This window comes from Pseudomonas sp. FW300-N2F2, assembly GCF_017351655.1.
Classification (GTDB): Bacteria; Pseudomonadota; Gammaproteobacteria; order Pseudomonadales; family Pseudomonadaceae; genus Aquipseudomonas; species Aquipseudomonas fluorescens_AA.
Window position 1 is genome coordinate 1 of record NZ_JACNDQ010000002.1, and the last position, 115343, is coordinate 115343.

The 115343-nt window shown below is 59.2% G+C and carries 106 protein-coding genes, 4 tRNA genes, 2 pseudogenes and 1 riboswitch (1 of these 113 running past the window's edge); of the genes and pseudogenes, 74 read left to right on the forward strand and 38 right to left on the reverse strand.

Going from position 1 to position 115343, the window contains the following annotated elements; all coding sequences use genetic code 11:
* Positions 1 to 55 precede the first annotated feature (55 nt).
* The 6 genes from J4E63_RS14590 to J4E63_RS14615 form a co-directional block, all read right to left on the reverse strand.
* Positions 56 to 1396, reverse strand: a complete 1341-nt coding sequence (locus J4E63_RS14590; protein WP_060740965.1) for a HAMP domain-containing sensor histidine kinase — start codon at positions 1394 to 1396, stop codon at positions 56 to 58.
* Positions 1397 to 1463: 67 nt separating this feature from the next.
* Entirely contained in the window at positions 1464 to 1901 is a 438-nt protein-coding gene (locus J4E63_RS14595) for a Spy/CpxP family protein refolding chaperone (RefSeq protein WP_207282514.1), read from the reverse strand.
* A 322-nt stretch (positions 1902 to 2223) separates the two neighbouring features.
* Positions 2224 to 2901, reverse strand: coding sequence for a response regulator transcription factor (locus J4E63_RS14600; protein ID WP_003178772.1), 678 nt, complete (start codon positions 2899 to 2901; stop codon positions 2224 to 2226).
* Positions 2902 to 2908: 7 nt separating this feature from the next.
* Entirely contained in the window at positions 2909 to 3319 is a 411-nt protein-coding gene (locus J4E63_RS14605; protein WP_060740967.1) for a hypothetical protein, read from the reverse strand.
* A 105-nt stretch (positions 3320 to 3424) separates the two neighbouring features.
* Positions 3425 to 3724 carry a YciI family protein gene (locus tag J4E63_RS14610; RefSeq protein WP_060740968.1) on the reverse strand — a complete coding sequence of 100 codons (300 nt, stop codon included), beginning with the start codon at positions 3722 to 3724 and terminating at the stop codon, positions 3425 to 3427.
* Position 3725: 1 nt separating this feature from the next.
* Positions 3726 to 4322: a septation protein A gene (locus J4E63_RS14615; RefSeq protein WP_207282515.1), complete on the reverse strand. Its 597-nt coding sequence runs from the start codon at positions 4320 to 4322 to the stop codon at positions 3726 to 3728.
* An 87-nt stretch (positions 4323 to 4409) separates the two neighbouring features.
* Here J4E63_RS14615 and J4E63_RS14620 point away from each other — a divergent pair, with 87 nt between their 5' ends.
* The 5 genes from J4E63_RS14620 (at position 4410) to rluB (ending at position 9293) form a co-directional block, all read left to right on the forward strand.
* Positions 4410 to 5273: a PHP domain-containing protein gene (locus J4E63_RS14620; protein ID WP_207282516.1), complete on the forward strand. Its 864-nt coding sequence runs from the start codon at positions 4410 to 4412 to the stop codon at positions 5271 to 5273.
* 13 nt (positions 5274 to 5286) lie between these two features.
* The gene (locus tag J4E63_RS14625; protein ID WP_053124883.1) at positions 5287 to 5916 is read left to right on the forward strand and encodes an L-threonylcarbamoyladenylate synthase; all 630 of its coding nucleotides are present in this window, start codon (positions 5287 to 5289) and stop codon (positions 5914 to 5916) included.
* Positions 5917 to 6048: 132 nt separating this feature from the next.
* Complete coding sequence (locus tag J4E63_RS14630; RefSeq protein ID WP_165826070.1) at positions 6049 to 6747, forward strand: ScpA family protein; 699 nt, start codon at positions 6049 to 6051, stop codon at positions 6745 to 6747.
* 11 nt (positions 6748 to 6758) lie between these two features.
* Positions 6759 to 7712, forward strand: coding sequence for an SMC-Scp complex subunit ScpB (scpB, locus tag J4E63_RS14635; protein ID WP_207282517.1), 954 nt, complete (start codon positions 6759 to 6761; stop codon positions 7710 to 7712).
* 345 nt (positions 7713 to 8057) lie between these two features.
* Complete coding sequence (gene rluB, locus J4E63_RS14640) at positions 8058 to 9293, forward strand: 23S rRNA pseudouridine(2605) synthase RluB (RefSeq protein ID WP_192261191.1); 1236 nt, start codon at positions 8058 to 8060, stop codon at positions 9291 to 9293.
* Between the two features lie 205 nt (positions 9294 to 9498).
* Here rluB and J4E63_RS14645 read toward each other — a convergent pair whose 3' ends face one another.
* Positions 9499 to 10464 carry a leucyl aminopeptidase gene (locus J4E63_RS14645; protein ID WP_207282518.1) on the reverse strand — a complete coding sequence of 322 codons (966 nt, stop codon included), beginning with the start codon at positions 10462 to 10464 and terminating at the stop codon, positions 9499 to 9501.
* 93 nt (positions 10465 to 10557) lie between these two features.
* Positions 10558 to 10695: a hypothetical protein gene (locus tag J4E63_RS14650; RefSeq protein WP_003178782.1), complete on the reverse strand. Its 138-nt coding sequence runs from the start codon at positions 10693 to 10695 to the stop codon at positions 10558 to 10560.
* A gap of 937 nt (positions 10696 to 11632) precedes the next feature.
* Here J4E63_RS14650 and J4E63_RS14655 point away from each other — a divergent pair.
* Entirely contained in the window at positions 11633 to 13048 is a 1416-nt protein-coding gene (locus tag J4E63_RS14655) for an amino acid permease (protein ID WP_207282519.1), read from the forward strand.
* Between the two features lie 164 nt (positions 13049 to 13212).
* Positions 13213 to 13626 (forward strand): alternative ribosome rescue aminoacyl-tRNA hydrolase ArfB, encoded by a 414-nt coding sequence (gene arfB, locus J4E63_RS14660; RefSeq protein WP_060740976.1) that lies wholly within the window; start codon positions 13213 to 13215, stop codon positions 13624 to 13626.
* Here the strand turns inward: arfB and J4E63_RS14665 are convergent.
* The 6 genes from J4E63_RS14665 to J4E63_RS14690 all read right to left on the reverse strand — a co-directional run bounded on the left by J4E63_RS14665 (position 13623) and on the right by J4E63_RS14690 (position 18251).
* Positions 13623 to 14822, reverse strand: coding sequence for an MFS transporter (locus J4E63_RS14665; RefSeq protein ID WP_060740977.1), 1200 nt, complete (start codon positions 14820 to 14822; stop codon positions 13623 to 13625). The genes arfB and J4E63_RS14665 overlap by 4 nt on opposite strands.
* Before the next feature lie 102 nt (positions 14823 to 14924).
* A complete protein-coding gene (locus tag J4E63_RS14670; protein WP_081015379.1) occupies positions 14925 to 15155 on the reverse strand; it encodes a hypothetical protein in 231 nt (76 codons plus the stop codon).
* Between the two features lie 37 nt (positions 15156 to 15192).
* The gene (locus J4E63_RS14675; protein WP_162893862.1) at positions 15193 to 15336 is read right to left on the reverse strand and encodes a hypothetical protein; all 144 of its coding nucleotides are present in this window, start codon (positions 15334 to 15336) and stop codon (positions 15193 to 15195) included.
* Between the two features lie 142 nt (positions 15337 to 15478).
* Positions 15479 to 16501, reverse strand: a complete 1023-nt coding sequence (locus J4E63_RS14680) for a transporter (protein WP_207282520.1) — start codon at positions 16499 to 16501, stop codon at positions 15479 to 15481.
* A gap of 194 nt (positions 16502 to 16695) precedes the next feature.
* Positions 16696 to 17001, reverse strand: coding sequence for a PepSY domain-containing protein (locus J4E63_RS14685; RefSeq protein ID WP_060740979.1), 306 nt, complete (start codon positions 16999 to 17001; stop codon positions 16696 to 16698).
* Between the two features lie 122 nt (positions 17002 to 17123).
* Complete coding sequence (locus J4E63_RS14690; protein WP_207282521.1) at positions 17124 to 18251, reverse strand: glycerophosphodiester phosphodiesterase; 1128 nt, start codon at positions 18249 to 18251, stop codon at positions 17124 to 17126.
* Between the two features lie 389 nt (positions 18252 to 18640).
* On the opposite strand from J4E63_RS14690, the gene J4E63_RS14695 reads away from it, so the two are divergent.
* Entirely contained in the window at positions 18641 to 20230 is a 1590-nt protein-coding gene (locus J4E63_RS14695) for an amidase family protein (protein ID WP_207282522.1), read from the forward strand.
* 221 nt (positions 20231 to 20451) lie between these two features.
* Positions 20452 to 20778 (forward strand): DUF2025 family protein, encoded by a 327-nt coding sequence (locus J4E63_RS14700; protein ID WP_060740982.1) that lies wholly within the window; start codon positions 20452 to 20454, stop codon positions 20776 to 20778.
* A 198-nt stretch (positions 20779 to 20976) separates the two neighbouring features.
* Here J4E63_RS14700 and J4E63_RS14705 read toward each other — a convergent pair whose 3' ends face one another.
* Together J4E63_RS14705 and J4E63_RS14710 are read right to left on the reverse strand one after the other, a co-directional pair.
* Entirely contained in the window at positions 20977 to 21291 is a 315-nt protein-coding gene (locus J4E63_RS14705) for an antibiotic biosynthesis monooxygenase (protein WP_207282523.1), read from the reverse strand.
* On the reverse strand, positions 21288 to 21998 hold the full coding sequence (locus J4E63_RS14710; protein WP_207282524.1) for a CTP synthase: 711 nt from the start codon (positions 21996 to 21998) through the stop codon (positions 21288 to 21290). Before J4E63_RS14710 ends, J4E63_RS14705 begins: the two co-directional genes overlap by 4 nt.
* A gap of 14 nt (positions 21999 to 22012) precedes the next feature.
* Between J4E63_RS14710 and J4E63_RS14715 the strand changes: the two genes are divergently transcribed.
* Together J4E63_RS14715 and J4E63_RS14720 are read left to right on the forward strand one after the other, a co-directional pair.
* Entirely contained in the window at positions 22013 to 22960 is a 948-nt protein-coding gene (locus J4E63_RS14715; RefSeq protein WP_207282525.1) for a LysR family transcriptional regulator, read from the forward strand.
* A 93-nt stretch (positions 22961 to 23053) separates the two neighbouring features.
* Complete coding sequence (locus tag J4E63_RS14720; protein WP_207282526.1) at positions 23054 to 23587, forward strand: DUF1003 domain-containing protein; 534 nt, start codon at positions 23054 to 23056, stop codon at positions 23585 to 23587.
* A gap of 28 nt (positions 23588 to 23615) precedes the next feature.
* Here the strand turns inward: J4E63_RS14720 and J4E63_RS14725 are convergent, their stop codons facing one another.
* Entirely contained in the window at positions 23616 to 24224 is a 609-nt protein-coding gene (locus J4E63_RS14725) for a TetR/AcrR family transcriptional regulator (protein ID WP_207282527.1), read from the reverse strand.
* Between the two features lie 189 nt (positions 24225 to 24413).
* Between J4E63_RS14725 and J4E63_RS14730 the strand changes: the two genes are divergently transcribed.
* Positions 24414 to 25472 carry an MBL fold metallo-hydrolase gene (locus J4E63_RS14730; protein ID WP_207282528.1) on the forward strand — a complete coding sequence of 353 codons (1059 nt, stop codon included), beginning with the start codon at positions 24414 to 24416 and terminating at the stop codon, positions 25470 to 25472.
* Between the two features lie 17 nt (positions 25473 to 25489).
* On the opposite strand, the gene J4E63_RS14735 is transcribed toward J4E63_RS14730, so the two are convergent.
* Positions 25490 to 25807 carry a helix-turn-helix transcriptional regulator gene (locus J4E63_RS14735; RefSeq protein WP_060740988.1) on the reverse strand — a complete coding sequence of 106 codons (318 nt, stop codon included), beginning with the start codon at positions 25805 to 25807 and terminating at the stop codon, positions 25490 to 25492.
* A gap of 81 nt (positions 25808 to 25888) precedes the next feature.
* Positions 25889 to 26665, reverse strand: a complete 777-nt coding sequence (locus J4E63_RS14740) for a helix-turn-helix domain-containing protein (protein WP_207282529.1) — start codon at positions 26663 to 26665, stop codon at positions 25889 to 25891.
* Between the two features lie 113 nt (positions 26666 to 26778).
* Here J4E63_RS14740 and J4E63_RS14745 point away from each other — a divergent pair, with 113 nt between their 5' ends.
* A complete protein-coding gene (locus tag J4E63_RS14745; RefSeq protein ID WP_207282530.1) occupies positions 26779 to 27591 on the forward strand; it encodes a sulfite exporter TauE/SafE family protein in 813 nt (270 codons plus the stop codon).
* Positions 27592 to 27594: 3 nt separating this feature from the next.
* Here J4E63_RS14745 and J4E63_RS14750 read toward each other — a convergent pair whose 3' ends face one another.
* From J4E63_RS14750 to J4E63_RS14765, 4 genes are all read right to left on the reverse strand, one after another.
* The gene (locus J4E63_RS14750; RefSeq protein ID WP_207282531.1) at positions 27595 to 28584 is read right to left on the reverse strand and encodes a hypothetical protein; all 990 of its coding nucleotides are present in this window, start codon (positions 28582 to 28584) and stop codon (positions 27595 to 27597) included.
* Between the two features lie 228 nt (positions 28585 to 28812).
* Positions 28813 to 30018, reverse strand: coding sequence for a methylaspartate mutase (locus J4E63_RS14755; protein ID WP_207282532.1), 1206 nt, complete (start codon positions 30016 to 30018; stop codon positions 28813 to 28815).
* A gap of 40 nt (positions 30019 to 30058) precedes the next feature.
* Positions 30059 to 30514: a cobalamin B12-binding domain-containing protein gene (locus J4E63_RS14760; RefSeq protein WP_207282533.1), complete on the reverse strand. Its 456-nt coding sequence runs from the start codon at positions 30512 to 30514 to the stop codon at positions 30059 to 30061.
* 14 nt (positions 30515 to 30528) lie between these two features.
* Entirely contained in the window at positions 30529 to 31653 is a 1125-nt protein-coding gene (locus tag J4E63_RS14765; protein WP_207282534.1) for a fatty acid desaturase, read from the reverse strand.
* 110 nt (positions 31654 to 31763) lie between these two features.
* Here J4E63_RS14765 and J4E63_RS14770 point away from each other — a divergent pair, with 110 nt between their 5' ends.
* Positions 31764 to 32645: a LysR family transcriptional regulator gene (locus J4E63_RS14770; RefSeq protein ID WP_060740994.1), complete on the forward strand. Its 882-nt coding sequence runs from the start codon at positions 31764 to 31766 to the stop codon at positions 32643 to 32645.
* A 19-nt stretch (positions 32646 to 32664) separates the two neighbouring features.
* Here J4E63_RS14770 and J4E63_RS14775 read toward each other — a convergent pair whose 3' ends face one another.
* Positions 32665 to 33651 carry a quinone oxidoreductase gene (locus tag J4E63_RS14775; protein WP_259333863.1) on the reverse strand — a complete coding sequence of 329 codons (987 nt, stop codon included), beginning with the start codon at positions 33649 to 33651 and terminating at the stop codon, positions 32665 to 32667.
* A 10-nt stretch (positions 33652 to 33661) separates the two neighbouring features.
* Positions 33662 to 34282 carry a LysE family translocator gene (locus J4E63_RS14780; protein ID WP_092201650.1) on the reverse strand — a complete coding sequence of 207 codons (621 nt, stop codon included), beginning with the start codon at positions 34280 to 34282 and terminating at the stop codon, positions 33662 to 33664.
* Positions 34283 to 34531: 249 nt separating this feature from the next.
* On the opposite strand from J4E63_RS14780, the gene J4E63_RS14785 reads away from it, so the two are divergent.
* The gene (locus J4E63_RS14785) at positions 34532 to 34810 is read left to right on the forward strand and encodes a type II toxin-antitoxin system Phd/YefM family antitoxin (RefSeq protein WP_207282535.1); all 279 of its coding nucleotides are present in this window, start codon (positions 34532 to 34534) and stop codon (positions 34808 to 34810) included.
* Between the two features lie 203 nt (positions 34811 to 35013).
* Positions 35014 to 35364 (forward strand): helix-turn-helix domain-containing protein, encoded by a 351-nt coding sequence (locus J4E63_RS14790; protein ID WP_207282536.1) that lies wholly within the window; start codon positions 35014 to 35016, stop codon positions 35362 to 35364.
* Here J4E63_RS14790 and J4E63_RS14795 read toward each other — a convergent pair.
* The 5 genes and pseudogenes from J4E63_RS14795 to J4E63_RS14815 form a co-directional block, all read right to left on the reverse strand.
* Positions 35345 to 35503, reverse strand: coding sequence for a DNA-binding protein (locus J4E63_RS14795; protein WP_207282537.1), 159 nt, complete (start codon positions 35501 to 35503; stop codon positions 35345 to 35347). The genes J4E63_RS14790 and J4E63_RS14795 overlap by 20 nt on opposite strands.
* A 248-nt stretch (positions 35504 to 35751) precedes the next feature.
* A pseudogene (locus J4E63_RS14800) lies at positions 35752 to 36262 on the reverse strand (Bro-N domain-containing protein).
* A 392-nt stretch (positions 36263 to 36654) separates the two neighbouring features.
* Positions 36655 to 37902: a ribonucleotide-diphosphate reductase subunit beta gene (locus tag J4E63_RS14805; protein ID WP_003204812.1), complete on the reverse strand. Its 1248-nt coding sequence runs from the start codon at positions 37900 to 37902 to the stop codon at positions 36655 to 36657.
* A 490-nt stretch (positions 37903 to 38392) separates the two neighbouring features.
* Entirely contained in the window at positions 38393 to 38608 is a 216-nt protein-coding gene (locus tag J4E63_RS14810) for a hypothetical protein (RefSeq protein ID WP_207282538.1), read from the reverse strand.
* A gap of 30 nt (positions 38609 to 38638) precedes the next feature.
* Entirely contained in the window at positions 38639 to 38902 is a 264-nt protein-coding gene (locus tag J4E63_RS14815) for a DUF2790 domain-containing protein (protein ID WP_025215112.1), read from the reverse strand.
* A gap of 480 nt (positions 38903 to 39382) precedes the next feature.
* Here J4E63_RS14815 and acs point away from each other — a divergent pair, with 480 nt between their 5' ends.
* The 13 genes from acs to astE all read left to right on the forward strand — a co-directional run bounded on the left by acs (position 39383) and on the right by astE (position 54498).
* Positions 39383 to 41338: an acetate--CoA ligase gene (gene acs, locus J4E63_RS14820; protein WP_092201656.1), complete on the forward strand. Its 1956-nt coding sequence runs from the start codon at positions 39383 to 39385 to the stop codon at positions 41336 to 41338.
* Between the two features lie 769 nt (positions 41339 to 42107).
* Entirely contained in the window at positions 42108 to 42881 is a 774-nt protein-coding gene (locus tag J4E63_RS14825) for an ABC transporter substrate-binding protein (RefSeq protein WP_092259063.1), read from the forward strand.
* A 90-nt stretch (positions 42882 to 42971) separates the two neighbouring features.
* The gene (locus J4E63_RS14830) at positions 42972 to 43661 is read left to right on the forward strand and encodes an ABC transporter permease (RefSeq protein WP_060741004.1); all 690 of its coding nucleotides are present in this window, start codon (positions 42972 to 42974) and stop codon (positions 43659 to 43661) included.
* The gene (locus tag J4E63_RS14835; RefSeq protein ID WP_060741005.1) at positions 43658 to 44356 is read left to right on the forward strand and encodes an ABC transporter permease; all 699 of its coding nucleotides are present in this window, start codon (positions 43658 to 43660) and stop codon (positions 44354 to 44356) included. The genes J4E63_RS14830 and J4E63_RS14835 overlap by 4 nt, the downstream gene beginning before the upstream one ends.
* Before the next feature lie 56 nt (positions 44357 to 44412).
* Positions 44413 to 45177 carry an ABC transporter ATP-binding protein gene (locus tag J4E63_RS14840; protein ID WP_060741006.1) on the forward strand — a complete coding sequence of 255 codons (765 nt, stop codon included), beginning with the start codon at positions 44413 to 44415 and terminating at the stop codon, positions 45175 to 45177.
* A 113-nt stretch (positions 45178 to 45290) separates the two neighbouring features.
* Positions 45291 to 46271 (forward strand): GlxA family transcriptional regulator, encoded by a 981-nt coding sequence (locus J4E63_RS14845; RefSeq protein WP_060741007.1) that lies wholly within the window; start codon positions 45291 to 45293, stop codon positions 46269 to 46271.
* A gap of 359 nt (positions 46272 to 46630) precedes the next feature.
* Positions 46631 to 47851 (forward strand): aspartate aminotransferase family protein, encoded by a 1221-nt coding sequence (locus tag J4E63_RS14850; protein ID WP_060741008.1) that lies wholly within the window; start codon positions 46631 to 46633, stop codon positions 47849 to 47851.
* A 237-nt stretch (positions 47852 to 48088) separates the two neighbouring features.
* Positions 48089 to 49108 (forward strand): arginine/ornithine succinyltransferase subunit alpha, encoded by a 1020-nt coding sequence (aruF, locus tag J4E63_RS14855; protein WP_092201660.1) that lies wholly within the window; start codon positions 48089 to 48091, stop codon positions 49106 to 49108.
* Positions 49109 to 49151: 43 nt separating this feature from the next.
* Positions 49152 to 50177, forward strand: coding sequence for an arginine N-succinyltransferase (gene astA / locus J4E63_RS14860; protein WP_039591862.1), 1026 nt, complete (start codon positions 49152 to 49154; stop codon positions 50175 to 50177).
* Positions 50174 to 51643 carry a succinylglutamate-semialdehyde dehydrogenase gene (gene astD, locus J4E63_RS14865; protein WP_207282539.1) on the forward strand — a complete coding sequence of 490 codons (1470 nt, stop codon included), beginning with the start codon at positions 50174 to 50176 and terminating at the stop codon, positions 51641 to 51643. Before astA ends, astD begins: the two co-directional genes overlap by 4 nt.
* A 131-nt stretch (positions 51644 to 51774) precedes the next feature.
* Positions 51775 to 53121 carry an N-succinylarginine dihydrolase gene (astB, locus tag J4E63_RS14870; protein WP_192261212.1) on the forward strand — a complete coding sequence of 449 codons (1347 nt, stop codon included), beginning with the start codon at positions 51775 to 51777 and terminating at the stop codon, positions 53119 to 53121.
* Positions 53122 to 53190: 69 nt separating this feature from the next.
* The gene (locus J4E63_RS14875; RefSeq protein ID WP_003178862.1) at positions 53191 to 53478 is read left to right on the forward strand and encodes a hypothetical protein; all 288 of its coding nucleotides are present in this window, start codon (positions 53191 to 53193) and stop codon (positions 53476 to 53478) included.
* A 12-nt stretch (positions 53479 to 53490) separates the two neighbouring features.
* The gene (gene astE / locus J4E63_RS14880) at positions 53491 to 54498 is read left to right on the forward strand and encodes a succinylglutamate desuccinylase (protein ID WP_207282540.1); all 1008 of its coding nucleotides are present in this window, start codon (positions 53491 to 53493) and stop codon (positions 54496 to 54498) included.
* Positions 54499 to 54622: 124 nt separating this feature from the next.
* Here the strand turns inward: astE and J4E63_RS14885 are convergent, their stop codons facing one another.
* Positions 54623 to 55132 carry a 6,7-dimethyl-8-ribityllumazine synthase gene (locus J4E63_RS14885; RefSeq protein ID WP_060741013.1) on the reverse strand — a complete coding sequence of 170 codons (510 nt, stop codon included), beginning with the start codon at positions 55130 to 55132 and terminating at the stop codon, positions 54623 to 54625.
* A gap of 101 nt (positions 55133 to 55233) precedes the next feature.
* Positions 55234 to 55402, reverse strand: a riboswitch (FMN riboswitch).
* Between the two features lie 253 nt (positions 55403 to 55655).
* On the opposite strand from J4E63_RS14885, the gene ltaE reads away from it, so the two are divergent.
* The 7 genes from ltaE to J4E63_RS14920 all read left to right on the forward strand — a co-directional run bounded on the left by ltaE (position 55656) and on the right by J4E63_RS14920 (position 61621).
* Positions 55656 to 56660: a low-specificity L-threonine aldolase gene (gene ltaE, locus J4E63_RS14890; RefSeq protein ID WP_207282541.1), complete on the forward strand. Its 1005-nt coding sequence runs from the start codon at positions 55656 to 55658 to the stop codon at positions 56658 to 56660.
* A gap of 146 nt (positions 56661 to 56806) precedes the next feature.
* Positions 56807 to 59428, forward strand: a complete 2622-nt coding sequence (gene alaS, locus J4E63_RS14895) for an alanine--tRNA ligase (protein WP_207282542.1) — start codon at positions 56807 to 56809, stop codon at positions 59426 to 59428.
* Between the two features lie 92 nt (positions 59429 to 59520).
* Positions 59521 to 60762 (forward strand): aspartate kinase, encoded by a 1242-nt coding sequence (locus tag J4E63_RS14900; RefSeq protein ID WP_014339802.1) that lies wholly within the window; start codon positions 59521 to 59523, stop codon positions 60760 to 60762.
* Positions 60763 to 60946: 184 nt separating this feature from the next.
* Positions 60947 to 61135 carry a carbon storage regulator CsrA gene (gene csrA, locus J4E63_RS14905; protein ID WP_003178872.1) on the forward strand — a complete coding sequence of 63 codons (189 nt, stop codon included), beginning with the start codon at positions 60947 to 60949 and terminating at the stop codon, positions 61133 to 61135.
* A 62-nt stretch (positions 61136 to 61197) separates the two neighbouring features.
* A tRNA-Ser gene (locus tag J4E63_RS14910) sits at positions 61198 to 61288 on the forward strand.
* Between the two features lie 107 nt (positions 61289 to 61395).
* Positions 61396 to 61472, forward strand: a tRNA-Arg gene (locus tag J4E63_RS14915).
* 72 nt (positions 61473 to 61544) lie between these two features.
* Positions 61545 to 61621, forward strand: a tRNA-Arg gene (locus J4E63_RS14920).
* Between the two features lie 40 nt (positions 61622 to 61661).
* Here J4E63_RS14920 and J4E63_RS14925 read toward each other — a convergent pair.
* Positions 61662 to 62165 (reverse strand): cell envelope protein SmpA, encoded by a 504-nt coding sequence (locus J4E63_RS14925; protein WP_207283214.1) that lies wholly within the window; start codon positions 62163 to 62165, stop codon positions 61662 to 61664.
* Between the two features lie 322 nt (positions 62166 to 62487).
* On the opposite strand from J4E63_RS14925, the gene mgtE reads away from it, so the two are divergent.
* Positions 62488 to 63930 (forward strand): magnesium transporter, encoded by a 1443-nt coding sequence (gene mgtE, locus J4E63_RS14930; RefSeq protein WP_060741018.1) that lies wholly within the window; start codon positions 62488 to 62490, stop codon positions 63928 to 63930.
* Between the two features lie 313 nt (positions 63931 to 64243).
* Here mgtE and J4E63_RS14935 read toward each other — a convergent pair whose 3' ends face one another.
* Complete coding sequence (locus J4E63_RS14935; RefSeq protein WP_060741019.1) at positions 64244 to 64570, reverse strand: Arc family DNA-binding protein; 327 nt, start codon at positions 64568 to 64570, stop codon at positions 64244 to 64246.
* Between the two features lie 528 nt (positions 64571 to 65098).
* Here J4E63_RS14935 and J4E63_RS14940 point away from each other — a divergent pair.
* The 28 genes and pseudogenes from J4E63_RS14940 to J4E63_RS15065 all read left to right on the forward strand — a co-directional run bounded on the left by J4E63_RS14940 (position 65099) and on the right by J4E63_RS15065 (position 95579).
* Positions 65099 to 65175: transfer RNA gene (locus J4E63_RS14940), tRNA-Arg, on the forward strand.
* 460 nt (positions 65176 to 65635) lie between these two features.
* Positions 65636 to 67297, forward strand: coding sequence for a ShlB/FhaC/HecB family hemolysin secretion/activation protein (locus tag J4E63_RS14945; RefSeq protein WP_207283215.1), 1662 nt, complete (start codon positions 65636 to 65638; stop codon positions 67295 to 67297).
* Positions 67298 to 67306: 9 nt separating this feature from the next.
* On the forward strand, positions 67307 to 67825 hold the full coding sequence (locus J4E63_RS14950) for a toxin-activating lysine-acyltransferase (protein ID WP_207282543.1): 519 nt from the start codon (positions 67307 to 67309) through the stop codon (positions 67823 to 67825).
* 45 nt (positions 67826 to 67870) lie between these two features.
* Positions 67871 to 77092, forward strand: coding sequence for a hemagglutinin repeat-containing protein (locus J4E63_RS14955; protein ID WP_207282544.1), 9222 nt, complete (start codon positions 67871 to 67873; stop codon positions 77090 to 77092).
* A complete protein-coding gene (locus J4E63_RS14960; RefSeq protein WP_207282545.1) occupies positions 77092 to 77424 on the forward strand; it encodes a hypothetical protein in 333 nt (110 codons plus the stop codon). Before J4E63_RS14955 ends, J4E63_RS14960 begins: the two co-directional genes overlap by 1 nt.
* A gap of 140 nt (positions 77425 to 77564) precedes the next feature.
* Positions 77565 to 78116, forward strand: a complete 552-nt coding sequence (locus J4E63_RS14965) for a DUF6990 domain-containing protein (protein ID WP_207282546.1) — start codon at positions 77565 to 77567, stop codon at positions 78114 to 78116.
* Between the two features lie 154 nt (positions 78117 to 78270).
* A complete protein-coding gene (locus tag J4E63_RS14970; RefSeq protein ID WP_207282547.1) occupies positions 78271 to 78984 on the forward strand; it encodes a hypothetical protein in 714 nt (237 codons plus the stop codon).
* A 94-nt stretch (positions 78985 to 79078) separates the two neighbouring features.
* A complete protein-coding gene (locus J4E63_RS14975) occupies positions 79079 to 79975 on the forward strand; it encodes a PoNi-like cognate immunity protein (RefSeq protein WP_207282548.1) in 897 nt (298 codons plus the stop codon).
* A 170-nt stretch (positions 79976 to 80145) separates the two neighbouring features.
* A complete protein-coding gene (locus tag J4E63_RS14980) occupies positions 80146 to 80493 on the forward strand; it encodes an immunity protein YezG family protein (protein ID WP_207282549.1) in 348 nt (115 codons plus the stop codon).
* Between the two features lie 150 nt (positions 80494 to 80643).
* On the forward strand, positions 80644 to 81051 hold the full coding sequence (locus J4E63_RS14985) for a hypothetical protein (protein WP_207282550.1): 408 nt from the start codon (positions 80644 to 80646) through the stop codon (positions 81049 to 81051).
* A 172-nt stretch (positions 81052 to 81223) separates the two neighbouring features.
* Complete coding sequence (locus tag J4E63_RS31275; protein WP_207283216.1) at positions 81224 to 81358, forward strand: hypothetical protein; 135 nt, start codon at positions 81224 to 81226, stop codon at positions 81356 to 81358.
* Entirely contained in the window at positions 81358 to 81711 is a 354-nt protein-coding gene (gene imm2, locus J4E63_RS14995; protein WP_207282551.1) for an Imm2 family immunity protein, read from the forward strand. Before J4E63_RS31275 ends, imm2 begins: the two co-directional genes overlap by 1 nt.
* A gap of 149 nt (positions 81712 to 81860) precedes the next feature.
* Positions 81861 to 82073, forward strand: coding sequence for a DUF6990 domain-containing protein (locus J4E63_RS31280; RefSeq protein WP_404943334.1), 213 nt, complete (start codon positions 81861 to 81863; stop codon positions 82071 to 82073).
* A gap of 325 nt (positions 82074 to 82398) precedes the next feature.
* Positions 82399 to 82542, forward strand: a complete 144-nt coding sequence (locus tag J4E63_RS31285; protein ID WP_404943339.1) for a DUF6911 family protein — start codon at positions 82399 to 82401, stop codon at positions 82540 to 82542.
* A 1-nt stretch (position 82543) separates the two neighbouring features.
* Positions 82544 to 82750: pseudogene (locus J4E63_RS15000) on the forward strand (DUF6911 family protein); the annotation flags it as partial.
* Between the two features lie 403 nt (positions 82751 to 83153).
* Positions 83154 to 84539, forward strand: coding sequence for an IS4 family transposase (locus J4E63_RS15005; protein WP_207281278.1), 1386 nt, complete (start codon positions 83154 to 83156; stop codon positions 84537 to 84539).
* A gap of 81 nt (positions 84540 to 84620) precedes the next feature.
* Positions 84621 to 84977, forward strand: a complete 357-nt coding sequence (locus tag J4E63_RS15010) for a hypothetical protein (protein ID WP_207282553.1) — start codon at positions 84621 to 84623, stop codon at positions 84975 to 84977.
* 80 nt (positions 84978 to 85057) lie between these two features.
* Positions 85058 to 85672 carry a GAD-like domain-containing protein gene (locus tag J4E63_RS15015; protein ID WP_207282554.1) on the forward strand — a complete coding sequence of 205 codons (615 nt, stop codon included), beginning with the start codon at positions 85058 to 85060 and terminating at the stop codon, positions 85670 to 85672.
* A 53-nt stretch (positions 85673 to 85725) separates the two neighbouring features.
* A complete protein-coding gene (locus J4E63_RS15020) occupies positions 85726 to 86595 on the forward strand; it encodes a hypothetical protein (protein WP_072412249.1) in 870 nt (289 codons plus the stop codon).
* Between the two features lie 51 nt (positions 86596 to 86646).
* On the forward strand, positions 86647 to 87243 hold the full coding sequence (locus tag J4E63_RS15025) for an imm11 family protein (RefSeq protein WP_072412247.1): 597 nt from the start codon (positions 86647 to 86649) through the stop codon (positions 87241 to 87243).
* 108 nt (positions 87244 to 87351) lie between these two features.
* Entirely contained in the window at positions 87352 to 87798 is a 447-nt protein-coding gene (locus J4E63_RS15030) for a hypothetical protein (protein ID WP_207282555.1), read from the forward strand.
* Between the two features lie 154 nt (positions 87799 to 87952).
* Complete coding sequence (locus J4E63_RS15035; RefSeq protein ID WP_158456133.1) at positions 87953 to 88309, forward strand: hypothetical protein; 357 nt, start codon at positions 87953 to 87955, stop codon at positions 88307 to 88309.
* Between the two features lie 51 nt (positions 88310 to 88360).
* Positions 88361 to 88987: a hypothetical protein gene (locus J4E63_RS15040; protein ID WP_207282556.1), complete on the forward strand. Its 627-nt coding sequence runs from the start codon at positions 88361 to 88363 to the stop codon at positions 88985 to 88987.
* A 422-nt stretch (positions 88988 to 89409) separates the two neighbouring features.
* On the forward strand, positions 89410 to 89733 hold the full coding sequence (locus J4E63_RS15045; protein WP_060741027.1) for a DUF6124 family protein: 324 nt from the start codon (positions 89410 to 89412) through the stop codon (positions 89731 to 89733).
* 539 nt (positions 89734 to 90272) lie between these two features.
* The gene (locus tag J4E63_RS15050; protein ID WP_207282557.1) at positions 90273 to 91880 is read left to right on the forward strand and encodes a tetratricopeptide repeat-containing response regulator; all 1608 of its coding nucleotides are present in this window, start codon (positions 90273 to 90275) and stop codon (positions 91878 to 91880) included.
* Positions 91873 to 92565 carry a sensor histidine kinase KdpD gene (locus tag J4E63_RS15055; protein WP_207282558.1) on the forward strand — a complete coding sequence of 231 codons (693 nt, stop codon included), beginning with the start codon at positions 91873 to 91875 and terminating at the stop codon, positions 92563 to 92565. Before J4E63_RS15050 ends, J4E63_RS15055 begins: the two co-directional genes overlap by 8 nt.
* Before the next feature lie 340 nt (positions 92566 to 92905).
* A complete protein-coding gene (locus tag J4E63_RS15060) occupies positions 92906 to 94147 on the forward strand; it encodes a glutamine synthetase family protein (RefSeq protein ID WP_207283217.1) in 1242 nt (413 codons plus the stop codon).
* Positions 94148 to 94217: 70 nt separating this feature from the next.
* Positions 94218 to 95579, forward strand: coding sequence for an MFS transporter (locus J4E63_RS15065; protein WP_207282559.1), 1362 nt, complete (start codon positions 94218 to 94220; stop codon positions 95577 to 95579).
* 62 nt (positions 95580 to 95641) lie between these two features.
* Here the strand turns inward: J4E63_RS15065 and J4E63_RS15070 are convergent, their stop codons facing one another.
* The 4 genes from J4E63_RS15070 to flgA all read right to left on the reverse strand — a co-directional run bounded on the left by J4E63_RS15070 (position 95642) and on the right by flgA (position 98250).
* The gene (locus tag J4E63_RS15070; RefSeq protein ID WP_109753932.1) at positions 95642 to 96388 is read right to left on the reverse strand and encodes a flagellar brake protein; all 747 of its coding nucleotides are present in this window, start codon (positions 96386 to 96388) and stop codon (positions 95642 to 95644) included.
* Between the two features lie 92 nt (positions 96389 to 96480).
* Entirely contained in the window at positions 96481 to 96948 is a 468-nt protein-coding gene (locus J4E63_RS15075) for a flagella synthesis protein FlgN (protein WP_207282560.1), read from the reverse strand.
* A 47-nt stretch (positions 96949 to 96995) separates the two neighbouring features.
* Positions 96996 to 97313 carry a flagellar biosynthesis anti-sigma factor FlgM gene (flgM, locus tag J4E63_RS15080; protein WP_072412230.1) on the reverse strand — a complete coding sequence of 106 codons (318 nt, stop codon included), beginning with the start codon at positions 97311 to 97313 and terminating at the stop codon, positions 96996 to 96998.
* A 172-nt stretch (positions 97314 to 97485) separates the two neighbouring features.
* Positions 97486 to 98250 (reverse strand): flagellar basal body P-ring formation chaperone FlgA, encoded by a 765-nt coding sequence (flgA, locus tag J4E63_RS15085; RefSeq protein ID WP_192261220.1) that lies wholly within the window; start codon positions 98248 to 98250, stop codon positions 97486 to 97488.
* A gap of 78 nt (positions 98251 to 98328) precedes the next feature.
* Between flgA and J4E63_RS15090 the strand changes: the two genes are divergently transcribed.
* From J4E63_RS15090 to J4E63_RS15130, 9 genes are all read left to right on the forward strand, one after another.
* Positions 98329 to 99255, forward strand: a complete 927-nt coding sequence (locus J4E63_RS15090; RefSeq protein WP_060741036.1) for a chemotaxis protein CheV — start codon at positions 98329 to 98331, stop codon at positions 99253 to 99255.
* A 58-nt stretch (positions 99256 to 99313) separates the two neighbouring features.
* Positions 99314 to 100141, forward strand: a complete 828-nt coding sequence (cheR, locus tag J4E63_RS15095) for a protein-glutamate O-methyltransferase CheR (protein WP_003204735.1) — start codon at positions 99314 to 99316, stop codon at positions 100139 to 100141.
* A 344-nt stretch (positions 100142 to 100485) separates the two neighbouring features.
* Positions 100486 to 100893, forward strand: coding sequence for a flagellar basal body rod protein FlgB (gene flgB, locus J4E63_RS15100; protein WP_060741037.1), 408 nt, complete (start codon positions 100486 to 100488; stop codon positions 100891 to 100893).
* 3 nt (positions 100894 to 100896) lie between these two features.
* Entirely contained in the window at positions 100897 to 101340 is a 444-nt protein-coding gene (gene flgC, locus J4E63_RS15105; RefSeq protein WP_207282561.1) for a flagellar basal body rod protein FlgC, read from the forward strand.
* A gap of 15 nt (positions 101341 to 101355) precedes the next feature.
* The gene (gene flgD, locus J4E63_RS15110; RefSeq protein ID WP_060741039.1) at positions 101356 to 102078 is read left to right on the forward strand and encodes a flagellar hook assembly protein FlgD; all 723 of its coding nucleotides are present in this window, start codon (positions 101356 to 101358) and stop codon (positions 102076 to 102078) included.
* 28 nt (positions 102079 to 102106) lie between these two features.
* On the forward strand, positions 102107 to 103405 hold the full coding sequence (flgE, locus tag J4E63_RS15115; RefSeq protein ID WP_207282562.1) for a flagellar hook protein FlgE: 1299 nt from the start codon (positions 102107 to 102109) through the stop codon (positions 103403 to 103405).
* Between the two features lie 208 nt (positions 103406 to 103613).
* The gene (locus J4E63_RS15120) at positions 103614 to 105353 is read left to right on the forward strand and encodes a type I secretion system permease/ATPase (RefSeq protein WP_207282563.1); all 1740 of its coding nucleotides are present in this window, start codon (positions 103614 to 103616) and stop codon (positions 105351 to 105353) included.
* Positions 105353 to 106663, forward strand: a complete 1311-nt coding sequence (locus J4E63_RS15125) for an HlyD family type I secretion periplasmic adaptor subunit (RefSeq protein WP_207282564.1) — start codon at positions 105353 to 105355, stop codon at positions 106661 to 106663. Before J4E63_RS15120 ends, J4E63_RS15125 begins: the two co-directional genes overlap by 1 nt.
* Positions 106664 to 106719: 56 nt before the next feature.
* On the forward strand, positions 106720 to 112818 hold the full coding sequence (locus J4E63_RS15130; RefSeq protein ID WP_207282565.1) for a calcium-binding protein: 6099 nt from the start codon (positions 106720 to 106722) through the stop codon (positions 112816 to 112818).
* Between the two features lie 198 nt (positions 112819 to 113016).
* On the opposite strand, the gene J4E63_RS15135 is transcribed toward J4E63_RS15130, so the two are convergent.
* A protein-coding gene (locus tag J4E63_RS15135) for a ribonucleoside-diphosphate reductase subunit alpha (protein ID WP_122569256.1) crosses the window boundary here: on the reverse strand, positions 113017 to 115343 show its 3' portion. Its footprint extends 565 nt past the window's final position; 2327 of the gene's 2892 nt are visible here — the last part of the coding sequence; its start codon lies off the right edge, out of view; its stop codon occupies positions 113017 to 113019.

The window sequence follows — 115343 nt, forward strand, 5'->3', positions numbered from 1 at the left end:
CGCCACAAGGGCCAGCATTGCCATGGAGTCAACAGATCCACTGTTCATTTGCAGGTTATGGCTGGACAACCGCCCCCGGCACCAACGGCAGTTCCAGTGTTGCAATGAAACCGCCTTCGGGATGATTGCCCAGCACCAACGCACCGCCATGGCGCTCGGCGGCACGACGCGCAATCGCCAGGCCCAGGCCATGGCCGGCGGCAGTCTGGCCGGGGGCGCGGTAGAACGGTTCGCCCAATTGACCCAGGTGTTCGGCCTCCACGCCAGGCCCGTGGTCGCGCACGCTGATCAGGATCCGTTCGCCCTGGCGCGCCGCGCGCATTTCGATGGGTTGCCCGGTCGGATTGAAGCGCTGGGCGTTACGCAGCAGGTTGTCCACCGCTCGCTCGATCATGGTCGGCCAGCCCTTGAGGGTCAGGTCTGCCTCGGTTTCAAGCTGCACGGTTTGCTCCGGTGACGCCAGTTGTGCATCTTTTTGCAGGGTGAACAGCAAACCGTTGAGGTCCACCTCTTCGGCGCTGGCGTTGTCGGCGTCGACCCGGGCCAGGACCAGGATTTCGCTGATCAACGCTTCCAGGCGATCGCATTCGCGGGTCAGGCGCGGCCAGAGTTTTTCACGTTCCTCGGGGCTGGCCCGTTCAGCCAATGCCAAGGCAATGCGCAGCCGGGCGAGGGGCGAGCGCAGTTCGTGGGACACGTCGCGCAATAGCTGCCGTTGGCTCCCGATCAAGCTTTGCAGGCGCGCGCCCATGCGGTTGAAGTCGGTGGCCAGCACGCCGAACTCGTCTCGCCGGTTGGCCAGCTTGGCGAGGCTGTTCTGCTGGTAGGCGGCCTGGCCCAGGTCATGCACCGCGCCGCGCAGGCGACTCAGTGGGCGGGTGATGGAAAGCGTCACCAACAGGCTGAACAAGGTCAGCACCACCAGCGCGATGCCCAGTGCACTGAGGGGCCAGAGCAGGCTGCCGCGGTGCCAGGCGTCCAGTTCGGGATGGGGAATGCGGTAGATGAACAGGTACGTGTCGCCACTTTTGGCGCTGGTGAACTCGTCGGTCAGCCGCCGCCAGGGCAGGCGTCGGTCGTCGTTGTTCTGCCGAGCCTCGAAGGCCGCGGCACGATGGGGAAAGGTGCCGCGTACCACCGGGTCGCCGCTTTCGTTGAACACCTGGACGTCGATGTGATACTGGCGCTTGCGCTGTTGCAGGATGTCCTGGGCGGCATCCTCGCCCTGGCTTTCGTAGGTTTGCGTCCACTCTTCGGGCAGGGTATTGAGGCCAGGGTGACGGCTGAGGATCCAGGCGTCCTGGTTCAGCATATGGCCCATCAGGATCGAAAGCCCTGCAACCAGGGCGATGGCCAGCCAGAAACTGGCCAGGATGCGCCAGAACAATGAACGCACGATAAATCCTCGAAAACAAAGAAAGCCCAACGGCGATTGGCCGTTGGGCTGGGCAAGCTTCAGCGCATTATTGCGCTTTTTGCGGTTGTTGCGCTTTCCAGGCTTTGAACTCAGCCCACTCGGCGCGACGTTCGGCCTGTTTCTTCTGGATCGCGTCGAATTCCTTCTGCTGCTCAGGCTTCAACAAGCCACGGATCTGGGCATCGACTTTCTCATGTCGGGCCTGCATTTCGTCCTGCATGGCTTTCTGGTCGGCTGGCGACAGCTTGGCCAGGTACTTGTCGACCAGTTCCCGTTGTTCGTGGTGCTGTTCGCTCATGATCCGGCGAATCTGCTGGCGTTGTTCGCGGCTCAGGTCCAGTTGGCTGTAGGGGCCTTTGTCGTGCATCTGGCCGCCGTGACGCGGGCCGTCCATCGGACCCATCGGGCCGGGGCCTTCGGGCATGGCCATGGCGACAGTCGGCAGGGCGGCAGCGAACATCAGAGCGATAAGAGTCTTGCGCATGGTGTGTCTCCTTGTCTCATTCCCGGTCAGTTCCGGATGTGTGCAGATTACGGAGATCAAGGTCAGCGGCGGTCAGGGGGGCGTAAAGCTTGGGTAAAGACGGTTTGGTTCGATGCTGACAAACAGCCTGCACAAAACCCCGTGGGGCATGCAATGGGAAGGAGACCCTTGGTTCATTGTGGCGAGGGAGCTTGCTCCCGCTCGGTTGCGCAGCGACCGCAAAATCTTGGGGCCGCTTCGCAGGCCCAGCGGGAGCAAGCTCCCTCGCCACAAAAGCCTCCAGGGGCTGTAGCAGCACTCACAGTCTCTAGAGCCGTAACCTCTAGAGGCTGTAGTAATAACCCCGGCTACGCAGGGCCACGATGCGCGGGCGACCGTCGGGGTGGGGGCCGATTTTCTTGCGCAGGTTGCTTACGTGCATGTCGAGGCTGCGGTCGTACAGGGTCAGCTTGCGGCCCAGGGCGATCTGCGCCAGTTCCTGCTTGTCCAGCGGCTCGCCCGGTTGCTTGAGCAGTGCTTCGAGCAGGCGACTTTCGGAAACGGTGAGGGTCTGTTCCTGTTCGTCGATGCTGACGACGCCACGCACCGGACTGAAGGTCAGGTCACCCAGTTCGATCTGGCTGGACACGGCCGCCGGATGGCTGCGACGCAGCACGGCGCGCAGGCGGGCGGTCAATTCCCGTGGGTCGCAGGGCTTGGCCAGGTAGTCATCGGCGCCCAGTTCCAGGCCAAGGATACGGTCCAGCGGCTCACCCCGGGCCGACAGCATCAGCACCGGCAGCTCCGGGTGATCGTTGCGCAGTTGCTTGAGCAGTTCCAGGCCGCTGCCGTCGGGCAGCATCACGTCCAGGACCACGGCAGCCGGGGCGGTTTCGGCCAAGGCCTTGCGGGCACTCTGGCCATCGTGACAGGCGCGGACCTGAAACCCTTCCTGGCTCAGCCAACTCACGAGGAGCTCACACAGCTCCTGGTCATCATCTATCAGTAACAGCTCGCTCATGACTCACTCAATTTAGCCATTGCCGACGTTGTCTACGTCCACCGCTGGCAAAGATACCGCAGAGCAAGGCCAATAGCGCTACCCCGGCACCAATGACGAACCATTGCTGTTGATCGGTCAACAGCCGTGGCAGCGGGCTGGCCTGGGCTTCCTTGAGTTGCAGCTTCAGGCGCTGGTTTTCCTGGCGCAGCCGGGCCAGCACAGCGCTTTCGCGCTCGCTGTCGGCATTTTGCAGTTGTTTGCTCAGCTCTTCACGCTGGCGTTCGCTGTCTTTCAAGCGTTGCTGCAATTCGGCGATCTGGCCGCCGGCGCTCAGGGACAAGGGTGCCGAATGACTGCCCTCGGTGCTTTCCTCGCCATGGGCGGGCGCTCCGATCGCCAACGAGACCAACAACAGGCACAACGGACCTTTGCGCATTGCAACTCCTGAATTCCAATCGAGATTAGACAGGTTGTCGGCCGGCGAACGATAAAGATGAGCAACGGCGGCAATGAGCCGTGAAGGCCCATCGCGCCAGGGGGGTTACGGCAGGACTTGCTTGAACGGCTTGACCACGACATTGGCGTAGACGCCGGCCGCCACGAACGGATCGGCCTCGGCCCAGGCCTGGGCGGCGACCAGGGAGTCGAACTCGGCCACGATCAGGCTGCCGCTAAAACCGGCGGCACCCGGGTCATTGCTGTCCACCGCCGGGTGCGGGCCGGCCAGCACGATACGACCTTCGGACTTGAGCTGTTGCAGGCGCTCCAGGTGTGCCGGGCGCACGGCCAGGCGTTTTTCCAGGGAGTCGGCGACGTCGGTGGCAATGATTGCGTAGAGCATGTCAGTCCTCGGTTTTAGGCGTGGTGGGGTCGGCATCGTGCAGGTGACGGGACAGGTAGATGCCCTGGCCAATCAGGAACAGTAGCGTCATGCCCAGGCTGCCGAAGACCTTGAAGTCGACCCAGTACTCCTGGAACGTGAACGCAACGAACAGGTTGGCGGCGCCGCAGAACAGGAAAAACGCGATCCAGGCGATGTTCAACCGGGTCCAGATCAGTTCCGGCAGGTTGATGGCATGGCCCATGATGCGCTTGATCAGCAGTCGGTCGCCGATGAAGTGGCTGCCGATGAACGCGAGGGCAAACAGCCAGTTGACCACCGGGGCCTTCCACTTGAGGAAGGTTTCGCTGTGGAACGCCAGGGTCAGGCTGCCGAATACAAGGCAGGCGATCAGGGTCAGCCACTGGCTCTTCTCCAGCTTGCGCTGGGACACGAACAGCGCGCCGTAGACCAGCAGGGAGCTGATGATCAGCACGGCGGTGGCGCTGTAAATACCGCCTACAGTCAAGGAGTGGCCGGCGAAATCGACGGTCCGGGGATCAAGTTTGTAGACGATGAAAAACAGCAGGAGCGGGATGAAGTCGATGAATTGTTTCACAGTGGCAGCCAGAAGCAGGATGTGGCGGCATAATAACAAACATCCTTGGCCGCGATAGGGCCAGCTGATTTGAGGTAACAAACTCTCGTGAATGTTGATTTGCACTGCCATAGCACGGCCTCCGATGGCGCCCTGGCGCCTGCGGTTCTGGTGGCGCGGGCGTTCGAGCACGGCGTGCGAGTCCTGGCCCTGACCGATCACGACACCCTCGAAGGCCTCGACGAGGCCCGCAGCGCCGCCACGGCGCTGGGCATGCAGCTGGTCAACGGGGTCGAGTTGTCGTGTACCTGGGGCGGGGCGACCATCCATGTGCTGGGCTATGGTTTCGATGTGAATGCGCCGGCGCTGGTCCAGGCTATCGCACGACTGCGCGACGGGCGCTGGCTGCGGTCCGAAGAGATCAGCCGCAAGCTGGCCCTCAAGGGCATGCCCGGTGCGCTGGACGGCGCCCGGCAGATCCAGCAGGAACTGGGCGACAGCGGCAACGCACCGGCCCGGCCACACTTTGCCGACTGGATGGTGCGCGAAGGATTCGTCAAGGATCGCGCCGAAGCGTTCCGCAAATGGTTGGGGGCCGGCAAGCTGGGGGACGTCAAGCAGCACTGGCCGACCCTGGAAGAAACCGTCCAGACCCTGCGGGCCGCTGGCGCCTGGGTCAGCCTGGCTCATCCATGGCACTATGATTTCACCCGCAGCAAGCGCCGCCGCCTGGTCGCCGACTATATTCAAGCGGGGGGCCATGCCATTGAGGTGGTCAACGGCCATCAGCCTGCCGAGCAAGTGGGCAGCTTGGCGATCCTGGCCCGTGAGTTCGGCCTGCTGGTCACCGCCGGCAGTGATTTCCATGGCCCTGGGGGCTGGTCCGAGATCGGCGAGTACCGCCCGTTGCCGGAAGATCTGCCACCACTCTGGTGTAGATTCAAACATGATCCCGTTACCGCCGCCGTCTGAACAGGTAGAACACGTGAGTCAATTTTTCCAGATTCATCCGGAAAACCCGCAAGCGCGCCTGATCAAACAGGCCGTGGAAATCATTCGTGGTGGTGGCGTGGTGGTCTATCCCACCGACTCGTCCTACGCCATCGGTTGCCAGATCGGCGACAAGAATGCCGTGGAGCGCGTCAGACGCCTGCGTCAACTGGACGACAAGCACAATTTCGCGCTCATCTGCAGCGACCTGTCGCAGTTGGGCCTGTTCGCCAAGATCGACACCGGCACCTTCCGTTTGCTCAAGGCGCATTTGCCGGGGCCGTACACGTTCATTCTCAATGCCACCCGGGAAGTCCCGCGGCTGTTGCTGCACCCGAAAAAGCGCACCATCGGCCTGCGGGTGCCGAGCCATCCCATCGCCCTGGCGCTGCTGGCGGAACTGGGTGAGCCGCTGATGAGCGTGACGCTGATCATGCCCGGCGAGACCGAGCCGTTGACCGATCCCTATGAGATGCGCCAGATACTCGAGCATCAGGTGGACCTGATCATCGATGGCGGTTTCGGCGGCATGTCGGCGTCCACGGTGATCAACCTGGCCGATGGCGAGCCCCAGGTGGTGCGCGTCGGGTGCGGCGATCCGACACCGTTCATGGTCGAGGCCTGAATGTCCGCCGTGGAAACCGCCGTGGACAATGCCGACAGCCAGGCCGGCGCGCAGCAGGAGTTGCCGTTCGCCATGGTCTATGGCCAGGCGGTCATGGAAATGCCCCTGGACCTGTACATTCCGCCGGATGCGCTGGAAGTGTTCCTCGAAGCCTTCGAGGGCCCGCTTGACCTGCTGCTGTACCTGATCCGTAAACAGAACATCAATATCCTCGACATCCCCGTGGCGGAAATCACCCGCCAGTACATGGGCTACGTCGAGTTGATGCAGTCGGTACGCCTGGAACTGGCGGCGGAGTACCTGGTGATGGCGGCCATGCTGGCCGAGATCAAGTCGCGGATGCTGCTGCCGCGCTCGGCGGAGGTCGAAGCGGAAGAGGACGACCCGCGGGCGGAGTTGATCCGGCGCTTGCAGGAGTACGAACGCTTCAAGGTCGCCGCCGAAGGCCTCGATGGCTTGAACCGGGTGGGGCGCGATGTGGTGGTGCCCAAGCTCGATGCGCCCGAAGCGCGGGCACGCAAGTTGCTGCCGGATGTAAGCCTGGAAGAGCTGCTGATGTCCATGGCCGAGGTCCTGCGCCGAGGCGATATGTTTGAAAGTCACCAGGTCAGCCGCGAAGCGCTGTCCACCCGCGAGCGCATGAGCGATGTGCTGGAGCGGCTCAAGGGCGGCGGCTTCGTGCCGTTCGTCGAGCTGTTCACCGCCGAGGAAGGGCGGTTGGGGGTGGTGGTGACGTTTATGGCGGTCCTGGAATTGGTCAAGGAATCCTTGGTCGAGCTGGTGCAGAATGAGCCGTTCGCAGCGATCCACGTGCGGGCACGAGCCGAATAACGAGCAAATCAATGAATCTGACTGAACCCCGCGAGCTGGCCCCCTTGCTTGAAGCTTTCCTGTTGGCTTCGGGAAAACCGCAATCGATGGAGCGCCTGTTCGAACTCTTCGAAGAAGGCGAGCGACCCGAGCCGGCCGTGTTCAAGAAAGCCCTGACGCTGTTGGGCAAGTCCTGCGAAGGACGGGCTTTCGAACTCAAGGAAGTGGCGTCCGGTTATCGTCTGCAGATCCGCGAGAAGTTCGCACCCTGGGTCGGACGCCTGTGGGAGGAGCGGCCGCAGCGTTACTCCCGCGCCATGCTCGAAACCATGGCGTTGATCGCCTATCGCCAACCGATCACCCGGGGCGAGATCGAGGATGTACGGGGCGTGGCGGTCAACAGCCATATCGTCAAGACGTTGCTGGAGCGCGAGTGGATCCGCGTCGTCGGCTATCGCGATGTGCCGGGCAAACCCGCGATGTTCGCCACCACCAAGGCCTTTCTCGATCACTTCAACCTGAAGAACCTGGATGACCTGCCGCCCCTGGCCGAACTGCGGGAGCTGGAACCCGAACCGGTACTGGAGTTCGACGACGTGCCGGTGCCCCAGGGCTTGCAGGAACTGGCGGATGCCAGCGCCGAGCCTGAGGAACCGAAGGAAGAGACCAGTTTCCACTCGTTGTTGCTGGAGCTGGACACCATGGAGGAGGGCTTGAAGACTGATTTCGACGACCTGCTGCGTGAGGGGCCTGGTCCTGGAGATGAGTCGGATGAGCCACCCGAGGCCGACCACGAAGTTGAACGTCAGGCCGAGCCTGAATCCGAAGAAGACATCCTCGGCGTTGCCGAAGCCCGGGAAAAACTGCTGGCCGCTGTCGCCGCCCTCGAACCGCGCGAACCCGAGCCTGAATTGAGCGACGAAGAAGCCGAAGCCCGTGCCCTGGCTGAAGCGATCGAAAACGAACGGCGCCAGTTCGACGATTGATCCCGCCTGTTGGAAAAACAATGCTGACACCCCACACCCCTGTGGGAGCGAGCTTGCTCGCGATAGCGGTCTGACAGCCAACATCATCGTTGAAAGTTAAACCTCTATCGCGAGCAAGCTCGCTCCCACAGGGGAACGCGGTGCATCATGAACTCCACCAAGAGCCGCTGCATTGCGCCACCGGTCGGCGGAAAAAGCGCTGAGCGCGGGTTGATCAGCTAGTCTCAGATGCGCAATCGCCTCAACAGGCGTATGATTCGCGACCCTTTGGCGATCCCTTCGTCCAAGACCCGTTTTCAAAGCGTCAGGCCAAGCCTGACCCGACCACACCGGGAGGTGCCCAGAATGAAAGACCAAGACCAGAACGACAGCCAGGAAATCGGCCCAGCAGGCGAGAAGCTGCAAAAAGTCCTCGCCCGTATCGGCGTCGGTTCGCGCCGTGACGTGGAAGCCTGGATCACCCAGGGCCGGATCAAGGTCAATGGCAAAGATGCCACCTTGGGCCTGCGTGTCGACATGCACGACGCCATCACCATCGATGGCAAGGTGATCAAGCGCGAAGAGGCCGCCGAAACGGTGCGCCGCGTGATCATGTACAACAAACCCGACGGCGAGATCTGCACCCGTGACGACCCGGAAGGCCGTCCGACCGTGTTCGACAAGATGCCGCGTCCGAAAGAAGGCCGCTGGATCAACATCGGTCGCCTGGACATCAACACCACCGGTTTGCTGATGTTCACCACCGACGGTGAGCTGGCCAACCGTTTGATGCACCCGTCCTACGAGATGGACCGCGAATACGCCGTGCGTGTGCGTGGCGAAGTCGACGACGAGATGATCGAGCGCCTCAAGGCCGGCGTTGTGCTGGAAGACGGCCCGGCGCGTTTCACCGACATCAAGCAGGCGCCCGGCGGTGAAGGTTTCAACCACTGGTATCACTGCGTGGTGATGGAAGGCCGTAACCGTGAAGTACGGCGTTTGTGGGAATCCCAGGGGCTGGTGGTCAGCCGCCTCAAGCGCGTGCGTTTCGGCCCGGTGTTCCTCAACTCCGACCTGCCGATGGGCCGCTGGCGCGAAATGAGCCAGTACGAAGTCGACATCCTGGCCGCCGAAGTGGGTCTCAAGCCGGTGGCGATGCCGCAGATGACCGCAAAGAGCAAGGACAAGCTGGAGCGGATGCAGCGTAAATCCTCGCGTCCGATGGGCAAGACCGAGCGCGTGCGTACGCTGCGTCCGGCGGCTGAAGGTGTGGCGACCGGTCCGCGTCCTTCCCGCGAGCCGCAGATCGAAGGCGAGCGCCCGGCCCGCAAGCCTGCGCCTCGTCAGGACGGTGAGCGTGGCCCACGTGCGCCGCGTCCGGCCAATGGTCGGACCGAGCGTGGTGAAGGTCGCGGTGCTCCGGCAGGTCGCGGTACGCCAGTCGCCGATCGCCCGGCCGACACCAAGCGTCCGGCCAAGCCGGCGCCGAAAAAGCGCCCGGGTATCGTCCTGGCCGACCGCGACGCGCCATCGGGCAAGCGCCGTGGTGCACCGGCAGGTTCGGGACAGCGTCCGGGGTTCGGGCGTCGTAAGCCGGAGTGATCGGCAGCCGCACATGAAAAAAGCCAACTTTCGAGTTGGCTTTTTTTTGCCTGGCCTTCATTGATGCGATGCCGGTGAGTCCGCTATCGCGAGCAAGCTCGCTCCCACAGGGGTCTTCAGCGAATGGACGATTTACATTCAACGCCGTCCCACTGTGGGAGCGAGCTTGCTCGCGATGGCGGCATCAGCCTTGCAGAAATCCCACCTAAAGCACAAATCGCCCATCGAACATCGGCTCGTTATCCAGCGCCAATACGCCGCTCTCGAAAATCAGATCCAGGTGATGGCTGCCCTTGGCCCCACCGCCGAGCCCCAGGTGCAAGCCGCAGTGGCGCTCCTCGAAACCGGCATTGCGGGCGTACAGGCTCTTGACCCCTTCGTTGGTGCCGATCCCCAATTCCTCGATGCGGCGATTGGACGGGTTGGCGTCCAGGTATTTGTTGAAGTCGTGCTCCAGGCCAGGTACATCGGTGGCAATTTTCTGGATGGTGGAGTCTTCGATCCACAGCTCCAGCGGCGATTGCAACACGCCGTATTTACGTGCGAACGGGATAGTGCTCAGGAACGTGCCGACGAAATTCACCCGGCCATTGATAGTGTCGCTGTGGGTGGCGATTTCGCCGGGGGCCAGGTCGTAGTTGCCGACCCCGTTGATGTCGGTCCATTTCTTCACGCCGCCCAGGGCGGTGTCGAAATATGAACCGTGGTCATCCTGGAAACTCAGGGTCGTCGCCTGGGACATGCGCCGGATCAGGTGACTGTTGAGCCCGGCGATGCGCTGGGGAATCACGCTGAAGGTGTCGTAGAAATAATCGCCATAGTCCTTGAACAGCAGCGATTTCTTCCAGTTGTCGGCCATCACGCCTTGCAGCGCACGGACAAAGTCCGGGCCGTCGGGACGTGGGTTGGGCAGGGTGGAAGAGTCGTAGAAGAAAATATACAGATCGCTGTCGGCAATGGCCTTGGACAGACGCTCCGTGGGCTCGAGGTCCAGGCGCATGGCGCTGAACCGGAAGGGCGAGCCGCTGCCCGCCTGTTCGGCAATGGCGCCGGTCAGCGCTTCGTAGTCAGCGGTATGACCGAGCAACACCTTGGCGGGCTGAATGCCGGCCAGGGCGGGATGGTGTTCGAGATAGTAAAGGAAATGTGAGATGGCTCGTTGTGTGTCCATGCTTATTCTTCCCTGACAAGTACATTTAACTTCCCTGACAACCGGCAAAAAGTGGCGGAGTCGACCGGCCGGATCGCCTCCGCCGGGCGGTGCCTACAGAGGCCACATCGCCGTGCCGAACGGAACCACGGCGTCGGCTTGCATCATTTCAACGGCGGCTTCATGGGTCGGGGCTTCAAACCATTCGTCCAGTTGCAGTTCGGTTTCCAAGTCTTTGTCCAGTGCTTGCATAGTGAATCTCCTAGATGACTTTTACGGAAATCAGCGGACCGATTCGGCGAGTGGAAACAGGCCGGCGATGGCACCGCAGAACTTGTCGGCACGATGCCTTGGCAAGTCGCTGAAAACCTAGTCGAGGGTTTTTTGGATTGCAAAAAAATAATTTATTTTTTTCGTTTGAACTTTTTGTTCCATTTTCAACGACAACATTACTCATTCAAAAACAGCCGCCTGGGTGTTTTTTTAAATAGGTAGCTATCTACCGTCAATTTGCAGTCAGCCTACGGAAATTTCCTACTTGGAAAGTTTGCGTGACGGGTTGTAAAGAAATACTGACGAAAAAGGCCCGTCGGGAAGGCCCGAAACGTCGTTTCCCCGAAGCGTAAGAAAAAACTTCCGCAAGCCCCGCCCTGCAGGGTTTTCCAAGGCTCTGGCCCGCTTGTTTCGAATCGATGGGCAGGGTGAGATGCGCCCCATGCCTGTCGTGCAGGTGAATAACAAGAAGGAGGCGCAATGAACGCCGCAGCTCCAGTGCATTTCTCCCGTCGTGGCGTTTTTAGCGCTACACCCTTCAGGGGCTCGCAAGGGCCTGGACACTTTTTTGCAGCCGCCCGGCATGTTCGAGGCGGACCCATGCAATCCCGGCAAACGACACGCTGATCCGGTGGTGTCTGGCAGCAGGGGGTCAGCGGTGTACAATGCGCCGCGTTTTACTGTGACCCTTCGCGTACCCACGCACTTTCAAGGTTATCCACCTTGTTCACTCCGCCACGCCACAAGCGTGTCGGGTTCGATTTCGTCACAGATAAAAACAAACAGGTGACGCATGACCGTTGTAAAAACGCTGAATTCCTGGTGCCTGCGCTGGGGTTTGATCGGCGCTGCTTGAGATCCGATTCGAGCGGCAACGTCTAACGAACATCATCAAACCTTGCGTGAGACCCTTTTCATGAGTGGACAAAACTCGCATTCGGGCGAGCTGAAACGCGGCCTGAAAAATCGACACATTCAACTGATCGCCCTCGGTGGCGCGATCGGCACCGGCCTGTTCCTCGGCTCGGCGGGGGTGCTGAAATCAGCCGGCCCGTCGATGATCCTCGGCTACGCCATCTGCGGCTTCATCGCCTTCATGATCATGCGCCAGTTGGGCGAAATGATCGTCGAAGAACCCGTCGCCGGGTCCTTCAGCCACTTCGCCCACAAGTACTGGGGCGGTTTCGCCGGGTTCCTGTCGGGTTGGAACTGCTGGATTCTCTACATCCTGGTGGGCATGTCCGAGCTGACCGCGGTCGGCAAGTACATCCATTACTGGGCCCCGGACATCCCGACCTGGGTGTCGGCGGCGGCGTTTTTCATCCTGATCAATGCGATCAACCTGGCCAATGTCAAAGTCTTCGGCGAGGCCGAGTTCTGGTTCGCGATCATCAAGGTCGTGGCGATTGTCGGCATGATTGCCTTGGGCAGCTATTTGCTGGTCAGCGGTCATGGTGGCCCGCAGGCGTCGGTGACCAACCTGTGGTCCCGTGGTGGGTTCTTCCCCAACGGCGTGAGCGGCCTGGTGATGGCCATGGCGATCATCATGTTCTCCTTCGGTGGCCTGGAAATGCTCGGTTTCACCGCCGCTGAGGCCGACAAACCGAAAACCGTGATCCCCAAGGCCATCAACCAGGTGATCTACCGGATTCTGATTTTCTACATCGGCGCGCTCGTGGTGCTGTTGTCCCTGACCCCTTGGGACAGCCTGCTGGCCACCCTTAACGCTTCCGGCGATGCCTACAGCGGCAGCCCGTTCGTGCAGGTGTTCTCGATGCTGGGCAGCAACACCGCTGCGCATATCCTCAACTTCGTGGTGCTGACCGCCGCGCTGTCGGTGTACAACAGCGGCACCTACTGCAACAGCCGCATGTTGCTGGGCATGGCCGAGCAGGGCGATGCGCCCAAGGCCTTGTCCAGGATCGACAAGCGCGGCGTGCCGGTACGTTCGATCCTCGCGTCGGCGGCGGTCACGCTGGTGGCGGTGCTGTTGAACTACCTGGTCCCGCAGCATGCGTTGGAGTTGTTGATGTCGCTGGTGGTCGCGACCCTGGTGATCAACTGGGCGATGATCAGCTACTCGCACTTCAAGTTCCGCCAGCACATGAACCAGACCCAGCAGACGCCACTGTTCAAAGCGCTGTGGTATCCGTACGGCAACTACATCTGCCTGGCGTTCGTGGTGTTCATCCTGGGCGTGATGTTGCTGATTCCCGGCATCCAGATCTCGGTCTACGCGATTCCGGTGTGGGTGGTGTTCATGTGGGTGTGCTACGTGATCAAGAACAAGCGCAGTGCCCGCCAGGAATTGGCTGTGGCGGCTGCCAAGTAAGCACGAAGCCCTGGGGGAGCGAGCTTGCTCGCGATGGCGGTGGGTCAGCAATATCAAGGGTGACTGACACACTGCAATCGCGAGCAAGCTCGCTCCCACAGGAGTTAGGCGTCGCCCTGGGGGATTCGGGGTATTCTGTGGGGCCTGATAGCGGACCCTTTCCCATGCTGGCGATTTCCAACACCGTGCATATCCCGGACGCCGAGATCGAGCTGACGGCCATCCGCGCCCAGGGGGCCGGGGGACAGAACGTCAACAAGGTCTCCAGCGCCGTGCATTTGCGCTTCGACATTCCGGCCTCGTCGCTGCCCGAGTTCTACAAGGAGCGGTTGCTGGCCCTGCGCGACAGTCGCATTACCAGCGACGGTGTGCTGATCATCAAGGCCCAGCAATACCGTACCCAGGAACAGAACCGGGCCGACGCGCTGGAGCGCTTGTCCGAACTGATCCTCAGCGCCACCAAGGTCGAAAAGAAGCGCCGCCCGACCAAGCCGACCCTGGGTTCGAAAAAGCGTCGCCTGGAATCCAAGACCAAGCGCGGCTCGATCAAGGCCGGGCGTGGCAAGGTGGATTTCTAGTCCTTCTCCCGCGCTTCACGGTACCGGGGCGCCTGCCGGTACAGGTAGACACTCAGTGCCAACCCACCCAGGGCCGCCAGGGCGGCGAACAGAAAGATCGAGGCAAAGCCGAAGCCCGCGGCAATCGCACCGGCCAGTGGCCCGGTGATCCCCAACGACAAATCAATGAACAGCGAATAGGCGCCCACCGCCGCCCCACGACTGGAGGCCGGCACCAAGTTGACCGCTTCCACGCCCAGCGCCGGAAACACCAGGGAAAAGCCGAAACCGCTCAACGCCGCGCCCGCCAGGGCCCAGTGGGCATCCGGTGCGAGCCACAACAGCAACAGGCCGAGGGTTTCCACCGACAGGCAGGCAATCGCTACACGAAAGCCGCCCAGACGGTTGATCAGGTTGCCGAACAACAGGCGCGCGCCGATGAAGCTGGCGCCGAACAGGCTCAGGCACAGCACGGCGTTATCCCAGTGCTGCGTGGCGTAGTACAGGGTGATGAAGGTCGCGATCGTGCCAAACCCGATGGAGCCCAGGGCCAGGCCGCAGCCATGTGGCAGCACACGTCCCAACACATGCATGAACGGCAGGCGTTCGCCAGCGACGATGGGCGCCGCGGTTTTGCGCCAGGCCAATGCCAGCCCCAGCAAACCCAGCAAGATGATGCTGACGCCCATGCTCCACAGCCCCAACGCATTGACCAGCCATACCCCCAACGGCGCACCGATCGCCAGCGCGCCGTAACTGGCGATGCCGTTCCAGGAAATCACCTTGGCGGTATTCGCTGCACCGACCCGGCCAATGCCCCAGCCAATCGAACCCGAACCCACCAGGCTTTCGGCACTGCCCAGCACCAGGCGACCGATCAACAGGCTGATCAGGCTGAGTGTCGGCAGGTGGGGCGTCCAGGCCGACACGAGCATGAACACACCGCTCAGCCCACAGCCGGCGAGGCCGAACATCACCGCGCGCTTGCTCCCCAGGTTGTCGATGATTCGCCCTGCGTAAGGGCGACTGAGCAGGGTGGCCAGGTACTGCACGCTGATCACCAGCCCGGCGATCACCGCGCCGAAACCCAGTTCGCCATGGACGAAACCGGGCAGCACGGCCAGGGGAATGCCGATATTCAGGTAGCCGATGAAGGTGAACAGGACGATGGAAACGACTTGCAGCGTGACCGCCAGGGGGCGCTGGGAATCTGACATGGGAAAGAGGTCCACGGAGCAGCGGGATAGATAGGCTGCTTATGATAACGGCGAGCGCGGCGTCCGGGCGTGGAAAAGTAAAACTATTTGCCCAGTGGTGGTTCAGCTGTCGTGCTGTCCACTGACCAGGCGCGTGGTGACCAGCGCGGCGATGGCGTTTTCTTCGCTGCCGAAACGGGCCAGCAGGGCCGCTTGTTTCTCGGCGGGAAGGCGGGTCCAGATCTCGACCATTTTCTCGGCGGTGCCGATCAGGACGCTGGCCTGGCTTTCGCTGAAGGGAGGGGTGTCATCGGTCATGGGGGCACTCGGGTTCAGGCAGTGTGGAAAGCGCATCTTAGCGCTTTCCACACGGTCTGGTGGTGCGGGTCAATCAGTCTTCGCTGTCGGCCTGGCGGCGTTCAGTGGCTTCCTTGGGCTCGGGTTGCTGGGCATCAGGTTGCCCCCCGGCTTGTAGCGTGGTCGTCTGCTCAGTGTCGTGCAGGCTTGGGAAGGGGAGATTAGGGATCTCGTGCATATCGCGCTCCTCGCAAAGTCTGTGGATAGATCTGGTAGATCCGCGCTTTTACAAAGCGTGGGCAGGATACCCCAGGAGAAATGACAAAAAGACTTTTAAATCCAGGCGTGCCGACAAAAGGAGTTGTCTGGACAGGTCATGCTCAATAGTCGCGTCGCTTGCGAAACGCCCATCGGCCTGCAATCACGGTAAAGGTTGCCACCAGCGCCACCAGGATCCAGAAGCCCTCGGGATCACCGGCCAGCGGTACGCCGCCGACGTTCATGCCGAAGAAACCGGCAATGATGTTGATGGGCAGCGCCAGGACCGTGACCACTGTCAGGGTGAACAGCGTACGGTTGCTTTGTTCGTTGAGGTTGGCAGCGATCTCTTCCTGCAGCAGCTTGATCCGCTCGCCCAGGGCGGTGAGGTCGTTGATGATCAGGGCAAACTCCTCGGTGGACTTGCGCAGCTCCTTGACGTCTTCCTTCTGCAACCATTGCGGTGGGCGGTTGAGCAAGCGCAGCAACGAGCCTGGCTCCAGGGCCAGCAGGCGTTGCAGACGCACCAGCACGCGACGCTGGGCGCCCAACTCGGAGCGGTTGGTGGACAGTCGCGAAGAGAGCAATTGGTCTTCGATCTGGTCGACGCTGAGGCTGGTCTTGCGCACGATCTGAGTCAGCACTTCGCCTTGGTCGCGCAGCAGATGCACGAGCAGTTCCAGCGGTGAGCGAAAGCTCTCGCCGGCCTTGACCGATGAGCGCAGCTTGTCGACCGAATGCAAAGGTTGCAGGCGCGCGCTGATGATCAACCGACTGTGCACGCAAACCCACAACGTGGAGACATCCGAGGACACCAGGTTGCTGAGGTTGAACACCACGTCGTTGACCACGGCCAGCAATGCCGAGTCGACATGTTCGATCCGGGTCGAGCGTGAGCCTTCGTGCAGGGCTTCGAAAAACTCCTCGGGCAGGGCCAGGTGGCTTTTCATCCAGCGTTCGCACGCTGCGTGAGCCAGGTTCAGGTGCAGCCAGAGAAACTCATCCGGGTCTTGCGGTTGTTGCAGGCTTTGCAGGGCCTGGGCCGAATCGATCTCCCTGCCACGCTCGCCGGGGCGGAAACGAAAGCCGTAGAGCAGGCCGAACAGGTCAGGATCGCGATGGCTTTGGTCGATGCTGTGGTTCATGAGGGCTCGCTGGCGGGGAGTGCCTGTCGCGGCGACAACAGGTTCACTTGAGCGGCATCATTGCAAGCTTTCTTGAAGGTTTTGTGACAGGTGTGTCGCGGTGCTGGACCTGTGGAGTTGATAGCGGATTTTCACATACGCCAAACAAAAAGCCGCGCAACTCGAAAGTTGCGCGGCTCTTTTTTGTCGATGGATCAAGTGTCTTGCTTGTTGCTCAGGACTTTGCCGGTTGTAGCGTCGAAGTCAACGTCAAACTCTTTGCCATCGGCGGTTTTCAGTTCCACTTCATACTCATAACCGTTGAAGTGGTTATCCAGGTCGGTGTCGGTGATGGTGGCACCTGGGTGCAACTTCAGGGCTTCTGCGTTCATCGATTCCAGGGATTTGATCTTGCCTTCCTTGACCAGTTGCGGAACCTGGTCGATTCGAACGTCAGCCTGGGCCAGGCCAGCGGTGAGGGTCAGGGCGGCAGCGGTGAACAGGGCAGTCAAAGTTTTCATATGTCTTTCCTTGGTGTCATTAAGGGGTGAGTCGTTTAAGTGGGTTCAGATTATCTCTGGCAACTTAATTCACCCTTAATTCGAAAAAACTTGAAGCACGTTTCCTGGAAACGTCTTTCGACTCAGTAGCCGTTCTTCTCCAACAGTTGCGTCACACTGCCTGTTTCGGGACGCTTGAAGTACTTGAGCAACTCACTGGCACGGTTGGTGAAAATGCCATCGACGCCAGCGTCCATCACTTTCTTGAAGTCCACCGGCTCATCCACGGTGTAGACATGCACCAGCAAACCCTGGGCATGGGTGTACTGGTTCATCCACGGCTGCACCAGATCCGAGTAACTCTGGCTGCCGCCATGGGTCAAGGCAGCGGACGGACCGGTGCCCACTGCACCCTGGGCCTTGGCGTACTGGACCCATTTCTCGAATTCCGCCCTGTCCTTGGGTTCCTGCTTGGCATAGTAGACCGCCTTGTCCGTTTCACCGGATTCGGCAAACGGCACCTTGGACTTGGGTTCGATGTTGCCCTCGCCGACCCACAGCAAGAGGATCTTCGGCACCTTCGGCATCTCTTTGTGCAACAGTTCCAGGCTGCTCTTCTCGAAGGTCTGCAAGACCACCTTGCCCTTGCCTTGGCCGACGCCGGTGGCGCTTTTTGCGAGCTTGGAGCCGGAGGGGCTCAACCAGCCACGGTCCTGCAATTTGTCCTTGAGGTCACGTTCGATACCGGGAAACAACTTCGGCTCCTTGGTTTCGATATACAGCCCCGGTTTGCGCTGTGGGTTGCCCTGGGCAATGTCGATCACTTCATCGAGGGTGAGGATCTTCAGGCCGGCGAACGAAGGGCGGGCGCGGTCCGGGTAGGCGGTGTTGAACCAGCTGCCGGCATCGAGGGTTTTGAGTTCCGCCATGGTGAACTCGTTGGCGGTGCTGTCCTTGCGTTCGGGAAACTTGGTGGCGACATCCGTGGTGCGCAGCAGACTGTCGTCATGCAGGACGAACAACACTCCGTCCTTGCTGCGTTGCAGGTCCAGTTCCAGATAGTCGGCGCCCAGGTCGCGAGCCAGCTTGTAGGCAGCGGCGGTGGATTCCGGCGCGTCGAACGAGGCACCGCGGTGGGCGATGACCGCCGGATGCGGAATGCCTTGAAGGGTTGCCAAGGCCTTGGGGCTCGGGGCTTCTGAGGCTTGTGTCTGACCAAAGCCGAGCAACAGGCTCAGCACCAAGGCGCTGCGGGTGAAGGTGACAGGCATGCTCGAGATCCTTTCGTGATTTTCAAAGGCTTCTCTTTTAACAATTGAACGCGTTCGGCGCTATCGCCAAACCGACCTAAACCTGCGCAAAGCAATTTTTTCCTCGCCAGGGGTGCTATGCAGATCATTTGGCTCAGCGGTTTTCGGGCATTGAAAGGGGGGAGTCCGGCGTCGATCATTCTGAATATTTACAAGAAAATTCTTCTCCCCCCCATCGATTCGCTCGCTGAAACAGTGTGTACGGCGTAGTTCCCTGTGTTGTCTGGCTTGGCTAAAAAAATCGAGCAATATCGTCTAACGGTTCTGGCAGTGCTTCTGTTTTTTTCGACTCTTACTATGCGCGGCAGAGCGAAACAGTTCGCTTGTATTCTCCATGCCAAAGGATCGACATGAGTAATAAAAGAACGTTGTGGATAGCTAAGCTCGGGTTTTTATCTTGCCTTGCAATCACTGTCCAAGCCCAGGCAAAAACAACTGAAGATGCCACGCAGGCCTACGAGTATTTGAGTGTCACGGAACTCAATCAGAGATTGACTGCCAACCAGCTGACTTCGGTGGAGCTGGTGAACTATTTGAATAACCGGATCCAGACGCTGGATAAGGAAGGTCCTCACCTCAAGGCTGTTCTCGAACTGAATCCTCAGGCCCTGGCAGATGCAGCGTTACGCGACAGTGAGCGTGCAAGCGGTAACGTTCGAGGTCCGCTGCACGGTATACCGGTATTGATCAAGGACAATATCGACACTGCGGACCAGATGCAGACTTCTGCCGGCTCACTGGCGATGGTAGGGATGCCGGCCGCGCAGGACGCCTTCGTCATCCAGCGGCTACGCGACGCTGGCGCCATTATCCTGGGCAAAGCCAACATGAGCGAATGGGCTGGAATGAGGGACCTGAGGGTGCCACAAGGGTGGAGCGGCCGAGGTGGGCAAGGGCTCAACCCTCATGTTTTAAGCGCAGGTACCTGTGGCTCCAGCTCCGGCTCGGCGGCTAGTGTGGCTGTGGGTTTTGCGCCTATTTCGGTGGGCACCGAGACCAATGGCTCGATCATCTGCCCATCCGCCGTCAATGGGGTCGTAGGCTTCAAACCCAGCCTTGGATTGCTGAGTCGCTCGGGTGTCGTTCCAATCACCCGGCGGCAGGACACCCCCGGGCCAATAGCGCGCAACGTCTATGATGTCGCTTTGCTGCTGTACCAGTTGGCAGGCTCCGATCCAGCCGACCCTCTGACCGGCAATGCACCGCAAGGCTCCGATTACACCAGCGCTTTATCCACCGAGGCGTTGCAAGGCAAACGCATTGGGGTGGTCCTGGATGAAGGCGAGAAACATCTCGGCGCGTTTCCGCTGTTTCCCGTCGTGAAGAGCGTGAAGCGGTCGCAATGTGATTTGGGTAACGGGATGGTGCACGACCTCAGCCCTCAATATTGCGCGGCGGTAAAAACCCTCAGGGATAATGGCGCTACCCTCGTTCCGGTGACGCTGAGCCTTCCAGACATGAGCAACTACGTTCAAGTATTGGCAGCGGCGATGAAGCTCGAACTGCAGACTTACTTGAGTACTCGTAGCGGGTTGCCAATTACGTCTATTGAAACGTTGATAGATTTCAACGAGCAAAATCCGGTGGAAGGGAACCATGGCCAGCGGATGCTTGAGCAAATCAACGCGCAAACGTTAAGTGAAGAACAAGTAGATGCTCTATGGTTGCCGATACGGGCAAGTTTCAAAAGCCTCATCGACACTCAATTCCAGAATCACACGCTGGATGTCATGGTGGCCGATTATGACTATATCTCCCAGCCGAGCGCTGCCATCGCAGGCTACCCGATCATCACCGTACCGTCCGGTGTAGAGCCGGAGGGTGAGCCAACTTCCATATCGTTTATCGGGTCCATGTGGCAAGACGCCGGGGTATTGGGATTTGCCTATGCCTATGAGCAAGCTTCCTTGAAACTGGTTCATCCAACATTCAGACCGTGACGAGGTACTGATCCGATGAGCCGGGAACTGCCCGGCTCATCGAGCTGATTTAATCCAGGTCGCGACGAATACCTCTGTGGCGGTGCTTTTTCAGGCCGGTCTACGGTAATCTTGGCCGCACCAGTTTCCCCGGCAGAGGGAAACCTTAACTCCAGCATCCGCTTGCCCTGCGTGTAAACCATCGATCAGACGTCCCGAGGGACGCATCCATGAGGTTTACCATGCGCACCACTTCGACATTCATCTGCCAGGCCGCCGACCAGCTCAAGGGTTTTGTCGGCCTGAACCGCAAGACCGGCCAGTACATCGTACGGTTCAGCGAAGACGCCTTCGGCATGGACGTGGCCGACGACGGCATCATTCCCACCAGCGAATTTGTCTGGGCCCCCGCAGCAGACGGCGCCATGGCCCTCAAGCGCGAGCGGATCCAACTGCTGCTGGACCAGAACATCGACGACCGCATCAACCTCACCGAACCTTTGCGGGTGTACATGGCCCGCAGCGATCTGCCGGAAATCGTGGCGGTGCGGCAGTTGGTGGAAGGCTGAGCTTGATCTTGAGTTGAACAGAAAGCCTGTGGGAGCCTGCTCTCACAGAGATGTGCGCTGAACAATGAATAGGAAAATACCCGGAAAAAAATGTGGGAGCGAGCTTGCTCGCGATAGCGATGGATCAGCCAACATCACCGTGACTGACATACCGCCATCGCGAGCAAGCTCGCTCCCACAAGGATTTGTGTCCTGGCATTAGATTGAGCGTTGGAAGGCATAGTCCCGTTCGACCTTGCACACTCTCGTATGGCAATGGGTATACCAGGTAGAGCGGCCTCGCTCACGGATCGCGCGGTGTTCGGGATGCTGCTTCCAGGCCAGGATCGCGGCTTCATCGCTCCAATACGACACAGTAATCCCCAGGCCATCGTCGCCACGGGCCGATTCGACACCTAAAAATCCGCGCTGCTCCCGGGCCAGGGCCAGCATGCGCTCGGCGGCTTCGGCGTAGCCTTGGTCCCCCTCGGTACGCAGGGAGGTGAAAATCACGGCGTAACAGTGGGCGCTCATGGCATTTTCCTCGCGCAGGCTTCGACAAACGCGCGGACCAGCGGCGGCACCCGGCCTTCCAGCGCAGCTCGTTCAGGCTGGAACAGCGTGGCGACAAAGAACGGATGGTCCTGCAGCTCCACCGCTCGCAGGTCGCCGGCCGAATCCCGGGCGACGGCGTGCAGGTGCTGGCTCAGCAAGTCTTTTTCAAAATCCGGATTGACCCCGAAGCGGCAATGGTAGCCCTCGAGCGCGGTCTGTCGGCCATAGGCCTTGGCGATCAACGAGCCCGCCTCGAGTTGAAGGCTGTCGATGGTTTCCACCAAGGCGCAGCTCAGCGGCGTCAACAGCGCCCGTTCAGCCTCGGGAGAGGTTTCACCATGGACGGCGTCGACCCAGCCCATCACGTCACGGGCATATTCCAGCACGGCATGCTGAAAACCACCGCAGGTGCCCAGGAAAGGGCGATGTTGTTCGCGGGCAAAACGAATGGCTTGCAAGGCGCCGGCTTCGTTTTGGTAGGGGCTGCCGGGCACGCACCAGACGCCGTCGAAATCCTCCAGCACAGCATTGTCGGTAATGAGCGGCGTTGCCAGCCATTGCAGGCGAAGGGCATGGCCGGTTTGTGTGCCTGCCAACTCAAGTGCGCGGGGGATCGCCCGGTGAGCGGTGATGTGTGGATCGTGGTCGCCGACCAGGGCGATGTTTAACGCATGCTGTTTTTCCATGGGAGGCTCGCCGCTTGTTGATTCCTGGTGGCCACTATAGATTGGCGTTCACGCAATCAATATTGGCGTTTATCCAAGTGATCAATGCAGCAACGCACTATCGTCTGGACTATCCCGATCTGTCCCTGATCCTGGCGCTGGTCCGGGGTGGCTCGCTGGCACGGGCCGCTCGGCTGCTGCAGGTGGACGTGTCCACGGTGTTTCGTTCGGTACGTCGGCTGGAGGCAGCCCTGGGCCAGCCCTTGTTCGAGAAAAGCCGTTCCGGGTACTTGCCCACGAGCCTGGCCCAGGCATTGGCCGAACAAGCCGAGCGCGCCGAGCAGGCTTTGGAGGCGGCACGGGTGGGGGTGGAGCAGGGCGGTGAGGTCATCAGCGGGACGGTGCGCCTGACGTGCAGTGATTCGGTCCTGCAAGCGTTGTTGCTGCCGGCGCTGGCGCGTTTCATGCCTGCTTATCCGGCGTTGAGCCTCGAGTTGAGCACCTCGAATGACTTCGCCAACCTGAGCCGCCGGGATGCCGACATTGCGTTGCGACTGACCCGTACGCCGCCGGAGCACTTGGTTGGTCGCAACCTCGGCAATGTGACGTTCCGGGTATGTGCCGGTGCCACGTACCTGCGCCCGGCGAATGTGGATGACCTGGCCGCCATGACCTGGATCGCGCCGGACGATTTTCTCCCCGATCACCCCACCGTGGCCTGGCGTCGTCAGCATTTACCCGGCGTAGTGCCCGCCTATCGCTGCAACAGCATGCTCTCGGTCACCGAACTGGTGCGGGCGGGTTTGGGGGTGGCGGCGCTGCCGGACTTTCTGATCGACGAAAACCAGGGCCTGATGCCACTCGGTGAACCGTTGCTGGGATATGACACGGCTCTGTGGCTCCTGACCCGTCCGGACTGTCGGGCCTTGCGTTCGGTGGTGACCTTGTTCGATGAGTTGGGGCGCAATCTGCGGTGGCGCTGACTTTTAACGCGCGGGCTGTGCATGACTCAATGGATGATGATCCCCTTACGGTTATAGTGCCTTGAGCACCCGCCCCTGGCAGAGAACATCACGATGACGAAGTCTTCCCAAACCACTCCCTCCGTACCCGTTGACCATTTACGTTTTCATCGCCCTCACGCTCATCTGGCGCCGACTTTTGGCAATGACCGCTTTGCGCTGAGGGCGGAGGCGTTCGCGCGTTTTTTCGGGACGCCGATGTTCCTCGGTGCGCAGACTTTGATCGTGCTGCTATGGGTCAGCCTGAACCTGATGGGGGTCTTTCACTTCGATGCTTACCCGTTCATCTTGCTGAACCTGGCGTTCAGCCTGCAGTCGGCCTATGCCGCCCCGCTGATTTTGCTGGCGCAAACCCGACAGGCCGCTCGGGACAAGGCCCAGGCGGAAGCCGATGCGCAACATCGCGAAGCCTTGGCCGTCGCCAACAGCGAGCGCCAGGCCCAGGCCGCGCAGAACACGGCGCAGTTGCTCCAATTGTTGGAGCAGAACACCCGCCTGACGGAAATGACCAAGGCGTTGACCGAGCGTATCGACAGCTTGACCACCGAAATGCACCAGAAGGTTGTGCACAACCCATCGATGCAGTAACCCTCATCCAGCGGGATGTGCCAGCCAATCAGGCCTGGTAACGACTCAGGAACATGTCGAGGGCCGATTCGATCACCCGGGCCTGCTCCTCCTGGGTCAGGCTCGGTTGCCCCATCGAAACCTGCGGCCAGAAGGCGAACGTCTTGAGTAGCCCATGCATTTGCTGGGCGGCAAATGCCGGCTCCACGGGCTTCAACCGAGCATCGGCCTGGGCCTGGCGAATCCAGGCCGTCAGGCCTTCTTCACGCTGGCCCATGCGCGACACCATGTTCTGGGCCCGCTCCGGGGAATGAATCGTTGCGGCGATGGCGATGCGCGCCAGGTCGAGGAAATTCTCGTCCGCCAGCAGGTGCAGTTTGGCTTGCAGCAACGTTTGAAGCTGCTCCCGCAGCGGCGTTTGCGAGCTGTAGGGCATGTCCTGTTCTGCGGTAATGCTGTTCCATAACCGATTCAGAATTTCGGCAAACAGCTCTTCCTTGCTGGGGAAATGGTTGTACACCGTGCGCTTCGATACGCCGGCAGTCGCCGCGATCTTGTCCATGCTGGTGATCTCGAAACCGCTGCTACGGAATTCAGCAATCGCGGCCTGGAGGATGGCTTCGCGTTTTCGCTCGGTAAGGCGCTGCGGTACGGTCATGGGCATTCGTCGGTTGAGAGGAGAGAACTTACACTCGGCAGTTTACTTGCTCCGAGCATTCATGCAATCTAGAAACTACACCGAGTGGTGTAGTTTTTGTGTCAAACGGCTGAGCGTGCATGCAACGGCCATCCAGCGTCCCACAACGGCGAAGCGCAATTGCGACGACGTCCTTGGAGTTATCGCACCATGACCATTCCCTCTTTTTCGACCGATAGCCCGTCTGCCCAGCATTTATCCCGGCACGAACAGGGCAAGTATCGCAATCACGCCTTCACTCCGCGACAAGGGTTCGGCACGACCCTGCGCATCATCTGGAACATGACCTTCCACAAGCCGCGCGCTACCCGGCCTGCGGGCGCCATCGAGGTTCAACCGCTGACGCGCGCCGCGTTGCTGGCCGCGCCCAATCACAGCGTCTTCCGTCTCGGCCACTCCACCGTGTTGCTCAAGCTGCGGGACAAGTTCTGGCTGACCGACCCGGTGTTCTCCGAACGTGCTTCACCCGTGCAATGGGTCGGCCCCAAGCGTTTTCATCAGCCGCCCATCAGCCTGGAAGAGTTGCCGCCGATTGAAGCGGTGATCCTTTCCCACGATCATTACGACCACCTCGATCATCAGGCGATTCTCAAGTTGGCGGCCAAGACTCGCCACTTCCTGGCCCCCCTTGGCGTGGGCGATACCCTGATCAAATGGGGTGTCGATGCCAGCAAGGTGCGTCAACTGGACTGGTGGCAAGGCACCGAGGTGGACGGCATCGAGTTCATCGCCACGCCCTCCCAGCATTTTTCCGGTCGCGGTCTGTTCGACAGCAACAGCACCTTATGGGCCTCGTGGGTGATGATCGACGGCGCCACGCGAATTTTCTTCAGTGGCGACACCGGCTACTTCGAGGGTTTCAAACGCATCGGCGAACAATACGGCCCCTTCGATCTGACGCTGATGGAAACCGGCGCCTATAACGTCGATTGGCCCCATGTCCACATGCAGCCGGAGCAGACCCTGCAGGCTCATATCGACCTGAAGGGCCGCTGGCTGCTGCCGATCCACAACGGCACGTTCGACCTGGCGATGCATGCCTGGTATGAACCTTTCGATCGCATCCTGGCCCTGGCCTGGGAGCGCAACGTGTGCATCACCACACCGCAAATGGGCGAAGCATTCACCCTGGCGCAGCCGCAACGTGGCCGCGCCTGGTGGCTGGACGTAGAACCCTCGGCGTACCAGGACCGGGCCGGTATCGCCTAGCACCTGCGCAGACGGTGTTATTCGATCATCGCGTAATCGGGCCGCCCCATCGGGTCCGGCGTCGCGCCCTTGATGTTCATGCCGCGCCCCGGTGCGAACCCGGGGAAGAACACCAGCCCCTCGGCCTCCAGGCGAAACGCCAGGGCCAGGCGGGTTACATCGAGCAACTCGCCACCGGCCTCGAAGCGGCGGATGGCCTGGACCGAGACGCCGGATTGCCGGGACAGCTCCTCGACACTCCAGCCCAGCATGGCTCGGGCCTGCGCACTGTGAGCAGGGGTGAATTGATAGACAGCGATGCGTTCCAGGGTGGTTTTGATTGCGAGAGAGGCCATGGGGTGCTCCAAAGCTGTGGGATTCAAAAATACTGTGTTTTTGTACAGTTGTTTTGAATCCTGATCAATCTCATTTTTTGATCAATGACCGGTGGTCTTCTCCAGCCAGGCGCTCGGTGCGTGACCCAGCACCCGACGGAACATGGTGGAAAACGCAGCGGGGCTGTCGTAGCCCAGATCCAGGGCTATGCACGTCACCGAATCCCCTTCGGCCAAACGGGCCAACGCCGCCATGACACACGCCTGCTGTCGCCACTGGCTGAAACTCAGTGTGGTCTGCCGGCTGAACAGGCGATTGAACGAGCGCAGGCTGATATGCAATTGCGCCGCCCATTGCACGGGCGAGGCATGAGTGTCGGGGTGTTTCAGGAACGCCTGGCACAGGCCGAGCAGGCGCGAATCCTGGGGCAGTGGGAGGTGCAGTGGCAGATGGGTACTGCGCAGCAGTTCGTGCAGCAGCAGATCGATCAGCGCGCCGTCGCGTCCAGCCTCGTCGTAGTCCGGCGCAAGCTCCACGGCTTCCATCAGCAACTGGCGCATCAAGGGTGACACGCCGATGACCTGGCACCGCGTGTCCATGGTCGTAACCGCAGCCGGTTCGATGTACAGGCTACGGGTGCTCACGCCCAGCATCAGCACTTCATGGTCGACCCCCGGCGGAATCCAGACCGCCCGTTGCGGCGGCACCACCCAATTGCCGTCCGCCGTGCCGACCTGCATCACCCCGGTGGCACCGTAGAGCAGTTGGGCCCGGCGATGACGGTGCAACGGCAGCAAATGCCCGTGGGGGTAATCGGTGCCAATGGCGACGACGGCCCTGGGTGTGGCATCCAATAAATCGATCGAAGTGTTGCGCATCGAAGGGTGACTCGCGATTGGCGTAAACGCGAACATTATTGGCTGGTTTGCTACAGCGGGCCAACCTTCGTTTACCTATCGTGGACGCCTCCCCATTCCACGGACTTCCCTAGATGTTCTACGTATTGCTCGCCTGTTTCGGCTGCTTGAGTGGCGTGACCGCCGTGCTGTTTGGGTTCGGCGGTGGTTTTGTCGTGGTGCCGTTGATCTACCGCCTGCTGATGGCTCGCCACGCAGGTGACGTTATCGGTGAATCGGCGATGCATATCGCCGTGGCCACTTCCACCTGCGTCATGATCGTCAACGCCCTGGTTGCCACAGGAAAACATCACCGCGCCGGTCAGCTGCTTCGTCATTACTTGTGGCCGTTCGGCGCCTTCATCGCTCTGGGCGCGATCCTCGGCGCAACGGCTGCCACCTGGATGAGCGGCGAGATTATCCGCTACGCCTTCATTGCCTACTTGTGCCTGACCATTCTGGATTGCCTGTTGCGGCGAGGTTTTCTGACACGCGCCAGTGATGCCGACCCACGACCTCTGTCGGCGATGGAGACGACGTTGGGTGGTACGGCTGTCGGAATCATTGCCACGTTCCTGGGTGTCGGCGGAAGTGTCATGACCGTGCCGCTTCTGCGCCGATGTGGTTTGAACATGTCCCAGGCCACGTCCATGGCCAATCCGCTGAGCCTGCCTGTCGCTTTGGCCGGCACCGTGACCTATATGGCTTTGGCCGGTCTCACCGGAACGGATCTCGGGCCGTGGTTCGTCGGTTATGTCGACTTGCTGGCCTTCGCTGTGCTCACGCTCGGCGTGCTATTGGGCATCCGTCTGGCAACGCCTTGGATCGGGCGGATACCGGATCGGCTGCATGCGCGGGTGTATGTGGGGTTGTTGATGCTGGTCATGGGGGGGATGTTGCTGGGGTAGGGGCTATTGATCCGCCAACCCCGGCGCCTCCCGAATAATGAAGTGGTCCAGGTTCTCGATATTGGCGCTGAACACCCCGAACGTCTGGTCGGGGTTTTTCTTGCTCGGCACCTGCTTGAACTCCGGCGTCACGCCATAAAAGAAGCAATACAACGACTCGTCACTGTCGATGGCGTGCTTGATTTCTTCCAGGAACGCTTTGCGCTTGCGGTAGTTGTCGATCAGCTTCTTGCTCAGGTAAACGTTGACTGAGTAAGGCTTCTTCTTTGCCTCGTCCGCTTGCTTGAACCAGACCTTTGCTTCGAAATCGATGCGAAAGCTCAGCGTGTAATCCTTGATCTCCTTGATCTTGCCCCAGTAGATCAAGCCCTTGTTGTCCTGCAAGTAGTCGATCTTCTTGAAGAACGATCCATAGGGCGCCGTGTGCTCGCCAATCTTCAGCGGCATGCGCTTGAGCAGATCCTTGTTATCGAAATTCGAGACGAAACATTCCACCGGGTGGGCGAAGACACTGGTCTTGTCCGGCGTCGAGTCCTGGGCGGAATGAGTGTCATCACCGTGGGACGATACAGGGAGGGGCGTAGGGCGAGTCGCTTCAACATCTTTCGGCAGATCGGACGGTTTACGCACGTACTGACGCCGAGTCAGCAACAGCTCCGACGGAAAATGCTCTTCGCGGTCGTCATCCGTTTCCGCCTCGCCACTTTGCGCACCCAATCCCGGCGTTTTCGGGCTGACATAAGGACAGCCCTCGATATGCTGGGTCGTTGGTTGGTTCTTGAAATGTGGCGTGCGAATGTAATTGACGCTCTTGGCATTGAGCGTCGTCAGCCGATTCTCCTCATCAAACGCCGTCCGACAGGCATCGTTGGGGCACTGGAACTGTTCTTTCGCGGAATCGAACGCCACTGTCTCGTCGAAATTCAGATCGCGCACGTCATAGATCGACAGCTTGTCGTCGAGGCTGCGGCAATAGGCGAGGTCGAATTTCATGAAGGGCTCGGGTCCTTGAGGGGGAAAGGATATTAATAGCGGGAGACGGGGTGGGTTGCACTGACTGTTTTCAGCTCAGTGCAAAATCTGCAGCAATGCCCCGGCCACGGACAGCGCCCGAGACTTATTGATATCCCCAGCTCGATACCAACCCTGTGGCGAGGGAGCTTGCTCCCGCTGGGCTGCGCAGCAGCCCCCAATTAAGGCAGCAAGCGGGTCGTTCCAGAGTCAAAGCACGCAGTCATAGGTGCGGATGTTCTGCCTCAGTGCCGCCAGAAACGAGAAGGCATTCTCCACTCGCTCGCCTTGGAACCCGTGGTAATAGTTTTCCGGCGTCAGCACGGTGCCGGCGCCGCGTTTGTTGTCGGGGTGCAGGCAGTAGGGGATCGACAGAAAACCACTGTCAAAGGCACCGAGCAGGGCTTCGGACAAGTTGCTGTCGTGGGCCAGCGTGCCTTCGATCAGGCGTTTCGCGCTGCGCAGGACGCGTCCGTGTTCCTGGGAATCGAACGGAATCTGCGGTAAAACGCCGTCGGTGTTCAGGCAGTAGTCGCAGTACTCCAGCGCCGCGATATTTTCCTCTACCCGGGGAATGCGCCTTGATTCCACCGGTGTCTTGATGATCACGCGCTGCACACCCGTGGCGCGGATCATCGCCAGCGCATCGCCAGTGATTCGGCAAAAACCGCCAAGCGAGCGCGGGAAGAACCCCATGAACACATAACCGACAAAGTGATAGCTGCCCGGCGCAAAATATTCGGCCGCGAGTTGTTGGAGGGCTGCCACCGCCGCACGATCCTGCACCGGCGAGGTGCCTTGAGCGTAGGAGAACGATAGTGTCTTGATGCCATGGGAGCGCAAGAACAACCCTTCAAGAATATTCAGCGCCACCAGAATCACCGGGTCGCACATCTGTCCCATCATGCAACCGGCGAAGCTTTCGATGTGACTGTTGTCGACGCCGCTGGACAGCACCTGACAGGCTTTCTCCCAGTGCTCGAACGCCTCGCGCAATGGCGTGCGACTGTACGGCAGGCAATAGGAAATCGGCCCGCCCTCGGTGGTGGGCAGACCGACTTCGACCATGCGCTCGAAAATGTGCAACGGGTCGGGCGAACCATGACGAACCTGCACTGGCAGGCGGTAGCGCGCATCGATCTGGTCGATCATGGCACGGGTCTGCGCTGGCGGATGGTTGACGATCGGATAACCGTTGAGCATCGATTCGCTGTCGATGGCCCGTTGCGCTGCTTCAAGATTGTTTACCCGGGTGAACGCATCAAGGGTGATGGTGCACACAGTGTTCGCCCGGCTCGCTGCCGTGGCTTCCAGGCCGGCTTGCATCCGGGCCGGGTCACTGAAGCCCATTCGCGGCTGGAGCACCGGGCCATGGGCGTTGAAGCGTTCAAGAACATGGGTATTGAAATCGATCATCCTGATCTGCCTTTTTGTGAATCGGTAAGGGTGCAACGGGTCAGCGAGCGATCCGTTTCTCCAGGTAATGCTCTGGATACAACTGGGCAGACACCAATTCCTGAAAGGCATCGAAGCTGTTGGCCACGCTGTCGTCGAACACCTCATCGAAACCGGCGGCGCGCAGTGTGTCGCTATGGCGGGCAATGGTCCGAGGATCGTTTTCGGTGCAGATCTTGCCGCCGATATACACCCCGTCGGTGTGTTTGGTTTCGCTACGAATACGCTGCGCGAGTTCAGCGCCTTCGATGTAGCCATGGCCATTGACCGTGCTGACGACAACCATGGCGCTGGCGTGGCGGTTGAGCCGCGCGATCACTTCATCCATGGGCGTGTTCGGTCCCAGATTCTCGACGTTGTAGCCCATGTCTGTGAGCAGGAACTCCATGAATACCAGATTCCAGCTATGGGAATCCGAAGGCACGGTGGTGAGCAGAGCAGTTTTGCTGAAAGTCATCGTTAAAGTCCTTTTTAAGTTGCTGTCCTGGTTGCGTAGTACGGGAGCGCCCGCTGAAAGTTGCGAAAGTTAGTGGTCACCGAGTTGATGTAGCCCCAGGTCTCGGCGTAGTTCGTGGGAAAGGGTTTGGAACCTTCGATCCTGTCCCGTTCGCGGGCAGTGATGTAGTTCGGCCAGTCTTTGGATCGTGGGCGCCGGTGATGAAAGTCGTGACACGGTGTATCGCCGACCATCACAAACACCCGGACAAACAAGTGGAACGCCAGCATCTTGATCAGCCAAACGCTGATATGGGCGAAGCGTCGAACAGTTCCCGCACCTTCGGGGATGCGCAGTTCTTCGCCGATGAATACGCCGGTGGTGCTCTCGCAAATGAAGTCGATGCCGCGCCGTTCCAGCACGTCCACGCTGGGCCAGGTGTGCTCGGCCGCCAGGCGAAATGTGGTGCTGATGTGGTAGCCGGAGAAGATCGGAATCACCCACGCCACGATGAACAGATCGAAATGGCCCACGGCTGCCGACAGCAGTGCAAGGCCCGCCCAGAAGACCAAGGTCAATACTGCGACGCGGCGGTTTTCAGCCGTGGCGGTGCCTTTCAATCGGCCCCAGCACGAACGCAGCACGGCCAGTGGCGACAGCGCGGTCGAGACCAGTTTGGTCCACATGCTGGCGATGCTGTCGGACGGTTTCAACCCCACCACACTTTGCAGGTAGGAGAGGGTGTCGTCATCGTCGGTCAGCAGCGTTTTCGAACTGTGATGCAGCGCGTGTTCGCTCTTGTAGGTATCGAAGGGTTTGAGCATCAGGACGCCGGAAATGATTCGGCCGACGGTCATATTGGTCTCGCGCGATTCGAAGACCATGTCATGGGCGCAGTTGTGGCAGATCATCACTTGCATCTGCTTGATGCCACCGGTGGCCAGGACAAAGCCCAGCAGCCACAGCGCAATGCTGGCCTGCGAATAACCAATACCGGCCAACAGTGCGCCGCCGGCTATTAATCCCGCCGACACAACGATATGGTGGAACGGCTTCAGAGGTCGGACTTTATCGAGGTCTTCGGGCAGAGGCTTGGCTGTCAGCCAACTCAGAAACGGCTGCATGAACCCTGGAAGGGCGCGCATTGAGTTACGTATCATCCATGTTTCCTCTAGGGTTTTGCTCCATGCAAAAACTGTAACGTGGCCTCTGGATATTTCGAATAGAAATAGGTGGGGATCGATTTTCCATTTTTGGGTATGTCATCGACATGGATTGGGATGATCTGAAGGTTTTTATCTTCGTGGCTAAATCGAACAACGTGACCGAGGCCGGAATCTCGCTCAAGGTTTCGGCCTCGACGGTGTCGCGCAAGATCGCGGCGCTCGAGGAATCGCTCGGTACGGTATTGTTTTCGAAGAAGACTAACGGTTACTTCCTGACCGAAGCGGGAAGAGCGTTGCTGCCATTGGCACTGGAAACGGAGGAGCGTTTCAAACTGATCGAGCGGCAAATGTCGCAACCGGGTGATCGGATGGCGGGACAGGTGCGCATCGATTGTCCGGAACTAATGGGCACGCACTTGATCATTCCGCAACTCGCGGTATTTCATGCTCAGCACCCGGAGATCAGTTTCGACTTCATTAACTCGGCGGTGTCGTCGAAACTCACGCAGAGCCACAGCGACATCATTATCCGCTTGCGCAGACCGGAGAACGGTAACTTCACCATGCGCCGGGTCGGAACACTGATGCAGGGGCTTTTCTGCTCCCGGGCTTATGCCGATGCCAACGGTCTGCCGACCGAACCCGCCGACCTCAAGCACCACAGCCTGATCGGCTGGACCGAAGAAATGTCGTATATGCCGCTCGCCCAATGGTTGAGCGAAATGGCCGGAGACCAGAAGCTGTGGATGCGCGTTTCAAACCTGAATGCGCAGCTCAAGGCCGTCGAAGCCGATCTGGGGATTGCCGCGCTACCCGTCTATGTCGGACATCAGTCCGGTCTGTGCCAGGTGTTGGCCAATCACCCTGCTCGCCGCTCGGAAATCTGGTTGCTGCGCAATCAGGCGACCCAGGGTGTGAGCCGCGTTGATCGAGTGGTGGAGTATCTGACGGAGCTGTTTCACGGCAAAGCGGTCGGCATGCACTGACCACCGTCTTACCGCGAGGTCATGGCACCAGAATCAATGAACCCTGGGTTTGGCGGTATTGCATGACGCAGTGGGCCTGGGCCGCCAGCGCGAGGGGGAAGTGCGCTATTGCCGGCAAACGAATCGCGCCGCTGGCCACTGCTTGCAGCACCCGTTCGGCTGCGTGGGTCAATTCAGCGTCGCCGCCGATGTAGTGCTTCAACGACGGCCGCGTCACATGCAGCGAGCCCATCTGCCCGAGCCGGGACAGGTTGAAATCCGTCACGTCGCCCGAAGCATTGCCAAACAGCACGAGGTGGCCGCGCGGACGCAAACTCGCCAATGACAGCTCTACGGTATCTTTACCGATCGAGTCGAATACGACATGGGCGCCTTTGCCATCGGTCAATTCACGGATCGACCCCAGTGTGTCTGGCGCTTCGGCATTGAGGGCCGCTATGCACCCCACATCCAGAACCTGGCGGCGTTTGGCTTCGGTCGAAGCCAGACCTATCACGTGTACGCCGCGAGCGACCAGCCAGCTTGTGGCAATGCTGCCCACGCCGCCCGCCGCCGCGTGCCATACCACAAAGTCACCAGGCGCCAACGGCACGCAGCGATGCGTCAGGTATTCGGCCGTCAGCCCTTTGAACATGACGCCCGCCGCGACTTCGCTCGGCACGCCATCGGGCAGGCGTATCGCCCGCGAAGCGCGAACGACCGCGTGACTGGCGTAGCTGCCGGTCGAGCTGTCGACGAAGGCCACTCGATCGCCAATGGCCAGGTTTTTCACCTGCGATCCACATTCGATGACACGCCCAGCACCTTCCATGCCCAAGCCCCGGGGGAAGGCTGAACCATCGTCCAGCGCGCCGGAGCGCCGGTGCAGGTCGATGAAGTTCACGCCGGCGGCTTCGATGGCCACAGTGATTTCTTCAGGGCCGGTGGTACGCAGCGGGTATTTGCGCAATTCCATGACGTTGGGTGCCCCGGGGGCGGCGAAGACAATTCCGTGGGTCTGGGTCATGTGAGCCTCCTTAAAGCGGGCCGATGCGCAGGAAAATCCATACCGCAACCGCTATCAGCATCAGGCCGAACGCAGCGTTCTGAAACATCAGCAGTTTGGGGCGGGACTGGATCAGTTTCTGCACGGTCGAACCCATCGACACCCAGATGACATGGGAGAAGAAGTTCAGCGAAATCAGCGCCGCACTGAGGATCAACACGACAGTGCTGCTGGTCTCGCCGGAAGGCATGAACGTGGAGAACATCACCAGCAACATCACGATCCCTTGCACGTTGCCCAGTTGTATAACAATGCCGTCCCGAAATTGCAGGTGCATGGCCTTGTCGGTGGGCGCTTTCAGTGGACGACGCAGCATGCGCACACCCAGCCACAAGATGTAGAAACTGCCCACCACTTGCAGCGCCCATACCAGCGTCGGATTGTTCATCAGCGTGTGATAAAGGCCTAAGCCGACCAGCACGGCGATCAGGAAGTAAGTAATGTCGAGCCCAACGATAAACCGCACCGAACGACGCACACCGCTTTGCGCACCCGACGTCGCCACCATCAAGTTGCCGGGGCCCGCACTCAGGGTCAGCGGAACCATGGTCGATAACCAAAGCAACCAGTTGATGCTGAAAATTTCTTGCATGTTGTCTTCCTTAATCACAACGCGGACTTAACTCCGGCAAGTCTAATTCGCAGTTGCTTCTAAGGTTATAGCGAAGAGCGCAAGGCGGTTTCCCATAAATGGGGGAAGCGTGGTGAGGAGGAGGGCGGTCGCCGTTGCCTTTAGGTGAGCCGACGTTTTGGGAAGGCCAAGCTGCTCGGGCGTGAGGCGTCCGGTGGCTATCGGAAATCTCCGGGGTGGGCTAGCTTAGCGAACCCCAGGGAGGTGATTATGAGTGAACGGGTGCAAGTAGATATACGCCAGGCCAAGTCCCAACTTTCCCAACTGGCTGAACGTGTATGGCGTGGCGACAAGGTGGTGATCACCAGAGCCGGCCAGCCATATCTGGAGCTGCGGCCTCATCTCGATACACCACGGGTGCGCAAGCCTGGGCGGTTGAAGGGTAGGGTCCGGATGTCTGCGGAATTCAACCAGACCCTCGACGATGTCAACGATGGATTCGAGGGCGGTCCCCTGGAACCCCTCGTGATCCCTATGAGCAAATGTTGATTGCCCAGGCTCAAGAACACTGATTATTCCAAACCCGCCACCGCCCCTGTGGCGAGGGGATTTAGCGAAACGTCGCACCGCCCCGCTGGGCTGCGAAGCAGCCCCAAGACAACCGGCATCATAATGCCGGTTACGCGGTGAAACCCTTGGCTAACCGGAATTATATTGCTGAAAGCTGAGCGCCCGGTCGAACGAGAAAATCAATGAAAGAATACACCCCCGAAGGTCGCCAGGCACTGCTTGAAGATATCTCGACCCAGCACGCGACGGGAAACGAAACCCTGGGAACCGCCGTTCGCCGGCTACGACTCGAGGTCACCGGTTTGGACCAGGAAACCTTTGCACTGATGTGCAAGATGTCGACCAAAGCCCTGTACCAGATCGAGAAGGACAAGGGTAATCCGACCCTCAGCACCATTGACGCCATCATGAGGAAGTTCGGACTGCGTCTCGGGCTGACCAGAGCGCCACAAACCATTTACACGCCGCGGCTTGGGCAGGAAAAGCCTGCCTCTAATGCGCCCATTCGCGGCACTAAGCCTCGTCGCCAATAGGCGGATCAACAGGCTCTTCAGCAATGCAAGCCTGGTCGAATTCCCCCATGGTCGCCTCGTCGATAGCGTCGATTTTCAGCAGTGCTTCGGCCGAGCTGTGAATCGACTCGAAGGCCTCACTTTTTATTTTTTCCGTCATTGCATATTCCCATGTGTTCTTTTTCGTCCACCAAAAGCTGGGCGGCTCCCGAAACCACTATTCCACATCGCCAAAGCCGACCTGCCCGGGATCCTACAAAACAACGCAGTAATTAAGCCCTACGCAAACCGATGGCCTGACACCCGTGGCGAGGGAGCTTGCTCCCGCTGGGCTGCGAAGCAGCCCCAATTCCATACGACCAACAAAAAACCGCCGCCCGAACACGGACGACGGCTTCTGATTGAATCTCAAAACCCTCGCAAAACTCTCGACGTTTTCCGCCACCAGGATTCATGCTGACTAAACGGATCATCCACCAACACCGCCGGCATGGCCCGCAAGCGAATCCATGGTTCATCCTGCCAGTGCAGCATGCAGAGCGACATCTTCGGCCAATCCAACACGCTCAACGTAGGCCGCTCCACCTTATGTGAGCAGCGCTCATCCCGCAGCGTAGGCACTACCTGATGCGTGATCCACTCACGCAGCAAGCGGTACTCGGGGCAGTAGTGATAAACCAGCAACGCATAAACACCTGACTCGCTCAGCATCAGACGCTCTTCGGTCAACCCGTGGACATGCACGAGCATCATCCGGCGCTGGTCAGGGTCAAGCTTGCGGGTCATGCGCTCATCGAGGTGCTTGCTTATCAAGCGCCCCAAGTCGTAGGCGCTCAACCAAGCCTGGTTTTCAACCAAATAGGGCGTGAAGATGGAGGTTGTGACGGGTGAAAACCGCCGGAATGTAAGCATCAGGCATGATGGGTCTCCGAGGTATACGGAGAGCAGAGCTGCGTTCTTGTGGGCATAACCACCTCTACGTTCGAAGGTTAGCGGCGCGAGCCCGACGTAGAGGATGTAAGAAAAATCCCAACTAGCTATTTTCTCCACACAGAGTTGCAAATGTCCTTAGACAGTACGCGGTTCTATGCTCGGCGATTAGCTACTACGTTGGGCGTTTCTTAGGCACCTGCGACTAAGATAGGTAACGAGGCAGTACGGCGTCAATGCGGAACGATTCTGAGTTTTTCGTAGGGCAGAGGTAGCGTATCTGTCCTGAAGTTAAACGCGGTTTTGGTTCCGTAGAATACAAAAAACCCCGTTTTCACGGGGCTTTCAGTTAGGCGTGCAACATAGGATTCTTCTTTCGAATCAATCCCAGCTCAAAGCCCCACCCGTCTGATACTCAATCACTCGCGTCTCAAAGAAGTTCTTCTCTTTCTTCAAGTCCATGATCTCGCTCATCCAAGGGAACGGGTTAGTCGTGCCTGGATACTCTTCTTTCAGACCAATCTGCGACAGGCGACGGTTGGCGATGAACTTGAGGTAGTCCTCCATCATCGCCGCGTTCATGCCCAACACGCCGCGAGGCATGGTGTCGCGGGCGTATTCGATCTCCAGTTGTGTACCCTGCAGGATCATCTGGGTCGCTTCTTCCTTCATCTCGGCATCCCACAGGTGCGGGTTTTCGATTTTGATCTGGTTGATCACGTCGATGCCGAAGTTCAGGTGCATGGATTCGTCGCGCAGGATGTACTGGAACTGCTCGGCGACGCCGGTCATTTTGTTGCGGCGGCCCATGGAGAGGATCTGGGTGAAGCCGCAGTAGAAGAAGATGCCTTCCAGGACGCAGTAGTAGGCGATCAGGTTGCGCAGCAGCTCTTTGTCGGTGTCCGGGGTGCCGGTTTCGAACTTCGGATCGGAGATCGAACGGGTGTACTTCAAGCCCCAGGCGGCTTTTTTCGCGACCGATGGGATCTCGTGGTACATGTTGAAGATTTCACCTTCGTCCATGGCCAGCGATTCGATGCAGTACTGGTAGGCGTGGGTGTGGATCGCCTCTTCGAATGCCTGGCGCAGGATGTACTGACGGCATTCCGGGTTGGTAATCAGGCGGTACACGGCCAGGACCAGGTTGTTGGCAACCAGGGAGTCGGCGGTGGAGAAGAAGCCCAGGTTGCGCATGACGATGCGGCGCTCGTCGTCGGTCAGGCCTTCCGGGTTTTTCCAGAGGGCGATGTCGGCGGTCATGTTGACTTCTTGCGGCATCCAGTGGTTTGCGCAGCCGTCCAGGTACTTCTGCCAGGCCCAGTCGTATTTGAAGGGGACGAGCTGGTTGAGGTCGGCGCGGCAGTTGATCATGCGCTTTTCATCGACGGCGACACGGGCGGAGGCGCCTTCGAGTTCGGCGAGGCCTTCGGCGACGTCGAGTTTGTCGAGGGCGGCCTTGGCGCGAATGATCGCGGCCGAGTCGCTGGCCGTCACGGCCCGGGCTTCGAGGGCGGCGGCACCGCCGGCGCTGTCGAGGCGGTCCATGTTGGCTTCAGAAGCGTGGCCGGCGTTGGCGCCTTTTACAGCGACTTCGCCGTCTTCTTTGTCGAATTCGTCCCAGCTCAGCATGACGTGTCGTCTCCTGCGTGAGGGCCAGATGCCCGATGAAGGCCTACTGGCCGCGATGGATCTTGGAAAAATCGTTTGTTGCAGCAGCTGACGCAGGCAATAAACAGAAAAATGTACGGGTCGTTCCGAAGCGGCGCAGAACGCCGGGAGGCATTTGGCGCTGGCGTGGGCTTCAGGCAGCCTTGATTCCCTGTAAGGGAATATTGCAGGCCCGTTTGAGGCGGCATTATAAGGACTTTTTTGCCTACGTGCTGCGGCGAAATGGCTCACAGACGGCGTCGCGAAGGGCATATCCGCGTGGGAGCGAGTATTTACAAGGCTTTGGCCGCCGAAGATTTTTTTTGCCTGGGTCGAACGGCGGTTGGTTTTGATCAAAAAACGAGCGTTTTTTGCGGTTTTGCACTACATGTTGTGTTTTCGGAGGGTTTTCAGCGGTTCCAGACACAACCAGGCCCGATCGAGACCGGGCCATGGAAAATGCCAGTAATGATCAATCGGTACGGGCCGAACCGGTGCGGTCGTTGCCATCGGCTGCGACAGTGGTCGGGTCGGTGTGGTCGTGAGCGTCGGTGGCGACCGTGGCAGCATCCGTGAGGTTGTAGCGGTCGATGGCGGCGGCTGAACCGGTGCGATCGAAACCGTCGGCGGCGAAGCTATTGGTGGCCAGTACGGACAGGGCCAAGGCGAAGAACAGTTTGCTTTTCATGGTGGTTGCTCCTGGTTCGTTCAAAGTCGATCAGCCGTTGGAGCAGCCGTTGCCCATGACGCTGTAGCGCAGGATGTGACGTTGGCCCTTGGAGTCGTCGTATTCCATCTTCGCCGGGACCACTTCGCAGACATTGGGGATGTCGCTCATGGAAATGACTTTGGCGATGTCCAGGTGGGTGGAGTAGGTGTACTCCTCAATGGCGGGTTTTTGCTGTGCGACATCGGTCGGGACCTCATCCGCCATCGCGGTGGCGCACAGGCTGCCGAGGACCAGAACCCATAAAGCTTTCATCTGATTCACCTTTCTTCAGGTCGAGTGGGGTCACGCAACCTTTTTGGGGTTGCGTGTGGAACGTGTATTGGAAGTTGGATTAACGGCCTTCGTGGGGGCTGTGTTGCGTTAATCGTGTTTGCCGGTTGGCGAGATGAATTTTAGGGAGTGGGGCTGGGCGCAAAAAGCCTTGGTTTTGATAAACACTGTTGGTTGATCTGGTAATAATCGCTGCAGGTGGTGGGGTTGTCTGTGGCATCTATGTTGGAGGTGCTGCCGTCATCGCGAGCAAGCTCGCTCCCACATTGGATCTGTGGTGTAGGACAAACTGTGGGAGGGGGGCTTGCTCCCACACAGGGGAAAGCCTGGCGGGAGCGGGGTTGCACGTTAGTACCGACATTTTGTAGGGACTTGTTACTACCATCGTCGAATGGTTCTATAGGCCCGCCCCGGGCTACAACGGGACCATACAAAAACAACTATGTCTCCGAGGTAAGAAAGATGAGTGCGGCTTCTCTGTATCCCGTTCGCCCCGAGGTTGCGGCCAGTACGTTGACTGACGAGGCGACCTACAAGGCGATGTATCAGCAGTCGGTCGTCAACCCGGATGGCTTCTGGCGCGAGCAGGCCAAGCGCCTCGACTGGATCAAACCGTTCACCACGGTGAAACAGACCTCCTTCGACGATCACCATGTCGATATCAAGTGGTTCGCCGACGGCACCTTGAACGTGTCCTACAACTGCCTCGACCGTCACCTGGCCGAGCGCGGCGATCAAATTGCGATTATCTGGGAGGGCGATGACCCGTCCGAGAGCCGCAACATCACCTATCGCGAACTGCACGAAGAAGTCTGCAAGTTCGCCAACGCCCTGCGTGGCCAGGACGTGCATCGCGGCGACGTGGTGACCATCTACATGCCGATGATCCCTGAGGCTGTGGTCGCGATGCTGGCCTGTACCCGGATCGGTGCGATTCACTCGGTGGTGTTCGGCGGCTTCTCGCCGGAAGCACTGGCCGGCCGGATCATCGACTGCAAATCCAAAGTGGTGATCACCGCTGACGAAGGCGTTCGCGCTGGCAAGAAGATCCCGCTCAAGGCCAACGTCGATGACGCGCTGACCAACCCGGAAACCAGCAGCATCCAGAAAGTCATCGTGTGCAAGCGCACGGCTGGCAACATCAAGTGGAACCAGCACCGCGACATCTGGTACGAAGACCTGATGAAGGTGGCCGGCACCGTATGCGCGCCGAAGGAAATGGGTGCCGAGGAAGCGCTGTTCATCCTCTACACCTCTGGTTCCACCGGCAAGCCCAAGGGCGTGCAGCACACCACCGCTGGCTACCTGTTGTATGCAGCGCTGACCCATGAGCGCGTGTTCGACTACAAGCCAGGTGAGGTCTACTGGTGCACCGCCGACGTGGGCTGGGTTACCGGCCACAGCTATATCGTCTACGGCCCGCTGGCCAATGGCGCGACCACGCTGCTGTTCGAAGGCGTGCCGAACTACCCGGACATCACCCGGGTGGCCAAGGTCATCGACAAGCACAAGGTCAATATCCTCTACACCGCCCCGACGGCTATTCGCGCGATGATGGCCTCGGGCACCGCCGCCGTCGAAGGCGCCGATGGCAGTAGCCTGCGCCTGTTGGGGTCGGTGGGTGAGCCGATCAACCCGGAAGCCTGGGACTGGTATTACAAGAATGTCGGCAAGGAACGTTGCCCGATCGTCGATACCTGGTGGCAGACCGAAACCGGTGGCGTGCTGATCAGCCCGCTGCCAGGCGCCACGGCGTTGAAGCCGGGTTCGGCCACTCGCCCGTTCTTTGGTGTGGTGCCGGCGCTGGTGGACAACCTCGGCAACCTGATCGAAGGCGCGGCCGAAGGCAACCTGGTGATCCTCGATTCGTGGCCAGGCCAGGCGCGTACGCTGTACGGCGATCATGACCGTTTCGTCGACACCTACTTCAAGACCTTCAGCGGCATGTACTTCACCGGTGACGGCGCCCGCCGCGACGAGGACGGTTACTACTGGATCACCGGTCGAGTGGATGACGTGCTCAACGTGTCCGGCCACCGCATGGGCACGGCCGAGATCGAGAGCGCCATGGTCGCCCACCCGAAAGTCGCCGAAGCGGCGGTGGTGGGTGTGCCGCATGATATCAAGGGGCAGGGCATCTATGTCTACGTCACCCTCAATGCCGGCGAAGAAACCAGCGAGGCCCTGCGCCTGGAACTGAAGAACTGGGTGCGCAAGGAGATCGGTCCGATTGCCTCGCCGGATGTGATCCAGTGGGCACCAGGGCTGCCGAAGACCCGTTCCGGCAAGATCATGCGCCGCATCCTGCGCAAGATCGCCACGGCGGAATACGACGGGTTGGGTGATATCTCCACCCTGGCCGACCCGGGTGTGGTGGCGCACTTGATCGAGACGCACAAGACCATGAACGTTGCCTGACGGCGGTTTGTGACCTCAAGAAGCCCCGCCTGGCATTTGCCTGGCGGGGCTTTTTTGTGCGCGTCGCATGGCCTTTGTGGCGAGGGGATTTATCCCCGCGGGGCTGCGAAGCAGCCCCAAGATCCCCGACTCATTCTTCCTGATACACCGAGTTGCCTGTTTTTAGGGCCGCTTCGCAGCCCAACGGGGATAAATCCCCTCGCCACATGTTGGGGGTTCGAACGACCGCGGTGCCTGGCTTTGGGGCTGCTTCGCAGCCCAGCGGGAGCAAGCTCCCTCGCCACGGGTTCGGCGAATGAATAAATATCGGCGTTTAAAGTGGGAGGTGTCCGAACGTTACCGGTGTTTCGAAATGTGTAACCAAAGGCGCCACAACGGGGCGATGTGAAACGCGAAGCCCCGTTACAGGGCGGCTCCGGGCGTTCCGGAAAATAAGCCGACACGCTGTGCTTGCCGGATTAGAAGGGTTTGCGAATAATGGGCCCGCTATTTGCAGCATAGATCGGTTTCCCTTCTTTTGCTCTTGCATGAATTTGCGGGGCTGTCAATGTGCTCGAACCGCTTTCTCGGTGCTTCTGTAATTTGTTGTCGCATTGAAGAAATATCGGCTTCGGGCCTGTCGTTAGAATGCCGATCACTCGCTCGTCGTGGCTCGCGTCGAATAAACCGTGAGCTTCCCAGGACGCAGCACCCACGTTCGTTCCACCCATTCGCATATTGGGCTGTTGCTCACTCTGCCGTTTTTGCCCTTTACCGATGGAGTCCCAAGATGAAGAAACTTGTGCTGCTTGGCGCCCTGGCACTGTCCGTGCTGTCCCTGCCGACCTTCGCTGATGAGAAACCCCTGAAGATTGGTATCGAAGCGGCTTACCCTCCGTTCGCCTCGAAAGCCCCGGATGGCAGCATCGTCGGCTTCGACTACGACATCGGCAACGCGCTGTGCGAAGAAATGAAGGTCAAGTGCGTATGGGTCGAGCAAGAATTCGACGGCCTGATACCGGCGCTGAAGGTGCGCAAGATCGACGCGATCCTGTCGTCCATGTCCATCACTGAAGATCGCAAGAAGTCCGTTGATTTCACCAACAAGTACTACAACACCCCGGCCCGTCTGGTGATGAAGGCCGGTACCCAGGTCAGCGACAACCTCGCCGAGCTCAAGGGCAAGAACATCGGCGTGCAGCGCGGTTCGATCCATGAGCGTTTCGCCCGTGAAGTCCTGGCTCCGCTGGGTGCCGAGATCAAGCCGTACGGTTCGCAGAACGAAATCTACCTGGACGTTGCCGCCGGCCGCCTCGACGGCACCGTGGCAGACGCTACCCTGTTGGATGACGGTTTCCTCAAGACCGATGCCGGCAAGGGCTTCGCATTCGTAGGTCCAGCCTTCACCGACGAGAAATACTTCGGCGACGGCATCGGTATCGCGGTTCGCAAGGGCGATGCGCTGAAAGACAAGATCAATGGCGCGATCACCGCCATCCGCGAGAGCGGCAAGTACAAGCAAATCCAGGACAAATACTTCGCTTTCGATATCTACGGCAAGTAACGACGTCCCGCCACTCGTGCGAAATGGCGCAAGCAACAGGATCTCTGCGGTTTGCGCCATTTTTTCATCCCACTTTCGAGGACCTGAATCATGTTGAAAGGCTACGGGGCTGTCATCCTCGATGGCGCATGGTTGACGCTTGAGCTCGCCTTGTCGTCCATGGCCCTGGCCATCGTCCTGGGTTTGATCGGCGTTGCGTTGCGCCTTTCTCCGGTGCGCTGGCTGGCGTGGCTGGGCGACCTGTATTCCACGGTCATTCGCGGCATTCCCGACCTGGTGCTGATCCTGCTGATTTTCTACGGCGGTCAGGACTTGCTCAATCGCGTGGCACCGATGCTCGGCTATGACGACTACATCGACCTGAACCCGCTGGCGGCCGGTATCGGCACCCTGGGCTTCATCTTCGGTGCGTACCTGTCGGAGACCTTTCGCGGTGCATTCATGGCGATCCCCAAGGGCCAGGCCGAGGCGGGCATGGCGTATGGCATGAGCGGCTTCCAGGTGTTCTTCCGGGTGCTGGTGCCGCAGATGATTCGCCTGGCGATTCCGGGCTTCACCAACAACTGGCTGGTATTGACCAAGGCCACCGCGCTGATTTCCGTGGTGGGCCTGCAAGACATGATGTTCAAGGCCAAGCAGGCGGCGGATGCCACTCGCGAGCCTTTCACCTTCTTCCTCGCAGTGGCGGCGATGTACCTGGTGATCACCAGTGTCTCGTTGCTGGCGTTGCGTCACCTTGAGAAGCGCTACTCGGTAGGCGTAAGGGCGGCTGATCTATGATCTTCGACTACAACGTCATCTATGAAGCCTTGCCGCTGTATTTCAGTGGCTTGCTGACCACCCTCAAATTGTTGGCCCTGTCGCTGTTCTTCGGCCTGCTGGCGGCGTTGCCCCTGGGGCTGATGCGGGTGTCCAAGCAGCCGATCGTCAACATGACGGCCTGGCTCTACACCTACGTGATCCGCGGCACGCCGATGCTGGTGCAGCTGTTCCTGATCTATTACGGGCTGGCGCAGTTCGCGATCGTGCGCGAAAGCTTCCTCTGGCCGTGGCTGTCCAGCGCGACGTTCTGTGCGTGCCTGGCGTTTGCCATCAACACCAGCGCCTACACCGCCGAAATCATCGCCGGCAGCCTGCGGGCCACGCCCAATGGTGAGATCGAAGCGGCCAAGGCCATGGGTATGTCGCGCTACAAGCTGTATCGCCGGATCCTGCTGCCGTCGGCCTTGCGTCGGGCGCTGCCGCAATACAGCAACGAAGTGATCATGATGTTGCAGACCACCAGTCTGGCATCCATCGTGACCCTGATCGACATCACCGGCGCGGCGCGCACGGTGAATGCGCAGTATTACTTGCCGTTCGAGGCCTACATCACGGCCGGCGCTTTCTACCTGTGCCTGACCTTCATTCTGGTGCGCCTGTTCAAACTGGCCGAGCGCCGCTGGCTGGGTTACCTGGCCCCGCGCAAGCACTGATAACGCATCGATCCGATCGACTGCTCAACGACTGACGTTTTGTGAGAACCGACCGCATGTACAAGCTTGAAGTCCAAGACCTGCATAAACGCTATGGCAGTCACGAAGTGCTCAAGGGCGTGTCCCTGAAGGCCGCCGCTGGCGATGTGATCAGCATCATCGGCTCCAGTGGCTCCGGCAAGAGTACCTTCCTGCGTTGCATCAACCTGCTCGAGCAACCCCATGCCGGCAAGATTCTGCTCAACAACGAAGAGCTGAAACTGGTCGCCGGCAAGGATGGCGCCATGAAGGCCGCGGACCCCAAGCAACTGCAGCGCATGCGTTCGCGGCTGTCGATGGTGTTCCAGCATTTCAACCTGTGGTCCCACATGACCGCGCTGGAAAACATCATGGAGGCGCCCGTGCATGTACTGGGCGTGGCCAAGGCTGAAGCGCGGGAGAAGGCCGAGCACTACCTGAACAAGGTCGGCGTGGCCCATCGCAAGGATGCCTACCCGGGCCACATGTCCGGCGGCGAGCAGCAGCGTGTGGCGATTGCCCGTGCGCTGGCGATGGAGCCTGAGGTGATGCTGTTCGACGAACCGACCTCGGCGCTGGACCCGGAGCTGGTGGGCGATGTGCTCAAGGTGATGCAGGCCCTGGCCGTGGAAGGTCGGACCATGGTGGTGGTGACTCACGAAATGGGCTTTGCCCGCGAGGTCTCGAACCAGCTGGTGTTCCTGCACAAGGGTATCGTCGAAGAAAGCGGCAACCCGCGTGAAGTGCTGGTCAATCCGCAATCGGAGCGCCTGCAACAATTTCTTTCGGGCAGCCTCAAGTAATCGCTCCCGTTACGCACCTGATTTGGGTCATGCTGCGCACCGCGCGCCAGATGGTCTAATTTGGTTGCAGCCGCTTTTGGCTTTAACACTGTTTTCGCTTCGGATCGCCCGCCATGACTGCCCATCGAATAGGTTTCCTGATTTGGCCCAGCACTAAAGCCTTGACGCTGGCGCTGGCCGAGGAGGCCTTGCGTGTCGCTCAGCGGGTGCATCCGGATGTGGTCTACGAGCTGTCGTTCCTGCAGGCCGAGCCACCGGCCGCCGGCGCCTGGCAATTGCCGGGCGAACCTTGGGCCGGCAAGCTCGAGGGGTTCCAGAAGCTGTTTCTGCTGGCCGATGAGCCGCCGACCGCACTGGCCTCGCCCCTGAGCAGCGCCCTCAAGCAACTGGTGCGTGCCGGGTGTGTGATCGGTGGTTTGTCGGCGGGTGTCTATCCCTTGGCCCAGCTGGGTTTGCTCGACGGTTACCGTGCTGCCGTGCATTGGCGCTGGCAGGACGACTTCTCCGAACGTTTCCCCAAGGTCATCGCCACCAGCCATCTGTTTGACTGGGATCGCGATCGCCTGAGCGCTTGCGGCGGCATGTCGGTGCTGGACCTGTTGCTGGCGGTCCTGGCCCGGGATCACGGTGCGGAGCTGGCCGGCGCGGTGTCGGAAGAGTTGGTGGTCGAGCGCATTCGTGAAGGCGGCGAGCGCCAGCGCATCCCGTTGCAGAACCGCCTCGGCTCCAGCCATCCAAAGCTCACCCAGGCGGTGCTGCTGATGGAAGCCAATATCGAAGAGCCGCTGACCACCGACGAAATCGCCCAGCATGTGTGTGTATCCCGCCGGCAACTGGAACGGATCTTCAAGCAATACCTCAATCGCGTGCCCAGCCAGTATTACCTGGAACTGCGCCTGAACAAGGCCCGGCAGATGTTGATGCAGACCAGCAAATCCATCATCCAGATCGGCCTGTCCTGCGGTTTCTCCTCGGGGCCACACTTCTCCAGCGCCTACCGCAACTTCTTCGGCGCCACGCCGCGGGAAGACCGCAACCAGCGACGCAGCAGCAGCCCGTTCGAATTGTCCTCGGTGCCGTCCGAGCGGGGCTAGGCGGCAAGGCTGCGGATAGGGCGGTCGACACAGAAAATTGTGGGAGCGAGCTTGCTCGCGATGGCGTCGGACCAGCCAGCATCGATGTTGACTGATACACCGCTATCGCGAGCAAGCTCGCTCCCACAGGTGTTTTGTGTCTGGCAGCGGAAATGTGGAGGCGGGCGCCTCAAATCCCTTGGCAACGTTTAAACTGCGCCTTTGCGACGCTATTTGTCGCATTGCCGTAAACCCGCGCAAAACGTGGGTTGGCGCTATAAGAAGTTGTCGCTTGGCGGCAAGGCCGGGCTGAAAACTGTCCTTACAATCCTTACCAAGCCCGCCAGTTCCAGGCGGGTGTTCCTCATCAGGAGACTCCGATGTCCGTTGAGCAAGCCGCGGTACAACGCGCCGATTTCGACCAGGTTATGGTTCCCAACTATGCACCTGCTGCCTTCATACCTGTGCGTGGTGCCGGTTCCCGCGTATGGGACCAATCCGGTCGTGAGTTGATCGACTTTGCTGGCGGCATTGCAGTCAACGTACTGGGCCACGCCCACCCGGCACTGGTCGGTGCTCTGACCGAACAGGCCAACAAGCTGTGGCACGTCTCCAACGTCTTTACCAATGAGCCGGCCCTGCGCCTGGCCCACAAGCTGGTCAACGCGACCTTTGCCGAGCGCGCGTTTTTCTGCAACTCCGGCGCCGAAGCCAACGAGGCCGCCTTCAAGCTGGCCCGTCGCGTTGCGTTCGATCGTTTCGGCAGCGAAAAATACGAAATCATCGCCGCGCTCAATAGCTTCCACGGTCGCACCCTGTTCACCGTCAACGTCGGCGGGCAGTCGAAGTACTCCGACGGTTTCGGACCTAAAATCACTGGCATCACCCACGTTCCTTATAACGACCTGGCCGCGTTGAAAGCCGCTGTCTCGGACAAGACCTGCGCCGTGGTGCTGGAGCCGATCCAGGGCGAGGGCGGCGTGCTGCCGGCCGAGCAGGCCTACCTGCAAGGCGCCCGTGACTTGTGCGATGCCCACGACGCGCTGCTGGTGTTCGATGAGGTGCAGACCGGCATGGGCCGCAGCGGTCATCTGTTCGCCTACATGCATTACGGCGTGGTCCCGGACATCCTCACCAGCGCCAAGAGCCTGGGCGGTGGTTTCCCGATTGCGGCGATGCTCACCACCGAAGCCCTGGCCAAGCACCTGGTGGTCGGCACCCACGGCACCACCTATGGCGGCAACCCGCTGGCCTGCGCGGTGGCCGAAGCGGTGATCGATGTGGTCAATACGCCTGAGGTGCTCGGTGGTGTCAAAACCAAGCACGCCAAGTTCAAGGCGCGCCTGGAGCAGATCGGCGAGAAGTACGGCCTGTTCACCCAAGTGCGTGGCCTGGGCCTGCTGATCGGCTGCGTGCTGAACGATGCCTGGAAAGGCAAGGCCAAGGACATCTTCAACGCCGCCGAACAGGAAGGCCTGATGATCCTGCAAGCCGGCCCGGACGTGATTCGCTTCGCCCCGAGCCTGGTAGTGGAAGACGCCGACATCGACGCCGGCCTGGACCGCTTCGAGCGGGCTGCGGCGAAGCTGACGCAAGCCTGAGGCTGAAGCCGGCCCCCTTGTGGGAGCGAGCTTGCTCGCGATGGCGTCGGACCAGCCAGCATCGATGTTGACTGGCACACCGCTATCGCGAGCAAGCTCGCTCCCACAGGGGGGCTTGCTGCGGCTGAAAAATCGAAGACCGCGGCAGATGCAATGCGGACCCGCGTGTTCGTTTAGTTTTTTTCTGTGTGTCGACCTGAGGGTCGAACCCTTTATTTCAAGTTAAGGAGTGACACCATGCTGGTGATGCGCCCCGCGCAAATGGCGGATCTGGGCGAGGTACAGCGTCTGGCTGCGGACAGTCCGATCGGTGTCACTTCCTTGCCGGATGACGTGGAACGCCTGAGCGACAAGATTGCCGCAAGCGAAGCCTCGTTTGCCGCCGAAGTCAGCTTCAACGGTGAAGAGAGCTATTTCTTCGTCCTCGAAGACACCGCGACCGGCAAGCTGGCGGGCTGTTCGGCCATCGTCGCGTCGGCCGGTTATTCCGAGCCGTTCTACAGCTTTCGCAACGAGACCTTCGTTCACGCCTCCCGTGAGCTGAAGATCCATAACAAGATCCACGTGCTCTCCCAATGCCACGACCTGACCGGCAACAGCCTGCTGACCAGTTTCTACGTGGTGCCGGAACTGGTGGGTTCGCCATGGTCGGAACTCAATTCACGGGGGCGGCTGTTGTTCGTCGCCAGCCATCCGGAGCGGTTCGCCGATTCGGTGGTGACCGAGATCGTCGGCTACAGCGATGAGAATGGCGACTCGCCGTTCTGGGACGCCATCGGTCGCAACTTCTTCGACCTCAACTACGCTGCCGCCGAGCGCCTGTGCGGGCTGAAGAGCCGTACCTTCCTCGCCGAGCTGATGCCCCATTACCCGATCTATGTGCCGCTGTTGCCGGATGCCGCCCAGGAAGCCATGGGCCAGGTACATCCGCGGGCGCAGATCACCTTCGACATCCTGATGCGCGAGGGTTTCGAGACCGATCACTACATCGACATCTTCGACGGTGGCCCGACCCTGCATGCCCGCGTCTCGGGCATCCGCTCGATCGCCCAGAGCCGCGTGGTGCCGGTCAAGATCGGCGAACCGGTCAAGGGCGTCGGTCGCCAATACCTGGTGGCCAATGCCCAGTTGCAGGATTACCGCGCCGTGCTGCTCGAACTCGACTACGCGCCGGGCAAACCGGTGACCCTGGATATGGAAGCGGCCGAAGCCTTGGGCGTTGGCGAAGGCGCCAGCGTGCGCCTGGTGGCGGTTTAATGAGTTTCGCGGGTGGCGCAAGCGGCCCGTTTGAGGAGATAGCATGATCGTTCGTCCCGTACGCAGCAGCGATTTACCCGCTCTGATCGCCCTGGCCCGCAGCACGGGCACCGGCCTGACCACCTTGCCGGCCAATGAAGAGCGCCTGGCCCATCGGGTCGGTTGGGCCGAGAAGACCTTTCGCGGCGAAGCCGGGCGCGGTGATGCGGACTACCTGTTCGTGCTCGAAGACGATGACGGGCGCGTGGTGGGCATTTCCGCCATCGCCGGTGCCGTGGGGCTGCGTGAGCCCTGGTACAACTTTCGGGTCGGCCTGACGGTCAGCGCTTCCCAGGAATTGAACATCTATCGGGAAATCCCGACCCTGTTCCTGGCCAACGACCTGACCGGCAATTCCGAGCTGTGCTCGCTGTTCCTCCACGCCGACTACCGCAGTGGCCTCAATGGCCGGATGCTGGCCAAGGCGCGGCTGTTGTTCATCGCCGAGTTCCCGCAGTTGTTCGGCAACAAGATCATTGCCGAGATGCGCGGCATGTCCGACGACAACGGACGTTCGCCGTTCTGGGAAAGCCTGGGCCGGCATTTCTTCAAAATGGAGTTCAGCCAGGCCGACTACCTCACCGGCGTGGGCAACAAGGCATTCATCGCTGAACTGATGCCCAAGTTCCCGCTGTACACCTGTTTCTTGTCCGAAGATGCCCGGGCCGTGATTGGCCAGGTTCATCCGGACACTGAGCCGGCCTTGTCGATGCTCAAGAGCGAAGGTTTCAGCTATCAGGGTTACGTCGACATCTTCGACGCCGGCCCGGCGGTGGAGTGCGAAACCGGCAAGATCCGCGCGATTCGCGACAGCCAGGCGCTGGTGTTGGCCATCGGCACGCCGGGCGATGACGCCACGCCGTTCCTCATCCATAACCGCAAGCGCGAAGACTGCCGCATCACCGCTGCACCAGCGCGCTTCGCCGCAGGCACTCTGGTGGTCGATCCGCTGACCGCCAAACGTCTTCAACTCAATGCCGGCGACCAGGTGCGTGCCGTTGCGTTGTCCGCTGCCCGGGAGTCGAAATGATGAATTCGTTGTACATCGCAGGTAGCTGGCTGGAAGGCCAGGGCGACCTCTTTGAGTCGTTGAACCCCGTGACCCAGCAGGTGTTGTGGTCGGGCAACGGCGCCACGGCGGCGCAAGTGGAATCGGCGGTGCAGGCCGCGCGCCAGGCGTTCCCGGACTGGGCACGGCGCTCGCTGGGTGAACGCCTCCAGGTGCTGGAAGCTTTTGCCGCGGCCCTGAAAAGCCACGCCGACGAACTGGCCCAGTGCATCGGTGAAGAAACCGGCAAGCCGTTGTGGGAAGCGGCGACCGAAGTGACCAGCATGGTCAATAAAGTCGCCATTTCGGTGCAGAGCTACCGCGAGCGGACCGGCGAGAAGAGCGGCCCCCTGGGCGACGCCACCGCCGTGCTGCGCCACAAGCCTCATGGTGTGGTGGCGGTCTTCGGCCCTTACAACTTCCCTGGTCACTTGCCCAACGGTCATATCGTGCCAGCGCTGCTGGCCGGCAACAGCGTGTTGTTCAAGCCGAGCGAGCTGACGCCGAAAGTCGCCGAGCTGACGGTCAAGTGCTGGGTCGAGGCCGGTCTGCCGGCGGGTGTGCTGAACCTGCTGCAAGGCGCGCGGGAAACCGGTATCGCCCTGGCAGCGAACCCAGGTATCGACGGGCTGTTCTTCACCGGCTCCAGCCGCACCGGCAATCTGCTGCATCAACAATTTTCCGGGCGCCCGGACAAGATCCTCGCGCTGGAGATGGGCGGTAACAACCCGCTGGTGGTGGATGAGGTGGCGGACGTCGATGCGGCGGTCTACACCATTATCCAGTCCGCCTTCATTTCCGCCGGACAGCGCTGCACCTGTGCGCGGCGCCTGCTGGTGCCGGAAGGTGCCTGGGGCGATGCCTTGCTGGCGCGCCTGGTGGCGGTCAGCTCGACCCTTGAAGTCGGTGCCTTCGACCAGCAACCGGCACCGTTCATGGGTTCGGTGATTTCCCTGGGCGCGGCGAAGGCGCTGATGGATGCGCAAAACCATTTGCTCGGCAAAGGCGCCGTGCCGCTGTTGGCCATGACCCAGCCGCAGCCCCAGGCGGCATTGCTGACGCCGGGTATCCTGGATGTGACGGCGGTGGCCGAGCGTCCTGATGAAGAGCTGTTCGGGCCGTTGCTGCAAGTGATCCGCTACACGGACTTCGCCGCCGCCATCACCGAGGCCAACAATACGCAATACGGCCTGGCCGCCGGGTTGCTGTCCGATTCCCAGGAGCGTTACCAGCAATTCTGGCTGCAGAGCCGCGCCGGTATCGTCAACTGGAACAAACAGCTGACCGGCGCCGCCAGCAGCGCCCCGTTCGGCGGTGTCGGTGCCTCGGGCAACCATCGCGCCAGTGCTTATTACGCGGCCGATTATTGCGCGTACCCGGTGGCTTCCCTGGAGACCCCGAGCCTTGTCATGCCGGCTGCCCTGACCCCCGGTGTGAGAATGGTGTGAACCCCGATCGCGAGCAAGCTCGCTCCCACAGGGTCTTGCGCAATCCATGTGGGAGCGAGCTTGCTCGCGAAGGCCGCGATGCGGTTGTTATTTGATGCCTATAAAAAACAGATTCTCGTGGAGCCTCGCTGATGAAATCCTATGAAGTCAACTTTGACGGTCTAGTGGGGCCGACCCATAACTACGGCGGGCTCTCGTACGGCAACGTCGCGTCCCAGAGCAACAGCCAGCAGTCCTCCAACCCCAAGGAAGCGGCGTTGCAGGGCCTGGCGAAAATGAAAGCGCTGATGGACATGGGGTTCCAGCAGGGCGTGCTGGCACCGCAGGAGCGTCCGGACGTGGCGGCCCTGCGCCGCTTGGGCTTTGCCGGCAGCGATGCCCAGGTGATCCAGCAGGCCGCGAAAGAAGCGATGCCGTTGCTGGTCGCCAGCTGCTCGGCCTCCAGCATGTGGGTGGCCAACGCCGCCACGGTCAGCCCGAGCGCCGACACTGCCGACGGTCGCGTGCATTTCACCGCCGCCAACCTGAACTGCAAATACCACCGCAGCATCGAACACCCGACCACCAGTCGCGTGTTGGGGGCGATGTTTGCCGACCAGCAGCACTTCGCCCACCACGCCGCGTTGCCGGCGGTGGCGCAGTTCGGCGATGAAGGTGCGGCCAACCACACGCGTTTCTGCCGTGCCTACGGCGAGGCCGGCGTCGAATTCTTCGTCTTCGGTCGCAGCGCCTTCGACACCCGTTATCCCGCACCGCAGAAATACCCGGCGCGCCAGACCCTGGAAGCCTCCCAGGCCGTTGCCCGCCTGCATGGGCTGCGGGAGGAGGGCGTGGTGTACGCCCAACAGAATCCGTCGGTGATCGACCAGGGTGTGTTCCACAACGACGTGATCGCGGTGGGCAATGGCGAAGTGCTGTTCTATCACGAGGACGCGTTTCTCGAGACCGACAGGATGCTGGCCGAACTGAGCGGCAAACTCGCCAAGGTCGGTGGGAAATTTCAGTCGGTGTGCGTACCGCGTTCGGCGGTGACTGTCGATGACGCGGTACGTTCCTACCTGTTCAATAGCCAGTTGCTGTCGCGTCCCGACGGCTCCATGCTCTTGATCGTGCCGGAAGAATGCCGCGGCAACGAACGCGTCTGGCAATACCTGCAAGGCCTGACGGGCGCTGGCGGGGTGATTCGCGAAGTGAAGGTCTTCGACCTCAAGCAAAGCATGCAGAACGGTGGCGGCCCGGCTTGCCTGAGGTTGCGCGTGGCCCTCAATGAAACCGAGCTGGCGGCCGTCAACCCAGGGGTTATCATGACCGCGCCGCTGTACGATTCGCTGACCCAATGGGTCGAGCGGCACTACCGCGACCGCATGACCGAAAATGACCTGGCAGACCCGCAGTTGCTGCTCGAATGCCGTGCGGCACTGGATGAACTGACACAAATCCTTAAACTTGGCGCGGTTTATCCTTTCCAGATCAATTGAAAGCGCGCGCGACCTGACTACAGTCAAAGCAGGGCGCGTTGCCTTATCCCCAGACGAGAACCTAAAGACATGAGCGATACCCTGCAGCTGATCCTTGAAGACACCGACGGCACCCAACTGGAAACCTCCTGCACCCGTGTCGCGGTGATGTGGCAAGGCAAGGAGTTGTGGATCCAGCAGGACGGCCGCGGTCAGTTGCTGATCGGCGTCGATGTCGAGGAAGGGGACGAGGAATACGCCAACCTGTTGTTGCGTCCATTGGCGACCAACCTGGTCAGCCTGCAACTGGAAATGGAACCGGCGGACGTCGGCGACGATGACCATGTCCATGGCCCGGATTGCGGCCACGACCACTAAGGAAACCGCGCTATGCTCGCCCTCGGCAAACTGCTTGAACTGACCCTCGCCGGCCGTGAACCGGCGGAGAAGACTCAACTGACTGTCGAAGGCGTACGGATGCGCTGGTTGAGCGAGGGCGCGCTGGAGGTCAAGCCGCCCGAAGCCCGGGATAACGGCCTGGACCTGCTGCTGTCGGCCGGTATCCACGGCAATGAAACCGCGCCGATCGAATTGCTCGACCGCCTGCTGCACGACATTGCCCGTGGCGACCTGAAACCGCGGGCACGCATTCTGTTCCTGTTCGGCAACCCCGAGGCCATCCGGCGCGGTGAGCGTTTCGTCGAACAGGACGTCAACCGGCTGTTCAACGGTCGCCATGAGCTCAGTGGCGGTCCTGAAGCGCTGCGGGCCTGCGAGCTGGAGCGGCTGGCCGCCAGTTTCTTCAGTCGGCCGGAACGCAGTCGCTTGCATTACGACCTGCACACCGCTATCCGCGGCTCGAAGATCGAGCAGTTTGCCCTGTACCCATGGAAGGAAGGCCGCGCGCATTCACGCCGTGAGCTGGCACGCTTGCGTGCCGCGGGCATGGAGGCGGTGTTGCTGCAGAACAAGCCGTCCATCGTCTTCAGTGCCTACACCTACGATCAGCTCGGCGCCGAGTCCTTCACCCTGGAACTGGGCAAGGCCCGGCCGTTCGGGCAGAACGACGGGGTCAACGTCAGCCTGCTGGAAACTCGCCTGCAACAGATCATCGAAGGCAACGAACCGGCGCTGGATGAAGGCCTCGACGGCCTCCAGCTATTCAGCGTGGCGCGGGAAATCATCAAGCACAGCGACAGCTTCCGCCTGAACCTGCCGGCGGACATCGAGAACTTCTCCGAGCTTGAAAAAGGTTATGTGCTGGCCGAGGACATCGCCCAGACCCGCTGGGTGATCGAAGAGGAGGGCGCCCGGATCATTTTCCCGAACCCCAAGGTCAAGAATGGCTTGCGGGCCGGGATCCTGATCGTGCCGGCGACTGACGAAAACCTGATCTAAAACCCACGCCGAACCATTGTGGGAGCGAGCTTGCTCGCGATAGCGGTGTTCCAGTCAAATGTTGAAGGTGACTGACACTCCGTCATCGCGAGCAAGCTCGCTCCCACAGGTTTTTTAGTGGCTTTTAGCTCGCTACCGCCCGCTGCTCACTGCGACGCAACGCCCGGGTCTTGTGCAAGGTATCGGCGCAAGTCTTCGCCGCTTCCTGGCCCTTGTGCACGAAATGCTCGAAGAAGAATTTCTGATGCTCTTCCCCGGCATGGAAATGATGCGGCGTGAGCACCACCGAGAACACCGGCACTTCGGTTTCCAGCTGCACCTGCATCAGGCCGCTGATGACCGATTGGGCAACGAACTCGTGACGGTAGATGCCCCCGTCCACCACCAGGCCGGCGGCGACGATGCCGGCGTAGCGGCCTGACTTGGCCAGCAGCTTGGCGTGCAGCGGAATCTCGAAGGCGCCGCCGACTTCGAAGAAGTCGATGTCGCTTTCCTGGTAACCCTGGGTGATCATTTCGGCGACGAAGCCTTTACGGCTCTGGTCGACGATTTCCTTGTGCCAGCAGGCCTGGATGAACGCGACGCGCTCGCCCGGATGACTTTTGCTTTTGCTGTCGATTGCAGTGGGTTGCATGTTCTGGTTCCTGTTTGTGTGAAAAACAGGGCGTCATGAATCGAAGGGGATTCGAGGGTACGCCGCGTACAAGACAGTCGCAGTCGGCCCTTGGGTACCAATCCCGTTCTCTCTTCATCCGGACTATGACCGTCGGCCCCGGGATCACACCGGGTCTGCTGACCTTGCCGCTACACCCCAAAAGGCGGTGTAGCACCAAGCGCTCGCGGGCTATACACGTTGCGTGCAATTACCGCCGGTGGGGAATTACACCCCGCCCTGAGAACGTTTTTGCCGCCATGGTTGTTGGCAGCGGAGGATTTTTAACACATAACCTACTGTGGGAGCGAGCTTGCTCGCGATAGCGCCATTGCAGCCAGCATCAAGGCAAGCTGAACCACCGCTATCGCGAGCAAGCTCGCTCCCACAGGAGTTCCGGATAATCTTCAGGCTTTCCGTCGATCAGGCTTGATTATTCCTGCCCATGCCCGCAGTAATTGCCCTTCGAAAGGGAATTCCCCCACCAGAGCCCGAGGCCAGATTCATGAGTGTTATCGATCTTCGCAGCGACACGGTCACCCAACCTACTGCCGGCATGCTGGATGCCATGGCCAGCGCGCCAACCGGCGATGATGTGTATGGCGAAGACCCGACCGTCAATCGCCTCGAAGCCGAACTGGCTGGGCGCCTGGGCTTCGCTGCGGCAATGTTCGTGCCCTCGGGCACGATGAGCAATCTGTTGGGGTTGATGGCCCACTGCGAGCGCGGCGATGAGTACATCGTCGGTCAGCAGGCCCACACCTACAAATACGAGGGCGGCGGTGCGGCGGTGCTCGGTTCGATCCAGCCCCAGCCTCTCGAGGTGCAGGCGGACGGTTCCCTGGACCTGGCGCACGTCGCCGCGGCGATCAAGCCCGATGACTTTCACTTTGCCCGCACCCGCCTGCTGGCCCTGGAAAACACCATGCAGGGCAAGGTGCTGCCCTTGGAATACCTGGCCCGGGCCCGGCGTTTCACCCAGGAGCATGGCCTGGCCCTGCACCTGGACGGGGCGCGACTGTACAACGCCGCGGTCAAGCTGAATGTCGATGCCCGGCAAATCACGCAACATTTCGATTCGGTGTCGGTGTGCCTGTCCAAGGGCCTTGGCGCTCCGGTGGGCTCGGTCCTGTGCGGCAGCGTCGAACTGATCGGCAAGGCCCGCCGGCTGCGCAAGATGGTCGGTGGCGGCATGCGCCAGGCCGGGATCCTCGCGGCGGCAGGGCTGTATGCCCTGGAACATCAGGTCCAGCGCCTGGCCGATGACCACGCCAATGCCCAGCGGCTTGCCGAGGGCTTGCGTGGGGCGGGCTACGAGGTCGAGCCGGTGCAAACCAACATGGTCTACGTACAAATGGGCGAGCGGGCCGAGGCGATCAAGGCGTTTGCCGATGAACGGGGTGTCAAGCTCAGCGCGGCGCCACGCCTGCGAATGGTGACGCACATGGACGTGAGCGCGGCGCAAATCGACCAGGTGGTCGCCACTTTCGTCGAATTTTCTCGCCAATGACCCGCTAACCGGGGCAATTGACAGTTTCTATCGTATAAACACGCTGTACCCCACGCGCAGGGCCGATATAATGCGGCCCTTTGCCGTTGCTTCGTCTGTTGACGTTTTGCACAGGCCTTTGGCCGCAGCCTCCGTGGAAGAACCTAATGAAAAGCGCAGAAATCCGTGAAGCCTTCCTTCGCTTCTTCGAAGAGCAAGGCCACACCCGAGTAGCCTCCAGCTCTTTGATTCCGGGCAACGACCCGACCCTGCTGTTCACCAACGCGGGGATGAACCAGTTCAAGGACTGCTTCCTGGGCCAGGAAAAACGTGCCTACACCCGCGCGGTAAGCAGCCAGAAGTGCGTGCGTGCCGGCGGCAAGCACAACGACCTGGAAAACGTCGGCTATACCGCACGTCACCACACGTTCTTCGAAATGCTGGGTAACTTCAGCTTCGGTGACTATTTCAAGCGTGACGCCATCACCTTCGCCTGGACCTTCCTGACGTCCGACAAGTGGCTGAACCTGCCCAAGGAAAAGCTTTGGGTAACGGTCTATGCCACCGACGACGAAGCCTATGACATCTGGACCAAAGAGGTCGGTGTCCCGGCAGAGCGCATGGTGCGCATTGGCGACAACAAAGGCGCGCCTTACGCCTCCGATAACTTCTGGACCATGGGCGACACCGGCCCATGCGGCCCTTGCACCGAGATCTTCTACGATCACGGCGCCGACATCTGGGGCGGCCCACCCGGCTCGCCGGAAGAAGACGGCGATCGCTACATCGAGATCTGGAACAACGTATTCATGCAGTTCAACCGCACCGCCGATGGCGTGTTGCATCCGCTGCCAGCGCCGTCGGTGGACACCGGCATGGGCCTGGAACGGATCAGTGCGGTGCTGCAGCACGTTCACTCCAACTACGAAATCGACCTGTTCCAGAGTCTGCTGAGCGCGTCGGCCAAGGCCATCGGTTGCACCAACGACAACCAGGCCTCGCTGAAAGTGGTCGCCGACCACATCCGTTCCTGCGGCTTCCTGATTGCCGACGGCGTGCTGCCTTCCAACGAAGGCCGTGGTTATGTACTGCGCCGGATCATCCGTCGCGCCTGCCGTCACGGTAACAAGCTGGGCGCCAAGGGCAGCTTCTTCTATCAGATCGTCGCGGCATTGGCGGCCGAGATGGGCGACGCCTTTCCGGAACTCAAGTCCCAGCAGGCGCATATCGAACGCGTACTCAAGGCTGAAGAAGAGCAATTCGCCAAGACCCTGGAGCAAGGCTTGAAGATCCTCGAGCAGGACCTGGCCGAACTCAAGGGCAACGTGGTCCCGGGCGACGTGGTGTTCAAGCTGTACGACACCTATGGCTTCCCGATGGACCTGACCGGCGACATCGCCCGCGAACGCAACCTGACCCTCGACGAGGAAGGGTTCGAGCGCGAGATGGAAGCCCAGCGGGTGCGTGCGCGTTCCGCCAGCTCCTTCGGCATGGACTACAACAGCCTGGTCAAGGTAGACGTGGCCACCGAGTTCACCGGTTATGCCGGCACCACCGGCTCGGCCAAGATCGTTGCCATCTATAAGGACGGGCAATCGGTCGACATCCTGAGCGAAGGCCAGGAAGGTGTGATCGTGCTGGACAAGACCCCGTTCTACGCCGAGTCCGGCGGCCAGATCGGCGACAGCGGTTACCTGCAGGCGGGCAGCTCGCGTTTCGACGTGCGTGACACCACCAAGACCGGCGGCGCGTTCCTGCACCACGGCGTGCTGGCGTCGGGCAGCCTGATGATCGCCGCCCCGGTGGCCGCCCATGTCGACGCCGAAGTGCGCCATGCCACGTCGCTGAACCACTCCGCCACGCACTTGCTGCACGCGGCGTTGCGCCAGGTGCTGGGCGAGCATGTCCAGCAGAAGGGCTCGTTGGTGGACAGTCAGCGCCTGCGCTTTGACTTCAGCCATTTCGAAGCCATCAAGCCTGAGCAACTCAAGGCGCTGGAAGAGATCGTCAACGCCGAGATTCGCAAGAATTCCCCGGTGGAAACCGAAGAGACCGACATCGAGACCGCCAAGCGCAAGGGCGCGATGGCGTTGTTCGGTGAGAAGTACGGCGACAGCGTGCGCGTGCTGAGCATGGGCGACTTCTCCGTTGAACTGTGCGGTGGTATCCACGCCAACCGGACCGGCGACATCGGCCTGATGAAAATCGTCAGCGAAGGTGGCGTAGCATCCGGTGTGCGCCGGATCGAAGCGGTCACCGGCGCCGCGGCCCTGGCGTACCTCAACGCGGCCGAAGAACAACTCAAGGAAGCGGCTACCCTGATCAAGGGCAGTCGCGACAACCTGATCGACAAGCTGTCGGCTGTGCTGGAGCGCAACCGTCTGCTGGAGAAGCAGCTCGAGCAGTTGCAGGCCAAGGCCGCCAGCGCCGCGGGCGACGATCTGTCGGCCCAGGCGGTGGACGTCAAGGGTGTGAAGGTGCTGGCCGTGCGTCTGGACGGCCAGGATGGCAAGGCGCTGCTGGCGCTGGTCGATCAACTGAAAAACAAACTCGGCCGCGCAGTGATCCTGCTCGGCAGTGTCCATGAGGAAAAGGTCGTTCTCGTCGCAGGCGTGACCAAAGACCTGACTGGCCAACTCAAGGCCGGTGATTTGATGAAGCAGGCCGCTGCGGCAGTGGGCGGCAAGGGCGGTGGTCGTCCGGACATGGCGCAAGGCGGTGGTACCGACGTCGGCGCCCTGGACGCGGCACTGGCCCAGACCGTTGCATTCGTAGAGCAGGGTATTTAAGGCAGCGTCGCCGGGCTCGTGGTCTAGTGACGAGCCTGGCCGCTGTTTGAGTGATTTATTGGGCGCCCTTCATGGGCAGAGGCGGCTTTGAAATGGCTTTGATCGTACAGAAATTTGGAGGCACCTCGGTCGGCACTGTCGAGAGAATCGAACAAGTCGCCGACAAGGTTAAGAAATTCCGTGAAGCGGGCGATGACCTGGTGGTTGTGCTGTCGGCAATGAGCGGCGAGACCAACCGTCTGATCGATCTGGCCAAGCAAATCAGCGGCGACCAGCAACCGGTTCCCCGTGAGCTGGACGTGATCGTTTCCACTGGCGAGCAGGTGACCATCGCCTTGCTGGCCATGGCGCTGATCAAGCGTGGCGTGCCGGCGGTGTCCTACACCGGCAACCAGGTGCGTATCCTGACGGACAGCGCGCACAACAAAGCGCGTATCCTGCAGATCGACGACCAGAAGATTCGCGGCGACCTGAAGGCTGGCCGTGTCGTGGTTGTCGCCGGTTTCCAGGGCGTTGACGAGCAGGGCAATATCACCACCCTCGGCCGTGGCGGTTCCGACACCACGGGCGTAGCACTGGCGGCGGCTCTCAAGGCTGACGAATGCCAGATCTACACCGATGTGGACGGTGTCTACACCACCGACCCACGGGTGGTGCCTGTGGCCCAGCGCCTGGACAAGATCACGTTCGAAGAAATGCTGGAAATGGCCAGTCTCGGCTCGAAGGTGTTGCAGATCCGGGCGGTTGAGTTCGCCGGCAAGTACAACGTTCCGCTGCGCGTCCTGCACAGCTTCAAAGAGGGTCCGGGCACCCTCATTACTATTGATGAAGAGGAATCCATGGAACAGCCGATCATTTCCGGCATCGCTTTCAACCGCGATGAGGCCAAGCTGACCATCCGTGGCGTGCCAGACACCCCCGGCGTGGCGTTCAAGATTCTCGGCCCGATCAGTGCCGCGAACATCGAAGTCGACATGATCGTGCAGAACGTCTCGCACGATAACACCACTGACTTCACCTTCACCGTGCACCGCAACGACTACCAGTCTGCCGAAGCGATCCTGAAAAAGACCGCTGGCGAGATCGGTGCCCGGGAAGTGGTGGGCGATACCAAGATCGCCAAGGTCTCGATCGTCGGTGTCGGCATGCGTTCCCACGCAGGCGTGGCCAGCCGCATGTTCGAATCCCTGGCCAAGGAAAGCATCAACATCCAGATGATCTCTACTTCGGAAATCAAGGTTTCCGTGGTGATCGAAGAGAAATACCTGGAACTGGCCGTGCGCGCCCTGCACACGGCTTTCGAGCTCGACGCTGCTGCCCAGCCGGGCGAGTAAAGCGTTATCCAGAGGGCGCGGCTGGACCGCGCCCTTTGTTTTTCTGAATGGCGCGTCCCAAAACTGTTCTTTTGCCCGCGCTGGTCAATACTAGGCCTGTAGGCTTCGACCGTTTCGGTTGTAGGTCCAATGCCTTTTTTTTGCAGACTGTTGTCCCTTAAGTGAATTGCGTGAGGAGAAAGGTATGCTGATTCTGACTCGTCGGTGTGCAGAAAGCCTGATTATTGGCGATGGCGAAATCACCGTGACCGTGCTCGGCGTCAAAGGAAACCAAGTGCGTATCGGCGTCAACGCCCCGAAAGAGGTTGCTGTACACCGGGAGGAAATCTACCTGCGTATCAAGAAAGAGAAGGACGACGAACCAAGCCATTAATTTTTATCGATTTTTATGTTTGCAAACGGGGATGAAGGTGGTTAATATACGCCCCGTGTTGCGGAGAGCTGGCCGAGTGGCCGAAGGCGCTCCCCTGCTAAGGGAGTACACCTCAAAAGGGTGTCGGGGGTTCGAATCCCCCGTTCTCCGCCATTATTCGTTTAGTGCGTCAGAACCTGGCTTGATCAGTAAGTGATTGAAATTACTGAAAAAAGCGCTTTACAAAAGGAATTGACGACCTATAATGCGCGGCAACAAATGCACTCGTAGCTCAGCTGGATAGAGTACTCGGCTACGAACCGAGCGGTCACAGGTTCGAATCCTGTCGAGTGCACCATTTAAGAGTTGTTTGCAGCAATGCAAATAACTTGGCTTCAACCAGTTGTGATCTGGTATAAAACCACAACTTGCACTCGTAGCTCAGCTGGATAGAGTACTCGGCTACGAACCGAGCGGTCACAGGTTCGAATCCTGTCGAGTGCACCAAACACCAAAAAGCCCGCGTTTAACGCGGGCTTTTTGCTGTCTACGATTTGCCTTTCACGCACCCCCTTTCATCGAACACGACCTCTGCGCTGCGACCTTTCTTCGCCTTGTAGGTATACCGTGTGCTCGAATTTCGAATCTTGATTGAGTCTGGCTTGCCCAGGGCGCTCTCGACGTCCTGTTGGCTCATGCCGATGACGATTCGTCGTTCCAGGATGGCGTCGCGGCGTTGCCTGGCATCGATGAGGTTCCCGCAGCGGTCCTGGAACTGGCCAACCACGGTCGGCTCCTTGCGTGTGGTTGTGTTGCCGGATGTTTGCCGATGCTCCGCTTCGGGCAGCATCGCCTCGGTCGTCGGCTCGATCGAACCTGGGCTGTAGGGATGGATCTGCTGGAGTGACAGGGCTTCACCCGGGCCACAACTCAAGGTGGTGAATGTCACGTGCCCCGCGCTGCTTTCGCAGCGATGCACGGTTTGCCCGGCGGCCCACAAAGGCAGGCAGGGCAGGCTGGCGAGCAGGATCAGGTAGTGGTTGATGGGCATCCGGTCGTCCTCCTTGACGGTGCAGGAGAACAGGTTAGTCGCGGCATTTCTGTCGAGGCGTGTGTTTTCTTTTCCGGATAAGTCGTCGTAAAGCGGAAGGTTCAGCCTGCGTTCAGGTTTGTCTCGCAAGCGCTTGTTCTTGCCATGATTTTTTAGCGTTTTAAAGCGTCAAGCGGTGTATGATTGCGCCCGTCAGCCCCGCCGGGGCTTTGGAATATCTCCATGGACTTACCCAGTAGTTACTCAATATTTAGTTTTGCCAATCATGAATTAACTGATTGATCCTTCCGGCGTGCTCCACTGCTGGGAGTGGAGTTCGCCTATGACCCAAGTAGAAGTAAAAAAAACGCAGGAAAGCCTTCAGGATCGTCTCGCTCAAGTCGTTGAGCTGCTGCAGCGCCAGCGGGTCGTCGAAGACCTGACGCATCGCCAGGAAGGCCCGAATCATGACCGGGTCGAGAACCTGGTCCACCGGCAGAATCTCGTCGAGTTGCAACGCAAGCTCGATGACCTGCACTCCGCCGACGTCGCCTACATTCTTGAAGCCTTGCCCCTGGAAGAGCGTCTGACGGTCTGGCAGTTGGTCAAGGCTGATCGAGACGGTGACATCCTGCTCGAAGTGTCGGACTCGGTTCGTGAAACGCTGATCGCCGACATGGATGATCATGAGTTGCTGGCGGCGGCCAAGGAAATGGACGCCGACGAACTCGCCGACCTTGCGCCCGAACTGCCACGGGACGTTGTCCACGAACTGATGGAAGCCCTCGACGGCCAGCAACGTGAGCGTGTGCGCTCGGCGTTGTCCTATGACGAGGAGCAGGTCGGTGCGTTGATGGACTTCGAGATGGTGACGATCCGCGAGGATGTCAGCCTTGAAGTGGTCTTGCGCTACCTGCGTCGTCTCAAGGAACTGCCTGGCCATACCGACAAGCTTTTCGTGGTCGACTACGACGGCGTGCTCAAGGGCGTGCTGCCCATCAAGCGTTTGCTCGTCAACGACCCGGAAAAGCAGGTGGCCGAGGTCATGGCCAGCGATCCGGTGAGCTTCCACCCGGACGAAGACGCCTACGATGCGGCCCAGGCATTCGAACGTTATGACTTGATTTCCGCACCGGTGGTCGACAAGAACGGCAAGTTGATCGGCCGTCTGACCATCGATGAAATGGTCGACTTGATTCGTGAGGAAAGCGAAAGCGAAGTCCTCAACATGGCCGGTCTGCGCGAAGAAGAAGACATCTTCGCCTCGGTCTGGAAGTCCCTGCGTAACCGCTGGGCCTGGCTGGCGATCAACCTGATCACGGCATTTGTCGCTTCCCGGGTCATCGGCCTGTTCGAAGGCTCCATCGAGAAGCTGGTGGCGCTCGCGGCGCTGATGCCTATCGTCGCCGGTATCGGTGGCAACTCCGGTAACCAGACCATCACCATGATCGTCCGTGCTATGGCGCTGGACCAGGTCAGCACCGGCAATACATCACGATTGATGCGCAAGGAACTGGCGGTCTCCTTGATCAACGGCGTGATTTGGGGTGGGGTGATTGGTGTGGTGGCTTATCTGCTTTATGGCAGCTGGTCGCTGGGGGTGGTCATGACGGCCGCAATGACGCTCAACCTGCTGCTGGCGGCATTGATGGGGGTCTTGATCCCCATGACCCTGGCCCGCATGGGGCGCGATCCTGCCATGGGTGCCAGCGTCATGATTACCGCTGTGACCGACAGCGGCGGGTTCTTCATTTTCCTGGGGTTGGCGACGATTTTCCTGCTCTGAATCGCTCATCGAGAAACCCGCCTGTTTGGCGTGAAACTGTCCACTTGGAAAAAACGGCGCTTCTTTCAGAAATGGGAAGCGCCGTTTTTTTTGAGCTTCTTTCGATTGATGGGGCGCCGAGATCAAGCGTCCAAAGCAAGAGCAGCTGGCAGGTCCAGCCGCTATGCAACGGCACCACCGCTATCGCGAGCAAGCTCGCTCCCACATAGGGTCGTGGGTGTCCACGATATGTGTGCTGTCATGCATTTCAGCTGGGCCAAACGCCAGGCACAAAAAAGCCAGCACGAGGCTGGCTTGAGTGTTTTGGCTGTGATCAGGTCGCTTCTGCGGCCATCTCTACGTCATGTGCAATCAGCGAAACAAGGGCGTTCTGCTGACGGTGGGAGAGTTGTCGGAAGCGTTGAAGCAGCTCGCGCTCATGCAAAGACAGCTCCGGGCTGTCCAGGCGCATGCTCAGCTCTTCACCCAGTGCGCCTTCCTGAATCAGGCTTTGCTCCAGGCGCGCAATGATTTCAGAGTTCATGCTGCGATGATGATTACGAGCCACCTCGGCAATGCGTTCCCGCATTCCGTCTGGCAGACGTACGACGAACTTGTCAGCCGTACGGCTGGAATAAATTGCCTTTGTCATTGGGCGCATATTTATTTAACCGGTTAGTTCAGGGGAGCGGTTCTCGGGATTGGCCGCAGGATGTCGATAGGACAAGCTCCACTGCCAAATGTTCAACCTGAATTGTTAAGAGGCCCGCATCATGCCTCAAAATTGCCAGATCATTGGCGCCAATTCTGTGACAAATTCTGATCCGGGTAAAGGCGTTATGCCAGCACCTTTCATCAAAAAATGCGGACTGGTTGGAAAAAAACAACAGGTTCGCATTTTGTGACCGTCGAATTGTGTCGTTGTGCCATACCGTCTGGCGGATAACGGAAATGGACCAAAACGCTTGTCGTCCCTGTCTTGTATAGGATAGTGGCAAATGGCCGATTTACTAGGATAAACACGCCAGGGGCAGATGAATGGCGGCCGGGGCCAACCGCTTGGCCTTGTCAGCCTTCCGAGCAGTACCATTTGCCTACACTTAAAAAAACAGCGACGACATGACAAACGCAGGGCAGGTCGTTACCATGCACGCCGTCCCGCGCACCGCGTTTCTCGTGGTCGACTCGTGTCTCAGTAGCTCAATTGGATAGAGCATCCCCCTCCTAAGGGGAAGGTTGGCAGTTCGAACCTGCCCTGGGACACCATTATAAACAGTGGGTTAGCGCACATGCCGCTGACTTTTCCTGGTTGCATTGCCCCTCTCCAGGTGAACGACCCCGGTTTGAGCGCGTCGTTCCTGCCTCGCACAGCTCCTCATTCCCCCAAGCTGTGACCAACTGCCCATTTTTACCCATTTGTATCGAGCATATTTCGATAACGCGAAACTTTCTCCCCACTCTGCTATCAGACCGTTTCGGTACGTTGTAGGACTTTTCCTTCGTTTCCGATGGATTACGTACCTCGTTATTTATCTGTGTCAGTGCCAATGCCGCTTCCGGCGGGCCTGACTTACCGTGTCTTCGATTCAGGCCACAAGGATGTGACATGCAGCCAGCCGCACCCTGCCGAACGCGTAAACCGAGCAGCCCTCGCCGTTGTGCTGGCGGAACCCGTTCATCCGCACAGAACGCCAAGCGTCTCGCCCTGCTGCTGATGGCGGCGTGGATGACGGGCGCGTGGAGCGCTGCGCAGGCGGCCGGACCTGAAGAAGAACTGTTGCGCCAGCAAGAGCGCGAACGGGTTTTGCGCGATCAGTTGGAGTCCCGGCCCGACGTGCGTCTGCAGGCGGCACCCGTGGATGAAGGTGCCGGGCGCTTGCCCGCCAAGGAAACTCCCTGCTTTGCCATCAATGACATCCGCCTGATCGGCGAGGCGTCGGAAAAATTCCAGTGGGCGTTGCGCGCCGCCAATCCCAAGGATGATCCCGCCATCGGTCGTTGCCTCGGCGGCGGTGGGATCAACCTGACGATGAAGCGCATGCAGAATGCGATCATCGAGGCCGGCTACGTCACCACTCGCGTACTCGCCGAAGCCCAGGACTTGAACAGTGGTGTGCTGGTGTTGACCCTGGTGCCAGGGCGCATTCGTGAGATTCGTTTCGAGGAGGGTACCAGCGCCCGCGCCAATGCCTGGAACGCGATGCCGGCCAATCCTGGCGATCTGCTCAACTTGCGCGACATCGAACAGGCGCTGGAGAACTTCAAGCGCGTGCCGACCGCAGAGGCCGACATCAAGATCGCGCCAGCCCGTGCCGCCGACGCCAGGCCCGGTGAGAGCGACGTGGTGATCGCCTGGAGCCAGCGGTTCCCCGCCCGGGTGAGCCTGTCGGTGGACAATTCCGGCAGCAAGAGCACGGGCAAATACCAGGGCAACGTATCGCTGTCCTTGGACAACCTGCTGTCGCTCAACGATTTGTTCTACGCCAGCGTCAACCATGACTTGGGCGGCGGCGAGTCCGGGCACCGCGGTTCCGATGGCAACACGCTGCATTATTCGCTGCCGTTCGGCTACTGGCAGTTGGGGTTCACCAGCAGCGAATACAACTACGAACAGTCTGTCGCCGGCGCTAACCAGTCCTATCAGTACCGAGGCGAGAGTCGTAACAACGAGTTGCGCCTGTCACGCCTGCTGTACCGCGACGCCGTTCGCAAGACCACCGCTTGGGGCAGCCTGTGGACGCGCTCGTCGGAGAACTTCATCGACGACACCGAAATCGGCAACCAGAAACGCCGCATGGCCGGCTGGCAGTTGGGGCTGGACCATCGGGAATTCATTGGCGCTTCGATTCTTGACCTGGGCGTTGCCTATCGTCGTGGCACCGGTGCCCACGACGCGCTCAGGGCACCTGAGGAAGATTTCGACGCCGGTACGTCACGCTCGCAGATCATCACCGCCGATGCCCAATTGCAGGTGCCGTTCCAGGTCGGCGATCAGCGCCTGCGCTACATCGGTGGCTGGCGCGCGCAATGGAACCGTACGCCGTTGGTGCCCCAGGATCGCTTCTCCATCGGCGGGCGCTACAGCGTGCGCGGCTTCGATGGTGAAAACATTCTTTCCGCCGACCGTGGCTGGACCCTGCGCAACGAAATCGGCCTGTCCCTGGGCCAGACCGGCCAGGAGCTCTACACCGGCATCGACTATGGCGAAGTCAGCGGCCAGTCCAGTGAGTTCCTGATCGGCCAGCGCCTGGCGGGGGCCGTGGTGGGCATACGCGGCGGTTACAAGGGCCTGTCCTATGACTGGTCGGTGGGTACGCCGTTGAAGAAACCCGATGGTTTCGAGACGGCCAACGTGACCAGCGCGTTCACCGTCATCTGGTCATTCTGAGGTGATCCCATGCAGTTCGAGACGCTAGACATTATCGCTCCTGGCCTGATCGACGAACCCTGGAGCGAAGCCGCGGTGTTCGGCTCCGCCACCTGGTTGTGGATGCATTCCAAGGCCCATCGCGATGCGCCGTTGCACACCTTGCCGACGTTGCTGTTGCCGGCGCTCAAGCATCGCCAGTTCGTGCTCGGCTCCGAACACGGCAAGCCGGTGTTCTACCTGTCCTGGCTCAACCTCGACGAGGCGACAGAGCAACGTTACCTGCGCCAGTCGCCGCTGGCGCTGAGCCAAGAGGACTGGAACTGCGGCGAACGCCTCTGGCTCAACGACTGGGTCGCCCCCTTTGGCCACACGGCGGTCTTGAGCCGCTTGTTGCAACGTCACCTTTTCATCGATCGCTGCGCCCGAGCCCTCTATCACCGAGGCGACGAGCGTGGCCTGCGGGTCAAGACATTCCAAGGGATCGGGGTCATCCCCGAACAGGCCCAGGCCTGGTTTGCCGCCCACCCGCTGGCAGTCGAAGCGTAACTCCAACCACTGGTCGTGCGGGCAGGCTCCGCAAATGGAATTGCTATGAACAAGCATCTGTACCGAATCGTTTTCAACAAGGCCCGCGGGCTGTTGATGGTCGTAGCCGAGAACGTCACCAGTCAGGTCAAGGCGCCGGGGACCCGCTCCGGGCCGACGACGGGCGCAGCGGCTTGTACGGCGACGCTGGGGGCGTTGCGCTTTGCCGTGATGACAGCGATCGGCCTGGTGTCCTTGAGCGTGGCACCGACCTGGGCCGGCACCATCGTCGCCGACCCAGGCGCTCCGGCTGGCCAACGACCGACAGTGATACAAAGCGCCAACGGCACGCCGCAGGTGAATATCCGCGAGGCCAGCGCCGGCGGTGTCTCGCGCAACACCTACAACCAGTTCGATGTCGACAGCCGGGGGGTGATCCTCAACAACGGCACAGGCAACAGCCAGACGAAACTGGGCGGTTGGATCGAAGGCAACCCGATGTTGGGCAATGGCAGCGCGCGGGTCATCCTAAACGAAGTCAACTCCAGCAACCCCAGCCAATTGCGCGGTTACGTCGAAGTCGCCGGCCAGCGCGCCGAAGTGGTCATCGCCAACCCATCCGGTATCACTTGCAACGGTTGCGGCTTCATCAACGCCGACCGGGCCACCCTCAGCACCGGCCGGGCGCAGTTGGAGAACGGTCGCATCACGGGCTACACCGTGCAGGGCGGCGCGATCAACATCGAAGGCAAAGGCCTGGATGCCCGCGAGGCCGACTACACGGACCTGATTGCCCGCTCGGTGCAGGTCAACGCTGGGGTGTGGGCCAACGACTTGAAGGTCACCGCCGGACGTAATCAGGTCAATGCCGACAACACCCAGGCCACGCCGCTGCCAGGCGCCGAGGGAGAAAAACCCACCGTTGCCATCGACGTCGCCAAGCTCGGCGGCATGTATGCCGGGAAGATCATGCTGGTGGGCACGGAGTCCGGTGTGGGGGTGCGCAACGCCGGACAGATCGGCGCCATGGCTGGCGAGGTGGTGATCAGCGCCGACGGCAAATTGCAAAACCAGGGCGCGATCAGCAGCGCAACGGCGACGCAAATCACTGCCGCCAGCGTTGAAAACAGCGGCACGCTCTACGCCAAGGGCGACCTGAAGCTCGACAGCGTCGGTGACATCGACAACAGTGGTACCGTTGCCAGCCAGAACCACACCACGCTCACCGCCAAGACCATTCGCAGCACCAAGGCCTCGAGCCTGGCAGCGGGCGTTGGTACGGACGGCAAGCTGGGCAAGAGTGGCAACCTCGCGCTACGGGCCACCACGATCAAGGCGCAAGGCCAGAACCTTGCTGGCGGCGATGTCGGCGTCGAGGCCGCTGACCTGGACCTGAGTGGCAGCCAGACCCTGGGCAGCAACGTCACTCTGACGGCCAGTTCCGGCGATGCCAACCTCAGTGGCAGCCAAGTCGATGCGACTCAGGTGCTGACCGCCAAAGCGGCCAAGACCCTGCGCACCGATGCGGCCAAAGTCAGCGCTGGCAACCTGCAATTGAGTGCGCGGGATGTGTCCAATGCCGTCGGTGAACTGGTGCAGACGGGGACCGCCGACACGTCGATCACCGCCGTCGCCACGCTCGACAACAGCGGTGGCCGTATAGCCTCCAACGCCGGCAACCTGAAGCTTGGCGCCAATCGCCTCGACAACGGCAACGGCAAGGTCGAGCACGCCGGCCAAGGCACCCTGGATATCCAGGCCAGCCAGTTGGCCGGCAGCAAAGGCACCCTGGCAAGCAATGGCAAGTTGAGCGTCAAGGCCAGTGAGGTGGTGGTCGATGACGGCCTGACCCAAGGCCAACAGATCACGCTCGACACCACGACCCTGTCCAACCAGCGTGGACGCATTCTCCAGACCGGCGCGCAACCGTTGCAGGTCACCGCCCGTGAACGCTTCGACAATCAGGCCGGGCAAGTCAGCGGTCCCGCAGCGGTGGTCTTGAAGGTCGGCACGTTGAACAACCAGGGTGGCAAGGTCCTCGCCACCGATAACGGTGCGTTGACCGTCACGGCCGACAAAGAAGTCAATAACGGCGGCGGGACGCTGGCCGCCAGCGGTACGACAAAGATCAGCGGCGAGGCGCTGGATAATACCCAAGGCACGGTGAGTGCCGGCGGTGAGCTGGACGCAACCTTCGACCGCTTGAACAACATCGGTGGCACGCTGGCCGCGACCCAGCGCATGCAGATCATCGCCGGGCAGTTGAACAACACCAACGGCGTGCTGGGCTCGGTGAAGTCCGGGTTGCTGGTCAGTGTTTCGGCAGATGCGCTGAACAACAGCGGCGGGCGCCTTGAAGCGCTGGGCGATATCACGCTGTCGGCCCAAGGTTTGAATAACCAGGGCGGGGTGATCAGTGGCCAGGCCCTGGACCTGAACAGTCACGGCCTGCTGATGGACAACAGCCAGGGCACGTTGAATGCCGGCGCGACCCTCGACCTGCGCAGCGGTGAGTTGCGCAACGCGGCGGGCCTGATCCAGGCCAAGGGCAAGCTGTTCATCGACACCGGCAGTCAGGCGCTGAACAACCTTCAGTCCGGCACCACCCAAGGCATCAGCGGCCAGGACGCGGTGGAAATCCACAGTGCCCATTTCAACAACAGCGCCGGTTTCCTCGGGGCCAAGGGCGCGCTGGTGCTCAAGGCCACCGGCCTGACCAACGGCAGCGGCGGCCAGATCATTGGCCAGAAGGGCGTTCAGGTCGAAGGCGCCCGGGTGGATAACCGCGGCGGTCAGTTGCAGGGCCTCGGCGATGTCCAGTTGGTGCTGGGTGAGACGCTCAACAACCAGGGCGGACTGGTGCGCAGCGCGGGCACCCTGGGCGTGACTGCCGACGTGCTCGACAACAGCGCCACCCAAGGTGCCAACCAGGGGCTCGAAGGCCGCACCATGAGCCTGGCGCTCAACACCTTCGGCAACCAGACCGGTGCCGTGCGCGCCGACCAAGGGTTGTCCATCGGCGTCAGCCAGGCGTTGGATAACCAGGGCGGCCTGATTTCCTCGGGGGCGGGCCTGACCATCACCGACCGCGATCCGGCGCAACGTCGCCAGTCGGTGCACAACCTCGACGGGACTTTGCTCGCCGGCAGCCTGTTGTCCCTCAACGCCGCCTATTACGCGGGCACCGGTCGGGCCCTGAGCCTGGGCGACCTGACGTTCAGCCTGCAAAGTGGCCTGGACCTGAGTGGACAGATCCAGGCCAATAACAAGGTTGACCTGAGCACCGATGGGGCTTTCAACAACAGCGGAAAACTGCTGGCGGGCAATCTCCTGCTGGTGCACTCGCAGACGCTGGACAATGCCACCAACGGCGAGATCAGCGCTGGCCAGGTTCGCCTGAACATCAACGACAGCCTGACCAACCGTGGCCTGATCGACGGCCAGCAAGTGCGTGTGCAAGCGCTGTCGCTGAATAACCTGGGCACCGGGCGCCTGTACGGTGATCGATTGGCGATCGCCACCTCGGCACTGAGCAACCGCGATGAGAACGGTATCGCCGCGACCATCGCCGCCCGCGAGTCGCTGGACATTGGCACCGGCACCCTGGACAACCGCGAACGGGCGCTGATCTTCAGTGCCGGGGACCTCGCCATCGGCGGTGCGCTGAGCGCCACTGACAAGGCCCAGGACCGGGCCCAACTGCTAACCAACGCCAGCGCGACCATCGAGGCCCTCGGCAACCTGTCGCTCGATGTGCAAAGCGTGCGCAACACCAACGAACACTTCAGCACCCAACAGGTGGAAGTCAGTCGCACGGCCTTGCAGGAGTTCCAGCTCAGCGGTTCGCCGAACCGCTACCAGGGTGACCAGATTTCCCTGCGTAACGATGAGGTCCTTTACCTCTACACGCCTGAGGGGCGCAAAGACAACTGGAACCGCTACGACTACACCCGCGTGGTCCAGGAAACTCAGATCGCCACCTCGGCGCCGGCGCAGATCCTCTCTGGCGGGACGATGCAGATCAACGCAGGCGATGTGCTCAACGACAAGAGCCGCATCATTGCCGGTGGGTTGTTGCAGGCCAACATTGCCAGCCTGACCAACACCGAATTGACCGGCCAGCGCACCACCACCGACAGTGGCACCGCTACGAATTTCTATCGCATCCAGCGCAAGGGCCGGGATCGCCAAGGAACAGCCGTCACGGCCTACACGCCTGCCCCCTTGATCCAGGACATCACCCTGCAACCGACCGTGTTCGCCCAGAACGCCGCTGGCAACGGTACCGGCACCCAGATCAGTGCCCGCGCCGCACAGGGCGTCAGCGAGCAGATAGCCGCCACAGGCACGGTCAGCGCCCCGGTCGACAGGACCTATCAAGTGGCGCCCATCGTTCAGGTCGCGGCCCAGACCACCCTGAACAGCAAGGGCGTCGCCGAGCAGATTCGCAGCGGCGGGCCATCCCTGGCATTGCCGAACAACAGCCTGTTCAGCACCAACCCCCAGAGCACCAGCAGCTACCTGATCGAAACCGACCCGCGTTTTGCCAGCTATCGCACATGGCTGTCGTCGGACTACATGCTGCAGCGCCTGCAAGTCGACCCGGCACTGACGCAACAACGTCTGGGCGACGGTTTCTATGAGCAGAAGCTGATTCGCGAGCAAGTGGCGCAACTCACCGGCCGGCGTTTCCTCGACGGCTACGCCAATGACGAAGCGCAGTACCGTGCCCTGATCGACAACGCCGTGACCGTCGCCAGCCAATGGCAACTGGTGCCTGGCGTGGCCCTGACCTCCGCGCAGATGGCCCAGTTGACCAGCGACATTGTCTGGCTGGTGCAGAAGCAGGTGACCCTGGCCAACGGCGACACCCGCAACGTGCTGGTGCCGCAAGTGTACGTACGGGTCCAGGAGGGCGACCTCAACGGTTCCGGCGCTCTGATTGCCGGGCAGCAGTTGAACCTGAACATCGCTGGCGACCTGGTCAACAGTGGCAGCCTCGCCGGGCGCAGCGTCATGGCGATCACCGCGCAAAACATCGAGAACCTCGGTGGGCGCATCCAGGCCGACAAGGCGTCGCTCACCGCGCGGGAAAACCTCAACAACCTCGGCGGCCTGATCGGTGCCGTGGACAGTCTGTCGGTCAAGGCCGGGCAGGACATCAACGTCATCTCCAGCAGCCGGGACAGCAGCAGTGCCCAAGGCACCCGCACCAACCTGTCGCGGGTCGCCGGGCTGTTCGTCAGCGGCGCCCAGGGCACGATGGGCGTGAGCGCCGGCAACGACCTCAACCTCACCGGGGCCCAGGTGGTCAATGCCGGCAAGGGCGGCAGCACGTTGCTGGAGGCGGGCAAGAACATCAACCTGGCCACCGTGGGCGAAGCGCACGAGCAAGGGCTGACCTGGAACAGCAGCAACTGGCGCAAGGACGCCAGCCAGACCGAAGTCGGCTCCCTGGTCCAAGGGCAGGGCGACGTGCGCTTGAGCGCAGGCCAGGACCTCAACGCCCGCGCCGCCCGTGTCACCAGCGAGCAAGGCGCGGTATTCGCCGAGGCCAAGCGCGACGTCAACCTGACTGCCGGCCAGAACTACCAGTTCGCCGATGAAGCGCACAAGGTCAAAGGCAGCAACGGGATGTTCTCCAGCAAGACCACCACCACCCGTGACACGATCAGCCAGACCTCCGTCGAAGGCTCCACCCTGAGCGGCGAGCAGACCTATGTGCAGGCCGGTCGCGACATCAACCTCAAGGGCAGCAACGTGGTGTCCACGACCCAGACGGTTCTGGTGGCGGACAACAACGTCAACATCGAAGCCGACACCGCCAGCAGCAGCGAGCGCCACGACAAGTCCGTGAAGAAAAGCGGCCTGTTCAGCGGCGGTGGCATCGCCGTCACCCTGGGGACCCAGCAACAGAGCGTCAAGGACCTCACCACCGAGCACACGGCTGCGGCCAGCACCGTCGGTTCGACTGCCGGTGATGTGTTGATCGAAGCCGGCAAGGGCTATCGCCAGGTGGGCAGCCAGGTGTCGGCGCCACAAGGCAACATCGACGTCACGGCGCAGACCATCGACGTCGTCGAGGCGCGCAACACACGCGAACGCGAGCGTGAAACCCTGTTCAAGCAGACCGGGTTCACCCTCACCGTGACCAACCCGGTGATCAGCGCGATCCAGACGTCCCAGCAAATGAAACATGCGTCGGAGAAAACCGACGACGGGCGCATGAAGGCCCTGGCCGCCGCCACCGCCGTGCTGGCCGCCAACAACGCGGCGACCGCCGTGGCGATGGACCCGGGTTCGGCGGGCGGGATCAACATCAGCCTATCGCTGGGCACCAAGAAGAACGAAAGCACGACCACCTACACCAGCGACAGCGCGGCCGGCTCGACCATGACCGCCGGCAATGACATCCGCCTGCGCGCCACGGGCGCCGGGGCCGCCAGCAACATCACCGTGCAAGGCAGCGATATCAAGGCCGGACGCAACGCCAGCCTGCTGGCGGACGGTGACATCAACCTGCTCGCCGCGCGCAATACCGACAAGCAGGAAACCGACAGCAAAGGCACCAGCGCGAGCATCGGCATCGGCTTTTCCCTGGGCGGCACCCGCAACGGTTTCACCCTGGACCTGGGGGCATCCGGCAGTCGCGGCCAGGCGGATGGCGATGGACTCACCCACACCAATACCCATGTCCAGGCGGGCAACCAGTTGCTGCTGGCCTCCGGCGGCGACACCAACCTCAAAGGCGCGGTGGCCAGCGGCAAACAGGTCCTGGCCGACATCGGCGGCGACCTGAACATCGAAAGCCTGCAAGACACCAACACCTACGTGGTCGATGAGAAGAGCCTGGGCTTTGGCATCAGTCTGTGCATTCCGCCGTTCTGCTACGGCATGAGTTCGGTCAGCGGCGCCAGTGGCAGCTTCGGTGCCACGGATATCGATTCCAACTACGCCAGCGTGACCGAGCAATCGGGCATCAAGGCCGGGGACGACGGCTTCGACATTCGCGTGGGTGGCAACACCGACCTGATTGGCGGCATCATTGCCAGCAGCGACAAGGCGGTGCAGGACGGCAAGAACCGCTTGGTCACCGCCAGCCTCACCAGCCGCGACATCAAGAACAAGGCCGAGTACGACGCCAGCACCGTCAGCGTCGGTGGCGGCTATCGCGAAGTCGGCAAGGACCAGCAGGGCAACGCCACCAGCGGCGGCACGAAAACCCCTGGCACCGACCTGCCGAAGAACGATAACGACCTCAGCGCCACCATGCCGATTGCCATCAGTGCCAGCGACGACGCCAGCAGCGTCACCCGCAGCGGCATCAGCGGCGGCACCATCGTCATCAGCAACGACGCCGAGCAACAGAAGCGCACCGGCAAGAATGGCGAGCAAACCGTCGCCAGCCTCAACCGCGATGTCTCCAGCGACCGCGACACCACCAACACGCTCAAGCCGATCTTCGACGAAGACGAAATCCGTGCCGGTTTCGAGATCGTCGGAGCGTTCGCCAACGAGGCCAGCACCTTGCTCGCCAACAAGGCCAAGGAAGTCGACCTCAAGCGCAAACAGGCCGAGGCGGCTCAGGCAGCGGCCCTGGATCCCAACGCCCAACTCATCGACACCGAACGCCTGGCGCTGCTCGGCAATGCTCAGCGCCTCAATGCCGAAGCCAGCGGCATCGCCGACAAGTGGGGCGCGGGCGGTACCTACCGGCAGATCACCACTGCCCTGGTGGGCGCGGCCAGCGGCAATATCAGTGGCGGCAACAGTGCGTTCGTCCAAGGGCTGGTGGTCAATTACGTGCAACAGCAGGGCGCCGGCTACATCGGCGACCTGGTGGCGGACGGCAAGCTCACCGAAGGCTCGCCGCTGCACGCCGCCCTGCACGGCATCGTCGCCTGCGCGGGTGCCGCCGCCAGCAGCCAGAGCTGTGGCAGCGCCGCCGCGGGCGCGGCGGCATCGAGCCTGCTCACCGGCCTGTTCTCCGAAGCCAGCCCGGATGAAAGCGAATCCCAGCGTGAAGCCAAGCGCAACCTGATTGTCAGCATCGTCACTGGGCTGGCGGCCACCAGCTCCTCGCTGGACCCGGCCACCGCCACCAGCGCGGCCGGCGCCGCGGTGGACAACAACTGGCTGGCGACCCAGCAATTGGTCCAGGCCGAGAAGGAATACAGCGAGGCCGATGGGCTGCTGGCGAAGGCGCAAGTGATCGCCAAATGGGGGTACATCAACCAGAAGCAAGACGTACTGACCCGCTTCGGCGTGGGCAAAGGCCTGGTGCAAGCGGGCTGGAGCGACGTCGAGGGTCTGGCGCAATTCCTCCTCCATCCGGTTGACGGAATCAACGGCCTCAAAGCCCTGATCAACGACCCCGAGGCCCGCAAGCAGTTCGGCGATGGCGTGGTCAACGAACTCAACGCCAAACTCGACCGCGTGAAAGACGCTCTTGAAAACGGCGGCGACGACCGCGCCGTGCAACTGGGCCAGGATATTGGCGAGCTCGTCTGGCAGGTTGGCAGTATTGCTACGGGCGTAGGTACGGCGGCCAAAGGCGGCGTGGCGCTGGCAAAAACCGGGATCAAGGTGGGGGCGGAAGGGCTTGAAAAGATGGCCGATATGGCCAAAATTGCCAAAGCCGAAGCGTCGGCTGGTAAGCCGGTGCAGTGGAGCAGCGTGGAGGGGGCGTATAGCGGGAAACTTGAGGGGGGGTATGGCTCTGGCACGACGACCGTTAATGGGAAGGTTGTCGAGAATCCTGGTGATTACAGTGCTGGGATAAAAAAACCTAGTAAAGTGCTTCGCGAAGTAGAAATTAACTCTGGTGGTAAGGGCGCATGGTCCAAAGAGCTCAATAAACCTGAGCCCAATACAATTTATAAAGTTGATGGGAACAAAATTTATCAAACAGATAGTTTGGGGCGCGTTGAAAAAGTTGAATCTGATCTTTCTTTTGTGAAGAATGACAGAAATACATATCAGCAGTGTGTGGCTGGTAAATGCGGGGTGGCGGGTGATGAGGGTGGGCATCTAATTGCAAGTATTTTTAACGGTCCAGGTGAAAAGTTAAATCTACTTCCCATGAATGGGAACTTAAACAAGGGTGTCTGGAAAACAATGGAAAATTCTTGGGCGGATGCTCTAAAGGAGGGCAAGTCTGTTAGGGTAAAAATTGAGCCTGTTTACTCTGGTGGGAATGTTCGGCCAGATAGTTTTAACGTCGAGTACTCAATTGGTGGTGGTCGTCCTAAAGAGATTTTGTTTAATAATTCACCAGGAGGTATCTGATGCGTAACGATAGCGATATTTATAATGATATTGGCGCGATTTTATTCGATGTCGCTCCAAAGGGGGCGTGTAAAGTTGTGATGCGCGCGCAGTTAGCGCAGGAGTTGGACAGCTGCGATTATGAATATGACTTCGTGGATGAGCAAGGTAACGTGTCCTGGTTTACTGCTGGAGGGCGTGCAAATACGGATATGTTGAAGCTGTTGGTGGAACTCCGACATTGGTATTTCCAGAATAAGCTAACGGCAGGCATGTCTGTTTGGAGTGGCTGTGAAGTGATGATTGACTTGGTTGAGGGGAAAATTGGGATTGAGTTTGTATATCCGCAATGAAGACGACTTCTATGCGGAAAGTTGTGAGTCTTAAATTTTGATTGTGGGGCGGGACAGGATATATTTAGAGAGAGGGTTTTTAATTGCTTGATTTTTGAATAATTTTTCCCCTGTTTTATGAGCTTTTCTGGGGCGAAGTGATGGAAGAGGAAAGTGTTGTTTCGATCTTGACTGAACAGGGCTGGGTTTGTAGCAAGGATGAAGTAGGTGACTATTTTTGTGTCACTGATGTCGGAGGGGTTAAACTTCAGATTATCCCATATGTGGGTAAGCGCTCGGACCATTTTCGGGTCTCGCTTATGTCCTCCATTTCATCCAAAGATTTTTCGGAGGCTGTTTATTTTATATTAGGTGGTGGCGGTGGTAATGCTCCGATTATAGTTAGAAATGAAATGCCGGAAAAACTGTCTGGTTTTTCTAGTGAGGATGTTATTAGGTTGTCTGAGAAGGCTATATCTTGGGCTCGCTCTCAAAGTATTGACGAGGGATTGACGGTTTATAGGAAGCTGTCAACTGACGCTAAAGGTGCAATGCCTATCCGACATTTGGCGGCTCTAGCAATAGCAGGTGATGCTGAGCGTTTAGACGAATACAAAAAGAGTTTTGAGAAGGGCGACAGGCTCGGATTTGTGCCTTACATTAATTCCGAAATGATCGAGCGAGCACTCATGATAGCTCGAAAAAATAAATAATCATCCAATAGGAGTCCTAGTTAACTGCATTGGAGCAGAATCCAGTATATAAAGTTGTACATGGGTTTCCGAATCCCAGAATTGAGGCGCAGGCCAAGGCTTTCATTAGATCCAATGGTTTCGACAAGATTATTAGTGCTAGGACAAGAATCCCATGAGTGCAGCAGATATAGAGCTATGGATTTATGCGCGTCCTGACGGAGCTCTAACTATAGATCAGCGACATGCTGAAGTCATGGATAGGATGTCTCGGATTGGTGCTCCTTTAGGCTTTGCGGGTCTTGAGCTTCCGGCTGCGCCGAGTTGTGGTGATGGTTTGGTTGCTACCTATACAGTTAAACTTCCCGTCAGAGGGCTGAGATTTGTGGGGGACTATGCGTATCGTGGTGAGCGATACATATATAAGGATAGGGCCTCCTATGACGAGCATTTGCGTTTTGGGTTTAAGGTGTCAAATAAGGCTATTGATTATGGTCTTGTTGTGAATGAGTATTTGCCAAAAGTGGTTGAGGCATTTAAAGGATATAAGGCTCAAGTATCCTATGATCTTTATGGTCTATATTATCAGGGAGGATTGAATGATGATAACTCGATTTATAATCGGTTGCGTGAAGACGAGGCAGTAGATGTTGATGGGCGCAACAATATTTATACGTTATACCCCGCGCAGTTCTGGGATGCAGCGCTTTGCCAGCGTGCCCTAGGCTATGGCCCCGATGAAGTAATTGCACGATTGCAAGGTAAATGTCTTATGGCCGAACGGCTGATGGATGGGGTCTATTTGGTGCTCAACGATGACCCGAGTATCTCCTATGAAGCCTTTGTAGAAATGAACGAGCGGATCAAGCCGATCTTGGGGCTGGTTTAGGGAAGGGGACTAGGAAAAGGAACAGATTTATTTGATTACTCCTGGTTTTAAATAGATATCTCCCTTTTCTGGTCAAGCTGTTGGGAGGGATTAAATGATTCGAGCGCCACTGGGAGATTCCCGCTATTGGTCGGAATGGGTTGCGTATGGTGACGAACGTATTGCCAAAACGTTGGAGACCGCGCGTTCCCCTGCGGGCGATCCCGACTACGCGCCACAGTACGTCTACACCATCGCCCAGGACCACTGGCACCAGATGCTAAGTCGCTACTCTGCCGGATGCCCTGTCGCTGAACTGCCGCGTTATTTCCCTGGGCTACTGGATGCCTGGGAAGAGGCAGAACGCCTGGGCGCGCCGGTCTGGACCCCGGAGCAACAATTCACCCGTCACAGCTGGCGCGTCAACTACGATCATTACATCGTCTGCTTCTGGCTGGTCGGCTTGGGGTTGGCTCTGGAGATACCAGATGATCAATGGCGAAGGCTGTTGGCCCTTATCGGCAACGAAGGCGAGGACGTGCTGCTCGACCGGATCATCGCGAGTCGCAGTCCCGAGCGTAAAGTGGGAGCCGTTCTCCTTTACCCCAAACCCTATGGCCGATTGCTGGCGGCAGTGGATGCGTCGGTGGATACGCAAGCTTCAAAGCTGGAGGCTTTTGTCAGTCACTGGTATCAGGAACTACGCACCGGGGCGAAGTCCGGTTCCGATCCACAGGCGGTCAGTTACAAGCATCCCTACTGGTACACCTACGGTGATGTGAACTTTGAAGGCGGCGCGTATTTCGGTCGCTGGTGCGTGGAAGCCGTGGCGGCGGTAAAGGCTTTTGGGTTGGATGATTCACAGTGCCTGGGGCTTGAACATTATCCCGGGGATTTATTGAGGCCCGACGGCCCGAGTACGCACCCGCTCAGGCAGGACGCTGAAGCGCCTACTGCGGTGGTTGTTGAGAATAAGGCTGGTTTTTGGTTGAAGTTGTTGGGGCGTCGTTAGCGTTTTTGAGCAGGTTTACAGGCCCCTTTTCAGTTAAACAATGACAGGCGGAAGGAGGCCGGGGGCAGATGCCTGGCCTCAGGCCGGATAGATTCAACTGTTAGATACTCGATTGATGGTGGACGTCCTGTGACTGTTGATTTTATCAATGCACCTAAAGGTGGGAACTGATGAGTGAGCAGGGGCTGTATCAAAAAGTTGGCCAGCTTTTATTGGATGCTGGTCCCTCGGAGGCTCAGAAAATAGTTGTTAGAGCTAGACTTTTTGCCGAGGGTGATGGAGGAAGTTATGAGTTTGATTATTTCGATAAGACAAACCGCTCAAGCTGGTTTGATCCAGACAGCAGGGTTGTGGGAGATTTGACAGAGTTATTGGTTGAGCTTCGGCGCTATTATGTTGAAAATGGATTGTGCCAAAATGGAAAGGCTTGGTCTTCGTGTGCAGTTACGTTGGATGTAGAGGGGATGAAAATTAGTATTGATTATAATTATGATGATAAGGTTCTTTTTGCGGATTAGGGGGCGAGGGGAAAGGTCTCAGATTTATTTGGTTGTCTTGGTCTTAAATGAATCTGGCCTCTTTCTGAGTTATTGTTCGAAGGTGTTTGCCGGTGCGGGCGTCACAAAATTTAAATTTGTAATTGCCCCGGCAACAAAGTGAGGTGTGAGATGAGTAGGGGGCGGGAAGCGTTAGAAAAAATTCTGGGTGGGAAAATTGAGCAGTTGAACGCTAGAAATGTACCTGGTGTTACGGTTGTGGATGGGCAGCAAGTTGTTTATTTTTCGGATGATGGAAAAAACAAACCACGGAAACAATTTAATAACATTACTTGCTTTTCTGAGCCTCCGAATGCTGTTCGTGGAGGGGTAAATGATCGCGGGTGCAGAGTCACACCGCCCGAGGGACCTATTTTTCATGCGATTTCCTATCATGGTGATCTTGATGGTTGGAGAAAAGATATTGAGGCAGGCGCAATTGGCCTCGGTCTATTACTCGCCCAAATCAAAGGTGGTCAATTGGTTATTTCCGATGGCCGCTCAGTCCCTTTGTCAGATTGCAAAATAGAGTTTTCTTGATCATTGCTTATCCACAATATCGGCCTTGCGCCGGTGTTGTTTTATCGGTGTTCGCCTTTCTTTTCAATAAGGCAGGAGTTTTGGTTTACCGGAGGATAGATACGGAGTACAAAATTCTAGATAATATCGCTGACCAGTTGGGGGGAATACCTCTGTCAGAGGGACCGTAAATATTCTTACGGAGAAAGCGGTTTGTACAAGCTATCTAAATGTAGCTGAGCAGTTCAAAGCGAAGTACCCCAATATCACCGTTAATATTCTGGATAATCAGGGTGTCATGCTGCGACCGCCGAGGAAGACGCCGTAATGGATGAGAGAGTAACCTATGGTGAGATTCGGGCTTGGTTTCTGGGTAGTTATTATAGCTATTGCAGAGTCAAGCTCAGCCACCAAAATCCATGGATTGAAGGTGAAAGTGAAGTAGGCTATGCCTATAGTGAGCTTGATAACTCCTTTGATTTGCCTATTGAAAAAATAATGCTGGAGGTCCTGTCTCTTATTCTTTCGGCAGGCCGATCCTCGGAAAAGGTTCAGAAATATCATCAGAATGCTATCTCTGAATTGCTAAGGAAGATTGGTCTTTCTTCTATTTTGGAGGAGCTGCCTCCTGATGAAGCTGCAGAGCTTGTAGGTGATCTTAGAGTGTTAGGTTTTTATTGATAGGAAAGAACTGCAAAAAAAAAGGGAGTGGTTTATTTAATTGCACGGCTCTTAAGTTTATCTGCCCCTTTTTCTCCCAAGAGGCGTTAAAGGATCAAGGTATCCTAACGGCATTCCTTTAAGAATATGGGGTTTCCTGGGGCGAAGTAATGGAAGAAAAAGATATTGTTTCAGTCTTGAGTGAGCAGGGCTGGGTTTGTAGCAAGGATGAAGCAGGTGACTATTTTTGTGTCACTGATGTCGGAGGGGTTCAACTTCAGGTTATCCCATCGGTGGTAAGCGCTCGGACCATTTTCGGGTTTCGCTTATCTCCTCCATTTCATCCAAAAAATTTTCGGAGGCCGTTCTTTTATATTAGGTGATTGGTCTTAAATAAATCTGGCCCCGTTTCTGAAACGCAAATATGGCAACTGCACATGCGGAAATTGGGTCATACAGCAAGCCTACGATGCCGGAAAAACCCAAGGGGCCGCTATGACTCTAAAAGTTGAGGGGCAAGCCGTGTGTGGTTATTGCCGAGGAGATATTGCGGCGGCCGCGGAGAAGGCCGGCTTAAAATCTCTTGAGATAAATGAGATTGCTACCGGTAAAACTTTATATTGGCGGCCCGGTATGCGTTCTATTAAGGGGCTAAATTAATGAAGAGCTATACTTTGTCGTGGGTGGTTGGTGTCGGTGAACAGGCGAGTGGGGGGGGGTAAAAAATTACCTGCTTGGCAAGATGTTGATTTTTATTTAGAAGAGGTTAGGAAGGGGGGCGGCTCCCTAACTTTAAACGTCGTCGACGGCCCAGACGTGGGGCCGCAACTGTTGCAAGTTTTTTTCGGATAATGGTAGGTATGTTTTGTCTTTGGGTGAAGATGATGGGGAGGATTATGTTGTGCGTTCTTATTTTAATCCAGAGCTTAAAGGTGGTGAATATGAGGTTCTAGGTAATACTTGGAGTGGTGAGCTGGTCTGTTTGGACTTTTCCGTCGTAAAAGATGCATTTGAGGAGTTTTTTCTGACCGGTAACGTTAATCGTAGTTTGTTGGGTTGAATTGACTGCCGAATAGAGCGGAAAAGGGGGCAGATTTATTTAATTTGCGCCTTTCGATTTGTTGCCTGTGGAGGTCCACGCGATTTTCCAGGTCCGACAGCAGCTAGGTTTAACTGTTCCAGCGGTGTCGAGCCCTTTATTGTCCGCAGAGACGGCTGCGCTAGAACACCTGGTCATCATTTCTGATCAGCTTGCTGTCCGGGTGGAGACGGCCTACGAGCGTTTCTTCGTGGGAAAAGGTGACAGGTTTATTTGGTTGTCCTGGTCTTAAATAAATCTGGCCCGAATGGCACTTACTTAACAGCTAACTAGCTGATACGACTGCGAAAAAATGAAAAAAGGCTGGCCTTGGTCTACGGTGATAGTTGCGAACACACACCGATCAAGCAAGGACACAGCCCGAGTGAATCGTAGACGCCAAATCGTCCGACATCAACAGCACCGTATGCGCCAGCACGCCACGAACAGCAATGCTCATGCTTTCTTCAAGCTGCTCTCCGATCCTGAGTTATTGCGGGGTGTCGAGTCGTCGATACCCAAGCATCGCCAGCGGCTATTTCCCCCGACCGAAACGCTGTCCATGTTTTTGTCCCAGGCAATGAGCGCCGATCGGTCCTGCCAGAATGCCGTGAATGATTTATCCATCAAACGCTCCTGCGAGGGTTTGAAACCCAACAGCGTTCATACCGGTGCCTACTGTAAAGCCAGAGCGCGGTTGCCGGTGGAGATGGTTTCAACCTTGTTGCGCTCCACGGGGTCATCAATGAGCAACCGGGGTCCGTCATCGTGGCGTTGGATGGGGCGACCCGTTCGTCTCGTGGATGGCACTACGGTGACCCTGCCGGATACGCCGGCCAACCAAGAGGCCTACCCGCAATCTCGTGGGCAGAAGGCCGGACTGGGCTTTCCCATCTGCCGTTTAGTGGGGATTGTTTGCCTCGCCAGCGGTGCTGTTTTGGACGCCTCGTTGGGACGTTTTCGCGGTAAAGGAGGCGATGAACAGACGTTACTCAGAACCATGCTTGATACCTTGGAGCGAGGTGACATTGTGCTGGGCGATGCCTACTACGCCACCTACTTTTTACTGTGTGAACTGCAGCATCGAGGCGTGGACGGGGTGTTCGAACAATATGGCGCTCGACGGCGTAGCACGGACTTTCAGTTGGGGAGGTCCTTGGGGTCGGAAGATCATTTGGTTGAACTGAAAAAACCAAAGGCAAAGCCGTCCTGGATGAGTCAGGCCTATTACGAAAGGGCACCTGAAACGCTGACGGTACGTGAGTTGAAGGCCGGAGGGAAAATCCTGGTCACCACTTTGAGTTGCCCGCAGCAAGTGCCCAAAGCGTCCCTCAAATCCCTGTTCAAGGATCGATGGCATGTGGAGTTGGATCTGCGCAACCTCAAGACTACGCTGGGGCTTGAAGCACTGAGCTGCAAGACGCCGGATATGGCCGTCAAAGAGTTATGGATTTACTTGTTGGCGCACAACCTGATACGGATGCTCATGACGCAATCAGCTCTGTTAGTCGACTGCCTGCCTCGCGAACTGAGCTTCAAGCATAGCCTTCAGCTGTGCCTTGCGTTGAGGCAGTACGGGGCTCAAGAGCAAGAGGACAAGATGCTCAATCTGCTTGAGCTGATTGCCCAGAAGCGCGTCGGTAGGCGTCCAGGCAGAATTGAGCCGCGAGCCATAAAACGAAGACCCAAGCCTTACCCCATGCTGATGAAAACACGTCGATCAGCAAGGGGCGAGGTCAGGAAGAATGGACACCCGAAGAAGGTTAAGTAAGTGCCATTCAAATCTGGCCCCTTTTCTGCTGTTTGAGAAAAATTCTACAGGTGAGGTTGTTGCGCCTCGGAGTACTTCGTAATGAAGTTGAGAATTGAATTTCCCAATAATTTGGTTACGGATGAGTTGCTTCGGCAGAAGCGGATTCCCTGTGTATGCAAGATAGCCAGCGAGTTTGAGGTTTTTTTTGCGGAAACTATTCCTGAATCGTCTGGAGTGGTGTTGGGATGGGATCGGAAAGAATTGGAGTTAAGAGCTGTTGCAGGGGCGGGTGGTCAGTATACGCATCATGCTTCTGGTCTGATTACTCTGAAGGATATTGGGGGTGGGGTTTATGAAATAATTGATCTTGAGATGTTTTATAGGAGTTTTGGTTGGTGCGCTATCTTGAGGGACGGTGAATATGCACCACCAGGGGAATTCTGGGACGAAGAGTAACGGGGAAAAGGGGACGGATTTATTTGATTGCTCTATCTGTCCCCTTTCTTTTCAGAGCTACTCAAAGGAGCGTCGGCAAGGTGAGGGATGAAGATTTCCAGTATTTCATCAGCGTGATGGGGGAGGCCACATCTCATCGACAGGTGTCTGACTCCCAAATTGAGAAGTACCGTAAAGTGCTCCCTGACGCGCTGCTTGACTATTGGCAGGAGGAGGGTTGGTGTGGATATGCCAATGGCCTTTTCTGGACAGTGAACCCGGATGATTATAAACATCTGCTCGATATGTGGCTCGCGGGTACTGAATTTCCACAAATAGATAATTACCACGTTATTGCAAGGAGCGCGTTTGGGACTCTTTATGCTTGGGGGGAGAAATACAATCAGAAAATTGTAGTTTCATGTCCGACGGGGTCTATCGTCGCGTTGATGAATAAGCTGAAAACGCCTAATAAAGATCCGGATCTCGCCCTTCAGACATTTTTCGCTATGTCTGATAAGGAACGTTATGATCTGGAGGATCATCAAGGTGAGTTTCTATTTGAGCGGGCGCTGGAGAAGTTGGGTGCACTTGGCGAGAGTGAGGTCTATGGCTTTGAGCCTGCATTGTTTTTTGGAGGGACGGCTTCGCTGGATCAGTTGGTTAAGTGCAATTTAGAGGTTCACTTAACGATCCTTCGACAGATGCGGTCCTGAGTGAGCACGGTGAGCGGAAGGACGACGTACTGGTGTAAAAGGAGTGTATCGAAATGGATGAAATCAACGTCCGGCTTGATCGGCACCGTCGTTGGCTTTCCCAGTCGGTAGGCCTGACGGCTCAAGAGCTTGGCTATATCGATGAGGATCTTGCCAGCGACTCATTAAACGGATTGAACAATGTGGCTGACTCGTTGGGGATTCTGGCGACATATTACGGCATTCGGGGCGAAGTCGCGGTCAGTGATGGAGAGGCTTCTGGTTGGGAAGACGTCTCGCGCTCGATGATGTACCGTTATTGGGCGCTGATGCTCAACGCCAAGACTTTCTCAAAAACGAGTTTTCTTCAAGGCATCAAAACCATCCCCAATTTGACTAACCAATTGAGCATTGCTGGATGCTTGCTGGCCGGATTGATAGTGGCTGATCGTCGAGATCTGGCCGCGTCCGTGGCCGATGTGCTGGCCGGAATGCTGACTATCAATGGCGCCGTGGATTCCAGCTATCTTGAACAGCGTCGATTCGAACCTTTCATGCTCTGGCTTTATTCAGTCTATTCGCAAGGAGAGACGCTTCCAGAGATCAAGTCGATGGATCTGGGGATTTATCAAAACGTGATAGACGAATGGACAGATGAGCAAGGGCTTGCTCATGCACTGCAAGAGCTATGTCAATATCACTTAACCCACGCTGAAGACGCCGGCGGGACCTGGGACCCTGAATTCAAATATGCGCCTTTCGATTTGTTGCCTGTGGAGGTCCACGCGATTTTCCAGGTCCGACAGCAGCTAGGTTTAACTGTTCCGGCAGTGTCGAGCCCTTTATTGTCCGCAGAGACGGCTGCGCTAGAACACCTGGTCATCATTTCTGATCAGCTTGCTGTCCAGGTGGAGACGGCCTACGAGCGTTTCTTCGGGCTTTAGACGCAGGCGCGACCCTTTTTTCAGTTAATCAACGACACGCGGTGAGCTGAAATGAAGTATTACTTGTTGCGGGAAGATGTGCGGTTTCCTGAACGCTGGTATTTGGGAGATATAAAGCACTGCAACAACTGGCTCTTCATCGACCCCCCTTCTGAGTACATGGAGCCATGTACTTACGCCCTTGAGGTTCGTGAGGAAGGTGTGAGTCTGGATTTTTCCTTGGCTGGCTATGCCTCTGTGCCGGTCTTGAGTGAAAAAGCCAGGGATGCATTGTTGGGCGTTCCCGACGTTGATGAACCGTATATGAATGTCGTGCTCGAGCCTGTGGCGGTTGCAGGCGAGCAAGCTCATGATCGTTACTATGTGATGATTGTCGAGACCCAATTGGATTGCGTAGACGAATCACGCTCCGCTTACAAAAAATATGAGGTCAATGATCCAGTACGACCTGATCGAGCTGGCGAATACAGCGTTTTTCTGAATCTCGTCATTGATCCTGCCAAGGTCCAGGGAAAACATATTTTTCGTATCAAGAAACACTTGGGGGCATTGATCGTTAGCGAGGACGTGAAGCTTCGGCTGGAGCGTGCGGGTCTCAGAGGCATGCTATTGGAGGGGGTGAATGGTGAGGGTGAAGTTATTTGCTGATTGGTTGAGGGATGAAGCCTGACAACATCCTTTGTGGCGAGGGTGCAAGCTCCCTCGCCCGGCTAATGGGTGTCCCTTTTCGGCTTTTCTACCGCCAAAGGTTAAGCAATGATTATGCGTTTAGAGATGGTTCAGAAAAACCTCGTCGAAAAGCTAAAAATTTCCAGTGAAGAGCAGCGACGAAGTGCGGTAAAAGTAGCCTGTGATCTTGCTTTTCAGGCCTGTCCAGTAGACGTGCCTATTGTTGTCGAATCCCTTAGGCAACTATGTCTTGGTAATAAGCTCACGGCTGAGCAGGTTTCTGGGTTAGATATTTTGGTTGCGCAGTTAGATGAACAGTATTTTGACTTGCAAGATAGCCTGAATGATGGGCAAAACTCAGATGTAAAAGTTCTTCGGTTATTTAGCAAGGCGCGTGTTGTATCAGCGCTGTCCTTGGCCGGTGGAGAGAATTCGCTTATGACAGCGACCGAAGCGATATATGAGGCATCATCAGCTGTTGATGATAGGATTTATATTTTTAAATCCGTATTTTCGGTTTTGTCAGAATCTTAATGTTAATTGTTAAAGCTGTCTCCTTTTTGCGAGGGGAGCCGGGGACAGCCCACGTTTCTGTACAGTTTTTTAAAGAGAAAACGTGGTCTTTTCCTGTTTTCTTCTTTGAGAAAAATTCTACAGGTGAGGTTGTTGCGCCTCGGAGTGCTTCGTAATGAAGTTGAAAATTGAATTTCCCAAGAATTTGGTTACGGATGAGTTGCTTGGGCAGAAGCGGATTCCCTGTGTATGCAAGATCGCCAGCGAGTTTGAGGTTTTTTTTGCGGAAACTATTCCTGAATCGTCTGGAGTGGTGTTGGGATGGGATCGGAAAGAATTGGAGTTAAGAGCTGTTGCAGGGGCGGGTGGTCAGTATACGCATCATGCTTCTGGTCTGATTACTCTGAAGGATATTGGGGGTGGGGTTTATGAAATAATTGATCTTGAGATGTTTTATAGGAGTTTTGGTTGGTGCGCTATCTTGAGGGACGGTGAATATGCACCACCAGGGGAATTCTGGGACGAAGAGTAACGGCTGCGAGGATTTATTGCCGCCTTCACCAAAAACTGGCGAGAACTAAACATGAATTCTTTGTTGTCGGACTGGTGTGCCTTCTGTGAAGATAGGGCGGTTTTTGATAAGTCTTACTTTTTGGGATTGTTGAAAACGCACAGTGGCTCCGAGGAGATTCGACGTATATTTAGTTATTTTCCGTCCTCGGAAGAGTTGGTTGATAGAACTGAGCGCGTTCTTGCCTCTGGAGATATGGACTCCTCTCTGTATCTCTTGCCAAGACTTAAAGTTGGAAATGATGAGTTAATTCAGCTAGGTCGGGAGTGGCTCAAGGAGCAAGAAAGAGTATGTGGAGTTCTCGGTGACTCCGAAATCCTCAGTATTTGTGAAGAGGCTCGAGTGCTTTTTGTTAATGGCCACGATATGGATCACTGGCTTCAGCAAGATATTCCTCATTATTGGATTTTTGATGAGGTTGGGGATGCGATCAGAGGAAGCCGGGTTTCCGATGCTGAGCAAATTTATGCGCTGTTTGAGGCGCTTTATGGATTGGCTGCGGATTATTATCTTGCTTGGTATATTGGGCAGCCGTTGTTTAAGTTTGATATTGATTTGGAGTCCTATTTTAGATTCTGGCGGGCTGGAGGAAGATGTGCTCTCACCGAAAGTGGGCTCTTTGTAACTAACTGGAGCTAGCATGATTAAGGTGAAGGGGCGGATTTATTTAATTGCTTTGTTCTTAAATAAATATACCCCTTTCTTTCGTTTTTTTTCTTTCTTTTTTACGAGCGAAACACGACCTTGTCCAGCACTGGCTAAGATACGCCCCCGACGGTTTCGATAGAGAACGAAATATCTTGTATTGGGATGTTTCCCATTGACTTACAGGACCTTTTCTAGAACATCCCAAGCCCTTGCGCCTGCCGATTCCGGTGCCTAGTCTTTGTTCGCCGCTGCCAATCCAGCGGTCGGGTTTAGCAGCTCGGAATCACGTTAGGCGCATGGTAACTGCCATTCAGTGCGGGCATTTTAGTGCTCGAAGTTTTATGGCTGCTGTGCGCAGGGCATCTTCGGGTGCGCCGGTTTCCTAACGTATCGGTCTGCTAACCTGCGCATGGCTGCCACCCGTTCCCCCGCTGCATCTGGACATCGCGGCCGACGCCAACGCCGAACGTGTCATCGATTCCTATCTGAACCCCAAACCTGCCCAGCCGGACAAGAAGTCATCTCCCGACCAGCTATTCACTGTCGTGGAGGGCATTGATGCTGAGAGCCTGCTGGCCAACCTCAGCGAAACCCTGGCTTCTGCCAATGTCATGGCCAATGACTTGGCGTTCGAACTGGAAGGTTCTCGACGGCATTTTGCCTTGGGACTGCAACAGCTGATTGAACTGGGGCAGATGTTGGCAAACCGGGCGCTGGATGTCGTAGACCCCAGATAGGTGCTGAGAAAAGCGGATTTGATCAATGTTGACCGATCAAATCCGTTTTTGGGTAGGAGCGTGCGAGCGAAGCGAGGCTGTGATCTGAACCTGAAAGTTGAATTTCAGGCGAAGATCAAAGGATCGCAGCCTCGCTTCGCTCGACAGCTCCTACAGTCCCTAGCCCAAGAGCTGGCCTTTTATTAAAGGCTGAACCGCCCAACCTTGCTGTTCAAGTTCACGACCAGGTACAGGTTAACCATGTCCCCGGTCCAACTGTTCTATTCCCGGCAGGTAGCCGATAGGTCTCGGAGCCTGCCCACACAATCTCTTAACGGAACGCCATTTCCTGCCGATACCCTGATGAGCCCTGGTTTCTCCAGCGTTTCGGCGCGCGGAAACGGCTCGCAATGTGCGCTACGACACAGCCACGCCAAGCGGTTCGGAAAACCCCTTGATCATGAGGCTTTGGTGGCTATCATCTGCGCGCCTCGGGGTTGTGACACGGCGTTTCGTTGTTATGCCATTGGGTTATTTTCTTACTTGCCTGGACATCCTCGATGCTGGCGTACCACCAAAAAAGTTTTCTGATCGTCGATGATTTCTCGGATTTCCGCAGTTCGATCCGGTCCATGCTGCGTGAGCTGGGCGTCAAGGACGTGGACACCGCCGACACCGGTGAAGTGGCGCTGCGCATGTGCTCGCAGAAGCGTTATGACTTCATCTTGCAGGACTATCACCTGGGCGATGGGCGCAAGAATGGCCAGCAGGTGCTGGAAGACCTGATGGTCGAGAAGCTGATCAGCCATGAAAGTGTGTTCCTCATGGTGACCGCCGAGACCAGCCAGGCGATGGTGCTCAGTGCCCTGGAGCATGAGCCGGATGCCTACCTGACCAAGCCGTTCAACCGCTCTGGCCTGGCCCAGCGGCTGGAGCGGCTCGAGCAGCGCAAGACCCTGCTCAAGCCGATCCTGCAGGCCCTCGATCGTGGCAAGCCGATGGAGGTGCTCAATGCCTGCATCGCCTTGTGCAAGCAGGACCCGCGCTACGGGCCGTTGTGCCTGCGTTATCGGGCCGATGCGTTGCGCGACCTGAATCAGAACGAGGCCCTTGAGCGGCTGTACAACTCCATCCTGGCGGATCGCCCGTTGCCGTGGGCCTACGCGGGGCTGGGCAAGTTGATGTTCAAGCGCGGCCAGGTGGGGCAGGCCAAGGCCGTTTATGAAAAGGCCCTGAAAGTCTTTCCGATGATGCCGGCGTTGTACGACGGCATGGCCGAAGTGTTGATGGCCGAAGGTGACACCAAGCAGGCGCAGCACGTGCTGGAAGAGGCGGTGCGCCTGTCGCCGCTGGCCGTGCGTCGCCAGTCGTTGCTGGGCAAGTTGGCGATGACCAACGAAGACTACGACACGGCGTCCCGGGCTTATCGCCAGGCGGTCGGGCAGGGCGCGCAGTCGCGCTTCAAGGACCCGGAAAGCAACCTCGGCCTGGCCCACGCGCTGATCAGCAAGGGCAGCGAAAAAGGTCTCGATACCCGCACCCGGCTGGAGATCAACACGACCCTCAGCTCCGTGGCGAAGGAGAACCTCAACGACCCGGGGTTGCAGGTCCGGGCGCGGCTGATGAAGGCCACCAGCCTGTTGCTCAACGATGCCGAAACCGCCGAGAAGCTCACCGAACAGGCCTTGCAGCGCCTCGATGGCATGGAGCAGTTCATGAGCGCCGAGGCCGCGTTGCTGGTGGCCAAGCAGTTGCAAATGCTTGGCCAGACCAGCGCCGGGGAGTCGATGCTCAAGAACTGCGCGGAAATCTACGGTGATGACCCGGCGGTGATGCAAGGCATTGCCAAGCTCACCGACGACCCGAACATCCTCAATCAGGGCAATGCCGCCGCCGAGTTGAACCGCGAAGGCGTGCGGGTCTACAAGACCGGCGCATTGCCGGAGGCGCGGGAGCTGTTCCGTCGCGCCCTGAAGATGCAACCGAAGAACATCAGTATTGCCCTGAACATGGTGCAATCGCTGCTGCATGGCACCGACACCAGCGTGGAGTCGGAACTGCTGCAGGAGTGCCGCGCCTGCCTGAAACTGGTGGGCATGATGCCCGACTCCGATGCGCGTTTTGCGCGTTATCAAAAACTGCGAAGCAAGGCATTTGGCGATGAATGACAGCGAACAGGCCCTCGATTTTTCCACGGTGATCGCGTCGACCGTGCACGACATGAAAAACTCCCTGACCTTGCTCATGCAGGCACATGGGCAATGGCTCGAACGCCTGCCCGAATCCGAGCGACAGACGTCGGAGCAGGGTGTCATCGAGTTCGAGTTCGCCCACCTCAATGGCCTCATGGTGCAGTTGCTGGGGCTGTACAAGCTCGGCGTCAACCAGTTGCCGTTGCACCCGGCCTACCACGAGCTGGACGATTTCATCGAGGCGCAACTGGCCGGCCATCAGGATGTGTTCCGCAGCCGCGGAATCATGGCCACCTACGATGTCGATCCCCTCAGCCCCTTGGGTTTTTTCGACCGCGAGCTGGTGGCCTCGGTGCTCGACAACTGCATCAACAACGCCATTCGCCATGCGCGCCAGGCGCTGCTGATCAGTGTGAGTGACGAAGCCGGGCAACTGGTGCTGACCATCAATGACGACGGCGAAGGTTATCCGCCAGAGATGATTGAGCGTCAGGCCGAGTATGTGCAAGGTATCAACCACAGCAGCGGCAGCACCGGGCTGGGCCTGTACTTTGCCGCGCGAATCGCCGGGCTGCACCAGCGCGGCGGCGCGAGCGGGCGGACCGAGATTGCCAATGGCGGTGTGTTGGGCGGCGGGGTGTTCCGGCTTTACTTGCCCTGAACAGGCCCTCCATGAGTGTCCCTGGCAACACAAATCCCCTGTGGGAGCGAGCTTGCTCGCGATAGCGGTGTATCAGTCAACTCAATATTGGCTGGGCCGACGCTATCGCGAGCAAGCTCGCTCCCACAGTCGTATTGCATAAGATTTTAATTGCCTCCGGGCGCTTGATATTCCGAACAGCCGGAGCCTATTTTGTACGGGTTGCCGTTCGCGGCTCGCACATAACAAGGATTGCGTCATGACGACCGATGGCCAGCGTTCACTCGCGCAGCGACTGACGGGCATTGATGAGATTGAATGTGTCACGCCGGATTTGAATGGCGTGCCGCGGGGCAAGGTGATGACCGCCGAAGGTTTCCTCGAAGGGCGGCGGTTGCAGTTGGCGCGGGGCGTGCTGCTGCAATGCATCATGGGCGGTTATCCGCCGTCGCGTTTCTATGGCAGCGATGATGGCGACCTGGCGCTGGTGGCCGACCCGAAACAGATCCACCGTCTGCCCTGGAGCCAACAGCCCCGGGCCCTGGCCATCTGCGACGCCGACGAACTGACCGGTGAAAGCTCCCGGCTCTCGACGCGCGGGCAGCTCAAGGCCGTTGTCGCACGCTATGCCGCCCTTGGCCTGGCGCCGGTGGTGGCGACCGAGTTGGAGTTCTTCGTGTTCGCCCCCAACCCGGACCCGACCCAGCCGTTCCAGCCGCCGATGGGCCTGGATGGACGTCGCGAAGACGGCCACTCGGCGTTCAGCGTCAGCTCCAACAATGGCCTGCGTCCGTTCTTCAGCGAAGTCTATGCCTGCATGGCGGCGCTGGGCTTGCCGCGCGACACCTTCATGCATGAAATGGGCGTGAGCCAGTTCGAGATCAATCTGCTGCACGGCGACCCGCTGCTGCTGGCCGACCAGACTTTCCTGTTCAAGCACCTGCTCAAGGAAGTGGCCCTCAAGCACGGCCTGACCGTGGTCTGCATGGCCAAGCCCCTGGCCCACACGCCGGGCAGTTCGATGCATATCCACCAGAGCGTCGTCGAGGCGGACAGCGGCCGCAACGTCTTCAGCGACGAAGCGGGCGAGCCGACGGCCGCGTTCCGGCATTTCATCGGGGGGCAACAGGCTTGCCTGGCGGACTTCACCGCGTTGTTCGCGCCGAACGTGAATTCCTACCAGCGCCTATACCATCCGTTCGCCTCACCGAACAATGCCTGTTGGTCCCATGACAACCGTTCGGCCGGGCTGCGGATTCCCGCCAGTTCGCCAGTGGCCCGACGGGTCGAGAACCGCTTGCCCGGGGCCGATGCCAACCCCTACCTGGCGATTGCCGCCAGCCTGGCCGCCGGGTTGTACGGGATCGAACAGCGCCTGGAGCCGAGCGCGGCGATCCAGGGCGAATTCGAAGTGCCGGATAATCTGTCGCTGCCATGTACCTTGCATGCCGCCCTGGAGCGTCTGAAGCGTAGTCATCTGGCGAAGGAACTGTTCGGCACGGAGTTCATCGAAGGCTACATCGCTTCCAAGACCCTGGAGCTGACCAGCTTCTTCGATGAAATCACGCCCTGGGAGCGACGTGTCCTGGCGGCCCAGGCATAAAGAACCGCTGCATTCGGGCTATCTTCAACGGATAGCCCTTACTCACCTCAAGGAGCCGCTCGGAACGCCGATGCGCCAAATCTGGAAACCTTTTCGAGCGCTTTATTTCGCCTCGCTGATGATGTTGATCGGCTCGGGCCTCTTGAGTACTTACCTGGCCTTGCGCCTGGCCGCCGACCATGTAGACAGCCTCTGGGTCGGTGCGCTGATGGCCGCCAACTACTTCGGCCTGGTGCTGGGCGGCAAGATCGGCCACCGGCTGATCGCCCGCGTCGGGCACATCCGCGCCTATTCGGCCTGCGCCGGGATCGTCGGGGCAGCGGTGCTGGGCCATGGCCTGGTGGACTGGCTGCCGGCGTGGATCGTGCTGCGGATGATTGTTGGCCTGGGCATGATGTGCCAGTACATGGTCATCGAGAGCTGGCTCAATGAGCAGGCCGATGCCAAGCAGCGTGGGGTGGTGTTCAGCGGCTACATGATCGCCTCGTACCTGGGGCTGGTGCTGGGGCAGTTGATCCTGGTCATGCACCCGGCCCTGGGCTTGGAGCTGCTGATGCTGGTGGCGCTGTGCTTCGCCCTGTGCCTGGTGCCGGTAACGCTGACCCGGCGAATTCACCCGGCGGCGTTGCATCCGGCGCCCATGGAGCCGCGTTTCTTCATCAAGCGTGTGCCGCAGTCGTTGAGCACGGTGTTGGGTTCGGGACTGATCGTAGGCTCGTTCTATGGTTTGGCACCGCTGTACGCCTCCCAGCAGGGCCTGTCGACCGAGCAGGTCGGTCTGTTCATGGGGAGCTGCATCTTTGCCGGATTGTTGGTGCAGTGGCCGCTGGGCTGGCTGTCTGACCGTTACGACCGGGCGCTGCTGATCCGCTGCTTTGCGCTGGTCCTGACGATTTGTGCGCTGCCGTTGGCGATCCTTCCGGCGGTGCCGCTGGAGGTGCTGTTCGTCGCCGGGTTCTTCTGTTCGCTGGTGCAGTTCTGTCTGTATCCGCTGGCGGTGGCGTTTTCCAACGACCACGTCGAAGCGGATCGAAGGGTGTCCCTGACCGCGATGCTATTGGTGACCTATGGCGTTGGCGCCAGTATCGGGCCGCTGGTGGCGGGTGTGCTGATGAAGATGTTCGGTAGCCAGATGCTCTACGGCTTTTTCGCCTTCTTCGCCTTGGTGCTGGTGTGGCGGATCCGGCCGAAAGCGGTGACCAACCTGCATCAGGTCGATGACGCGCCACTGCATCACGTGGCGATGCCGGACAGCATGTCGAGTTCGCCTCTGGTGGCGTGCCTCGATCCGCGGGTGGATGAACAAGTGGTGCAGGAGCAGATGCAGGCACCGGCCAGCCCGGAGGTGGAGCCCGAGCCCGCCCCTGAGACCGTGGCTGAAGCTGGCGCCGAGGCGCCTGAGCCCCCCAGCTTTACCCAGGCCAGGCCTTGAAACGGGCATAAAAAAACGGGCAGTCGCCGCAAGGGACTGCCCGTTTTTTCATGGCTCGACGATCAGAGGTCGTCTTTATCGAAGCGTCGGGCTTCACGCTGGAGCTGGTAGACGAACCGCTCGACCTGCCGCTGCACCAAACCACTGATGTTGTGGAAGCGTACGCCAGCGAAGGTGGTGTTGATCCTTTCTTCGAAATGCAGGTAGCGCAACTCGACTGGCGCGGTCATGTTGCCAAAAGGCAGGGCCGCGATGAAACGCTCATACACCTGGCCTAATTGCAGGCGTTCGGTAATGTCGCCGTCGAAACGCAGCTTGCAACCGGTGGCGGAAATGTCCAGCAGCTTGCCGTCCACGGGGGACTTGAGCTTGTCGCCGCCCAGTTCAACGCTCACCAGTTGGGCCAGTTTCAGGGCGGCGCGGAAGGCGTTGCGACGCTGGTGGTAGACCACTTCGTCGGGCAGGGCGCCGCGATAGCAGCGACCGTCGCTGGATTCATCGATGGTCAGTGGGCCCTTGCCATCCCAGGCGATGCGCACACCGTCATGGAAACCTTCGACGCGAAACGGCTCGCCGGCCAGCAGGAAACGCTCGCCGTCCCGGGGAATCATTTCATCCAGGGCGATGGAGTTGGTCTCGCGATCGACATTGACCAGATAGCTCTGGAAGCGCTGGGTACGTTCATGGAAGGTAATGATCAGCGGGTCATGGCTATCTTGCAGCATCCGCAGGTTGCCAGAAATTTCCAGGGGCGTGGTGAGGACCTTGGGGGGCTGCGGAGCGTCATCCGCGTTTGAGGCATTGAACACGGTGGGTCAATCTCCAGGCAAAATACGACTACGAATGGCCGGCATTTTGCCAGCATGTATCGCGCGTTGATAGAGCGAAGGCATTGTTCGTTTCATGCCTGGCTGAGCGGGCGGTGCTTGACCATTCTGGCCGTCGAACCGCTCGCGTCGTACAGCGTCGGGATCTCGCCACCGTTGAGAATGCGCAACTGGTTGGCGGTGGCGGCTTGCTGCATCAGGATCGACTGGCCGTTGCGGGTGTTGGTTGCCTGGCATTGGGCGAGCAGGTCGTTGAGTACTTTACTCTGGACCCGCAGCTGATCGCCGATGGTCGACTGGGCAGCCAACTGTTCAAGGCCGTCATGACTGGCGGGCAGGTTGAGGCTGGCGAGGATCTCGCTGCGCTTGCGGCCATGCTGGTCGAGCAAGATGATCAGTGCCTGTTTCTGCGCCAGGATGGTTTCCAGCAAAGGCATGTCACGACCGTGCAGGGCCACGGATTCGGCCTGCAATAGCTCCAGCAGTTGTTGCGCTGGAACGAAGTCGTCGATGATCAGTTGCAACAAATGAGTGTCGTGCATGGCTGGCCTTGGGTCTTAGCGTCCAAAAGCCTGGCGCAGGCGGCGGCCTAGCGCTGGGCTTCGAAGTTGAGCAGTTTGCTGGCTACGCGGTTGCTGTCGACTTTGTAGCTGCCATCGGCGATGGCTGCTTTCAACTCGGCCACGCGGGCGTTGTCGACGACAGGTTGATCGCGCAGCTTGTCAGTGAGCTTCTGCAACTGCTGAGCCTCATTGCTGAGGTGTACCGACTCCCCGTTGCTGACCTTTTCGGCTGGCGTGGACACCGGTGCGGATTTGTCGGATTCGACGGTTTCCTTGGCGGCGCTGGTACGCGTAGTGCCTGTCAGCGGTGAAGAGCTGTTTAAACGATTGAAATCGATGACCATGGTAAAAAACCTCTGGGTATTTGGACGCTTGCCATGTTTTCGGCCATCCCCAAAAAAACTTTAGGCTCATTTATTCAATGAACGTGCGCACGTCTGCGCTTGCCTTGGCGTAAGGCACAGTCTAGGGAACACCGGGATCAAGCGCCAGCTTTCTACCTCCTCTATCGGGTCATCACATCGCCACTTCCACTTGGCCTGGAGCCATCACTTGCGCCTTGATGACGCGTTGTGAGTTGAGGTTTTTTACCCGTATCTGTTCACGCATGCCGCCGTTGGACAGGGCCTCGCCGGGCATCCGCACGGCCAGTGAGCCGCTGCGGGCGGTGATGACCACCTGGTCGCCCTTGCGGACCACCTCGGCCTGCTCCAGGTGCACCAGCGTCACGACCTGATCGGCGACCATTGGTCGGACAAGTTTCTGCCCGATGGCCTGGTCGACAGAGGTCAGGAAACCCTGGGTGATCTGGCTGATGTCCCGTTCGCGCAACATCACGTCCTGGGGCTCGACGATCCCGGCCCGCTTGAGCGGACGCGTGGTGGTGACAATTTCCCGGAACAGGCGCACTTGAGCGGGCACGAACACCGTCCAGGGCGCGGCGCTGTCGCAACGAACCTTCACCGTGACGCGGCCCAGGGGCCGGGCCGGGCTCTCCAGCGAAGCAGTCAATTCCTTGTCACACATGGGCATGCGCAAGCGCGGGTCGAGCTGGTTGACTTCGATTTCGTAACGACCTTCGGTTTGACTGGTTGCCAGGTAGTCTTCTACGGTGAATTCAAGAAAGCCCTGAGTGACGCCGATAAGGAGATCAGGCAAGGTAACCGGAGCCGCCGCAAGGGCAGGACCGCCCGAAGTGCACAGGCAGACAGCCAGCAGTGCACCGAGCCAGTGGCGGCAGTGAGTGGTCAGGCGTCGAGAAAATGTCGTTTGTGCGTTCATGCCGGTTCAATAGCAAGCCCCGTGCCGTTTAGTGATGAATGCGCGTCGGGCACATTAGCGTTAGGTAGGAGTCAGGGCATGGCGGGAGTAATGGATTCGGTGAACCAGCGCACTCAGCTGGTCGGTCAGAATCGCCTGGAGCTGTTGTTGTTCCGTCTCGACGGCCAACAAATGTACGGGATCAACGTATTCAAGGTCCGCGAGGTGCTGCAATGCCCCAAGCTGACCCTGATGCCCAAGTCCAGCCCCGTCGTGTGCGGTGTGGCCAATATCCGGGGTGCGACCATCCCGATTCTCGACCTGGCGATGGCGACTGGTTCCGGTCGGTTGCTGGACCAGAGCAATCCGTTCGTGATCATCACCGAGTACAACACCAAGACCCAGGGGTTCCTGGTGCGCTCGGTGGAGCGCATCGTCAACATGAACTGGGAGGAGATCCATCCGCCGCCCAAGGGCACCGGCCGCGATCACTACCTGACGGCTGTGACCCGGGTCGACAACCAGTTGGTGGAAATCATCGACGTGGAGAAGATCCTCGCCGAAGTGGCGCCCACGCCGGAAGCGATTTCTGCGGGTGTGGTGGACGCCGAGACCCAGCACAAGGCGATTTCGCTGCGGGTGCTGACCGTCGATGATTCGTCGGTGGCACGTAAGCAGGTGACCCGTTGCCTGCAAACGGTCGGTGTGGAAGTGGTGGCGTTGAACGATGGGCGGCAGGCGCTGGATTACCTGCGTGCGTTGGTCGACGAAGGCAAGAAGCCCGAAGAGGAGTTCCTGATGATGATCTCCGACATCGAGATGCCGGAGATGGACGGGTACACCCTGACCTCGGAAATCCGCAGCGATCCGCGCATGCAAAAGCTGCACATCATCTTGCATACTTCGTTGTCCGGGGTTTTCAACCAGGCGATGGTCAAGAAGGTCGGTGCCGACGATTTCCTGGCGAAATTCCGTCCCGATGACCTGGCGTCCCGGGTGGTCGATCGGATCAAGGCAGCAGAATAAAGTAAAGGTCGGGCGCGTTGTGCGCCCGGCAAGTCAACACGATGAAAGAGGCGGTATCTTGTCTACGGGTAATTTGGATTTCGAACAGTTCCGGGTCTTCCTGGAAAAAGCCTGTGGCATCTTGCTTGGTGAAAACAAGCAATACCTGGTGTCGAGCCGTCTCAATAAATTGATGGAGCAACAGGGCCTCAAGTCATTGGGCGAGCTTGTGCAGCGTATCCAGACCCAACCGCGCAGCGGCTTGCGCGAGATGGTGGTGGACGCCATGACCACCAACGAAACCCTGTGGTTTCGTGACACCTATCCGTTCGAGGTGCTGAAGAACAAAGTGCTGCCGGCCGCCATCAAGGCCAGCCCGGGCCAGCGCCTGCGGATCTGGTCGGCGGCCTGTTCGTCGGGGCAGGAACCCTATTCGCTGTCGATGTCCATCGATGAGTTCGAGCGCTCCAACCTGGGCCAGTTGAAAGGCGGCGTGCAGATCGTCGCCACCGACCTGTCCGGGACGATGCTCAATAACTGCAAGACTGGCGAGTACGACAGCCTGGCCATCGGTCGTGGTTTGTCGCCGGATCGGCTGCAACGCTACTTCGACCCGAAAGGGCCGGGCAAGTGGGTGGTCAAGGCACCGATCAAGAGCCGGGTGGAGTTTCGCTCGTTCAATCTGCTGGACAGCTACGCCAGCCTGGGCAAGTTCGACATCGTGTTTTGCCGCAACGTGCTGATCTACTTCTCCGCCGAAGTGAAGAAAGACATCCTGCTGCGTATCCACAGCACCCTCAAGCCGGGCGGCTACCTGTTCCTTGGCGCCTCCGAGGCGTTGAACGGTTTGCCGGATCATTACCAGATGGTCCAGTGCAGCCCGGGGATCATCTACCAGGCGAAGTGATTCGCGGGTGTTGTCAAAAAACGGGAGCCCCAAGGGGCTCCTTTTTTTGCCTACCAGCCGGGACCATCTCCTGTGGGAGCGAGCTTGCTCGCGATAGCGGCGGCCCATCCAAAATCCATGTCACTGACAGACCGCTATCGCGAGCAAGCTCGATCCCACATTTTGACTCGCGTCGCCTGATGAAAGCGGCAGAAAAGCGGCAGCCAGCGGAAGCCGATTGCCGCTTTTCTGGCATTGCCGCTTTGCCGATGCCCGCAAAGCCCCGGTTTATGGGCTTTTTGAAAGTGGCACGCCGCTTGCTAAAGCCAACGTACGTACATTCTGGTCACCCAAAGGTTTCCGACATGAGCATCAGCTTCGATAAAGCGCTCGGTATCCACGAACAGGCCCTGAGCTTCCGCGCCCAGCGTGCCGAAGTCCTGGCCAACAACATCGCCAACGCCGACACCCCGAACTACAAGGCGCGGGACCTGGATTTTTCCAAGGTGCTCGCCGAGCAGAACGACAAGGCCAAGAACGGCCACTTCGCCTTGAACATGACCAACAACCGTCATATCGAAGCCGAAGGCCTGGGCAATGGCGACGAGTCGCTGATGTACCGCACGCCGATGCAACCGTCGATCGACCAGAACACCGTGGACGCTCAACTGGAACAGTCCAACTACGCGGAAAACTCCGTGAACTTCCAGGCCAGCTTCACCCTGCTCAACAGTAAGTTCAAAGGGCTGATATCGGCCCTGCGCGGAGAGTAAGCCATGTCGATTGCTAGCGTATTCAACATTGCCGGCAGTGCCATGAGTGCCCAGACCACTCGCCTGAACACCGTCGCCAGTAACATCGCCAACGCCGAGACCGTTTCGTCGAGCATCGACCAGACTTACCGCGCCCGCCATCCGGTGTTCGCCACCATGTTCCAGGGCGGCCAGTCCGGTGGCAGCGACTCGCTGTTCCAGGAGCAGGAAGCGGCCGGGCAGGGCGTACAGGTGCTTGGCGTGGTCGAAGACCAGAGCAACCTCGAAGCACGTTATGAGCCAAACCATCCGGCCGCGGACGCCAAGGGTTATGTCTACTACCCGAACGTCAACGTCGTCGAAGAAATGGCCGACATGATTTCCGCCAGTCGCTCGTTCCAGACCAACGCCGAAATGATGAACACCGCCAAAGCCATGATGCAGAAGGTCCTGACCCTCGGTCAGTGATAAGGGGCGAGTCACATGAGCGTTACCAACACTACAAGCGGTTTGAGCCTCAACGAGATTCTGGCCAACTCCTCGGTCAAGACCAACACCACGACCGATGGCCTGGGCGCGGCGACCAGCGCTGCCACCGGCAAGAAGGAGTTGGGCAAGGACGCGTTCCTGCAACTGCTCGTTACCCAGCTGAAAAACCAGAACCCGCTGGAGCCCCAGGACAACGGTGAGTTCGTTGCCCAGTTGGCACAGTTCAGCAGCCTGGAAGGCATCACCACCCTCAACGAGACGGTGAGCGGCATCGCCGGCAACTACAACTCGTCCCAGGCCCTGCAGGCCTCGTCGCTGGTGGGCCGCTCGGTCATTGCCCCAGGTGACAAGGCTGTGGTCGATACCTCCAAGAGCCTCAACGGTACGGTGGTGGTGCCGGCATCGGTGTCCTCCGTCGCCGTCAAGATCGTGGACAAGGACGGCAAGACCGTTCGCACCATCGACCTGGGCAGCCAGAACGCCGGCAACTCGGCCTTCATCTGGGATGGCAAGAACGATGCGGGCACGGTCGTTGAATCGGGCACTTACACCTTTGCCGCTTCGACCACCATCGACGGCAAGGCCACGTCGCTGATCACCAACCTGCCGGCCACGGTCAGTAGCGTGACCATCAGCCAGACGGGCGGCGAGCTGATGCTCAACCTGGCCGGGCTGGGCAGCATTGCCCTGTCCAAAGTACAAACTATTGGTATGTAGAGCCGACTAACCGGCAAAAGGAGTCAACATGTCTTTTAACATCGGCCTTAGCGGTCTCTATGCAGCCAACAAACAGCTGGACGTGACCGGCAACAACATCGCCAACGTGGCGACCACCGGTTTCAAATCGTCTCGCGCGGAATTCGAAGACGTCTACTCGGCCACCAAGCTGGGTTCGGGCAGCAAGACCGTCGGTAACGGCGTGCGGCTGGCCAACGTTTCCCAGCAGTTTGGCCAGGGTGACGTCAACAACACCGGCAACGTGCTGGACATGGGTATCCAGGGCCAGGGCTTCTTTGTCTTGAGCAACGACGGCTCCCTGAGCTACACCCGTGCCGGTACGTTCAAGACCGACAAGGAAGGTTTCATCACCAACAGTGACGGTACCTCGCGCCTGCAGGGTTATGGTGTGGACGCCAACGGCAAGATCCAGAACGGGATCCTGACCGACCTGCGCATCGACACCTCCAACCTGCCGCCGAATGCCACTAGCGTGGTTTCGTCGACGATCAACCTGAACTCGACAGCGACGGCGATCACTGCGGCGTTCAATCCGAACGACACCGCTACGTTCACCAAGCAGTTCACCACCCCGGTCTACGACACCCAGGGCAACCAGCATTCCATGGACCAGTACATGGTCAAGACTGCCGGCAACACCTGGAACGTCTATACCTTGATCGATGGTCGTAACCTGAACGGCACCTTGCCGACCACGACCGGTGCGACTGCGCCGATCCCTTCGACCATGAACTTCGATTTGAACGGCAAGTTGACCACGGTCACCACTCCGCCAGCGACGGTCAATAGTGATCTGGTACTGACCGGCTGGGTTCCCGGCACCGTGACCAACGGCGTATGGGCCGCCAACGGCGCCGCGAGTGCGCCAACCATCACGATTTCCATGGGCAATACCACCCAATTCAACGCCGACACCGCCCGCTCGATTCCAGCCCAGAACGGCTACGCCACCGGCCAGATTACCAACCTGACCATCGACGGCAGCGGTGTGTTGCTGGCCAACTTCAGCAACAACCAGACCAAGCCGATCGGCCAGCTCGCGCTCGCCAGTTTTACCAACGAGCAAGGTCTGCAGCCGGTAGGCGGCACCAGCTGGAAAGAAACCTTCGCGTCGGGCATCCCGGGCTACGATGCCCCGGAAACCGGTACCCTGGGTTCGATCGTCTCCAACTCCCTGGAAGAGTCCAACGTCAACCTGACCAACGAACTGGTCGAGCTGATCAAGGCCCAGAGCAACTACCAGGCGAACGCCAAGACCATCTCCACCCAGAGCACCATCATGCAGACCATCATTCAGATGGCCTGATAGCGGGCTGTTGCAAAAAAACCGACGTCTTGGGCGTCGGTTTTTTTATGGGTGAGTTTTGAACGGATGACCGTTTGTCGGGTAGCTGGTGCGGAATTTGCACTTCAGTCCAAATCGCTCAAAGAGCGTCAAGTTTCCATACGACTGTCATCAAGCCTGTATTGACTGACGACAGGGATGTCACGAAGAACCAAGGGACGGATACCAGTTGAAACCTCATAACGCGGTCAGTGCGCCTGTCGTCGCGCCTTCATTGAAATCGCTACTGCGTCGAGGGCTGCTCGGCGCAGCCCTGTTTTCCGGTGTGATCAATATTCTGGCGCTGATCGGCCCGGTGTTCATGTTGGAAGTGTATGACCGGGTGATTCCCAGCCAGAGCGTGCCGACATTGGTGGCGCTGGGCTTGCTGGCGCTGGGGGTCTATGCGCTTTCGGGCCTGCTGGATGTCATTCGTTCCCGGGTCATGGTGCGAATCGCTTCTTCGCTGGATCTGGCGCTGTCCACCAAGGTCTTCAATGTGATTGCCGGTGCGTCGCTGAAAACGCCCATTACAGGCGATGCCCTGAAACCGGCCCAGGAACTGGACCAGATCCGGAACTTCATAGGCGGTCCGGGGCTGGTGGCATTTTTCGATTTGCCCTGGATGCCGGTTTACCTCGCGGTCTGCTTTTACATTCACCCGTTGTTCGGTCTTTTGGCCGCCGGCCTGATGGTCATCCTCATCGCGCTGACCGTGACCACTGACCGGCAAACCCGCAAATTGATGCAGGCGTCAGCCGAGGCGTTGAACAAGCGCAATCATCTGGGCCAGCAAGCCCACCAGAACGCCGAAGCCCTCAAGGCCATGGGCATGTTGGCTAACACGTCGAACATCTGGCAGAAGAATCACAGCACCTTCATCACCCTGCAACGACGCTCGATCGACATCGGCGGCTTTTACGGTGGCATTTCCAAAACCCTGCGCCAGATCGTTCAATCGGCCGCCCTGGCCCTGGGCGCATGGCTGGTGATCAAAGGCGACTTGAGCGGCGGCACGATGATTGCGGCCTCGATTATTGTGGCGCGAACCCTGGCACCGGCGGAGCAGGTCATTGCCACCTGGCGTAGCCTGTTGGGTGCCCAGATCGCCTGGAAGAAGCTGCTGGAAGTGTTCTCTCTGTTCCCGGATGCCCAGAGCAAGACCGAGCTGCCCGCTGCCCATCGCCACTTGCAGGTGGAAAGTGTTTTTGCCGCGCCGCCCGGCGTGCAGCGCCTGACTTTGCAAAATATCAACTTCATGGTCGCCGCAGGCACCGCTGTCGGTGTGGTGGGGCCGAGTGCATCGGGCAAGTCGTCATTGGCGCGTGTGTTGGTCAACGCGTGGGCGCCGGCACGGGGGCATGTCCGGCTCGATGGGGCGCCGTTGGACCTGCTGGCAGAGCAGGCTCGAGGCAAGTTGATCGGTTATCTGCCGCAAAGCGTTGGCCTGTTTACCGGAACCGTCGCCCAGAACATCGCACGATTGGACTCTTCGGCACAGGACAGTGCCATTGTCAGCGCCGCGCAATTGGCTGGCGTCCATGAGCTGATTCTGCAACTACCCCAGGGTTACGAAACCCAAGTGGGCGAGGGCGGGGTCAACCTTTCGGCGGGGCAACGGCAGCGGGTGGCATTGGCCAGGGCGCTGTTTGGTGATCCGTTCCTGGTGGTGCTGGACGAGCCGAATTCAAACCTCGACGCCGACGGCGAGCAAGCGCTGGCCAAAGCGATCCTGGCGCTCAAGGCTCGCGGCGCAATCGTGGTGGTGATTGCCCATCGCACCAGCATTTTGGCGGTGATCGATCAGGTACTGATTCTCGAGAACGGTGTGCAGGCGGCTTTCGGCCCCAGGGATGTCGTCCTTAAACGACCGCCTGCAGCGGCCTCCCGTCCCTCCAGTAATGTCGTGGAATTGGGAGTGTCCAACTGATGCACACCGATCAAGAAGCCAGCCTGACCCATTCCTTGTCCCGTCATTTGCGTTGGGGGAGCCTCTCGTTGGTGGTGCTGCTCGGCGGCAGCCTGACGTGGGCGTTGTGCACCCAACTGTCCGGCGCTGTCGTCGCCACTGGCGTGGTGGCCGTGGAGGGTAGCGTCAAGACCATCCAGCATCCCACTGGCGGCGTGGTAGCCGAGTTGCTGATCAAGGAAGGGCAGACCGTTGCGGCGGGAGATGTGTTGCTGCGCCTGGACGCAACCTTGCCGGCCGCCAGCCAAGCCATCGTGAGTAAATCCTTGAATCAGGCCTGGGCCCGTCTGACTCGCCTGGAGGCCGAGCGGGACAACGCCAGCGAAGTCCCGCTGCCCAAAGAATTGCTGACTCGCATGAATGTGGATGAGGCCAAGGCTGTGATGGCCATCGAGCAGCAATTGTTTTTCGACCGACGCGCCTCCCGAGACGGCCAGAAGAAGCAACTGCGCGAACGCATCCAGCAACTCAATGAAACCATTGCCGGCCACGACATCCAGCAGAAAACCAAGCAAGAAGAAATCGAGCTGATCGACAGCGAATACCAGGCCGTCAAGAAACTGTTCGACAAAGGCATGATGACCCTCGACCGGGTCAATGCCTTGGCCCGGGGGATTGCCCGCTTGCGCGGAGAACGGGGCCAGCTCATGGCATCGATTGCCGAGGCGCGGGGCAAGATCGCCGAAACCGAGTTGCAACGACTCCAGGTTGACCAGACGTTCCGCAGTGAAGTGTCCCAGGAACTGCGGGATCTGCTGGCCCGGCAAGGTGAACTGATCGAGCGGGAAATCACTGCCAGCGACCAGCTTAAACGCATCGACATCACCTCACCTATTGCCGGACGCGTGCAGCAATTGGCAGTGCACACAATCGGAGGTGTCATCTCACCGGCCGAGGGGCTCATGCAGATCGTACCCGCCGACGATGAACTGCTGGTGGAGGCGAAAATCAGTGCCCAGGACATTGACCAGCTAACGGTCGGGCAATCCGCGACCTTGCGCTTGAGCGCGTTCAACCGCAGCACTACACCCGAACTGACCGGCACCGTGGTGCGGTTGTCAGCGGATCTGATTCAGGATGAACGTACCGGAATAGGGTTTTATCGGGCGGGTATCAAGATTCCTCAAAGCGAATTGGCAAAGCTGCAAGGGCTTGCCCTGGTTCCGGGAATGCCCGTGGAGTCGATGATCCAGACCGGCTCCAGGAACGTCATGTCCTATTTGCTTAAACCGATCAGCGACCACGCCCAGCGGGCCTTCCGGGAAGGATGAGGCTTTGCTGTTCCACTGACGCACAACCGATTCATCAACAGGGCAAGGAAGAAAAAATGGCAGTGATTAATGGGACATCGGGTGCGGACACGCTGGTAGGGACCACGAGTGCGGATCAGCTGTATGGGTTGGAAGGGAATGACTCGCTGAGTGGCGGAGATGGCAATGATTGGCTGGAGGGTGGCGCCGGTGCGGACACCCTCAACGGTGGGACAGGTATTGATACGGCGTCCTACGCGAATTCGACCGCTGGGGTGACAGTCAGCCTGATCACGGGGACTGGCCTGGGCGGGGACGCTCAGGGCGATACTTTGACGGCTATAGAAGCCGTGGTGGGCTCGTCCTTCAACGACACGCTGACCGCCCAGACCAGTGGGCATTCCCTTCAGGGTGGGGCTGGTGATGATGTGTATATCGTCGGCGGAACGGGCGTGACAGTCTCCGAGTTGGTTGACGGAGGCAACGATGAAGTACGCACGACGCTGGGCGACCTGACGTTGGCAGCCAACGTTGAGCGCCTGACCTACACCGGTGCGGGCAACTTCGTCGGTCGTGGCAACGCCTCGGACAACATCATCACCGGCGGCGCCGGTAACGATGTGCTGATCGGCGGCAATGGCGCGGACCAATTGATTGGCGGTGCCGGTGTGGACATCGTCAGTTACGAGGACGCCAGCAGCGTCACCCTGAATCTGAAGACCGGCGTACATACGGGCTTCGCCGCGGGCGATACATTCAGTGGCATCGAGACCTTCCGTGGCTCGACCGCCGGCGACACGTTCTACGCCAGTGCCGCAGCCGATAACCTGGATGGTTACACGGGCACCGACATGCTCTCTTATTCGCAGTCGGAGCAGGGCGTCAACATCACGATGACGTCCGCCACGGCGGGGACGGGGCTGGGCGGCGACGCCCAAGGGGACACCTTCAGTGCCTTCGAGAGAATTACCGGTTCGAACTTTGACGATGTGTTCACCACCGCCCTGGGCACTACCGAGTTCTATGGTGGTGCGGGTAACGATGTTTACGTCATCAACGGCACGGCCAGCCAGCTCGTGCGGGAGTTTGCCGGTGGTGGTGACGACGAAGTTCGCACCAATCAGGCCAGTGTGACCCTGGCCACAGAGGTCGAGCGCCTGACCTTCACCGGCACGGGTAGTTTCCGTGGCGTCGGTAACGCCTCGGACAACATCATCACCGGCGGTGCGGGTAACGATACCTTGATCGGTGGTGCGGGCGCGGACCAATTGATTGGCGGTGCCGGTGTGGACATCGTCAGTTACGAGGACGCCAGCAGCGTCACCCTGAATCTGAAGACCGGCGTACATACGGGCTTCGCCGCGGGCGATACATTCAGCGACATCGAAACCTTCCGGGGTTCGACCGCTGGCGACACGTTCTACGCCAGTGCCGCAGCCGATAGCCTGGATGGCTACACCGGTACCGACATGCTTTCCTACTCGCAGTCGGAACAAAGCGTCAACATCACCATGACGTCCGCCACGGCGGGCACTGGGCTGGGCGGCGACGCCCAAGGCGACACCTTCACGGCCTTCGAGAGAATTACCGGCTCGAACTTTGACGATGTGTTCACCACCGCCCTGGGCACCACCGAATTCTATGGCGGTGCGGGTAACGACGTGTACGTCATCAACGGCACGGCCAGCCAGCTCGTGCGGGAGTTTGCCGATGGCGGTGACGACGAAGTTCGCACCAATCAGGCCAGTGTGACCCTGGCCACAGAGGTCGAGCGCCTGACCTTCACCGGCACGGGTAGTTTCCGTGGCGTCGGTAACGCCTCGGACAACATCATCACCGGCGGCGCCGGTAACGATGTGCTGATCGGCGGCAATGGTGCGGACCAATTGATTGGCGGTGCCGGTGTGGACATCGTCAGTTACGAGGACGCCAGCAGCGTCACCCTGAATCTGAAGACCGGCGTACATACGGGCTTCGCCGCGGGCGATACATTCAGTGGCATCGAGACCTTCCGTGGCTCGACCGCCGGCGACACGTTCTACGCCAGTGCCGCAGCCGATAACCTGGATGGTTACACGGGCACCGACATGCTCTCTTATTCGCAGTCGGAGCAGGGCGTCAACATCACGATGACGTCCGCCACGGCGGGGACGGGGCTGGGCGGCGACGCCCAAGGGGACACCTTCAGTGCCTTCGAGAGAATTACCGGTTCGAACTTTGACGATGTGTTCACCACCGCCCTGGGCACTACCGAGTTCTATGGTGGTGCGGGTAACGATGTTTACGTCATCAACGGCACGGCCAGCCAGCTCGTGCGGGAGTTTGCCGGTGGTGGTGACGACGAAGTTCGCACCAATCAGGCCAGTGTGACCCTGGCCACAGAGGTCGAGCGCCTGACCTTCACCGGCACGGGTAGTTTCCGTGGCGTCGGTAACGCCTCGGACAACATCATCACCGGCGGTGCGGGTAACGATACCTTGATCGGTGGTGCGGGCGCGGACCAATTGATTGGCGGTGCCGGTGTGGACATCGTCAGTTACGAGGACGCCAGCAGCGTCACCCTGAATCTGAAGACCGGCGTACATACGGGCTTCGCCGCGGGCGATACATTCAGCGACATCGAAACCTTCCGGGGTTCGACCGCTGGCGACACGTTCTACGCCAGTGCCGCAGCCGATAGCCTGGATGGCTACACCGGTACCGACATGCTTTCCTACTCGCAGTCGGAACAAAGCGTCAACATCACCATGACGTCCGCCACGGCGGGCACTGGGCTGGGCGGCGACGCCCAAGGCGACACCTTCACGGCCTTCGAGAGAATTACCGGCTCGAACTTTGACGATGTGTTCACCACCGCCCTGGGCACCACCGAATTCTATGGCGGTGCGGGTAACGACGTGTACGTCATCAACGGCACGGCCAGCCAGCTCGTGCGGGAGTTTGCCGATGGCGGTGACGACGAAGTTCGCACCAATCAGGCCAGTGTGACCCTGGCCACAGAGGTCGAGCGCCTGACCTTCACCGGCACGGGTAGTTTCCGTGGCGTCGGTAACGCCTCGGACAACATCATCACCGGCGGCGCCGGTAACGATGTGCTGATCGGCGGCAATGGTGCGGACCAATTGATTGGCGGTGCCGGTGTGGACATCGTCAGTTACGAGGACGCCAGCAGCGTCACCCTGAACCTGAAGACCGGCGTACATACCGGCTTCGCCGCGGGCGATACATTCAGTGGCATCGAGACCTTCCGTGGCTCGACCGCTGGCGACACGTTCTACGCCAGTGCCGCAGCCGATAACCTGGATGGTTACACGGGCACCGACATGCTCTCTTATTCGCAGTCGGAGCAGGGCGTCAACATCACCATGACGTCCGCCACGGCGGGGACGGGGCTGGGCGGCGACGCCCAAGGGGACACCTTCAGTGCCTTCGAGAGAATTACCGGTTCGAACTTTGACGATGTGTTCACCACTGCCCTGGGCACCACCGAATTCTATGGCGGTAATGGTAACGACGTGTACGTCATCAACGGCACGGCCAGCCAGCTCGTGCGGGAGTTTGCCGATGGCGGTGATGACGAAGTTCGCACCAATCAGGCCAGTGTGACCCTGGCCACAGAGGTCGAGCGCCTGACTTTCACCGGTACAGGTAATTTCCGCGGTAATGGCAACGCCTCGGACAACATCATCACCGCCGGCGCCGGTAACGATATTTTGATCGGCGGCAATGGCGCGGACCAGTTGATTGGCGGTGATGGCATTGATATCGCCAGTTACGAGGACTCGGGTGGCGTCACTCTGAACCTGAAAACCGGTGTGCACACCGGGTTTGCGGCGGGCGATACATTCGACGGCATCGAAACCTACCGGGGCTCGACAATCAACGACACCTTCTACGCCAGTGCCGCAGCCGACAGCCTGGATGGCTACACCGGTACCGACATGCTCTCTTATTCGCAGTCGGAACAAAGCGTCAACATCACCATGACGTCCGCCACAGCGGGGACTGGGCTGGGTGGCGACGCCCAGGGCGACACCTTCACTGGCTTCGAGAGAATTACCGGTTCGAACTACGACGACGTATTCACCACGGCTGTGGGCACTAACGAGTTTTATGGTGGTGCGGGTAACGACGTGTACGTCATCAACGGTACGGCCAGCCAGTTCGTACGGGAGTTTGCCGGTGGCGGTGACGATGAGGTGCGCAGCAATCAGGCCAGCGTGACCCTGGCCACGGAGGTTGAACGCCTGACCTTTACCGGCACGGATAACTTCCGTGGCGTTGGCAACGCCTCGGACAACATCATTACCGCCGGCGCGGGTAACGATATTTTGATCGGCGGCAATGGTGCGGACCAATTGATTGGCGGTGCCGGCATCGACACCGTCAGTTACGAGGATGCGAGCAGCGTCACCCTGAACCTGAAAACCGGCGTGCATACCGGGTTTGCAGCGGGCGATACATTCAGCGGCATCGAGACGTTCCGAGGCTCGGCAATCGACGATACGTTTTACGCCAGTGCCGATGCTGACAGCCTGGATGGTTACTCAGGTACCGACATGCTTTCTTATTCGCAGTCGGAACAGGGCATCAATATCACCATGACGTCTGCCACCGCGGGGACGGGGTCGGGCGGCGATGCTCAAGGCGACACCTTCACTGCCTTCGAGAGAATTACCGGCTCGAACTATGATGATGTGTTCACTACTGCACTGGGCACTACCGAGTTCTACGGCGGTAACGGCAACGACGTGTACATCATCAACGGCACGGCCAGCCAGTTCGTACGGGAGTTCGCCGGTGGCGGTGACGATGAGGTGCGCACCAATCAGGTCAACGTGACCCTGACTTCGGAGGTCGAGCGCCTGACCTTCACTGGCACGGGTAATTTCATCGGTCGCGGCAACGCCTCGGACAACGTCATCATCGGCGGTGCGGGTAACGATACCCTGTTCGGTGGCGCTGGTGCGGACCAACTCATCGGCGGCGCGGGCACCGATACAGTCAGCTACGCTGACAGCGGTGCGAGTGTCACCATCAACACCCAAACGGGTATCCATACCGGCATCGCGGCAGGTGATACCTACAGCAGCATCGAAGCGATTACGGGCTCCAATTACAGTGACGTATTTGTCGGTGATGCAGGGGCCAACATCTTCAACGGCGGCACCGGCCTGGACTTGTTGAGCTTTACCAGTGAGAGCTCGGGTATCACGCTGGACCTGAGTGCGCCTCTGGTGACGGGTGTCGCGGCCGGCGATAGCTACACCTCCATCGAGATTTTCCAGGGAACTGCACAGGCCGATGCCTTCACCGGCAGTACGGGAGCTGCGGAAAACTTCATCGGGGGGGCGGGTGCTGACAGGCTCAATGGCTTGGGCCGTGGCGACGGTGCCTGGTATCTGACCAGCAACGATGCGGTACAGGTCGATCTGTTGGCGGGAACCGCGTCGGGAGGTGATGCGCAAGGCGACGTGCTGGCCAATATCGATAATCTGATCGGCTCGCAATTCAACGACACCCTGACGGGCAATGCCTACTCGAACAAGCTGGAAGGTGGGGCGGGTAACGACTTGCTTTACGGCGGCGATGGCGATGACTTTATCTATGGCGGTACCGTCACGGATATCAGCACCCTTGCATTGACGCCTTCCTCGGGCGCCCAGGCCGATACGCTGTATGGCGGCAATGGCAATGACACCATGATGAGCAGCGGCAACGATGCGGGCAGCGTGCTTTACGGCGAGGCCGGCAGCGATACGTTGACGGTCTCCTCCGGCATTGCTTATGGCGGCGATGGCAACGACATCCTGACGGGAACCGGTTACGCCTATGAGCTTCATGGTGGCGCGGGTTTCGATACCTTCAATATGAATGCGTCTGGCGATGCCTATGGTGGGGAAGGTGGTGACGCCTACATAGTCAACTCCAAGAGCATGGTCGCCATTGAGGACACCGGGACAACCGGTGTCGACACTGTCAGGTTGAAAAATATCCAGAGTGTCAACGACGTGCAGGTGATCAAAACCGATGCGGGCGCCTACATCTTCAACGTGGCCGATTACCAGAGCGGAAACCTGGACTCCGGTGTTTTCCTGAAGGACTGGTACGCAGGAAGCAATACCATCGAGACGTTCTTCACCAACAACGGTGACTCTTTCACCCTTCCGGTCTAAGCGTCACCTGGCCACCGCGGCATCCGTCGATTTTCGGCGGATGTTGCGGTGAGATGAGACACCAACGGCAAAGCCCGCAATCAGGCCTTGCCGTTTTTTTTACCCGGCTTTTCTCCACACAAAAGAAAACCCCCGATAAACCAGCGGTCTATCGGGGGCTTCTTTCAGCAGGCGCCTTTACGCGCCCACCCGCTCAGCTTATTGGCAAGCTTCGCAATCCGGCTCGTCGATCGCGCAGGCCTTTGGCACTGGCGCAGGTCCTGCTGGCGCTGCCAGGACCGAATCGTCACCGTGGTTGCCGCCGCTGGAAACAGCGTTCAGCTTGCCGGTGTTGATGGTCGACTTCTCGGTGCTGGTGGCGGCCAGGGCACGGAGGTAGTAAGTGGTTTTCAGGCCACGGTACCAAGCCATGCGGTAGGTCACGTCCAGCTTCTTGCCCGAAGCGCCGGCGATGTACAGGTTCAGCGACTGAGCCTGGTCGATCCACTTCTGGCGACGGCTGGCGGCGTCGACGATCCACTTGGTGTCCACTTCGAACGCGGTAGCGTAGAGCTCCTTGAGCTCTTGCGGGATGCGCTCGATCTGCTGCACCGAACCGTCGTAGTACTTCAGGTCGTTGATCATGACCGAGTCCCACAGGCCGCGAGCCTTGAGGTCGCGAACCAGGTACGGGTTGATCACGGTGAATTCGCCCGACAGGTTCGATTTCACATACAGGTTCTGGTAGGTCGGTTCGATCGACTGCGACACGCCGGTGATGTTGGCGATGGTGGCGGTCGGTGCGATGGCCATGATGTTGGAGTTACGGATGCCTTTCTGCACACGGGCGCGAACCGGTGCCCAGTCCAGGGATTCGTTCAGGTCGACGTCGATGTACTTCTGGCCGCGCTGGGCGATCAGGATCTGTTGCGAGTCCAGCGGCAGGATGCCCTGGGACCACAGCGAACCCTGGAACGTCTCGTAGGCGCCACGCTCGTCGGCCAGGTCGCAGGAAGCCTGGATCGCGTAGTAGCTGACCGCTTCCATGGACTTGTCGGCGAACTCGACCGCGGCATCGGAACCGTACGGGATGTGCTGCAGGTACAGCGCGTCCTGGAAGCCCATGATGCCCAGGCCGACCGGACGGTGCTTGAAGTTGGAGTTCTTCGCTTGCGGCACCGAGTAGTAGTTGATGTCGATCACGTTGTCGAGCATGCGCACGGCGGTGTTCACGGTGCGTTGCAGCTTGGCGGTGTCCAGCTTGCCGTCGACGATGTGGTTCGGCAGGTTGATCGAGCCCAGGTTGCAGACCGCGATCTCGTCCTTGTTGGTGTTCAGGGTGATCTCGGTGCACAGGTTCGAGCTGTGGACCACGCCCACGTGCTGCTGCGGGCTGCGCAGGTTGCACGGGTCCTTGAAGGTCAGCCATGGGTGACCGGTTTCGAACAGCATCGAAAGCATCTTGCGCCACAGGTCTTTGGCCTGGACGACTTTGAACAGCTTGATCTTGTTGTACTCGGTCAGGGCTTCGTAGTACTCGTAGCGCTCTTCGAAGGCCTTGCCGGTCAGGTCGTGCAGGTCCGGCACTTCGGATGGCGAGAACAGGGTCCACTTGCCGTCATCGAAGACACGCTTCATGAACAGGTCGGGGATCCAGTTGGCGGTGTTCATGTCGTGGGTACGACGACGGTCATCACCGGTGTTCTTGCGCAGCTCGATGAACTCTTCGATGTCCATGTGCCAGGTTTCCAGGTAGGCACAGACCGCGCCCTTGCGCTTGCCGCCCTGGTTGACCGCAACGGCGGTGTCGTTGACCACTTTGAGGAACGGCACGACGCCCTGGGATTTGCCGTTGGTGCCCTTGATGTACGAGCCCAATGCGCGAACCGGGGTCCAGTCGTTGCCCAGGCCACCGGCGAATTTCGACAGCATGGCGTTGTCGTGGATCGCGCCGTAGATGCCCGACAGGTCGTCCGGGACGGTGGTCAGGTAGCAGCTCGACAGCTGTGGACGCAGGGTGCCGGCGTTGAACAGGGTCGGGGTCGACGCCATGTAGTCGAAGGACGACAACAGGTTGTAGAACTCGATCGCACGGTCTTCGCGCTGCTTCTCTTCGATTGCCAGGCCCATGGCCACACGCATGAAGAAGATCTGCGGCAGTTCGAAACGGATACCGTCCTTGTGGATGAAGTAACGGTCGTACAGGGTTTGCAGGCCCAGGTAGGTGAACTGCTGGTCACGCTCGTGGTTGATCGCCTTGCCGAGTTTTTCCAGGTCGAATTCGGCCAGGACCGGGTTCAGCAATTCGAACTCGATACCCTTGGCGACATAAGCGGGCAACGCCTTGGCGTACAGGTCGACCATTTCGTGGTGGGTCGCGCTCTCGGCGACTTCCAGGAAGCTCAGGCCTTCGGCACGCAGGGTGTCCATCAGCAGGCGGGCGGTCACGAAGGAGTAGTTCGGCTCGCGTTCCACCAGGGTCCGGGCGGTCATCACCAGCGCGGTGTTGACGTCCTTGAGGGCGACGCCGTCATAGAGGTTCTTCA

Excerpts from the sequence above, each read along its gene's own strand:
- J4E63_RS14830 (WP_060741004.1), top strand. The coding sequence starts at position 42,972 with ATGTTGAAAGGCTACGGGGCTGTCATCCTCGATGGCGCATGGTTGACG.
- rluB (WP_192261191.1), top strand. The coding sequence starts at position 8,058 with ATGAAAGACCAAGACCAGAACGACAGCCAGGAAATCGGCCCAGCAGGC.
- flgB (WP_060741037.1), top strand. The coding sequence starts at position 100,486 with ATGAGCATCAGCTTCGATAAAGCGCTCGGTATCCACGAACAGGCCCTG.
- J4E63_RS15050 (WP_207282557.1), top strand. The coding sequence starts at position 90,273 with ATGCTGGCGTACCACCAAAAAAGTTTTCTGATCGTCGATGATTTCTCG.
- J4E63_RS14680 (WP_207282520.1), bottom strand. The coding sequence starts at position 16,501 with ATGAACCACAGCATCGACCAAAGCCATCGCGATCCTGACCTGTTCGGC.
- ltaE (WP_207282541.1), top strand. The coding sequence starts at position 55,656 with ATGAGTGTTATCGATCTTCGCAGCGACACGGTCACCCAACCTACTGCC.
- J4E63_RS14725 (WP_207282527.1), bottom strand. The coding sequence starts at position 24,224 with ATGACCGTACCGCAGCGCCTTACCGAGCGAAAACGCGAAGCCATCCTC.
- J4E63_RS14700 (WP_060740982.1), top strand. The coding sequence starts at position 20,452 with ATGCGCACCACTTCGACATTCATCTGCCAGGCCGCCGACCAGCTCAAG.
- J4E63_RS14900 (WP_014339802.1), top strand. The coding sequence starts at position 59,521 with ATGGCTTTGATCGTACAGAAATTTGGAGGCACCTCGGTCGGCACTGTC.
- J4E63_RS14760 (WP_207282533.1), bottom strand. The coding sequence starts at position 30,514 with ATGACTTTCAGCAAAACTGCTCTGCTCACCACCGTGCCTTCGGATTCC.
- J4E63_RS14745 (WP_207282530.1), top strand. The coding sequence starts at position 26,779 with ATGTTCTACGTATTGCTCGCCTGTTTCGGCTGCTTGAGTGGCGTGACC.
- J4E63_RS14770 (WP_060740994.1), top strand. The coding sequence starts at position 31,764 with ATGGATTGGGATGATCTGAAGGTTTTTATCTTCGTGGCTAAATCGAAC.
- J4E63_RS14595 (WP_207282514.1), bottom strand. The coding sequence starts at position 1,901 with ATGCGCAAGACTCTTATCGCTCTGATGTTCGCTGCCGCCCTGCCGACT.
- J4E63_RS14970 (WP_207282547.1), top strand. The coding sequence starts at position 78,271 with ATGAGTGCAGCAGATATAGAGCTATGGATTTATGCGCGTCCTGACGGA.
- J4E63_RS14730 (WP_207282528.1), top strand. The coding sequence starts at position 24,414 with ATGACCATTCCCTCTTTTTCGACCGATAGCCCGTCTGCCCAGCATTTA.
- J4E63_RS14755 (WP_207282532.1), bottom strand. The coding sequence starts at position 30,018 with ATGATCGATTTCAATACCCATGTTCTTGAACGCTTCAACGCCCATGGC.
- aruF (WP_092201660.1), top strand. The coding sequence starts at position 48,089 with ATGCTGGTGATGCGCCCCGCGCAAATGGCGGATCTGGGCGAGGTACAG.
- J4E63_RS14950 (WP_207282543.1), top strand. The coding sequence starts at position 67,307 with ATGCAGTTCGAGACGCTAGACATTATCGCTCCTGGCCTGATCGACGAA.
- J4E63_RS15090 (WP_060741036.1), top strand. The coding sequence starts at position 98,329 with ATGGCGGGAGTAATGGATTCGGTGAACCAGCGCACTCAGCTGGTCGGT.
- J4E63_RS15055 (WP_207282558.1), top strand. The coding sequence starts at position 91,873 with ATGAATGACAGCGAACAGGCCCTCGATTTTTCCACGGTGATCGCGTCG.
- J4E63_RS15030 (WP_207282555.1), top strand. The coding sequence starts at position 87,352 with ATGATTATGCGTTTAGAGATGGTTCAGAAAAACCTCGTCGAAAAGCTA.
- J4E63_RS14965 (WP_207282546.1), top strand. The coding sequence starts at position 77,565 with ATGGAAGAGGAAAGTGTTGTTTCGATCTTGACTGAACAGGGCTGGGTT.
- J4E63_RS14765 (WP_207282534.1), bottom strand. The coding sequence starts at position 31,653 with ATGATACGTAACTCAATGCGCGCCCTTCCAGGGTTCATGCAGCCGTTT.
- astB (WP_192261212.1), top strand. The coding sequence starts at position 51,775 with ATGAAATCCTATGAAGTCAACTTTGACGGTCTAGTGGGGCCGACCCAT.
- J4E63_RS14960 (WP_207282545.1), top strand. The coding sequence starts at position 77,092 with ATGCGTAACGATAGCGATATTTATAATGATATTGGCGCGATTTTATTC.
- J4E63_RS15035 (WP_158456133.1), top strand. The coding sequence starts at position 87,953 with ATGAAGTTGAAAATTGAATTTCCCAAGAATTTGGTTACGGATGAGTTG.
- mgtE (WP_060741018.1), top strand. The coding sequence starts at position 62,488 with ATGACCCAAGTAGAAGTAAAAAAAACGCAGGAAAGCCTTCAGGATCGT.
- J4E63_RS14980 (WP_207282549.1), top strand. The coding sequence starts at position 80,146 with ATGAGTGAGCAGGGGCTGTATCAAAAAGTTGGCCAGCTTTTATTGGAT.
- J4E63_RS14875 (WP_003178862.1), top strand. The coding sequence starts at position 53,191 with ATGAGCGATACCCTGCAGCTGATCCTTGAAGACACCGACGGCACCCAA.
- flgE (WP_207282562.1), top strand. The coding sequence starts at position 102,107 with ATGTCTTTTAACATCGGCCTTAGCGGTCTCTATGCAGCCAACAAACAG.
- J4E63_RS14835 (WP_060741005.1), top strand. The coding sequence starts at position 43,658 with ATGATCTTCGACTACAACGTCATCTATGAAGCCTTGCCGCTGTATTTC.
- csrA (WP_003178872.1), top strand. The coding sequence starts at position 60,947 with ATGCTGATTCTGACTCGTCGGTGTGCAGAAAGCCTGATTATTGGCGAT.
- J4E63_RS14780 (WP_092201650.1), bottom strand. The coding sequence starts at position 34,282 with ATGCAAGAAATTTTCAGCATCAACTGGTTGCTTTGGTTATCGACCATG.
- J4E63_RS15025 (WP_072412247.1), top strand. The coding sequence starts at position 86,647 with ATGAAGTATTACTTGTTGCGGGAAGATGTGCGGTTTCCTGAACGCTGG.
- J4E63_RS14670 (WP_081015379.1), bottom strand. The coding sequence starts at position 15,155 with ATGCGCTTTCCACACTGCCTGAACCCGAGTGCCCCCATGACCGATGAC.
- J4E63_RS14845 (WP_060741007.1), top strand. The coding sequence starts at position 45,291 with ATGACTGCCCATCGAATAGGTTTCCTGATTTGGCCCAGCACTAAAGCC.
- astD (WP_207282539.1), top strand. The coding sequence starts at position 50,174 with ATGATGAATTCGTTGTACATCGCAGGTAGCTGGCTGGAAGGCCAGGGC.
- J4E63_RS31280 (WP_404943334.1), top strand. The coding sequence starts at position 81,861 with ATGGAAGAAAAAGATATTGTTTCAGTCTTGAGTGAGCAGGGCTGGGTT.
- J4E63_RS14805 (WP_003204812.1), bottom strand. The coding sequence starts at position 37,902 with ATGCTGAGCTGGGACGAATTCGACAAAGAAGACGGCGAAGTCGCTGTA.
- J4E63_RS15060 (WP_207283217.1), top strand. The coding sequence starts at position 92,906 with ATGACCGCCGAAGGTTTCCTCGAAGGGCGGCGGTTGCAGTTGGCGCGG.
- J4E63_RS14795 (WP_207282537.1), bottom strand. The coding sequence starts at position 35,503 with ATGACGGAAAAAATAAAAAGTGAGGCCTTCGAGTCGATTCACAGCTCG.
- J4E63_RS14815 (WP_025215112.1), bottom strand. The coding sequence starts at position 38,902 with ATGAAAGCTTTATGGGTTCTGGTCCTCGGCAGCCTGTGCGCCACCGCG.
- J4E63_RS15130 (WP_207282565.1), top strand. The coding sequence starts at position 106,720 with ATGGCAGTGATTAATGGGACATCGGGTGCGGACACGCTGGTAGGGACC.
- scpB (WP_207282517.1), top strand. The coding sequence starts at position 6,759 with ATGAATCTGACTGAACCCCGCGAGCTGGCCCCCTTGCTTGAAGCTTTC.
- J4E63_RS14705 (WP_207282523.1), bottom strand. The coding sequence starts at position 21,291 with ATGAGCGCCCACTGTTACGCCGTGATTTTCACCTCCCTGCGTACCGAG.
- J4E63_RS14650 (WP_003178782.1), bottom strand. The coding sequence starts at position 10,695 with ATGCAAGCACTGGACAAAGACTTGGAAACCGAACTGCAACTGGACGAA.
- J4E63_RS14810 (WP_207282538.1), bottom strand. The coding sequence starts at position 38,608 with ATGAAAAGCAAACTGTTCTTCGCCTTGGCCCTGTCCGTACTGGCCACC.
- J4E63_RS14825 (WP_092259063.1), top strand. The coding sequence starts at position 42,108 with ATGAAGAAACTTGTGCTGCTTGGCGCCCTGGCACTGTCCGTGCTGTCC.
- astE (WP_207282540.1), top strand. The coding sequence starts at position 53,491 with ATGCTCGCCCTCGGCAAACTGCTTGAACTGACCCTCGCCGGCCGTGAA.
- J4E63_RS14750 (WP_207282531.1), bottom strand. The coding sequence starts at position 28,584 with ATGAAATTCGACCTCGCCTATTGCCGCAGCCTCGACGACAAGCTGTCG.
- J4E63_RS15075 (WP_207282560.1), bottom strand. The coding sequence starts at position 96,948 with ATGCACGACACTCATTTGTTGCAACTGATCATCGACGACTTCGTTCCA.
- J4E63_RS14605 (WP_060740967.1), bottom strand. The coding sequence starts at position 3,319 with ATGCGCAAAGGTCCGTTGTGCCTGTTGTTGGTCTCGTTGGCGATCGGA.
- J4E63_RS15020 (WP_072412249.1), top strand. The coding sequence starts at position 85,726 with ATGGATGAAATCAACGTCCGGCTTGATCGGCACCGTCGTTGGCTTTCC.
- J4E63_RS15010 (WP_207282553.1), top strand. The coding sequence starts at position 84,621 with ATGAAGTTGAGAATTGAATTTCCCAATAATTTGGTTACGGATGAGTTG.
- arfB (WP_060740976.1), top strand. The coding sequence starts at position 13,213 with ATGCTGGCGATTTCCAACACCGTGCATATCCCGGACGCCGAGATCGAG.
- flgM (WP_072412230.1), bottom strand. The coding sequence starts at position 97,313 with ATGGTCATCGATTTCAATCGTTTAAACAGCTCTTCACCGCTGACAGGC.
- J4E63_RS14685 (WP_060740979.1), bottom strand. The coding sequence starts at position 17,001 with ATGAAAACTTTGACTGCCCTGTTCACCGCTGCCGCCCTGACCCTCACC.
- J4E63_RS14665 (WP_060740977.1), bottom strand. The coding sequence starts at position 14,822 with ATGTCAGATTCCCAGCGCCCCCTGGCGGTCACGCTGCAAGTCGTTTCC.
- J4E63_RS14735 (WP_060740988.1), bottom strand. The coding sequence starts at position 25,807 with ATGGCCTCTCTCGCAATCAAAACCACCCTGGAACGCATCGCTGTCTAT.
- flgA (WP_192261220.1), bottom strand. The coding sequence starts at position 98,250 with ATGAACGCACAAACGACATTTTCTCGACGCCTGACCACTCACTGCCGC.
- alaS (WP_207282542.1), top strand. The coding sequence starts at position 56,807 with ATGAAAAGCGCAGAAATCCGTGAAGCCTTCCTTCGCTTCTTCGAAGAG.
- J4E63_RS14985 (WP_207282550.1), top strand. The coding sequence starts at position 80,644 with ATGAGTAGGGGGCGGGAAGCGTTAGAAAAAATTCTGGGTGGGAAAATT.
- J4E63_RS14710 (WP_207282524.1), bottom strand. The coding sequence starts at position 21,998 with ATGGAAAAACAGCATGCGTTAAACATCGCCCTGGTCGGCGACCACGAT.
- astA (WP_039591862.1), top strand. The coding sequence starts at position 49,152 with ATGATCGTTCGTCCCGTACGCAGCAGCGATTTACCCGCTCTGATCGCC.
- imm2 (WP_207282551.1), top strand. The coding sequence starts at position 81,358 with ATGGATGAGAGAGTAACCTATGGTGAGATTCGGGCTTGGTTTCTGGGT.
- J4E63_RS14925 (WP_207283214.1), bottom strand. The coding sequence starts at position 62,165 with ATGCCCATCAACCACTACCTGATCCTGCTCGCCAGCCTGCCCTGCCTG.
- J4E63_RS14690 (WP_207282521.1), bottom strand. The coding sequence starts at position 18,251 with ATGCCTGTCACCTTCACCCGCAGCGCCTTGGTGCTGAGCCTGTTGCTC.
- J4E63_RS14945 (WP_207283215.1), top strand. The coding sequence starts at position 65,636 with ATGACGGGCGCGTGGAGCGCTGCGCAGGCGGCCGGACCTGAAGAAGAA.
- J4E63_RS14600 (WP_003178772.1), bottom strand. The coding sequence starts at position 2,901 with ATGAGCGAGCTGTTACTGATAGATGATGACCAGGAGCTGTGTGAGCTC.
- acs (WP_092201656.1), top strand. The coding sequence starts at position 39,383 with ATGAGTGCGGCTTCTCTGTATCCCGTTCGCCCCGAGGTTGCGGCCAGT.
- J4E63_RS14840 (WP_060741006.1), top strand. The coding sequence starts at position 44,413 with ATGTACAAGCTTGAAGTCCAAGACCTGCATAAACGCTATGGCAGTCAC.
- J4E63_RS14935 (WP_060741019.1), bottom strand. The coding sequence starts at position 64,570 with ATGCGCCCAATGACAAAGGCAATTTATTCCAGCCGTACGGCTGACAAG.
- J4E63_RS14645 (WP_207282518.1), bottom strand. The coding sequence starts at position 10,464 with ATGGACACACAACGAGCCATCTCACATTTCCTTTACTATCTCGAACAC.
- J4E63_RS14850 (WP_060741008.1), top strand. The coding sequence starts at position 46,631 with ATGTCCGTTGAGCAAGCCGCGGTACAACGCGCCGATTTCGACCAGGTT.
- J4E63_RS14740 (WP_207282529.1), bottom strand. The coding sequence starts at position 26,665 with ATGCGCAACACTTCGATCGATTTATTGGATGCCACACCCAGGGCCGTC.
- J4E63_RS14675 (WP_162893862.1), bottom strand. The coding sequence starts at position 15,336 with ATGCACGAGATCCCTAATCTCCCCTTCCCAAGCCTGCACGACACTGAG.
- J4E63_RS14790 (WP_207282536.1), top strand. The coding sequence starts at position 35,014 with ATGAAAGAATACACCCCCGAAGGTCGCCAGGCACTGCTTGAAGATATC.
- flgC (WP_207282561.1), top strand. The coding sequence starts at position 100,897 with ATGTCGATTGCTAGCGTATTCAACATTGCCGGCAGTGCCATGAGTGCC.
- J4E63_RS14610 (WP_060740968.1), bottom strand. The coding sequence starts at position 3,724 with ATGCTCTACGCAATCATTGCCACCGACGTCGCCGACTCCCTGGAAAAA.
- J4E63_RS14785 (WP_207282535.1), top strand. The coding sequence starts at position 34,532 with ATGAGTGAACGGGTGCAAGTAGATATACGCCAGGCCAAGTCCCAACTT.
- flgD (WP_060741039.1), top strand. The coding sequence starts at position 101,356 with ATGAGCGTTACCAACACTACAAGCGGTTTGAGCCTCAACGAGATTCTG.
- J4E63_RS14975 (WP_207282548.1), top strand. The coding sequence starts at position 79,079 with ATGATTCGAGCGCCACTGGGAGATTCCCGCTATTGGTCGGAATGGGTT.
- J4E63_RS14720 (WP_207282526.1), top strand. The coding sequence starts at position 23,054 with ATGACGAAGTCTTCCCAAACCACTCCCTCCGTACCCGTTGACCATTTA.
- J4E63_RS14655 (WP_207282519.1), top strand. The coding sequence starts at position 11,633 with ATGAGTGGACAAAACTCGCATTCGGGCGAGCTGAAACGCGGCCTGAAA.
- J4E63_RS14695 (WP_207282522.1), top strand. The coding sequence starts at position 18,641 with ATGAGTAATAAAAGAACGTTGTGGATAGCTAAGCTCGGGTTTTTATCT.
- J4E63_RS14955 (WP_207282544.1), top strand. The coding sequence starts at position 67,871 with ATGAACAAGCATCTGTACCGAATCGTTTTCAACAAGGCCCGCGGGCTG.
- J4E63_RS15125 (WP_207282564.1), top strand. The coding sequence starts at position 105,353 with ATGCACACCGATCAAGAAGCCAGCCTGACCCATTCCTTGTCCCGTCAT.
- J4E63_RS15065 (WP_207282559.1), top strand. The coding sequence starts at position 94,218 with ATGCGCCAAATCTGGAAACCTTTTCGAGCGCTTTATTTCGCCTCGCTG.
- J4E63_RS14885 (WP_060741013.1), bottom strand. The coding sequence starts at position 55,132 with ATGCAACCCACTGCAATCGACAGCAAAAGCAAAAGTCATCCGGGCGAG.
- J4E63_RS14775 (WP_259333863.1), bottom strand. The coding sequence starts at position 33,651 with ATGACCCAGACCCACGGAATTGTCTTCGCCGCCCCCGGGGCACCCAAC.
- J4E63_RS15040 (WP_207282556.1), top strand. The coding sequence starts at position 88,361 with ATGAATTCTTTGTTGTCGGACTGGTGTGCCTTCTGTGAAGATAGGGCG.